The following is a 112,236-nucleotide window of genomic DNA, read 5'->3' as shown; positions in this document are numbered from 1 at the left end:
ACAGCGGGCATGCCGCGCCCTCGGTGGTGACGTCGACCTTGAGCCCGGCGGTCGCGAACGCGGCCGTGAGTTCCGAGAGCTGGTCCAGGCCCGGGGACGGTTCCAGCGGCGCGTCGGGGTCGTCGGTCTGGCGCAACAACCCGACGGTGGCCTTGAGTTCGCGCAGCGCCGATGCGGTGGTGCCGGCGAGGTCGTCGAGGATCTTCTGCACCTGCTGGGGATGGCTGCGCGCGAGATGGGCGGCCGTCCCGGCCTGCGCGTTGGCCAGCGCAAGGTGGTGGGCGACGACGTCGTGCAGCTCACGGGCTATGCGCATGCGCTCCTCGGCCACCCGGTGCCGCGCCTCCTCCTCACGGGTACGCTCGGCGATCTCCGCGCGGGCGTGCACGGCCTCCAGGTAGTCGGCCCGCAGCCGGGTCGCGGTGCCCCAGGTGATGGGCACCAGCACCCAGAAGACGGGGCCGACCGTCGCGAGGACGAGGGACAGCGGATGGCGATAGGAGTCGACGAGCAGCGCGGTGGTGACCAGCAGCGCGGCGGTGCCGGCCAGGCCGACGCGCGCGGTCCTGCGGTCGGTCTGGACGGCCAGCCAGTACAGCGCGGCCATGAGCGGTGCCAGCAGCAGGGGAGTAATCAGATAGCCCAGGGCGCTGGCGGCGTTGGCGGCGGCCGCGGTCACCGCTACCACCGTGAGCGGGTACCTGCGGTGCCACATCAGGGCCAGGGCGCCGATGCCGCCCAGGAGCACACCCGGCCACGGGGTGATGTGGCGGCCGATGGGTTCCCCGCTGGTCCAGGTGCTGCCGAGAGCGGTGGCGGCGAACAGCAGCAGAACGACCGCCACCTGTAGGACGCGGGGGTGGTCCTTGGCGAACCGCTGCCGGCTGGTGTTCATCGGGAGGGTTTCCTGTCGGGTGCTGTGACCATGGTGAACCTTTTCAGCTTGCCTGAGCAGGGGCGTCCCGTCGTCATGTGTCGGCCGACTCTCCCGACTACTGAGAACGCAGTACCGAACGACCGGTATGTCCTACCTGAGCAGGACGAGCGGTCCGCCGCGCACGCCCGCCGGGGGACACCGGGGCGAACGTGGGCGTCGGTCTAGGGCCTGTCCGGCGGATCATGCCGCAGACGCGGGGTCTGGCACGCACATCTGCGGCGTTGTCGTCGGTCGCCATGGCTCCGCCATGACTCCCTCCTCCGCCTTGCAGCCGCACGCACCAGACCCCGCTCACCTGCGCCTATGAGGCGCCGTTACTTCCCTCCGGCCTGATCCGCCGGACAGGCCCTAGTCGTCGGTCACCAGGATGAGGTCGAGGAAACGGTTCAGCGGTTCGATGATGTCGAGGCGCTGGTTGAGCAGCCACTGCGCCTGCAGGCCGTTGAGTACCGCCTGGAAAAGGGTCGCCGCACTGTCCGGACCGAGGCCCTCCCGCAGCTTCCCCTGCGCCTCCAGCTCCCTCAGGCGTCGCGTGACATGGGTGCGGCTGCGCTCGTACCGGTCGACGAAGTAACCGTGCGCGGGGTGGTCCGGCCGAGAGGCGGCCGCCGCCAGCTCCAGCCACAGACGCATCAGCTCGGGGGTCTTCTGGTGGCGCACCAGCAGAGTGCCGAGGTAGGGCGCGAGCGCTTCGAGGCTGTCGACCTGGGTCACGCCCTCCTCCCACTCCTCGGTGTCGCGCTGGGCGAGCACCTCGGCGGGCAGTTCGTCCTTGCTGCGGAAGTGGTGCAGAAGACCGGCGTGGGTGATGCCGGCCCGCTCGGCGATGTCGCGGAGCGAGGCCCGGGCGTATCCGCGCTCGGCGAAGCTGTCGCGCGCCGCGCGCACGATCTCCGCTCGCCGGGCCGGTGTCTTCGCGTACGGGCCACGTGCTTTCCCCTGATCCACCAGCGCATCGTAGCGCTGTGTGAGCGCTTGCTATGCGGACGGCATTCGGCCGAGGGGATTGCTTGACATGGGCACGCGTATTGGAACTTACTTGAGTCAGGCAAGCAGTGCTACCTTGGTGACATGCCCGCACCAGTGCAACGAGCGCCCGCCTCGGCCGACGTGATCGGGATCGAGCGAGCCCTCCCTCGCATCTCCTGCCTGAACAGCCGGGTCCGTCAGCACGATCACCTGATGGCCATGGCCGGACTGCGGTTGGACCGTGCCGCGGTGGCACTGCTGCGGCAGATGGCCGACTCCGATCCCATGCGTCCCGGTGAACTGGCGGCCCGGCTGGAGGTGGCGGCGTCCCCCATCACCCGGCAAGTGCGGCAACTGCAGAAGGCGGGCTATGCGAACCGCGCGCCCGACCCCGACGACCGGCGGGCTCAGCGCATCGAGCTGACCCCGGCCGGACGGGACGCGACCGACCGGATCCGTGCGACGAGCTCGCGGGGTATGCGGAGGGCGTTGGCGGAGTGGACACCGGGGGAGCTGCGGCGCCTTGCGACGCTGTTCCACGGGATGGTCGACGCCTTCCTCACGCATGCCACCGAGGGCGAGGAGAGCGGGGGCCGGGCCGGGATGGCCGGGCCCTGGGGCGGTGTGGCCGGGGGCGGAGGGTGACGTGGTCGGAGTGATGCTGCGGAGGTATCGCCTTTGAAGGGGTGGGGTGTGGCCGCCCGTCGAGGGAGCCTCCGTGAACTCCAGCCCGTGGGTGAGCGCCTGGTCGTCCGTCCGCGCGACCCGGCCGGGTATGTCGGCGGCCGATCATGCGGACGTTGTGACGCACTGACCGTGAGGCCGACCGTGTGAAGCCGTGAAGTCCTGATGCTCCAGCTCTGCACGAATGGTCGTTCCGGGGATGGAAACATGAGCGAGAAGCGGTCGCCGGCCCGCGGCGACGGGCAACACGTCCTGGTCGTCGTCGAGGACGCCGAGACCACCGAACTGCTCGCGACGACCATGGAGTTGGCGGGCTATCGGGTCAGTACGGTGAGCACCGGCGCCGAGGCCATGGTGCGCCTCGTCGAGCACCGCTTCGACCTGGTCGTGCTCGACGTGACCCTGCCCGATCTGCAGGGCCTCTCCCGAGGGAGCCGCTTCACACCCGCCGATCGCCCCCCGGTGCTCTTCCTGACCGCCTATCAGACCCTGGGCCGACTCGTCCCCGAACTCGGTGCCGGCAGGGAGGACTACGTCACCAAGCCGTTCCGGATCGCCGAGGTCCTCGCGCGGGCCGAGGTGCTGCTGCGCGACCGTGGTCCCGTACGGGAAGGACCGTCCTACGGAGACCTGGTCCTCGACGACGACACCTGTCAGGCGTGGCGCGGCCAACGGGAGATCGACCTCACCCCCGCGGAGTACCGACTGCTGCGGCATCTGCTGGTCAACGCCGAGCGGGTGCTGTCCAAGGAGTAGATCTGCCGTCATGTGTGGGGCGAGGGCCGTGCCGACAACGCGATCGAGAAGCTCGTCTCCCGTCTGCGGCACAAGGTGGACCGGGAAGGTCCCGTGCTGATCCACACCCGCAGGGGCTTCGGGTACTGGCTCGGCCACTGACCTCGCCCGCGATGGTGATCTACGTCACGTCAGCTTGTGGTCAGGAAACTGACCGGAGCGTGTCAGTCCGGTCCGGTTGCCTATGCGTACTGGCCTTTCCATCGTTCTTCGTTCTCCGTCCCGGCGGAGCCCCCACCGAGGAGTGCCATGGCTGCGCCCTCGGTGCCGGCGCCGGTGGAGCCGTGCGACCCGAAGCCGGTCGCAAAGGTTCGCATCCGGGACGAGAGCACTCCGATGCGGGTTCTTCCCTTGCGACCGCGACTGCGCGTCGACCTGTACTGGCCTGTACCGACCGAAAGGAAAAGATCATGCGTGTGGAACTGGACGAACCGAAGTGCGTCGCGTCCGGGCAGTGCGTGATGGCTTCGCCCGAGGTGTTCGACCAGCGGGAGGACGACGGCGTCGCGATCCTGCTGGCGGAGGAGCCCGGCGCCGAGCTGCTCGACGGCGTGCGTGAGGCCGTCGCGATCTGCCCGGCCGCGGCGATCCGGCTGGTCGAGAAGTGAGGCGGATCCTGGTCGTCGGCGCCTCGGCCGCCGGGCTCGCGGCGGCCGAGACGCTGCGCCGGGAGGGGTACGACGGCATCCTCACCCTCGTCGGTGCGGAGGCCCACCTGCCCTACGACCGTCCACCGCTGTCCAAGCAGATCCTCTCCGGCGAGTGGAGCCCGGAGCGGTTGCCGCTACGCGCCCGTGCCGATCTCGACGCCCTCGACCTCGACCTGCGTCTGGGGCACGCTGCGACCGGCCTGGACCTCGCCGGGCGCGCGGTACTGCTGGCCGACGGGGCGCGAGTGTCGTACGACGGCCTGGTCGTGGCGACCGGCGTACGGCCGCGCAGGCTGCCCGGCGAGGGGGACGCGCATGTGCTCCGCACCCTGGACGACGCGCTGGCCCTCAGGGACCGGCTGGTGCCCGGGCGGCGACTCGTGGTCGTCGGCGCGGGGTTCCTCGGCGCGGAGGCCGCCGCCGTGGCGCGGGGGCTGGGCGCGGAGGTCACGCTCCTCGAGCCGGCGACGGTTCCGCTGGCCCACGCGGTCGGTGAGCAGGTGGGGCGGGTCCTGTCGGGGGCCCATCTGGAGCACGGCGTGGACCTGCGCACCGGGGTCGGTGTGGCCGAGGTGTCCGACACCGGCGTACGGCTCACGGACGGGGAACTGGTGGCGGCCGACGAGGTGTTGGTGGCGATCGGTTCGCTGCCGAACACCGAGTGGCTGGAGGGCAGCGGCCTGAAGGTGGCCGACGGGCTCGTGTGCGACGAGTACAGTGCCGCCGCGCCGGGTGTGTACGGGGCCGGGGACGTGGCCCGCTGGCACAATCCGCTGTTCGGCAGGTCGATGCGGATCGAGCACCGGACCAACGCCGCCGAGCAGGGCATGGCCGCCGCCCGCAATCTGCTCCGTCCGGACGCGCGCAAACCGTTCGCGCCGGTGCCGTACTTCTGGTCGGACCAGTACGACATGAAGGTGCAGGCGTTCGGCCATCTGCGCGGGCACGACGAAGTCGCCGTGGTGGAAGGCGAGTTGGCCGCACGTCGGTTCGTGGTCGCCTACCGTACCGGTGACCGTCTGGTGGGGGCCCTGGCGATCGGTATGCCGCCCAAGGCGATCCGCGGCTGGCGCCAGGCCGTGGCGACCGGCGTGTCCTGGCACGAGGCCGTCGACGCGCCGCCGCCTTCCGGGGCCTCGGACCGCCGGACGTAGGCCACGGCGCCGAGGATCCCGTAACGGCCGATGGCCGGTGTGCCGTTGTCGCTCAGCGGCTCACCCGAGCCGGGCCACGATGTGCGGAAGGTCGGCCGTCGAGCGGATCCCGGGGGGCGCCTCGCACAGCACCGGTACGGCGTTGACGGCGCGGTTCGCCGTGTACGAGGGCGATATGGCGGCCATCCGGTCGAGGGGCACCGGGAAGCGCAGGTCGATGTCGAGCGGTGCGTCGCCGTCGACCGTGACGTGCCAGCCGGTGGCACGGACGTCCCACGCGCGGTCGAGGTCGGTGGTGCAGTACCAGGTGGCCCGGAAACGCAGCAACGGTCGGCCGCCGCGCAGTCCCGAGACCGTGATCCGCTGGGCGGCCACGGTGCCCGGCCGCAGGGTGCCCGCCGCGATGTGGACCGGGCGGGGCGCGGTCGCGACCTCCCCCTCGGCCTCCACCGAGTCGAGCGGGATCGAGAGCGTGTCGGCGACCATGTGCAGCGACGGACCGAAGCTGTCGCGGACCACGGACAGCCGGCGCTCGTCGTACTCGGCGGGGGGCTTGCCGAACCCCATCACGTCGAAGAGGAGTCCGGGCGAGTCGCGCTGGGAGAGATCGGCGAACTCCTCGATCGTCAGGCCGTCGAGCCGCCGTTGGATCGAGCTCAGGGCGAGGGGCAGCGCCTCCGTGATGAATCCCGGGCTGCTGCCGGTGCTGTGGATCGAGGACTTGCCGCTCTCGCACGCGGCCTCGACCCGCTCGCGCACCGCGGGGTCGAGACTGGCGGCGCGATGGAACTCGCCGCGCGTCGTCACGACGTTCGCGCCCGAGGCCAGCAGCCGGCACACCTCGTCCATGTCGCAGGCGCGCGGCGTGTAGAGGACACAGTCGGCGCCGAGCGCCACGATCTCGTCGATGTCGTGGGTGGCGATCACACCCGTCGGGCCCAGGCCGCACAGCTCGCCCGCGTCACGTCCCGCCTTGTTGGGCGTGTGCGCGTACAGCCCGGCCAGCGTCAGGTCCGGATGTTCGAGGACCGCCCGCAGCGCGCGTGAGCCGATGTTGCCGCTGGCCCATTGGACGACCCGGTAGTGAGGCCTGGCGTCCGTCCGTACGGTCATGGGAACCCCCCGATCCTCCGGCACAGTGGTGAGAACCATACTCTCCGAAGTGGAGAATGGAACTCTCCGTGGGGAGGCCGGGGGGTCGGGGCCCGTGTTACGCGGAGGCGGACCTGCCCGCCGTGGCCGGAACGCCCGAGATGCCGCCCAGGCAGAACTGCCAGACCTCCTCGGAGGTCACCGGGTGGGCGTGACTGTCGGCGGGGACGCCGTGGGCCTGCGAGGCGAACATGACGGTCTGCATGACGAGGGCGGCCTGGCGGCGGGGTTTCCCGCCGGCGACGAGACCCGCCTCGGTGGCCTGCTCGATGATCTCGGTGAAGACCGTGAGCAGCGGGATGTGGGCGGTCGCCACCTGCTCGGGGTGTTTGACCAGCAGTTGCAGAGCGAAGTCGTTGAACAGCGGGCGCTGGACGCCGGGGCTGGGGTGCGACTGCTCGTAGAGCGTCTCGACGGCGATCCGCAGGCGCTGCAGCGGGTCGCTCTCGGTGGCCGCCGCCTCGCGGACCTTGGCGGCGCCCATCGAGAGGGCGTCCTCGAACAGGGCGAGGAGCAGCTCGTGTTTGCCGTCGAAGTGCTGGTAGAAGCTGCGCAGCGACTGCTTCGAGCGGTCGACGACCTCTTGGACGGTGAAGTCGGTCGTGCCCTTCTCGGCGATCAACTCCTGTGCCGAGTCCAGGAAGCGCTGCACGCGTTGCTCGGCGCGAAGCTTCGCGGCGCGGGTCGATCGCTCTACGGCGCGCTGGCGCCACGCTGGTTCTTCGGGGACTGCGGTCACTTGCAGAACGATACTCCACTTCAGTGGGAATAAGTTGCGGCGCCCTACCGAATCGCGCATCACAGGTTGCGAGACTCTTACTTGCATTCATTGAGAATGATATTCTCGCCGCATGCATCTGGGAGGGCAGGCGAAGCCGGGGGACGCCGTCGCGATCCGTATGCCCAGCGGCGCTGCCTTCCTGGAAGTCGCCTGGGCCGCCCGGGGCTCCGGCCTCCACTACACGCCGGTCCACACCCAGCTACTCCCCGTCGAGGCCGAGGAGATGGCGGTGCGCAAGCGGCTCACCGCGGGCCCGATGGGCGACCCCGCCGCCGAGTGCCTGGAGCTGATCGAGCGTCACCGGGTCACGCACGCACCCTTCGCCCCCACCCTGTTCGTCCGCATGCTGAAGCTTCCCGCCGCGCGGCGCGCCCGTGACCTGAGCGGCCCACGCGTGGTCCTGCTCGGCGCAGCGCCCTGCCCAGTGGGGTCACCATCTCCCCGCAGGAGGCCGAGGACGTCCTGGTCGTGCACCCCGGGGGTGGCCGGCGTCGCGGTGATCGGGGTCCCGGATCCCGAGAGGGGCGAACGGGTCCTCGCGGTGGTCCAGCCGGCCGCCGCCGACGTGAGTGCCGGCGAGCTGCTCGCGTACCGCCGGGAGCGTCTCGCCCCGTACACGTGCACGCGCGCCGTCGACTTCGTCCTCAGTCTGCCCAGGGACCCCAGCGGCACGTTGCGCAAGGGGCCTGCTCCGGAAGACGTACTGGCGGAACCACGAAACGAGGATCGTCTGACATGGCATGGGACTTTTCCACCGAGCCGGAGTTCGAGAAGAAACTGGAGTGGATCAGGTGGTTCCGCGCCGAGCGTGTGGACCCGCTGGACCTGGTCTACCCCGACCGGGCCTTCCACCCCCTCGACGAGGAGACCGGTCCGGTCGTCCGGGCCCTCAAACAGCAGGTGCGCGACCAGGGCCTGTGGGCTCCTCATCTCGGCCCGGAGCTCGGTGGACGCGGCTTCGGACAGCTCAAGCTGGCCCTCATCAACGAGATCGTCGGCGAGTCCAGCTGGGCCCCCGTCATCTTCGGCACGGCCGCGCCGGACACCGGCAACGCGGAGATCATCGCCCGCTACGGCACCGAGGAGCAGAAGGAGCGGTATCTCAAGCCGCTGCTCGAAGGTGAGTGCTTCTCCTGCTTCTCCATGACCGAGCCGCAGGCCGGCGCCGACCCGAAGATGTTCACCACACGCGCCGAACGGGACGGCGACGACTGGGTCATCACGGGCCGCAAGTTCTTCTCCTCCAACGCGCGCACCTCCACGTTCGTCATCGTGATGGCGGTGACCGACCCGGACGTGAGCGCGTACCGGGGCATGTCGATGTTCCTGGTGCCCAGCGACACCCCCGGCATCCGGATGGAGCGCCACCTCGGTCTGATGAGCGAGGCTCCGGACGAGGGCATGCACGCGCTCATCGAGTACGACGGCGTCCGCGTCGCCGGTGACGCGCTGCTCGGCGGCGAGGGCCAGGCCTTCGCCATCGCGCAGACCCGGCTCGGCGGCGGGCGCGTCCACCACGCGATGCGGGTCGTGGGCCAGTGCCAGAAGGCGCTGGACATGATGGCCGAGCGCGCCCTGTCCCGGGAGACCCAGGGCAGCAGGCTGGCCGACAAGCAGCTCGTCCAGGCCGACCTGGCCGACTCCTACGCGCAGTTGCAGCAGTTCCGGCTGTTCGTGCTGCACACGGCCTGGCAGATCGACCGCTACCAGGACTACAAGCGGGTCCGCAAGGACATCTCCGCCATCAAGTTCCTGACGCCGAAGGTGCTGCACGACATCGTGTACCGCTCCATGCACCTGCACGGCGCCCTGGGCGTGTCCAACGAGATGCCCTTCGCCGACATGTGGACCGGAGCGGCCGTCATGGCGGTCGTCGACGGGCCCTCGGAGATCCACAAGGTCACGGTGGCCAAGGACCTCCTGCGCGGCTACGAGGCCGCGTCGGGGCTCTGGCCCTCACAGCATCTGCCCGCTCGCCGGGAGTGGGCCCGCAAGCAGCTGGAGAACATGTGAACATCGAGTCGCTCGCCCGCTGGCTGGACGGTCAGGACATCGCTCCGGGTGAACCGGTCGAGGTGTCCCTCATATCCGGGGGCACCTCCAACGACATCTTCGACATCCGGCGCGGTGAGCGGCGGATGGTGCTGCGCAAGCCCCCGGAGAAGGTCCCGCCGGGCCGCAACGAGACGATGCTGCGGGAGTTCCGGGTGCTGAACGCGCTGGGCGGGACGGAGGTGCCGCACCCGGAGGCCATCGCGGTCTGTGACGACACCGACGTGATCGGCTCGTGCTTCTACCTCATGGGCCATGTGAACGGCTGGTCGCCGATGAACACCGACGGCTGGCCCGAGCCCTTCAAGAGCGATCTGTTCCTGCGTCCCGGCCTCGCCTACGAGCTGGTGGAGGGCATCGCCAAGCTCGGCAACGTCGACTGGCGGGCCAGGGGACTCGAAGGCTTCGGCCGGCCGGACGGCTTCCACGACCGCCAGGTGGACCGCTGGCAGGCACATCTGGCGAAGTTCAGGTTCCGCGAGATACCGGGGCTGGACGCGGCGGCCGCCTGGCTGCGCACGCACCGGCCCCGGCACTGGGAGCCGGGCATCATCCACGGCGACTACCAGTTCGCCAACGTGATGTTCAAGCACGGGGCCCCCGCCGAGCTCGCCGCCCTGGTCGACTTCGAGATGGCCACCGTGGGCGACCCGCTGCTCGACCTCGGCTGGGTCGTCATGGGCTGGCCGAACGCCGACGAGGACCGGGACGCGGCGGGCAAGTACGCCGACTACACGGGCATGCCGGACCGGGCCGACATCATCGAGCACTACGCCAAGGTCAGCGGCCGGGACGTCGCCGACATCGACTACTACGTGATCCTGGCCCGGTTCAAGATGGCGATCGTGCTGGAGGGCGGCTACGCCCGCCACGTGAAGGGTGACGGCGGCAACCCGAAGATGGCCTACTACGGGGACGCGGTCCTGCAGATGGCGGCCCGCGCGGCCGAACTGGCCGCGACGACACGGCTATGAGGGCGGCCCGATGCCATGCCGTCGGCGGCCCGGTGGTCGTCGAAGAGATCCCCGACCCGGACGGTGAGGTACCCGTCGAAGTGCACTACGCGGCGGTGAACTTCGCCGATGTCCTGGTGGTCGAAGGCACCTACCAGGTGAAGGCGGACCTGCCGTTCACTCCGGGCAGCGAGTTCGCCGGGGTGGTCGCCGAGTCGGGGCACGGGTTCGAGAAGGGCGAGCGGGTCTTCGGTTCCGTCTTCGTCGGCGCCTTCGCCGAGCGGGTCGCCGTCCGGGCGGCCAGCCTGTACCGGATCCCCGACACGATCCCGACCCGGCGCGCGGCGGCCTTCGGGGTCTCGCACGCCACCGCCTACAACGCGCTGACGCTGATCGGCCGTCTCCGGGAGGGGGAGCGGGTGGCGGTGCTCGGCGCGGCCGGCGGGGTCGGTCTCGCGGCCGTCGAACTGGCCGCGCTGCTCGGCGCGGAGGTGGTCGCCGTGGCCTCCACCGAGGAGAAGCGGGCGGCCTGCCTCGAACAGGGCGCCCATGAAGCGCTCCCGTACGACGACCTCAAGCGGCGGCTGCGGGACTCGGGCGGCGCCGACCTCGTGATCGACCCGGTCGGCGGACCGCACTCCGAACAGGCGCTGCGGGCCATGCGCTGGGGCGGCCGGTTCGTGAACGTCGGCTTCGCCAGCGGCGAGGTGCCCCGCCTCCCGCTCAATCTGGCGATGCTCAAGGGCGTCACGATCCACGGCTTCGACTTCGGCGGCTGGGCGCGGCACGCCCGGGAGCAGCTGGCCGGCACCCGCGGCGAGCTGAACCGCATGTTCGCCCAGGACCTGATCCACCCCCGGGTCCACGCCGTCCACCCGCTCGACGCGGTGGCGACGGCCCTGGACCTGGACCGGCGTGCCATCGGCAAGACCCTTCTGGAGGTGGGCCGTGGAGTTTGAGTTCGACGAGGACCAACGGCTGCTGCAACGGCTGGTACGGGAGACGGTCGCCAAGTCGCGTTCGCAGCCCCCGGACCAGCTCTGGGCGACCTATCTGGAACTGGGGTGGCTGGAGGCCCCTCCGGTGGAACTCGCCATCGTCCTGGAGGAGTTGGGGTACGCCGCCGATCCGACCCCCCTCCTGGCCACGGCCACCTGGTTCGCTCCGCTCGCCGGGCGGCTGCCGAGCGGCTCGGGAACCGGGGTGTTCGACGGCACTGGCCGGTTCGTCCTCGACGCGGACCGGGCGGACGAGATCGCCCTGCTCACCCGCGACGGCGTGCGGATCGTGGCGGGCCCGGAGCTCGGCGCGGCACGTGTCGACATCTTCGACCCCACCCTCCACGCGGCCCATGTCGAGGTCCCCGACCTGGTCCCCGGGATCCCGGACCTCGCCCTGATGGGCCTGGCGATCTCCACGGTCGGCAGCTGCCGGCGCATCCTGGATCTGGCCGTGGCCCATGTGAAGGAACGTGTCCAGTTCGACGTGCCGATCGGTTCCTTCCAGGCCGTCAAGCACAAGGCGGCGGACATGTACGTCGCCATCGAACGGGCCCGGGCCCTCGCCTACTTCTCCGCGCTGACCATCGCCGAGGACGACTCACGGCGTGGCAGGGCGGCCTCGATGGCCAAGGCCGCCGCCGGGGAGTGCCAGCGGATCGTCTTCCGTAACGGCTTCCAGCTCTTCGGAGCGATGGGCTTCACCTGGGAGAACGAACTGCAGATCCACCTCAAGCGGGCCAAGGCCGGCGATCTGCTGCTGGGGACGGCGGCCGTACACCGCAGAGCGTTGCTGGAGAAGACGCGGCAGGAACAGGAGAGGTCCGGGCCGTATCGGGAGACGAGCGGGCAGGAAGGGGTGGTGGCGGGATGAAGCTGGACTCCGGCTCCGAAGTGGAGGAGTTCCGCGCCGAGTTCGCCGCCTTCCTCGACGCCCGTCTGCCCACCCCGGACGAGGCCCACCCCGCGTCGCGGTCGAGCGCCGACGTCCCCGCCTGGGCGCGCCGCTGGCAGCGCACGCTGTTCGACGCGGGCTGGCTGCTGCCCGGCAAACCGCCCGAGTACGGCGGCCGGAACGCCACCCTGCCGCAGCAACTCGCCCACCTGGAGGAGCTGTCGAGGCGGCGGATCTACCACAGCTTCAACCCCCAGGGCATCGGCATCGTCGCGGCCTCGATCCTCACCTTCGGGACCGAGGAACAGAAGAGGCGGTGGGCGATTCCCCTCCTGCGCACCGAGATCACGGCGGCGCTCGGCATGAGCGAGCCGGGCGCCGGATCCGACCTCGCCGGGCTGCGCACCCGCGCGGTCCTGGACGGCGACCACTTCGTCGTCAACGGGCAGAAGGTGTGGACGTCGGGCGCGCACGACGCGGATGTCCTGCTGACGTTCGTCCGCACCGACCCGGCCGCGCCCAAGCACAAGGGCATCAGCGTGCTGCTCGTCCCCACCGACACCGAGGGTGTGGTGCGCAGGCCGTTCGCGTCCATGGCCGCCCAGGACGACCTCGACTTCAACGAGGTGTTCTTCACCGACGTCCGGGTCCCGCGCGAGAACCTCGTCGGTCCTCTGAACAAGGGCTGGTCGGTGGCGCACGGCTCACTCGGGCACGAGCGGACCATGCTGTGGCTGAGCTTCGCCGAGCGCCTCGACGACCTGATCCGGGACGCGCCCAGCGACGAGGAGTGGTACGCGACGCTCCTCATGGACGCCCAGGCGCTCAGGCTGCTCGGCTACCGCCAGCTGGGCGGCGACCGTGACCCGGCGGAGCTGTCGGTCCTCAAGCTGCTCGGCTCCGAGGCGATCCAGGTCGCGAGCCTCAACGCACTGGAGGACCGCGGGCCGGAGGGCCTGGTCCATCCCGAAGTGACCGGCCCGCCGAACCATATGAGCATCGACAACTTCATCTCCAGCTGGTTCGAGCGGTACGCGCGCAGCTTCGCCGGGACGATCGCGGGCGGCACCTCGGAGATCCAGCGCAACATCATCGCCGAGCGCGTCCTCGGCCTGCCGAGATAACCCAGGAGGACGTGGATGGACCAGATTCTCTACGAGGTCGAGGACCGGGTCGCGGTCATCAGCCTCAACCGGCCCGAGGTCGCCAACGCCCAGACCATGGGACTCCTCGACGACCTGGACGCGGCCTGGACCCGCGCCGCGGCCGACGAGGACGTACGGGTGATCGTGCTGCGGGGCAACGGACGGCACTTCTCGGCCGGCCACGACCTGAAGGACCGCTGGCCGAGCCCCGACAAGATCACCCTGGAGTGGATCTACACCGCCGAGGCGCGCAGGTACCTGGAGTACACCCTGCGCTGGCGCAATGTGCCCAAGCCCTCGATCGCCGCGGTCCAGGGCAAGTGCATCGCGGGCGGCCTGATGCTCTGCTGGCCCTGCGATCTGATCGTGGCCGCCGAGAACGCCGAGTTCTCCGATCCCGTGGTGCACATGGGCATCGGGGGAGTGGAGTACCACGGTCACACCTGGGAGCTCGGACCGCGCAAGGCGAAGGAGATCCTGTTCACCGGCCGGGCCGTCACCGCCGAGGAGGCGGAGAAGGTCGGCATGGTCAACCGTGTCGTCCCGCTCGGCGAACTGAACGCGGCCACCATGGAGTTGGCCGGGCAGATCGCGCGGATGCACCCCTTCGCGCTCCGCCAGGCCAAGCGGGCCGTCAACCAGACCCTCGACGTACAGGGCTTCTACGCGGCCGTCCAGTCGGTGTTCGACATCCACGAGACCGGGCACGGGAACGCGCTGAGCGTGGGCGGCTACCCGATCCTCACTCGATTGGAAGAGATGAAGGACCACATCAAGGCGCAGTGAGCGCGGCCGGGTTGAAGACGACGTCTTGAGGGGCGGGGCGCGCAACGCGCCCCGCCCCTCAGAACAACCCCGCGGGCCGGCCTTGTTCAGTCGCGCTCGTGACGGAAGACCTTCCCTCCCTTCATCACGAAGCGGACGTCGGCCATCACCGAGATGTCCTCCAGCGGATGGCCGGGTACGGCGATCAGGTCCGCGAGGAGTCCCTCGGCGATCCGTCCGCGGTCCTCGGCGTCGATCAGTTCGGCCGCGTTGACCGTGGCCGCCCGGAGCACCTCCAGCGGGGTCATCCCGCGCTCGACGAGGGCGATGAGCTCCTGGGCGCCGCGGCCGTGCGGGATCGCCGGCGCGTCGGTGCCGACCGCGATCCTCACGCCCGCCTTGAGGGCCCGGGCGACGACCGTCCTGGCGTGCGGGAAGATCTCGCCGGCCTTGGCCTTCAGTTCGGGCGGGGCCTTGGAGATGTCCATGCCGTCGATCAGGGCGGTCGTGGCGACGAGGAAGGTGCCGCGCTCGGCCATCAGTTCGATGGTCTCGTCGTCCAGCAGGAAGCCGTGCTCGATGCAGTCGATGCCGGCCTCCACGGCCGCCCGGACGGCGGCGGCGCCGTGGGTGTGCGCCGCCACCTTGAGTCCGCGCCGGTGGGCCTCGTCCACGATGGCCCGCAACTCCTCGTCGGAGTAGTGCTGGGCGCCCGCGGTGCCGGTGTGGGACATGACCCCGCCCGACGCGCAGACCTTGATGAGCTGGGCGCCGTACTTGATCTGGTGGCGGACGGCCTTGCGCACCTCGTCGACGCCGTTGGCGATGCCCTCCTCCAGGGACAGGGGCATGATGCCGGGGGCGTACGCGGCGAACATCGTGGGGTCCAGATGCCCCCCGGTCGGGGTGATCGCGTGCCCCGCGGGGACGATGCGGGGGCCGTCGATCCAGCCGGCGTCGATGGCCTTGGCCAGGGCGACGTCCAGCAGATAGCCGCCGGTCTTCACGAACAGGCCGAGGTTCCTGACGGTGGTGAACCCCGAGCGCAGTGTCCGGCGTGCGTTGGCGACCCCGCGGAGCATGCGCAGCGGCGGGTCGTCCTGGACGGGGGAGAGGCCCGGGACCTCGCCCCGGCCCCCCATGAGGAGGTTGACCTCCATGTCCATCAGGCCGGGGAGCAGGGTGACGTCGCCCAGATCCAGGACGTCACCGTCGCCTCCTCCTCCGCGGCCGCCGCCCGCGATGCGGTCGCCGTCGACGGTGACCAGACCCGGTGCCTCGATCCGCCCCGTGTCGACGTGCAGGACGCGGGCGGCCTTGAGCGTGACCATCTCAGACCTGCGGCTCGGCGATGACGTCGAGGTGGGCGGCGCCCGAGTCGGGCACGCGGGGCTGCTTCCAGACCTCGATGGGGAACGACACCATGACGAGGGAGAACATGAGCAGCATCAGGTTGCGTTCGGGCTCGGGCAGGTCGTCGAGCGGGAACTTGTCGAGGTGCGTCGTCGCGCGGTCCAGCAGGGGGAACGCCGCGTCGTAGAACGCCTGCATGTCCGCCATGCTGCTGGCGAGGCGCTTGGCGTAGCGTTCGCGCTCGCTGCCGAGGATCCAGTCGCTGTAGGGCTCGAGTTCGGCGAAGTCACTCGGCAGCATCGGCGTGCTCCTTCACGTAGTCCCTCACGACCTTGTGGAGGTGGCGCAGGAGGATCTCCTGGTCGTTGAGGGGGAAGTCGGTGACGTAGCGGCCCTTGAGCATGGTCTGGGTGGCCTCGAGGGTGTTGCCGTCCTGGAGGGCGTACTCCTTGAAGGTGACGGCGGTGAGTTCCTGGGCGAGGCGGTCGCGGGCCGTCTTCGCGGGGACGAAGTAGAGGTTCGCCTCGAACAGGTGCTTGTCCACGGCCGTCGGCCAGTAGTGGTACGTCAGATACCAGCCGGGTGCCCACAGGAGCAGCATGAAGTTGGGGAACAGCACGAAGGAGTCGGTGCCCCAGGAGTGGTGACGGGCCGGGTTGACACCGGCCGGCAGTGGATCGAGGCCCGCGATGTCGGGCCGGTCCCAGGGGCCGAACAGACCGCTGCGCAGCTCCCGTTCGATCGGTTTGACCATCGAGGGGTCCTTCGGCGGCGCCATGCCGCCCCAGGACGAGATCATCGAGTGGGGGCTGTGCAGCTCGTAGTGGAGCGCCTCGAAACCGTAGCCGAGGAGCTTCTCCGCCTCCTCCTTGGTGGCCTGCTTCTGGTGCAGGACGGGAGCGTGGTAGAACTCCGCGAAGGCGTCGATGAACAGCTTCCAGTTGCTGCCGATCTCGGCTTTGTAGGTGAAGACGTCGGTCATCTCGTGGAAGGGGTAACCCTCCAGGCCCTTGGCCATGTCCCCGAGGTACTCCCGCAGGCTCTGCTGGGGGTCGAGGTTGACGAAGACGAAGCCTTCCCAGATGTCGCAGGCGACTTCCTTGAGGCCGTAGTCGTCCTTGTCGAGGTCGAAGAACTCGCCCTCCTGCTGGACGAAGGTGAGCTTGCCGGTGAGGTCGTAGCGCCAGGCGTGGTACTTGCAGGTGAACTGGCGGCAGGTGCCCTTGACCTCCTCGCCCGGGAAGTCGTTCCAGACGAGCTTGTTGCCGCGGTGGCGGCACACGTTGTGGAAGGCGCGGATCTGCTGGTCGCGGCCGCGGACGATGATCAGCGAGGTGCCGGCCGCGGCGAGTTCCCTGGTGAAGTAGTGGCCGGGCTTGGGGACCTGCTCGATGCGGCCGACGTTGAGCCAGGTCCGCTTGAAGACGGCCTCCCGCTCGGCCTCGTAGTAGGCGGGATCGATCGAGTCCTCGTAGTTCACGGGACTTGTGCCCAGTTCGGGGTACTGCTCGGTCCAGCTCCCGGCCTCAGGCTTGCTGAAGTGTGGCATGGCTGCTCCCCTTTCCAGAGTGAGAATAGCATTCTCATTCAGTGATAGTGAAGTTCTCTGAAGGGAGGCCGGGATCGAGCTCCACCTCGAAGGTGTTGAGGACCATGGCCAGCAGGCCGTACGTGCCGACGGTGAAGACCAGATCCATCAGCTGCCGGTCGTCCAGCTCGGCGGCGAGTGCGCGGTAGGTGTCGTCGGACAGGCCCGAATCCGCCTCCAGTTCGTCCACCGCCCGGGTGATCGGCGTCGGCTCGCCGGCACGGATCGCGTCGATCTCCTCGTCGGTGACGCCGGCCTTGCGTGCGATCAGCACGTGCTGGACCCACTCGTACTGGCAGCGCCTGCGCCACGCCACCCGCAGGATGGCCAGCTCGCGGGTGCGCGGCGGCAGCGTCGAACCGCCGCCCAGCAGATACCGGTTGTAGCCGAGGAAGGCCGTGGCCAGTTCCGGGTGCTGCGCGAAGAGGCCCAGGACGTTGGACGGCGGGAGCCTGCGCCCCGGCGCGAGGGACGCCAGCGCCTGGGTGTCCCACTCGTCGTAGGGGAGCGGCGGGATGCGGTTCATGTGTTGCGGCCCCCGTTCACGCCCAGGATCTGGCCCGTGATGTAGCCGGCCTCCTCCGACACGAGGAACGCGCAGGCCGCGGCGATGTCCTCCGGGCGGCCGACCCGTCGTACCGGAGTGCGCTGGATGTGCTCCTCGACCGTCCCGTCGAGCAGTTCGCGCGCTTCCGCCTTGCGCAGCATCGGGGTGTCGATGAAGCCGGGCGGCACCGCGTTGACGGTCACGCCGAACGGGCCGAGCTCCAGGGCCAGCGCCTTCGTCAGGCCGTTGACCGCCGACTTGGACGCCACGTAGTGCGTCATGAACGGCTGGCCCGACTGGGCGCTCGAGGAGGAGATGTTGACGATCCGGCCCCAGCCCGCCTCCATCATGTCCGGCAGGGCGGCCTGGACACAGTGGAAGACGCCGTTCAGATTGACGTTGATCACCCGGTGCCAGGCCGCGAAGGTGAGGTCGGAGAAGCGCTTGAAGCCGTCCATGCCGGCCGCGTTGACCAGGATCGTGACCGGTCCCAGCCGCTCCCTGACCGCGGCCAGCGCCGCATCCACCTGGGCCCGGTCGGCGACGTCGGTGGCCGGAACGACACTCGTGTCCGACGGATTGAGGTCGAGTGCGGCGACCTGGTAGCCGTCCTTGGCCAGCCGCTCCGCGATGGCCAGACCGATACCGGAAGCGCCGCCGGTGACGACCGCCGTCCTCATGACAGCTCCTCGTCGCCGACGAGGGTGGTGCGCTGGAGCGTCCGCTCCGAGTCGGCGCTGTACGGCAGCGCCCGGTGCAGCATCCCGGTGTTGTCCCACACCACCAGGTCGCCGACCCGCCAGTCGTGGGTGTAGCGGAACCTCTCCTGGGTGGTCCACTCCAGCAACCGGTCCAGCAGGGCCCGGCTCTCGACGGCCGCCATGCCGACGATGTGGTCCGCCGTCGCCCCGATCACCAGTGAGCGGCGACCGTCACGGCGCTTCCACACCAACGGCGTCTCGTGAGTGGGGACTTCGCGCCAGCCCGCGAGCAGCTCGGGACCCGGGTCGGGCGTCACCAGCCGCTGGGCGGCCTCGAAGCTGTGCACCACGCGCAGGTCGTCGTACTGCTTGCGGTCCGCCTCCGGAAGGTTCTCGTACGCCGCGTAGGTACTGGCGAACTCGGTCCCGCCGCCGGTCATGGCCACGTGCCGGGCGGTCAGCGTGGTCGTCCTCGTCGGTACGGGGTCGGTGGTGCCGTCGATGTGCCAGTGGAACGTCCCCTTGAGGTACTCGGCCGTCGGGTTCCTGGCCGGGTCGAGCGAGACGGTGAAGATCTCCTTGCCCCGCACCGCGAAGACCTTGCCCAGCTTGCGGCTGAAGGCCAGTTGGCCTTCGTCGTCGAGGTGCAGTCCGCGGATGAGAAGGATGCCGCGCCACTGGAGCGCCTCCGCGCACCGGCTGATCAGTTGATCGTCGAGCAGATTGCCGACGCCGGTGACCTCTACGCCCAGGCTCGGGCTGAGGGCCTTCGTTGCGATCATGAAAATCTCCCTTCCGGATGCGAGAATAGTATTCTCGCCGGTTGGTCCACCGGAAGGCCCGGGACGACCGGCCTCTCGCCTCCCGCTGCCCGCCGAGGTGAGCCTCCGATCCTGAATGATGGTCAGGTTTGGCCGGTCCTCACCTTCTCTTGTCTGCCATGACGTTCTCGTTTCCGGAATATTGATTTGCGCAGACTGAGAATGTAGTTTCCACGACATCCGAGCAAGGAGGCAGGATGCGGTTCCAGGACAAGGTTGCGATCGTCACCGGCGCGGGCCAGGGCATCGGCGAGGGCTATGCCCGGGCACTGGCGGCCGAGGGCGCACGCGTGGTGGTCGCCGAACTCAACGAGGAACAGGGTGAGCGGGTCGCCAAGGAGATCGGCGACGCGGCGCTGTTCGTCAAGGTGGACGTGGCCGACCCGGCGTCGGCGGAGGCGATGGCGGCCGCCGTGATGGCGGAGTTCGGACGCATCGACTACCTGGTCAACAACGCTGCCATCTTCCACAGCATGCGGCGCGACGGCCTCACCACGGTCCCCCTCGACTACCTCAACCGCTTCCTCCAGGTGAACCTGATGGGCGCGCTGCACTGCACCCGCGCCGTCGTCCCGCACATGCCCGAGGGCGGCGCCATCGTCAACCAGTCGTCCACCGCCGCCTGGCTCGGCGGGGGTTACTACGGACTGGCCAAGGCCGGGATCAACAGCCTGACCGCCTCGCTCGCCGCCGAACTCGGCGGCAAGAACATCCGGGTCAACGGGATCGCGCCGGGCCCCACGGACACCGACGCCACCCGGAGCATCGTGCCCAAGGAGTTCCAGGAGCAGATGACGAACAGCCTGGCCATCAAGCGGATGGGCACGCCCGAAGACCTGGCGCCCGCCGTCTTGTTCCTGCTGTCGGACGAGGCGCGCTGGCTGACCGGTCAGGTCGTCAGCGTCGACGGCGGACAGGTGGTCCGGCTGTGAAGCGCCTGCTCATCGACGGCCGGCTCGTCGGGACCGAGAAGACCTTCCCCTCGCTCAACCCCGCGACCGGCGAGGTACTCGACCAGGCCCCCGACGCCACGGCCGCCGACGCCGAAGCCGCCGTCGCGGCCGCCCGCCGCGCCTTCGACACCACGAGCTGGGCGACCGACACCGCCCAGCGCCTGCGCTGCCTCCGCCAGCTGCACCAGGCGCTGACCGACCATCAGGAAGAGCTGCGCGACCTGACGATCGCCGAGGTCGGCGCGCCCCGCATGCTCACCCACGGCCCCCAGCTGGACGAGCCGGTCAAGCTGGTCTCGTACTACACCGACCTGCTGGAGAAGTACCCCCTGACCGAGGAGCTCGGCGAGACCGAGATCCGCGGGCAGCGCCACCGCCGCTGGGTGGAGAAGGAGGCGGCCGGGGTGGTCGCCGCGATCATCCCGTACAACTACCCGAACCAGCTCGCGCTCGCCAAGCTGGTCCCCGCGCTCGCGGCCGGCTGCACGGTCGTCCTCAAGGGCGCCCCGGACACCCCGCTGACCACGCTGTACCTGGGCGAACTGATCGCCGAGCACACGGACATCCCGCCCGGCGTGGTCAACGTCATCGTCTCCTCCGGGGTCGAAGCCGGCGAGGTGCTCACCCAGCACCCCGACGTCGACATGATCACCTTTACCGGCTCCACCGCGACCGGCCGACGGATCATGGAGGCCGCGAGTGCCACCGTGAAGAAGGTCTTCCTGGAACTCGGCGGCAAGTCCGCCATGATCGTGCTCGACGACGCCGACTTCCGCGCCGCCTCCATGTTCGCGGCCTTCACCATCTGCTCCCACTCGGGACAGGGCTGTGCGCTCACCTCCCGGCTGCTCGTGCCGAGGGAGCACCACGACGAGATCGTCGCCATGGTCGCGGCCGGCCTCGAACGTGTGTCGTACGGCGATCCGGCCGACCCCAAGACCTTCATGGGACCGCTCATCAGCGAACGCCAGCGCGACAAGGTCGACGGCATGGTGCAGCGCGCCGTCGCGGCCGGCGCCACGCTGGTCACCGGCGGCAAGCGCGTCGACCCGGGCTTCTTCTACACGCCCACCCTGCTCGCCCACGTCGACCCGGCCGGCGAGATCGCGCAGGACGAGGTCTTCGGACCGGTGCTCGCCGTCATTCCCTACGACGGCGAGGACGACGCCGTACGCATCGCCAACGACTCGATCTTCGGCCTGTCCGGCGCGGTGCACAGCGCCGACGACCAGCGGGCGATCGCCGTGGCGCGCCGGATCCGTACCGGCACCTTCAGCATCAACGGCGGCAACTACTTCTCCCAGGAAGTCCCCTTCGGCGGCTACAAGCAGTCGGGCGTCGGCCGGGAGAGCGGCGTCGCCGGACTGGAGGAGTTCCTGGAGACCAAGTCCTTCGCGGTGGTGGTCCCGTAATGCGTCCGCTCGAAGGCATCCGCGTCCTCGAAGTCGCCATGTACGGCTTCGTCCCCTCGGCGGGAGCCGTGCTCGCCGACTGGGGCGCGGACGTCATCAAGGTCGAACACGCCGTCACGGGCGATCCGCAGCGCGGCCTGCGGCAGACCGGCACACTGCGCGTCGAGGGCGACCCGAACCCCAACATCGAGCACGCCAACCGGGGCAAGCGCAGCCTCGGCCTCGACATGACCCGGCCCGAGGGCAAGGAAGTCCTCCACGACCTGGCCCGCCGCTCCGACGTGTTCCTCACCAGCTTCCTGCCCGGACACCGGCGGCGGTTCGGCATCGACGTCGACGACATCCGGGCGGTCAACCCCCGCATCATCTACGCCCGGGGCAGCGCGCTCGGGCCGCGCGGACCGGAGTCCGAGAAGGGCGGGTACGACATGACCGCCTTCTGGGCCCGGGGCGGCACCGCCGCCAGCATCACCCCACCCGGCGTCGAGGGCATGATCAGCCCCACACCCGCCTACGGGGACACCATCTCCGGCACGAACCTCGCCGGAGGCATCGCGGCGGCACTGCTGCGGCGCGAGCGCACCGGCGAACCGTCGGTCGTGGACGTCTCCCTGCTCGGCAGCGGCGTATGGGCCAACGGCCAGGCCACCGCGGTCTCGCTGCACCTCGACACGTCCTGGGTGGCACCGGTGCCCGGTGCCCACGGCTCGCCGGTCAACCCGCTGTCCGGCATCTATGCCACGGCCGACGACCGCTATCTGGCCTTCGTCATGCTCCAGCCCGGAAAGTTCTGGGCCGACGTGTGCCGCCACATCGACCACCCCGAGCTGGCCGACGACCCCCGTTTCGGCACGGCGGAGCTGCTGGCCGCGAACACCGAAGAAGCCGTCAAGATCCTGCGGACCGTGCTGGCAGGCCGCACCCTCGCCGAGTGGACCGAACGCTTCGCCACCCTCGCCGGGCCGTGGGCCCCGGTGCAGGACACCCTGCAGGTGGGCGCCGACGCGCAGATCCGTGCGAACGAGTACCTGCTCCGGGTCGGCGAGATCGATCTGGCCGCCAGCCCCGTGCAGTTCGACACCACCGCTCCCGCACTCGGGCCGGCGCCCGAGTTCGCTGCCCAGACCGAGGAAATCCTCAGGGAACTGGGACTGGACTGGCCCCGCATCATCGAGCTGAAAGAAGCGGGCGCGGTCACCTGACCACCCTTTTTTCGGGGAACGAAATCGAGGAGAACCGATGAGACGCTTGCTCATCGCTGTGGCCGTCCTGGCCCTGGCCGGGTGTTCCGCCCGCTCCACCACGTCGCCGAGCGGCGACAAGCCCTCCGCGTCGGCGTCCGACTCCGCCTCGGCGGCCGACTTCGGCACGCTCAAGAACGTCTGCCACTCCGGCACCGCCAAGGCCTCCACCTCCCAGGGAGTCACCAACTCCGAGATCAAGGTCGGCGTCTTCAGCGACGTCGGCTTCACCAAGAACCCGGAGTTCGTCGACGCGGCCAAGGTGTTCACCTCCTGGTGCAACGACGCGGGCGGCATCAACGGACGCAAACTCGTTCCCGTCACCCACGACTCCAAACTCGTCGAGGTCCGCCAGCGGATGATCGAGGCCTGTCGCTCGGACTTCGCGCTCGTCGGCGGCGGCGCCGCGCTCGACGGCATGGGCGTCAAGGACAGGCTGAACTGCCTGCTCCCCGACTTCCCCGGCCAGACCAGCCAGGCCATCGGATCGGACCTCCAGGTGACCGTCCAGGGCGCCGCCACCGGTTACTCACCCTACGGCGGCTACTTCTCCTGGCTGCTCAAGGAGGCGTACCCGGCGTCCGCGAGCAGCGTCGGGATCATCGCCGGTGACTCCCCGGTCGTGAAGCCCATCACCGCGCAGGACAAGGAGACGCTGATCGCGGCGGGCGGCAAGATCACCTACTCGGACCTGTATCCGGCTCAGGGCGTGTCCGACTGGACGCCGTACGCCCAGGCCATCAAGAACAAGAAGGTCAAGGGACTGGTCTTCCTCGGTGACTTCGCCAGTCTGGCCAAGCTGGAGCAGGTGCTCACCAACATCGGCTACGCACCCGACTGGATCGACGCCAACAGCAACGCCTACGGCCCCGCCTTCCTCCAGCTGGCCGGTACCGCGCTGGCGAAGCAGGCCAACTTCGCCGACCTCGGCGGCTTCTCGCCGCTGGAGGACGCCTCCGCCAACCCGGCGACCAAGATGGTCGAGGAGCTCTACAAGAAGTACGCCCCCGACGCCCAGGTCACGCTGCCGGCGCTGAAGGCCTTCTCCAGCTGGCTGCTGTTCGCCACCGCCGCGGGCGACTGCGCCGAACTCACCCGCACGTGCGTGTACGACAACGCGCGCAAGCAGACCGCGTGGACGGGCGGTGGCCTGCAAGCCCCGATGGACCTGTCGTCCTCCACCGTGCCTCCCAAGTGCTTCGACCCGGTCAAGGCGACCGCCAAGGGCTGGGTGGCCGCCGACTTCAAGCCCGACACCGGCGCCTACCGCTGCAACGTGACCCCCTACAAGTTCAAGGGCACCTACACCAAGCCCATGACCCTGGCCGATGTCGGCAAGTCGTTGGCCGACCTCAAGTAGCCACCCCCGCCGCAGGAAGGAAGCGACGTGAAGGTACGGGTAGACCCTGAGCGCTGCCAGGGTCACACGCTCTGCGCCATGCGTGCTCCGGACATCTTCGAGCTCAGCGAGATCGACGGTCACTCCTCGGTGATCAAGGAAGAGGTCTCGGACGACCAGCAGGACGAGGCCGTCGAGGCCGTCAGGTCCTGCCCCGAGCGAGCGATCTTCATCTCCTGAGGGGAGAACACTCCGATGACCACGGACGACACCGTCAACGACGACCCCAAGGGGAATCCGGTGCACTTCGACCGGCACACTCCCGAATACCGCCACGAATTCCAGGCGGTCACACAGGAGTTGCAGTCCAAGTGCCCCATCGCCTGGTCGGAGACCTACGGCGGTCACTGGGTGGCCAGTGGCAACCGCGAGGTCTTCGAGCTGGCCCGGGCCGCCGAGTTCCTCTCCAACGACCATGACGTCAAGGGCGAGCGGCGCGGGTACCAGGGCATCACCATCCCGCCGCCGCCCCGGGCGAAGGCAGCCAGGGGCGGGTTCCTGGAGATGGATCCGCCCGAACAGCGCTACTACCGCCAGACGCTCAACCCCTATCTGTCGCCCGCCGCCATCAGCCGCTGGATTCCGCTGATCGACGAGGTGGCGCGCGCCTGCATCGACGAGAGGATCGAGTCGGGGCGGATCGACTTCGTCGACGACCTCGCCAACGTCGTGCCGGCCGTGCTCACGCTCGCCATGATGGGCATCCCGGTCAGGAAGTGGACCCTCTACAACGAGGCGGCCCACGCCTCGGTCTACACACCGCCGAACTCGCCCGACCAGGCCCGCGTCGTCGAGCTGCAGAGGGCGATGGGCATGGATCTGGCCATGACCATCGCGGAGATCCGGCAGACACCGCGGCCGGGTCTGGTGGACGCCCTGGTCCGCGCGGAGATCAACGGCCAGACCCCGCCCGACGACGAACTCCTCGGTGTGCTCGCCCTGTTGATCGGTGGCGGTTTCGACACCACCACGGCGCTCACCGCGCACGCGCTGGAGTGGCTCTCGGGGCACCCGGCCGAACGGGACCGTCTCAGCCGGGACCGCAAGGCACTGCTGGACTCCGCGACCGAGGAGTTCCTGCGCTTCTACGCCCCCGCGCCCGGGGACGGACGGACCTTCTCCGCGGACTGCGAGATCGCCGGCACCCGGTTCAAGGAGGGCGAACGGCTCTGGCTGTCCTGGGCGATGGCGAACCGGGACCCGCAGGTGTTCCCGGAGCCCGACTCCATCGACATGGAACGCAAGGGCAACCGGCACAGCAGCTTCGGCCTCGGCATCCACCGCTGCATCGGCTCCAACGTGGCACGCACGGTGTTCAAGCGGATGGTCACCCAGGTCCTGGACCGGATGCCCGACTTCCGCTGCGACCCCGAGGGCGCGGAGCACTACGAGACCATCGGCATCATCCAGGGCATGCGGCACCTCCCGGCGACCTTCACGCCGGGCCCCCGGACCGGTGCCGGGCTCGACGAGACCCTGGAGACCCTCCAGAGGGTCGTCGACGAACAGCGGCTCGCCGAGCCGGTCACGGTACGCAAGGGGCAGGCGAGGATCGACCGCTGATCTTCGGCGGCCCGTCAGGAGTACGTGTGCCATCCGAGCGGTGGCACGGGGAGGAGACGATGTGGCCGGACCCACGGGACGTCCGCTGCCGGTGATCACAGAGGAGAACGAGTTCTTCTGGACCTCCGGCGCGGACGGCCGGTTGCGCCTGACGGAGTGTGAGTCCTGCTCGGCCCTGCTGCATCCGCCCCAGCCCGTCTGCCGCTACTGCCGGGGGCACGAGACCGGGGTGCGGGCCGTCTCCGGGTACGCGACGCTGATCGGCTTCACCGTCAACCACCGGTTCAGCGCGCCCGGCATGCCCGCGCCCTATGTGGTGGCGCAGGTCGCCGTCGAGGAGGACACCCGGGTCCGGCTCACCACCAACCTCGTCGAATGCGACCCCGACGCGCTCGAACTGGGCATGCGGCTGGAGGTCGTCTTCGAACAGGTCGAGGACGTATGGCTGCCGCTCTTCCGCCCCGCGGCCGAGCAGGGGCCCCCGGCTCCGCTGCCCTCGGACGAGGTGGAACCCGAGCACATGCGGCGCCACATACGCCCCATGGCCACGCCCGGGAAGTTCGAGGACAAGGTCGCGATCAGCGGCATCGGGATGTCGGAGATCGGGCGCCGGCTGATGGTCCCGCCGCTGTCGCTGACCGTGCGGGCGTGCGAACGCGCCGTCGCGGACGCGGGCCTGACCCTCGACGACATCGACGGGTTGGCCACCTACCCGGGCGCGGGCGCCTACGGCGGCTTCGCCGAGGGCGGCATCACCGCGCTGGAGGACGCCCTCGGCATCAGGCCGACCTGGTACAACGGCGGCGCCGAGACCTTCGGTCCCGGCGGCTCGCTCATCGCCGCGATGCTGGCCGTCGCGGGGGGACTCGCCCGTCATGTGCTGTGCTTCCGTACGGTCTGGGAGGCCTCCTACGGCGAGCTGATCCGGCGCGGCCGGATCACCCAGGAGGCCGGTCGCAGGGTCACGGGCTGGCAGAAGCCCTTCGGGGCGATCTCGGCGGCCCATACCCTGGCCCAGAACGCCCAGCGGCACTTCCACCGTTACGGCACCTCGCGCGAGACGCTCGGCTGGATCGCGCTCAACCAGCGCGCGAACGCCGCGCTCAACCCGACGGCGATCTACCGCGATCCGATGACCATGGACGACTACCTGTCGGCCAGGACGGTCACCACCCCCTTCGGGCTGTACGACTGCGACGTGCCCTGCGACGGATCGGTGGCCGTCATCGTGTCGGCCGTGGACGCGGCACGGGACCTGGCCAGGCCGCCTGTCCTGGTGGAGGCCGTCGGCACCCAGATCATGGAGCGGCTCGCATGGGACCAGAGCTCCCTCACCCATGAACCGCAGGTGCTCGGTCAGTCCGCCCACCTGTGGACGCGCACGTCACTGCGTCCCTCGGACGTCGACGTGGCCCAGCTCTACGACGGCTTCACCTTCAACTGCCTCTCCTGGATCGAGGGGCTCGGCTTCTGCGGCATCGGTGAGGCCAAGGACTTCCTCGACGGAGGCAAGAACATCGCCAGGGACGGACTGCTCCCGCTGAACACCCACGGCGGCCAGCTCTCGCACGGCCGCACCCACGGCCTGGGGCTGGTCCACGAAGCCGTCACACAGGTGCGCGGCGAGGCCGGAGCACGCCAAGTGGACGGTGCCCGGGTCGCCGTGACGAGCACCGGCGGTCTCACCCCGAGCGGCGTCATCCTGCTGCGGGCGGACACATGACCGGCGTCTCCCGTGTCGTCGACGTCGACGGCATCCCCGTATCGGCGCTGCTCCAGGAGGCGCAACGGCCCCGGGCCGTCGTCCTGGCGCTGCACGGCGGGGCGGCGCACTCGGGGTACTTCGACTACCCGGGCAGGCCGCATCTGTCGCTGCTGCGCACCGGTACCGCGCTCGGGTTCACCGTCCTCGCTCTCGACCGGCCGGGATACGGCAGCTCCGCCCCGCACGGTGGAGAGCTGGCCCCGGTGGAGCGGCGGGTCGATCTCGCCTACGCGGCGGTGGACCGGCTGCTCGCCTCGCGTCCGCGCGGGGCGGGCGTCTTCGTGATGGCGCACTCGATCGGCTGCGAGCTGGCGCTGCGCATGGCGGCCGACGAGCGGGGGAGCGACCTGCTGGGCGTGGAGATCGCCGGCACCGGGCGCCACCACCACGACGACGCGGTGGACATCCTGGGCGTACGGCACAACGAGTCGTGGCCGAGGCCGGCGGCCGGCCGTGTCCGGGACCTGCTGTGGAATCCCTCGCACCTCTACGAGGACGATGTCGTCGGCGGCGCCCGGTTCGCCTCGCCCTCGCCCTCCTACGAGGGGGTCGTGGCCAGGAGCTGGCCGCTGGTCCTTCCCGAACTCGCCCCCCTGGTGCGCGTCCCCGTGCACTACAGCCTCGGCGAGCACGAGCGGGTGTGGCGGTCCGGGCCCGCGGCACTGGCCGACATCGCGTCCCTGTTCACCGCCTCGCCGCGCGTCGTCGTCGGCGAACAGGCGGACGGTGGCCACAACTTGAGCATCGGGCTGACGGCGATGGCGTACCACCTCAAGATCCTGTCGTTCGCCGAGGAGTGTGTGCTGGCTCGCGCGAGCGCGGCACAAGAGCGGCCCGGGAGGGCGAGTTGAGCGACGCGGACGGGGCAGCGCTGCTGCTGGTACGGGTGGTCCTGGGGATCGTGATGATCGCGCACGGACTCAACCACTGGCGGGGCGGCGGCCGGATCGAGGGCACCGCCCGCTGGTTCACCGGCCTCGGCCTGCGCAACGGCACGCTTCAGGCGTGGACGAGCGTGGTCACCGAAGTCGGCGCGGGCGTCCTGCTGGTCGCCGGGCTGCTCACCCCGCTGGCCTGCGCCGCGGTCATCTCCGTGATGCTGGTCGCGGGCGTCCTCGCGCACCGGCCCAACGGATTCTTCGTCTTCAAAGAGGGCTACGAGTACGTCCTCGTCCTCGCGGTGGTCTCGCTGGCCCTTGCGGTACTGGGACCCGGCCGGCTCTCCGTGGACCATGCCGGGGACATCGAGGTGACCGGCTGGGCCGGCGGCGGCATCGCCCTCGGGGTGGCCATGGCGGCGACGGCCGGTCTGCTCGGCGTGTTCTGGCGCCCGGCACCGAAACCGGCCGAGCAGGAGAGCCACTGATGCGCGTCGGATTCATAGGTCTGGGCGGTCAGGGCGCCCCCATGGCACGCCGGATCGTCGACGCGGGCTTCGAGACGACCCTGTGGGCACGCCGTCCCGCCTCGCTCGCCCCCTTCGACGACACACCCGCGAAGCGTGCCGTGTCCCCCGCCGAACTCGCCGCCGCCAGCGACCTCGTGTGCGTCTGTGTCGTCGACGACGCGGACGTCGAGGAGGTCGTCGCGGGGGATCGCGGGGTGCTGGCGGGGCTTCGGCAGGGAGGGGTGATCGCCGTGCACAGCACCGTCCACCCCGACACCTGTCACCGTCTCGCCGACCGGGCCCGCGCCCACGGGGTCACGCTGATCGACGCGCCGGTGAGCGGCGGCGGCCCGGCGGCGGCCGAGGGCCGTCTGCTGGTGATGGCCGGGGGCGAGTCCGGCACCGTGCGGTTCTGCCGCAAGGTGTTCGAGACGTACGGCGATCCCGTGGTCCACATGGGCCCGCTGGGCTCCGGGCAGCTCACCAAACTCCTCAACAACGTGCTGTTCACGGCAAATCTCGCCACCGCGGCGGGCACCCTCGCGCTCGGTCGGGAGTTCGACGTCGATCCCGCCGCTCTCGCGGAGGTGATGGCCCACGGCAGTGGATCGAGCTTCGCGCTGGGCCGGATCGCGGCGGCCGGCGGGAGGCTCGACCGCATCGCGGCCCAGGCCGGACCGCTGCTGCGCAAGGATGTCCGGCTGGTGGCCGATCTGGCCGGCGCGGCCAAGGCCTCGACGGGCATCGTGCTGGAGGCGGCTGACACCACCCTCGCCCTGATCGACCACCAGCGCTGACCCCCGGCCCTTCGGGTGCCGGGCGCCAAACGGTGCGTGTGCGAGGGGTCCCCCGACGGCGACGGCAAACGTAGTGTTACGTCGGCACGGTCCGTCGCGGGAGGGGTACCGGATGAAAGAGACCCGGCGCGAGGAGATCCTCGAGGCGGCCCTGCGGGTGTTCGCGGAACGGGGCTACCGGGGGACCTCGATCGACGCGGTCGCCGAGCGGGCGGGACTGACCCGGCAGGGCGTGCTGCACTACTTCCCGAGCAAGAAGAAGCTCTTCATGGCGCTCCTGCGCTTCAGGGAGGACCTCAACCGCGAGCACCTCGCCGGCCAGGACGACAAGGACGACTGGCCGGGGCTGCTCGCCGAAGTGGTCGCCTACGACCACACCTACCCCTGCCTGGCCCAGGTCCACAGCGTGATGCTGGCCGAGGGCGTCACGGGAGCCGACCCGGCGCAGCAGTACCTGCACGACCACTACGAGACCATGCAGGCGCTGATGATCGCCCGGCTCACCGAGCGGTACGGCGAGCGCCTGCCCAGCGGTCTGGCCCCGCGGGCCGCGGCCCGGGCCATGCTGGCGATGCTCGACGGCATGCAGCAGCAGTGGCTGCTGGACGGCGAACAGGACGACTATCCCGAGATCATGCGGGATGTGCTGTCCGTGCTGCTGGGGTCCACGCCCGTATGAAGTCGCCCATGGCGGTGACGGTCTCCGGGTGCAGGCTCGTCGCGTCGGGCCGGATCCGCAGGTCCACCGTGACCCCGGAGTGCGCCGCGCGGGTGGCGAACCCCAGGGAGTCGTCCAGCAGGGGATCGGTGCCCGCCGCGAGCAGCTGGACGGGGGGCAGCCCGTGGAGGTTGGCGTGCAGCGGGCTCAGCAGCGGATCGGTCGGCGAGGTGCCCGCGGCGTAGTGCGCGCAGCGGCGCCGCAGTCCGGGGACGTCGAAGGTCGGATCGGCCGCCGCGTTGAGCAACAGGCTCGGGGAGTCCAGGGTCAGGTCGAGCAGCGCCGAGTTGAGCACCCCGCACAGGGGCGGCAAGGCTCCGAGGTCCCGCAGCCGTACCAGCAGGGCCGCCGCGAGCCCGGCCCCCAGCCGCTCGCCCGCCACCGCCACCGGTCCCCTGGACTCGCAGTAGTCGTACGCGGCGTGCACGTCGTCCAGCGCGTCCGGGAAGGTGCCCCCGTAGCGGGCGCAGACCACGAGGGCGTCCGTCCACAGGGCGAGGCGGCCCGCCAGGTCGAGCGCGGACTCCGGGGTGCACGAGAGGTGCCGGTCGCCGTGCAGATAGAGCACGACCAGTTCGGTGCCGCCGGGCGGCCGTACGACCGGACCTACGGGGCTCGTCTCCACCTGGACCTCACTTGCCACGGGACATCACCTTCTCCGCTGCGTGCCAGTGTTCGTCGGCCACCCACAGGCGGGCGAAGGCGCGTGCCGCCTCGGTCGCCGGTACGGCGCCGCTCATGACGTGCTTGATCTCCCGCGCCGGGACGGAGGCGAGGGAGCGGGCCAGGGCGCGCCAGCCCTCGTCGAAGTCCGCCCGCGGCAGCACCCGGTCGATCACCCCGAGCCGCTGGGCCTCCTCGGCGCCGAGCACGGCTCCGGAGCCGGCGAGCATCAACGCCCGCCCCCTGCCGATCAGTTCCGCGAGCCGCTCGGCGCCGCCCCACGCCGGCATGATCGCGAGGTTCACCTGGGTGAAGCCGATCCTGATGTCGTCCGCGGCCACCCGGATGTCGGCGGCCATGGCGAACTCGGCGCCACCGCCCAGGGCATGGCCGTTCAGGGCGGCGATCACCGGGCCCGGGAAGTGCGCGAGACGGTCGCAGATCCCGCGCATCCGCAGGGCCATGGCCGTCGCCTCGTCCTCGGTGCGGATCGCGGCCAGTTCCTTCAGGTCGCCGCCCGAGACGAACGCCCGGTCGCCCGCGCCCCTGACCACCAGGGCCAGGGCGTCCGCGGCCGCGTCGAGGGCCTTGTCCAACTGGTCCATGGTGGCCGGCGCGATGGCGTTGCGGGCGTGCGGACGGTCGATGGTGATGACCGCGAGCCCCTGGTCCAATTCAAGATCAACCATGCAGGCTTCTCCATGTGGGAGAGTGGCATTCTCGCTGAGTGAGCATCATATTCTTGCGAAGGGTGGCGGTCCAGGCCGACGCCGCCCCCTTCTGGCCGCGCGGCGCTCGTCAGTCCTCGTAGACGACGGTGATGTCCGGGGTCACCGGCTCGCCCTGACAGGTCAGCACCCAGCCCTCGGTGACCTCGTCGTCGTCGAGCGCGTTGTTGACCCGCATCTTGGCCTCACCCTCGGTGACCTGGGCGATGCAGGTGCCGCAGTTGCCCGACTCGCAGGAGAAGGGCGGCATGAGACCGGCCCGGCGCGCGCTCTCCAGCAGGGTCTCGCCGGAGTGCCGCGGTACCGAGCGCCGCTTGCCGGTGAGGACGATGCTGACCGTGCCCTCCTGCTCCGCCGGGGCCGCGCTTCCGCTCCCCGGGCTGCCGGGAGTCTCCTCGGCCGCCGGGGTGAAGCGCTCGGCGAAGATCTGCTCGGCCGCGACGCCGTGCACGAGCAGGGCGCGCTCCGTCAGGTCCATGAACGGTGCGGGGCCGCAGAGGTAGAAGTCCGCGTCCAGGTCGACGCCGGCGAACTCGCGTACCTGGAGATCCGTGATGAAACCCCCCTGGTCGTCCAGGTGGTGGCGGATCTCGAACCGGTCCGGGTGCCGCTCGGCCAGTTCGGTCAGCGCGGACCCGAAGATGATCGAGCCGGCGTCCCGGTTGGCCGACAGGACGCGGACGCGCCGGTCCGTCGTCGCCAGCGCGGTCTTGACGAGCGACAGGACCGGTGTGATGCCGCTGCCCCCGCAGTAGGCCACCAGGGGCTCGTCGGACTCCCGCAGACAGAACACCCCGGCGGGTGCCGTGGTCTCTATGACGTCGCCGGGCGCGAGATGTTCGTGCATCCAGTTCGACACCAGGCCGCCCGGCACGCGCTTCACCGTCGTCATCAACTCGTCGTCGGTCTCCGGGGAACTCGACATCGAGTAACTGCGCAGGGCGCCGCACGCCCTGACCGTCAGGAACTGCCCGGCCTGGTAGGGGAACGGGGCGTCGAGCACGTATGTGCGCGTGTCGGCTGTCTCCTGGATGATCCGCTTGATCCGGACCGGGTGGAAGCCGTGGTCTCGTACCATGTGTGGAATTTAGCTTCTCTCTCTGCGAGAGTGCAATTCTCGCGCCGAGGAGGGAGCTCTCGCCATGCGGACCGCCATGCGGACGATGCCCGCCGAGCTGATCGAACGGTATGAAGCGGAGGGCTGGTGGACTCGGGAGACGATCGGGGACCTGCTGGCATACGGCCTAGACGCCGCCCCCGATGTCGAGTTCCGCGTGCACTCGGCCGTCCGGCCCTGGGAAGGGACCTTCGCCGACGTCGAACGGACGGCCCGCAGGCTCGCCGCGGGGCTGCGCGCCCGGGGAGTCGGCCCCGGTGACGTCATCGCCTTCCAGCTCCCCAACTGGATGGAAGCCGCCGCGGTGTTCTGGGCCTCGGCCTTCCTCGGGGCGGTCGTGGTGCCCATCGTCCACTTCTACGGGCGCAAGGAGGTCGGCTACATCCTCGACGCCGTCGCGCCCCGCGTCTTCGTCACGGCCGAGCGCTTCGGCCGGATGGAACACCAGCCGGACCTGTCGGCCGCGGTGCCCGTCGTCGGCCTCGTGGGGCGGGACTTCGACGACCTGCTCGCCGACGAGCCGCTGCCCGGTGTCCTCGCGACGGACCCGACGGCGCCCGCGCTGATCGCGTTCACCTCCGGGACCACCCGTGACCCGAAAGGTGTCGTCCACTCCCATCGGACACTGGGCTTCGAGACGCGCCAGCTCGCCGGGCTCTACCCGCCCGACCGGGGCCGTCAGCTCACGGCGGCCCCGGTCGGGCACTTCATCGGGATGGTGAACTCCTTCCTGATCCCCGTCCTCGACAGCTCGGCGGTGAACCTCGCCGACGTCTGGGACCCCGCGCGGGTGCTGGAGTTGATGGAGAGCGACGGACTCACCGTGGGCGGCGGGGCGGCGTACTTCATGACGAGCCTGCTCGACCACCCCGACTTCACCCCCCGGCACCTGGCCGCCATGAAGTACGCGGGTCTCGGCGGGGCGGCGGTCCCGGTCGCGGTCACCACCCGCCTCACGGAACTCGGCATGACGGTCTTCCGCTCGTACGGCAGCACGGAACACCCCTCGATCACCGGCTCCCGGTACACCGCTCCCGAGGACAAGCGGCTCTACACGGACGGCGACGCCCTGCCCGGCACGGAGATCCGGCTGGCCGAGGACGGCGAGATCCTCAGCCGCGGACCCGACCTGTGCCTCGGGTACACCGATCCGGCCCTGACCGAGCGCGCCTTCGACGGCGAGGGCTGGTACCGCACCGGTGACATCGGGGTGATCGACGAGGACGGCTACCTCACCATCACCGACCGCAAGGCCGACATCATCATTCGCGGCGGCGAGAACATCGGTGCCCTGGAGGTCGAGGAGGCGCTGCTCACCCTGGCGGCCGTGGCCGAGGCCGCCGTGGTGGCCGCCCCCGACGCCCGCCTCGGCGAACACGCGGCCGCGGTCCTGCGGCTGAGGCCCGGTCACCCCGCGCCCACGCTCGACGAGATGCGCGCCCACCTCGAACGGGCGGGCCTGGCCCGGCAGAAGTGGCCGGAGGAGCTGCATGTCGTGCCGGAGTTCCCGCGGACGGCGAGCGGCAAGGTGCAGAAGTTCGTTCTCCGTCGGGACATTGCCGCACGAGCAAGTTGAGAATAGGATTCTCGAAATCAGCGAAGGAGGATCTCATGCCGTCGCGCGTGTTGCCGTATCCGTTGTTCGACGCCGACAACCACCTGTACGAGACGGAGGATGCGCTCACCCGGTACCTGCCGAAGCAGTACGAGGGCGCCATTCAGTACGTGCAGGTGAAAGGCCGTACGAAGATCGCGATTCGTGGTCAGATCAGCGACTACATCCCCAACCCCACGTTCTCGGTGGTCGCCCGGCCGGGGGCGTGGGAGCAGTACTTCCGGGAGGGCAATCCGGAGGGCAAGTCGCACCGCGAACTGTTCGGTGAGCCGATGAAGTCGATTCCCGCGTTCCGTGAGCCCGGGCCGCGGCTTGAGCTCATGGACGAGATGGGGATCCAGCAGGCGCTGAACTTCCCGACTCTGGCCAGCCTGATCGAGGAGCGGATGCGGGACGACCCGGAGCTCATCCACGCGGTCGTCCACTCGCTCAACGAATGGCTGTACGACACGTGGAAGTTCAACTACAAGGACCGGATCTTCACCACGCCGGTGATCAGCCTGCCGATCCTGGACAAGGCGATAGCCGAGCTGGAGTGGTGCCTGGAGCGCGGAGCGCGCTCGATCCTCGTCCGGCCCGCCCCGGTCCCCGGGTTCGGCGGCTCGCGGTCCTTCGCGCTGCCGGAGTTCGACCCCTTCTGGAAGCGGGTCGAGGAGGCGGGGGTGCTGGTGTCGATGCACTCCTCCGACAGCGGCTACTCCCGCTACTCCAGCGACTGGGAGGGCAGGAGCCAGGAGATGACGCCGTTCCAGGCGCAGACCTTCCGGATGCTCGGCGAATGGCGTCCGGTCACCGATTCGGTGGCCTCCTGGGTCTGCCACGGCGCGCTGTTCCGGTTCCCCGAGCTCAAGGTCTCGGTCATCGAGAACGGATCCTCCTGGCTGATTCCGCTCCTCGACCAGCTGGCCGACGTCTACAAGAAGCAGCCGCAGGGCTTCCGGGGTGACCCGGTCGAAGAGGTCAAGAACCGGATCCACATCAGCCCGTTCTGGGAGGAGGACATGGCCGAGCTGGCCGGGATCATCGGCGTCGAGCGGGTGCTGTTCGGCTCCGACTACCCCCACCCCGAGGGCCTGGCCGACCCGGTCACCTACATCGACGCGATCCAGGGGATGAAGGAGGCCGACCAGGCCAAGATCATGGGCGGCAACCTGGCCCGGTTGATCGGCGTATGAATGGGGAGACCATCCCGCGGATGGTGCTGAGCGCGGCCGACCGCTTCGGTGACGCCGAGGCGGTCGTGGACGGTCAACTCCGGCTCACCTACAACGAGTTGGCGGATCGTGTGCGCACCGCCGCGGGGGCGTTCGCGGCGGCCGGCGTCGGCAGGGGCGACCGGGCGGCCGTCTGGGCGCCCAACTCCGCCGAGTGGATCATCGCGGCCTTCGGGCTGCTGACCGCCGGCGGCGTCCTGGTCCCGGTCAACACCCGGTTCAAGGCGGACGAGGCGGGCGACATCATCCGCCGCAGCGGAGCCAAGGTCGTTCTCGTCGAGAAGGGCTTCCTCGGTCTGGACTTCGAGGTGCCGTCGGGCGTGCCCGTGTTCGACATCAAGTCGGACTTCCTCGCGAGCGGTTCGCCCTACGAGGCCGAGGTGAGTGGCGACGATGTGTGCGACATCGTGTTCACCTCGGGGACCACCGGGCGGCCCAAGGGTGTGCTGATGACACACGCCCAGACACTCCGGCTGTACGCGGAGTGGTGCGACCTGGCGGACCTCAGGGAGGGCGACCGCTATCTGATCGTCAACCCGTTCTTCCACATCTTCGGCTACAAGGCGGGCTGCATCACGTCCCTGATCCGGGGCGCGACCATCCTCCCGGTGCCGGTCTTCGACGTGGACCGGGTCCTCGAACTGGTCGAGCGCGAGAAGGTGACGGTCCTGCCGGGCCCGCCCACCCTCTACCACTCACTGCTGGCGGCACAGGGCGGCCACGACCTGTCCTCGCTGCGGGTCGCCGTCACCGGAGCCGCCGACATCCCGGTCGACCTCGTCCGCAGGATCGTCACCGACCTGCCCTTCCGCACCGTCATGACGGGCTACGGCCTGACCGAGGCGGGCACGGCCACGGCCTCGCGCCCCGGCGACTCCTTCGAGGACATCGCGACGACCGTCGGCACCCCCTGCGACGGCGTCGAGATCCGGATCGCGGACGACGGAGAGGTCCTGGTGCGCGGGTACAGCGTCATGCGCGGCTACCTCGACGACCCGGCCGCGACCGCCGAGGCGATCGACCCGGACGGCTGGCTGCACACCGGCGACCTCGGGACGCTCGACGACCGGGGTCGGCTGCGGATCGTCGGCCGCAAGAAGGACATGTTCATCGTGGGCGGCTTCAACGCCTACCCGGCCGAGATCGAGGGCTTCCTGATGGAGCATCCGGCCGTCGCCCAGGCCGCCGTGATCGGCGTACAGGACGAGCGGCTCGGCCAGGTCGGCAAGGCCTTCGTGGTCCTTCGCGGGGTCCTCGCGGCAGGCGAGCTGATCGCCTGGAGCCGGGAGCGGATGGCCGGGTTCAAGGTGCCCAGGTATGTGGAGTTTCTCGAAGAGCTGCCGCTGAACGCCACCGGCAAGGTGATGAAGGACCGATTGCGATGACGTCTGAAGCGAAGCCGCCGGAGAAGGACGACTTCTCCCACACGGCCTCCGGGATTCCCCTCAAGGCGGTCTACGGGCCCGCGGACCGGCCCGTGGAGCCGCCCGCGCCGGGACGCTTCCCCTTCACCCGCGGCAACTACTCCTCCGGCTACCGGGGGCGGCTGTGGACGCTGCGCCAGTACTCCGGCTTCGGCACCGCCGAGGAGTCCAACCGGCGCTACCGCTACCTCCTCGAACAGGGCGGCACCGGACTGTCCGTGGCGCTCGACCTGCCCACCCAGTGCGGCTACGACTCCGACGATCCGGAGGTGAGCGAGGAGGTCGGCCGGGTCGGCGTCGCCCTCGACACGCTCGCCGACGCCGAGGTGCTCTTCGAGGACATCCCCCTCGACCGGATCAGCACCAGCTTCACCATCAACGGCACGGCGGCGATCCTGCTGGCGTTCTACGTGGCCGCCGCCGAGCGCGGCGGAGTACCCCGGGCGAAGCTCACCGGGACGATCCAGAACGACATCCTCAAGGAGTACGCCTCCCGGGGCACCTGGATCTGGCCGCCGGAACCGTCGCTGCGGCTGATCGCCGACACCATCGAGTTCTGCGCCGCCGAGGTGCCGCGGTTCAACGCGATCTCGGTGGCGGGCGCGCACTTCCGCGACGCCGGTGCCAACGCCGTGCAGGAGATGGCGTTCACCCTCGCCGACGGCGTCACCTACTGCGACACGGTGCTGGCGCGCGGCCGGATGACGATCGACCGGTTCGCCCCGCAGATCTCCTTCTTCTTCTACACCCACGGCGACTTCTTCGAGGAGATCGCCAAGTACCGTGCGGGCCGCAGACGTTGGGCGACGATCGTCCGCGAGCGGTACGGCGCGAGCACCGACAAGGCGTCGATGTTCCGCTTCGGCTGTGTGGCGGGCGGGGCCTCCCTGTACGCGCCGCAGGCGCAGAACAACATGGTCCGGGTGGCCTACGAGGCGATGGCCTCGGTGCTGGGCGGCGTGCAGTCGATGTTCACGGCGGCCTGGGACGAGCCGTTCGCGCTGCCCAGCGAGGAGTCGGCGACGCTCGCCCTGCGCACCCAGCAGATCCTCGCCCACGAGACCGGCGTCGCCCGGGTCGCGGACCCGCTCGGCGGCTCGTACTTCGTGGAAGCCCTCACGGATGCCACCGAGGAACGCATCGCCGAGATCATGGCGGACCTGGAACACCACGGGGGAATGGTCCGGGCGATCGAGGACGGCTACCTCCAGGGCCTCATCGCCGATGAGGCCTACCGCCTCCACCAAGATGTCGAGGCGGGCACCCGGCCGGTCGTCGGCGTCAACCGCTTCGCCACGCCCGAGCCGCCGCCCCAGCTGGAGACGTACGAGCTCGACGGGGAAGGCCGCGACCGGCAGTTGAAGCGGCTCGCCGACGTGAAGGCCACCCGCGACGCCGCGGCCGTACGGGACCGCCTCGCCGCCCTCGCCCGCGGCGCCGAGGGCACCGACAACCTCATGCCCCTGCTCATCGACTGCGCCAAGGCCTACTGCACGGTCGGCGAGATGGTCGCCGCCCTCAAGGCGGTCTGGGGCGAGTTCCGGCAACCGGTGGTGTTCTGATGTCGTCCCGTGTGCTCATCGCCAAACCCGGTCTGGACGGCCACGACCGCGGAGCCAAGATCGTCGCGCGGACACTGCGCGACGCCGGGTTCGAGGTGGTCTTCACCGGCATCCGCCAGCGCGTCGACACCATCGTGGCGACCGCGCTCCAGGAGGACGTGGCCGTGGTCGGCCTCAGCATCCTCTCCGGCGCGCACCTGGCGCTGACGACGCGGGTCGTGGAGGGGCTGCGGGCCGCCGGGGCCGAGGACATCGCCGTCGTCGTGGGCGGCACCATCCCGCCGGCCGACGTGCCCCGCATGAGGGCGGCGGGTGCCGCGGCGGTCTTCCCCACCGGAACACCCCTCGACGCCGTCGTGGCGCAGATGCGCGCCCTGACGGAGGTCGTCCCCGCCTCGCCCGCGACTCCCTGACCTGTCGCTGCCGGATGACGCGGGAGATCGCCACTCGAAACATCGGCACCTCGAAACAACGGGACCCCGAAACCCCGAAACCCCGAAACCCTGAAACCCTGAAAACTGGAGGCACTGTGCGCGTCGGTGTGATGATCGGGCCGGAGCGTGGGGACTCCGCGCGCAAGGTCGCGCGAATGATCGACGACGTGACCTGGGCGGAGCGGGCGGGCCTCGACACCGCCTGGGTGCCCCAGATCCCCACGGACTTCGACGCGTTGACGGCCGTGGCCCTGATGGGTGCGCGGACCGAGCGGATCGAGATCGGGACCGCGGTCGTACCGCTCCAGACACAGCACCCGATCGCGCTGGCGCGCCAGGCGCTGTCCGCGCAGGGCGCCGCGGGCGGGCGGCTCGCCCTGGGCCTCGGACCCTCCCACCACTGGATCATCCGGGACATGCTCGGACTGCCCTACGAGCGGCCCGCCGCCTTCACCCGTGACTATCTGGACGTCCTGGACGCGGCGCTGCGCGGACCGGGCCCGGTCGACGTCGAGAACGGCACGTTCACCGTGCACAACCCGCTCGACCTCGCCCCCGTGGCCCCGCTCCCGGTGCTGCTCGCCGCGCTCGGCCCGGTCATGCTGGCACTCGCGGGCGAGCGGGCGGACGGGACCGTCCTGTGGATGGCCGACGAACGCGCGGTCGCCGACCACGTCGTACCCCGTATCACCAAGGCGGCGGACGGCGCGGGGCGTCCGGCGCCGCGGATCGTCGCGGGCATCCCGGTGTGTCTGTGCAGGCCCGCCGAGGTCGACGCGGCGCGCGAGCGAGCCAACCGGATCCTCGGGGAAGCCGAGATCTCGCCCAACTACCAGCGGCTGCTGGACTACGGCGACGCCCGGGACATCGGTGACCTGTGCGCGGCCGGTGACGAGACGGCCATCGTGGCCCGCGTCCGTCGCTTCGCCGACGCCGGGGTCACTGATCTGTCGGTACGCCTGCTGCCGATCGGTGAGGGCCGCGAGGAACTGATCGCCTCCAAGCGCCGGACCCGCGAGGTGCTCGCCGGGATCGCGGCGGACTTCCGATGACCCCCGGCCCCGCGATCCCCGGCCCCGCGATCCCCGGCCCCGCGACCCCCGGCCCCGCGACCCCCGGGCCGCTGGCCGGCATCCGCGTCCTGGAGGTCGGCCACATGCTGGCGGGCCCCTACGCCACGATGATGCTCGCCGACCTCGGTGCCGAGGTCATCAAGATCGAGCCGCCGGGCGGGGACATTTCCCGGCGGGTGAGCGACGCGTACTTCGCCAGCCTCAACCGGGGCAAGCGCAGTGTCCGCTTCGACCTGACCACGCCGAGCGGTCAGGAACGACTCGGCGAACTGGTCGCGGACGCCCACGCGTTGCTGGTCAACCTCAAACCGTCGGCGATCCACCGGCTCGGGCTCACCTACGAGGCTCTGAAGAAGCGGAACGAACGGATCGTCTGTGTCGCGCTCACGGGCTTCGGCCTGGACGCGGGCGACGACCCGGCCTTCGACTACGTCGTCCAGGCGGCCACCGGCGTCGCCGCGCTCACCGGCGACCCGGCAGGCCCGCCGACCCTGCCCGGCTACTCCTCGGCCGACAACTCCTCCGGCCTCACCGCGGCACTCGGCCTGCTCGCGCAGATCGTCTCGGGCCGCGGCGGGCAGGTCGAGGTGTCACTGCGGGACGTGATGCTCTCCCAGCTCAACTACCGGGCGTCCGCCTACCTCAACGAGGGAGTCGAGCCGCGCCGTCTGCCGCTGGGCGCACACTCCTACTACGTACCCGCGCAGCTCTTCCCCACGGCGGACGGCCACTTGGCCCTGTTCATCACCCACGACAGCTTCTGGAAGTCCTTCGCCGCAGAGGCGGGCATCGAGGGCTTCCCGGCGATGGCCGAGCGCGCGGCGCGCCGCGAGGAGGTGCTCGACGTGGTCACGAAGGCCCTGGCGAGCGACACCGCGACCGCCTGGGAGACACGCCTGCGTCCCCTGGGTGTGCCCGCGGCGGCCGTACGGACGTTGCCGCAGGCGCTGGCGGCGACACCGGAGGCGATCGTGACGGCCGGGGACTTCCGGCTCGTACGCGGTCCCGTGCGAGTGGCCGGGTACGAGCCCGCCTACGGACCGCCGCCCCGCCTGGGCGAGCACGGCTCGTAGAGCGTGGGCCGTTCGCGGCGGACACGCGACGGGGTCCCGGGAGTTCGACTCCCGGGACCCCTTGCGTTCACCCCGGCATCGACTCCGACTTCTGCACCGTGCCGGTGATACCGCTCGCGTCCTGGCCGGCCAGGCGTACCGCGGCGTGGGCCATCGCCTCCGGGGGTTCGATCATCTCCGGTGGGATCTCGCGTCCGCCGCCCCCGGCCTGCCAGCCCTCGGTGACGACGACACGCGACGGGGCCAGGCAGTTGACCGCGATGTTGTCGGTCCTGAGGGTGGCGGCGAGCCCGAGATAGAGGCGCTCGACGCCCGCCTTGGAGACCCAGTACGCGTTGGCGCCCCTGTCGGTCATGCCGACCCCGTTGGTCGTCACCGCCACGAGCGAGCCTCCGCCGCGCGCTCTGATGTGCGGGATGACGGCCCTGGTGACGAGGAAGACCCCGGTGAGGTTGACGTCCAGGCACAGCTGCCAGCGCTTGAGCGGCGTGGACTCGACCGGGCCGAGCCACATGACCCCGGCGTTGGCGATCAGGACGTCGATCCCGCCGAACTCCGCGACGGTCGCGGCCACGGCGGCCTCGACCGACGCCTCGGAGGTCACGTCGCACGCGACCGCGAGGGCGCGGCCACCCGCCGACGTGATCCGCTCGGCGACGGCGTGGATCGTGCCGGGTATCCGGCCCTCCATCTCGGAGCGCGCGGCGACCGCGACCGCGGCCCCGGCCTCCGCGAGTCCCCGCGCGATGGTGCGGCCGATGCCCCGGCTCGCCCCGGCGACGAACGCCACCTTCCCCTTCAGCTCGCCGCTCACGTTCGGTCGGCCGTTCACTTCGGCGGGAACCGGAGGGCGCCGTCGAGGCGGATGACCTCGCCGTTGAGATAGCCGTTCTCGCAGATGTGTTCCACGAGAGCCGCGTACTCGGGGGAGCGGCCCATGCGCTGGGGATGCGGGACCTTGGGCCCCCAGTAGGCCTCCAGCTGGTCGCCCGCCGCGCCGTAGGCCGGGGTGAGGAAGGTGCCCGGGGCGATCGTGACGACCCGGATGCCCAGCGGCGAGAGGTCGCGCGCGGCGACGAGGGTCATGCCGACCACCCCGCCCTTTGCGGCGGCGTACGGGATCTGCCCGATCTGCCCCTCGTACGCCGCGATCGACGCGGTGTTGACGATGACGCCCCGGTCGCCGTCGACCGCCTCCTGGCGCGCGATGGCCGCGGCGGCCAGGCGCATGACGTTGAAGACGGCCGTGAGGTAGAAGTCGATGGTCTTCCGGAAGCCCGCGAGGTCCAGGGGCTCGCCGTCCTTGCCGACGAGCCGGCCGCCACTGGCCGGGCCGCCGTGCGCGTCCACCGAGATCCTGAGCGGTCCCGCCGCCTCGGCCTCGGCCATCGCCGCCTTGACGTCGTTCTCGTCGGTGGCGTCCGTGCGTACGTAACGGACGCCCAACTCCGCCTCGAGCGCCTTGCCCTTCTCGTCGGCGAGGTCGGCCACGACCACCTTCGCTCCTGCCGCGTGGAGGCGACGGACGGTGGCCTCGCCCAGGCCCCCCGCCCCACCGACCACGACCGCGGAACTCCCACTGATCTGCATCAAGGTTATCCTCTCTTGCAAGCAGGGCTCTGTGTATACGAGAATAGCATTCTCATGAATATCACCATGATCCTTGAGATGGCGGCTTCGGCCGGCGATCGGGCGGTGATAACGGCGGGCGGCCGTTCGCTGACCGCCGCCGAGCTGCTGCGCCGCGCCCATGCTGCCGCCCACCGTTTCCGGGGCCGTCAGGCCGTCGTCCATCTCGGCGCCAACCAACTCGCCTATCCCGTCGCCCTGTTCGGAGCCGCCCTGGCGGGCGTTCCCTTCGTGCCGGTCAACTACCGGCTGGGCGAGCAGCAGTTGAACGCCCTGCTGGCCCGTCATCCCGGCGCCGTGGTCCTGCGCCCTGCCGATCTCGACGCCCTCCTCGACGAGCGGCCGGACGTGGAGTTCCTGGACCCGCCGCAGGACCAGGAGTCCGTCGCCGTGCTGCTCTACACCAGTGGCACCACCGCCGAGCCCAAGGCGGCCGTGCTCCGGCACCGCCATCTGCTCGCCTACGTGCTGAACACCCAGGAGTTCGCGTCGGCCGAGGAGGACGACGCGTCGCTGGTGGCGGTACCGCCGTACCACGTCGCGGGACTCATGAACCTGCTGACGAACCTCTACTCCGGCCGCCGGATCGTTTACCTGCAGACGTTCGCACCACGGCAGTGGCTGGAGACCGTACGCGGGGAGCGGATCACCCACGCCCTCGTGGTCCCCACCATGCTCGCCCGGATCGTCGCCGAGGTGCCCGGTGACGACGCCGGGACGCCCCTGCTGCGCAGCCTCGCCTACGGGGGTGCGCGCACCCCGGGGCCCATCGTGGAACGGGCGTTGCGCATCTTCCCGCAGACCGGCTTCGTCAACGCCTACGGCCTGACCGAGACCGCGTCCTCCATCGCCGTCCTCGGCCCCGACGACCACTGGCAGGCGTCCGTGTCGGACGACCCCGCGGTACGCGACCGCCTCGGCTCGGTGGGCCGGGCGCTGCCCGGAATCGAGATCCAGATCCGCACGGACGATGACAGACCGGCCTCGGCGGGGGAGACCGGACTGGTCTTCGTCCGCGGCGAGCAGATCTCCGGCGAGTACGGCGGCCGCAGCGCCCTGGACGCCAAGGGCTGGTTCGCCACCCGGGACCGAGGGCGGCTCGACACCGAGGGCTACCTCTTCATCGAGGGGCGCGCCGACGACACCATCATCCGGGGCGGCGAGAACATCGCCCCGGCCGAGATCGAGGACGTACTCGTCGCCCACCCCGGCATCGTCGAGGCGGCCGTCGTCGGGCTGCCCGACCCCGAGTGGGGGCAGCGGATCGTCGCCATCGTCGTCGGCGCGGGCGACCCGGCCGAGATCCGGCAGTGGGTCAAGGACCGGCTCCGCTCGTCCAAGACGCCGGACGCCATCGTGTTCCGAGCCGAACTCCCCAAGACCGAGACCGGAAAACTGCTGCGCCGCACCCTCCTGGCCGAGTTGGAGACCACCCATGCCTGAAGCAGTCATCGCGTCCGCCCTGCGCACCCCCATCGGCACCGCCGTCAAGGGCACCCTGCGCGACACGACCGCGTTCGACCTGGCCCACCACATCGTCACCGCGGCGGCCGAAGGCCTGGACCCGGCCCTCATCGACGACGTGATCCTCGGTGAGGGCCTCTACGGCGGTGGCGTCCTGGCCCGGCACGCCGCGGTCACCGCGGGGCTCACCTCGGTCGCGGGGCTGGCCAACAACCGGCACTGCGCCGCGGGCATGGCCGCCGTCCAGAGCGCCGCCGCGAGCGTGATGGCGGGCATGGACGAACTCGTCATCGCCGGCGGCGTCAACTCGGCCTCCACCTCCCCGAAGGCGCTCTTCCGGGTCAACGGCGCGTGGGAACCCTGGATGTCGCCCACCCACCCCGACCGCCCCGACGCCCCCAACAAGGACATGTCGATCACGGTGGGCTGGAACACCGCCGTCGCGGCGGGCCTCACCCGCGCCGAACTGGACGCCTGGGCGCTGCGCTCGCACCGCAACGCCGTGGCGGCCATCGACGAGGGCCGCTTCAAGGAGGAGATCGTCCCGATCGAGACCCCCCACGGGCTGTTCTGCGTCGACGAGCACCCGCGCCGGGACACCAGCGCCGAGAAACTGGCCAAGCTGAAGCCCCTGCACCCGGAGATCGACGGCTTCAGCATCACGGCGGGCAACGCGGGCGGTGCGAACGACGCCGCGGTCGCCCTGGTCGTCGCGAGCGAGGCGACGGCGGCCCGCGAGGGGCTGACGGTCCTCGCCACCGTACGGTCCTGGGCGTCCGTCGGCGTCGACCCCGCCGAGATGGGCCTGGCCCCGGTGAAAGCGATCCCCAAGGCCCTGGCTCGCGCGGGCCTGTCGGTCGCCGACGTCGACCTGTTCGAGATCAACGAGGCGTTCGCCTCGGTGCCCGTCGCCGCCGTCCGGCTGCTCGAACTCGACCCGGACACCGTGAACTTCAGCGGCAGCGGCTGCTCCCTCGGCCACCCGGTCGCCGCCACCGGGGCCCGCATGCTGGTCACGCTCGTCCACGAACTGCGCAGGCGCGGCGGTGGCATCGGGGTGGCCGCCCTGTGCGCGGGCGGCGGTATGGGGTCGGCGACGGTCATCGAGGTCCCGGCTCCCTGACCTGACAGCGCGCTCCGGCGCGCAGGCCCGGCGCATGGCGCGTGCCCGCGCCAGGCCGGGCCGGGGAGCCCCGCCGATCGGCACCCCGGACGCCCCCGCCGCCGGTGGATCAGCTCCGGAAGCGGAGCAGCGCCTCCTGGGCGTACGAGGCGACCAGGGCGCCGTCCTCGGTCAGGACGTCCCCCCGGCCGAAGCAGCGGCCGTGGGCGAGGATCGGGCTGTGCTGGTGCAGCAGCAGCCAGCCCTTGATGCGCAGCGGCCGGTGGAACCAGAGGCTGTGCGAGGTGACGGCGGAGGTGAACGCCGTGCGCGAGTCCCGCTGGGAGATCCCGTCGAGGCGGCGCACGGCGGTGCCGATGAGTGTCAGGTCGGTGGAGTACGCGACGAGTGCCGGGACGAGTTCGGTGGCGACCTCCGGCATGCGCGTCCACAGGTCGTACTCGGGCGGCGCCGCCTTCGGGGACTCCAGGTCGGTGACCGACCGGGTCGTCCAGGGGATGAGGCCGAGGTCCACGTCGTGTTCCGCGCCGGGCACGGAGGGGACCTTGAAGTCGCTCTGCTGGTCGAGTCCGTCCTCCTCGGCGTGCAGGGACGCCGAGGCGGTGGCGATGACACCCGGCGTCTGTCGGGCGACGATCGTCAGGGTCGCGAAGGTGCCGCCCTCGCGATGGCGCATCACTTCGTAGCGGACGGGTTCGTCGGTCAGGCCCTCGCGCGGGAACTGGGCGTGCAGGGACTTGACGGCCTTGTCCGGGCAGGTGAGAGCGGCGGCCCGGACGAACTGGGCCAGCAGCTGCCCGCCGAACAGCCGGTGATAGCTGAGGTGTTGGTTGGATCCCTCGAAGCCCGTGACGGGCTCGGGGGCCGAAGGGTCGGGGCGCAGCTCCAGGCAGGTGAGCAGGTCGTTCCAGAGGTCGGTCACAGGCACTCCCGGTGCGATTCGGTGGGATGCGAGGGATGCGAGGGATACGGTGGGCGGTGGTGCGGCGTGGTTCAGCCGCGCCATGTCCTGCCTGCGCCCCGCCTTCGACAGCGCGGTCGGTTCCTCGCTCGCGCCGTCCCATCCGTGCGGTGTGAAGACGCCCGGGTACGCCGGTGTGGAGGCGTAGAAGGCCCAGCGCCTCGAAGTCGTCGAGGGGCGCGCAGGCACGTGTACGCGGCCCCGCCCGTGGGCCCCTGGCGCCTGCGACATCCGAGGCGGACCGGGCCGCTCATGGGTCCGCGTCACAACTGAGCGAGTCGCGGAGCCGAGCGGCCCTCGCGTATCAGTGCCCCGGCCTCCCGCGTCAACTCCCGTGCGCTGCCCAGCAGTCCGTCCAGCACGAGGGCGCGCCGGACGTGCCGGTGCAGGTCGTGCTCGGCGGTGAAGCCGATCCCGCCGAGGACCTGCTGACAGTGTCGGGCGGCCGTCAGCGCCGCCTGTCCGGCCGCGGCCTTGGCGAGCAGGCAGCCGAGGTCGTCCTCGGCGGCCACGAGGGTCGCCTCGGCGCCGTCGAGTGCGACAAGGGTCTCGGCGAGCCGGTGCCGTACGGCCTGGAAGGAGGCCAGGGGACGGCCGAACTGGGTCCGGTCGAGCACGTGTGAGCGGGCGAGCGCGAGCATCGCCCGGCCGGTGCCCAGCAGCCACCAACCGAGCGCCCGGCGTCCCGCGGCGAGCGGGACGGGATCCCCGGCCGGCATTGGCCGTAGCGGCAGCTCGCCGTCCATCGCCCCGCCCGTCTCGTCCGTGCGCTCCCACGCGACCCACGCGCCGCCCGTGTACGGCAGGGGCAGCGTGCCCCCGACGGCATGTCCCGCCGCGTGCAGCAGGACGTCGTTGAGCAGCGGCGCGTGCGCGCCGGTCTCGCCGAGCAGCCCGAAGGTGAGCGGGACCGCCACGTCCGGCACTTCCGTCAGCAGGTCGGACCAGCCGAGGTCGGCCAGGGCCGTGTCGAGGGCGCGGCCCGACGCCGCCGTCATCGTCTTGCGGAGCGTCTGCGCGATCAGGTCCCGCTCGGCGGCATCCATCGTGGGTCAGTCCCTTCCCAGGTCCAGCAGCCGACGGGCGATGATGTTGCGCTGGATCTCGGCGGTGCCGCCGTAGATGGTCGCCGCCCGCGAGTACAGGTACTCCTCCCGCCATGGCGTGTCCGTCAGTTCCAGCACGCCGGGGAGCAGGTCCCGGGCGGTGTCGAGGAGTTGCTGCTCGGCGGTGGCCAGCAGCACCTTGTCGACGGAGGTCTCCGGGCCGAGCCGGGCGCCGGCCGCGAGTCGCCGCTGGGTGGCGTGGGAGCGGCAGCGCACGGTGTGCAGCGCCAGATAGGCGGCGCCCAGGGCCAGGTCCTCCCCGGCGTCATCCGGTTCGGCCAGCTCCGTGAGCAGCCGGTCGAGCCGGGCGTAGAGGTGGGCGACGCGGTGCCAGAAGCAGGTGGAGCGCTCGTGCGGGAGCAGGTCCATCGCGAGTCGCCAGCCGTCGCCGGGGCGGCCGAGCATCCGGTCGGCGGGGACGACCACGTCGTCGAAGAACACCTCGGCGAACTCGTCCACGCCGTGCATCGTGCGCAGCGGCCGCACGGTGATGCCGGGGGTGTCCATGTCGACGAAGAACGCGGTGATCCCGTCGTGGCCCGGCGCGGTGCGGGTGAGCAGGACACAGCGCGCCGCGTACTGCGCGAGGCTCGTCCACACCTTCTGGCCCGTCACCACCCAGTCCCCGCCCCGGGGGACGGCCCGGGTGGTGAGAGAGGCGAGGTCGCTGCCCGAGCCGGGTTCGGAGAAGCCCTGGCACCACTGCTCCCGGCCGCCGAGCAGCAGGGGGACCATCGCTGCCGCCAGCTCCGGGCGGGCGTACGAGATCATCGTCGGGGCGAGCACCTCGATCATCGAGTAGATGCCGGGCTCGGCCAGCCCCCGGGAGGCGACCTCCTCGCCGAGCACGGCCCGCAGTGCGGCCGGCCCGCCGAGACCTCCCACCTCGGCGGGCCAGCCGTACCGCATCCAGTCCGCCTCGTAGAGCGCGCGCCGCACCCGGGCCAGCTGCGCGACCTGGCCGTCGAGGGAGTGATCGGGCCCGGGGGAGAGGTCGTTCCGGTCGAGCCAGTGGCGCAGACCCGACCGGAACTCCGTGACGTTCACGCGCCCGGGCGTTCGAAGGCGTGCGGGCGGCCCGAGTCGTGCGCTCCGCTGCGGCGGATGAACGTCATCGCCCGCGTCCGCAGTCGCCAGCCGTCGGCGGTCCGCAGATAGGTGTCGTGGTAGTAGCCGATCCGCATGGCGTGGGTGGCGTGGTCGATGAAGCACAGCGGTTGGCTGCCGGTCGCGGTGTTCCCGTCCCTCTCGCCGGGCTCGGGCAGCTCGATCACGGCCGTACCCACCAGGAACAGACCCTTGGGCGCGGCGGCGACCAGGGCCGGGAACTCGTCGAGGCCATAGGTGTCTCCGAAAGCGCTGTAGGTGCCGTCGGGGGTGAAGACCGCGAGCACCCCGTCGATGTCGCCCCGGGTCATGTGGAGCGCGTAGCGGCCCAGCAGCTGCTGAATCTCCATCAGGTCGTCAGTGGACAAGGACCTTTCCGCCCTTCGGTGAGAAGGCGACGAAAATGACATTCTCCTTCACGAGTGGCAGGTTTCCATGTGCGGGTCATGGCGTCAACGGTCATGGCGTCAACGGTCGCGGCGGAGCTTCGCGAAGTCCCAGCTCACGACCTTCTCCGCGGTGAGCCGGAGCCAGCCGTGCTTCCCGTCGTACCGGAACGCGCCGCCGCCCATGTACTTGTCCGCGAAGAGCTGTTCGGGGCGCACGAGCTCATCCAGGGAGTCTCCCTTGCGGGGCGCCTCGCCGACGACCTCGACGCTGCCTCGTAGTTCGACGCCGCGCAGGGCCATGAAGTCCGTGCCCCCGTCGTCGACGATCACGCCGAGCCGGGGATCCCGCTCCAGATCGGTCCAGCGCTGGCTGCGTACCAGCGAGTTGAGCCACAGCGCGGACCCGTCCCACACGAACCACAGGGCGCTGACGTGGGGATCTCCGTCCCGTCCTACGGTCGCGACCCGGCACAGCGGCTGGGTTCGCAGGAAGGTGTCCCGCTCGGGGTCGGTCATGGCGATCGCGGTTCCCCTGCGCTGTCCGCTCATCGTCTCTCCTGCCTTGGTGTGAATGGTTGATTCTCTCTTAATGAGAAGCTAGTTTCCATCCATAGAGAGGAGGAGAACCACCTCGCGCTCAAGGTGGCCGGGGCGATCACCTGTTCCCGCCTGCCGCTCGGGGACAGCACCGAGGAGGAGACCCCTTGAACCAGCCCACACCCTTCGCCGCCCTGGGGGCGGTCGCCAAGTACGCCTTGCAGCAGATGGCGCCGCCGTCACCGTCTCCCGGCCGACCGGCCGCCGAGACCATTCGTCCTCGCCGGTCCCGGCGAGTGTGTGAGTGACGGCCCGTCATGGAGCAGTTCCTCACCTTCGGGATCGTCGGCCTGAGCACCGCCGCGATCTACGCGGTCATCGGCAGCGGACTGGTGCTCACCTACACGACGACCGGCGTCTTCAACTTCGCGCACGGCGCGGCGGGCATGCTGTCGGCCTTCACCTACTGGCAGCTCACCGGAGGCTGGGGCTGGCCGGTGCCGGTGGCGCTGGCCGTGGTCCTCCTCGTCCTCGCCCCGGCCTTCGGCCTGTTCGTCGAGAAGGTCGTCCTCCGGCCCGTCCAGGCGCTGGGTGAGGCCGAACGGCTGGTCATGACGGTGGCGTTGCTGAGCGGCCTCATCGCCGTCGCCCGCTGGATCTGGGATCCCAACGTGCCGCGCACGCTGCCCACGTTCTTCGCCGACCGCAAGCCCTTCCACCTCGGCTCGGCCGTGGTCACCTGGCACCAGGCCCTCACCATGACCGTCGCGGTGCTGGTCGCGGTCGGCCTGCGGATCCTGCTCTACCGCACCCGCCCGGGCGCCGAGATGCGGGCGACCGTCGACGACCGCGCCCTGGTCGGGCTGACGGGAGCCCATCCCGTACGGGCCAACAAGACCGCCTGGATCCTCGGCACCCAACTCGCCGCGATCGGCGGCATCCTGATCGCGCCGACCGTCACCCTGGACGCAGCCCAGCTCTCGCTGCTGATCGTCAGCGCCTACACCGCGGCCATCTTCGGCCGGCTCCGCAGTGTGCCCCTGACCTTCGTCGGCGCGATCGTGGTCGGCTGCATGGAGAGCTATCTGACCGGCTATCTCCCGCAGAACGCCTACCTGCCCGGCCTCAGGCTGGCCGCCCCCGCGCTGCTGCTGTTCGTGGCCCTGCTGGCGTTCCCGCACCGGCGACTGCGCGGCCGGGACCGCAAGCTGCGCCCGGTGCCGGTTCCGACGGCCCGCGGCACGGCCGTGTTCGCCGTCTGCGTCGTCGCGTTCGGCGCGGTACTGGCCTCGGTCCTCGGCGAGGCCGACCTCATCACCTACGGCGCCATCTTCTCGCTCGGCGTGGTGGCCCTGTCGTACGTACCGCTGGCCGGGTACGCCGGGCAGATATCGCTCTGCCAGCTGAGCATGGCCGGGATCGGGGCCGTCGTATGGGCCCACCTGGGCGCGCACGGGGAGTTCTGGGCCCTCGGAGCCGCGATCCTGGTGTCCGCGGTGGCCGGCGCCCTCGTCGCGCTGCCCGCGCTGCGGCTGTCCGGGGTGTACCTGGCGCTCGGGACCGCCGCCTTCGCGGTCGTCCTGGACCGGTGGATCTTCACCCTGCCGTCCTTCCATCTGTTCGGGATGCGGATCGCCCTGTTCGACCAGGGCTCGGTGGACGTGGCCGGACCCCGGCTCCTCGGCCTCGAACTGGACACCGCGGCGAAGCAGCTGGTGCTCGCGGCCGTCTGCCTCGCGCTGGCCTCACTGGTCGTGGCGGCGGTGCGCCGGGGCCCCTTCGGACGGCGGCTGATCGCGCTGCGCGACAGCGAGGCCGCCTACGCGACCCTCGGCGGCAGCCTGCTGCGCGCCAAGGTCCTGGTGTTCGCGCTCTCCTCGGGCATCGCCGGGCTCGGCGGCGCGCTGTACGGAATGCAGCAACGGTCGATCACCGCCGACCAGTTCAACCTGGTGGCGGGACTGCCGATCTTCCTCGTCGCGGTGGTCGGCGGCCTCGGCGCGGTGGGCAACGGACTGTTCGCCGGGACCGCCTACATCGGCCCGACGAACGCGCTGGTCGCCGTGGCGCCCTGGGCGCAGAACCTCGTCGCCCTGCTGCCCGGCCTCGCCGGCATCGGACTCGGCCACAACCCCGACGGCATCGTGGTCCGCTTCCGCCGCGAGTGGAAGCCGCTCGGCCGGGACCGGATCGCCCTGCCCGGCCTGCTCTGCGTACTCGCCCTGCTGTGGTTCCTGCGGCTCGGCGACCTGATCAACGGCTGGACGTTCCTGGGCTGTTCGGTGGCCGCGGGGGTGGCGCTGCGGATCTGGGCGAGCGCCCGACGGACCGCCGCACCTACCGAACCGGAGGTCCCCGTCGAGTGGTGGGGACTGCGGCGCGCCTGGCGCCCCGAGGACAGGGAGGTGCTCGCCCGTGGCCTCGCTGCGGATTAGCGGAGTGACCGTCGCCTTCGGCGGAAACCGGGCTCTGGACGGCGTCGCCCTGAGCGCCGAACCGGGCCGGGTGACAGGACTCATCGGCCCCAACGGGGCCGGCAAGAGCACCCTGTTCGACGTCGCCTCCGGGCTGCGCAGGCCCTCCTGCGGACAGGTCTTCCTCGACGGCCAGGACGTCACCCGGACCAGCCCCGCGGGCCGCGCCCGGCGCGGACTCGCCCGCACCTTCCAGCGGCTGGAGCTCTTCGGCCGCCTCACCGTCCGCGACAACCTCCTCGTCGCGGCCGAACTCGGTCCCGACCGGCGCCGGGCACATCACGTCGTCACCGAGACCCTCACCAGGCTCGGCCTGACCCATCTCGCCGACAGCCCGCCCGACGCGCTGCCCACCGGAGTCGGCCGCCTGGTCGAGGTCGGCCGCGCGATGGTCATCCGGCCCAAAGTGCTCCTCCTCGACGAACCCGCCGCAGGACAGGACAGCGAGGAGACCGAACGGTTCGCCGCGCTGCTGCGCTCGCTGACCGACGACGGCACGGCCGTGGTCCTCGTCGAACACGACATGAACCTCGTCATGGGCGTGTGCGACGAGGTGTACGTACTCGATCTCGGCAAGGTCATCGCGTCCGGCCCGCCCGAGGTGATCCGGAACGACGAGACCGTCCTGGCGGCCTACCTGGGGGACGCGTGAGCGCCATTCTCGAACTGAGCGGCGTCCGTGCCGCCTACGACCGGATCACGGTCCTGCACGGCGTCGACCTCCAGGTCGCCGCCGGGCAGGTGGTGGCCCTGCTGGGCCCGAACGGGGCGGGCAAGACCACCACCCTGCGCGTCGCCTCCGGAGTCCACCCCCTCGCATCCGGCCGTCTCCGGCTGGGCGGCCGGGACATGACCGGAGCCGACCCCCGCGACCTGGCCCGCGCCGGCGTCTGTCTGATCCCCGAGGGCCGCGGCGTGTTCCCCAACCTGTCCGTCCGCGACAACCTCCTGATGATGACCTTCACCGGCCGCAGCCGCGCGGAGATCGAGGAGATCGCCTTTCATCGCTTCCCGATCCTCCACCGCCGCGCCTCGCAGGCGGCCGGCACCCTCTCCGGCGGCGAGCAGCAGATGCTCGCCCTCGCCCGCGGCCTCGCCACCGACCCCGCCGTCCTGCTGCTCGACGAACTCTCCATGGGACTCGCCCCGTTGATCGTCGGCCGGCTCTACGAACAGGTCGCCGAGATCGCCCGGCAGGGGGTGGCCGTCCTGGTGGTCGAGCAGTTCGCGGCCGCCGTCCTCGACATCGCCGACCACGCGGCCGTCCTCGTACGTGGCCGGGTCCAGCGGCAGGGCCACCCCGACGGCGGGCTGCGCGCCGAACTGTCCGCCCTCTACCTGGGGAGTTCCGCATGACCACCACCGAGCCGCGCGCGGACCGCTTCGTCCGAGAACTGGCGGTACTGAAGATCCCCGACCCGGCCGCCGCCCGGGCCACCCTCTGGCTGCGCCTCGGCGTCCTGCTGATGGCCGGCGGCCTGGTGCTCGGCGTGTCGGGCTACCTGGTGTCCCACAACACCGTCGACCCGCTCGTCCAGGGCGACGGACTCGCACTCGGGCTGGGGGGCGTCTGCGCGACCGTGGTGGGCTCCGCGCTCTTCCTGCGGTACTCGCTCACCGGCTTCCTGCGGTTCTGGATGGCCCGCCAGTCCTACGACATCAACCTGCTCGCCGATCGCCTGCTCGAAAGGGACATCCACCATGACCCCACCGGTAACGACGCCACGCCCCGGTGACCAGCTCGCCAGCGCGGTCTGCAGCACGCGGGTGGTCGTCGTCCGCGCCCCCGCCGGCGGCTCGGTCCAGCTCTCCTGCGGAGGCAGTCCGATGGTGCCCGCGACCGCCGCGAAGCCGGCGCCAGGCGGGGCGGCCGATGCCATCACCCTCATCGGCAAGCGGTACGTGGACGCCGACGGGGCCCTCGAAGTGCTCTGCACCTCCTCCGGCATCGGCGAACTGAGCTGCGACGGCGTCCCGATGACCATCAAGGCGGCCAAGCCGCTCCCCGCCTCCGACTAGCCGTACGCACTCAAGCCCCCACCCGAGCCGCCTGCCTCCCCCTTCCGGAAGGGAACCCGTCATGGATCGAGACGATCTCATCCTCATCAGCGTCGACGACCACATCATCGAACCCCCCGACATGTTCGTGAACCACCTCCCCGAGCGGTACAAGGACGACGCGCCCCAGCTGGTCCACCAGGACGACGGCACCGACACCTGGACGTTCCGGGAGACGGTGATCCGCACCGCCGCGCTGAACGCGGTGGCCGGCAGGCCCAAGGAGGAGTACGGCCTCGAACCGCAAGCCCTGGACGAGATCCGTCCCGGTTGCTACGACGTGAACGAGCGCGTCGCCGACATGAACGCGGGCGGCATCCTCGCCCAGATGAACTTCCCGTCGTTCCCGGGGTTCGCGGCCAGGCTGTTCGCCACGGAGGACGCGGACTTCTCGCTCGCGCTGGTACGGGCCTACAACGACTGGCACATCGACGAATGGTGCGGGGCGCATCCCGGGCGGTTCATCCCGATGGCGATCCCGGTCATCTGGGACGCCGAACTGTGCGCGGCGGAGGTCCGCCGGGTGGCCGCCAAGGGCTGCCACTCACTGACGTTCACCGAGAACCCCGCGGTGCTCGGGTACCCGAGCTTCCACGACCCGTACTGGAACCCGCTCTGGCGGGCGCTGTCCGACACCGGCACCGTCCTGTCGGTGCACATCGGCTCCTCGGGCAAGCTGGCGATCCCGGCGGTCGACTCGCCGCCCGACGTCATGATCACCCTGCAGCCGATGAACATCGTCTCGGCCGCCGCCGATCTGCTGTGGTCCCAGCCGGTCAAGGACTTCCCCGATCTGAAGATCGCCCTGTCGGAAGGCGGCACGGGCTGGATCCCCTACTTCCTGGAGCGGGTGGACCGCACCTTCGAGATGCACGCGGCCTGGACCCTTCAGGACTTCGGCGGGAAGCTGCCCTCGGAGGTCTTCCGGGAGCACTTCCTCACCTGCTTCATCAGTGACCCGATGGGGGTGAAACTCCGTCATGAGATCGGCATCGACAACATCGCCTGGGAGTGCGACTACCCGCACAGCGACTCGATGTGGCCGGAGGCGCCCGAGGAACTCATGGGCGTGATGGGCCGCTTCGACGTGTCCGACTCGGACATCAACAAGATGACCCACGAGAACGCCATGCGCTGGTACTCCTTCGATCCCTTCACCCATGTCCCGCGCGAGCAGGCCACGGTGGGAGCGCTGCGCAAGCGGGCCGAGGGCCACGACGTGTCCATCCAGTCGCGCAGCCACCGTCTGATCGAACCCGCCGAGAAGCTGGAGGCGTACCGCTCCCGGGCGCGCGCGGCGACGAGTGCCGCCCGATGAGCGACCTGGTCCTGACCGAACGGGTCGACAACGTCCTCGTCGCCACCCTGAACCGGCCCGAGGCCCGCAACGCCCTGAGTCCGGAGCTGATCGACGACCTGTCGGACGTACTGCGGGAGGCGGACGCCGATCCGGGGGTCCGGGCGATCGTCCTGACGGGCGCCGGAACCGTGTTCTGCGCCGGCATGGACCTCAAGGCGTTCGCGAAGGGCGGCGGCACGTTCGACGGCCTGGTGTGGTTCTTCCGGGACGGCATCGGCACCCCCGTGATCGCGGCGCTGAACGGCTCCGCGCTCGGCGGCGGCTTCGAGATGGTGCTGGCCTGCGACCTGGTCGTCGCGGCCGAGGACGCCAGGCTCGGGATCGCGGAGGTCAAGCGGGGTCTGTTCGCGGCCGGGGGCGGTACGACGCTCGCCGACCGGGTGCCGCTGGCCGTCGCCTTGGAGATGGGCCTGACCGGCGATCCGGTCACGGCCGCGCGGGCCGAGCGGGCCGGCCTGGTGAACCGTGCGGTCCCCGCCGACCGGGTACGGGAGGAGGCGATCGCCCTGGCCGGGCGGATCGCCGCCAACGGTCCGCTGGGCGTCGCCATGACCAAGAAGCTGATGAGGGCACGCCGTTGGGCAGAACCGGACGAGGTCGTGTCGGTGTTCCGCAGCAAGGACGCGGCGGAGGGCGCCCGCGCCTTCGCGGAGCGCAGGACGCCGGTGTGGAACGGCAGGTGACGCGCGGCGTCCCGCGACGGCCGTCGTACGGTGTCCACGTGACCCGCTGACCGCCGCGCCGCACGGTGGGTTCAGCGCGCGGCCGCCGTCGCGTCGGACGAGGAGGGGGTGTCCGACGCCGTGGCGGACGGGGCGCCGGTGGCCGTGGCGGGTGGCGAGGGGACGCCCGCCACGGTGACCTCGCCGATCTCGTCGACCAGGCCCCAGCCGAGCGCCTGCGCCGCGCTCAACGTGGTGTCCGACAGGGCGAGATACGCGGTGCGCTCCCGGCCGATCCGGACCGGGAGACTCGCCGTGCCGCCCGCGCCCGGGATCAGCCCCATCCCGACCTCCGGCAACCGGATCACCGTGTCCGGCGCGGCCAGCACCCGTCCCGCGAACGCCGCCAGTTCGATCCCGGCGCCGACACAGGCGCCGTGCAGATGCGCGGTCACCCGGGGAGCGCACTCCTGGAGCAGTGCGGCCGGACTGCGCAGCACCCTCAGCAGGTGGGCCTGGGCCGGATCGCGGGAGGTCCCGAACTCCGCCAGGTCACCTCCGCTGCAGAACGCGGCACCCTTCCCGTACAGGTCGACGTGCGCGATCGACGGATCCGCCACGGCGACGTGCAGCGCCTCGCACAGGGCGTCCCGGGTCGCGGCGTCGAACGCGTTGCGCACCCACGGCCGGTCGAAGGTGATGGTGAGCCGGTCGCCGTCACGGCACAGCCGTACGGGCTCGGCGGCCGGACGTGGAGTGCGCGGGCGCGCCGAGGCCAGCCAGGCACGGAAGCCCGCGCCGCTCTGGAGCACCGAGTAGGCGAGGGACTCGAGCACCAGCCGCTCGGGCGCGGTGACGTGCCCGCCCATGCGCAGCACCTGGGTCAGCGTGACAGAGGCGGCAGGCTGCGCCGCGACGACCGCCGCGAGGCGCTGGGTGACGGCGTCCAGATCCGTGCACCCCACCCACGGTCGCGGGGGATCGGCGACACCGGTGAGCAGGATGTCGAACTCCGGGCCCGCGTCGACCGGTTCCGCCGCCACACCGACGCGGACCCGGTCCTTCGCCTCGGCCCGCACCGGCGCCTGCCGGTCGAGGTCGACCAGGTGGAAGGGCGAGTCCAAGGTCATGTCGTTCCCCTCCCCAACCGGCGGCGACTGGAGTGTAATGGGAGATCGCCACGGCCGAGAAGGGGGTTCATGAATTGGAGAACGATACTCTCCGGAGTTGGATGGAACCCGTTGAGCCGTTCCTCGGCCCCCTCCACGACGTGGCGAAGGCCTTCACCGGCCTCACCGGCGTGCCCGTGGACCTGCCGACCGCCCTCTTCCTCCGCGCCCGCCTCACCGGCCTCCCCCACCCTGGCAGGGTCTCGGCCGGCGGCTCCTGCCACCTCCTCGAGACCGCCGACGGCTGGGCCGCCGTGAACCTGGCCCGCCCCGACGACCTGGCCGCCGTGCCCGCTCTCGTCGCGCTGCTCGGCGGCACCGCGACGGAGGAACCGTACGAGACCGCGCGCCGCGCCGCGGCGGCCGACGTCGCGGCACACGCGCAACTGCTCGGGATCGCGGCCGCCGCCCACGGTTCGGCCCGCGGCACCCGCGCTCGGGTACGCGCCGAGCGAGGAGGGGCGGCGGACCCACGGGACCTGGCAGGGCTGCGGATCATCGATTTCTCGGCCCTGTGGGCGGGCCCCCTGTGCGCACGGCTGTTGGGCGAGGCCGGGGCCCGGGTGGTGAAGGTGGAGAGCATCACCAGACCGGACGGAGCGCGCAGGGGATCGCCCGCCTTCTACCGCTGGCTGCACGACGGACACGAGAGCCTGGTGCTCGACTTCGCCTCCGGCGCGCCCGCCGAGGTCGTCGTCGAGGCGGACGTCGTCATCGAGGCGTCACGCCCGAGGGCACTGCGCCGACTGGGCATCCACGCCGAGGAGTTCCTCGCGGCCCGCCCCGGCCGTGTCTGGCTGAGCATCACCGGCTACGGCCGCGACGAGGACCGTATCGCCTTCGGTGACGACGCGGCGGTCGCGGGCGGCCTCACCGGCCTCGACCGCGCCGGCGACCCCGTCTTTCTGGGTGACGCGCTCGCCGACCCCGTCACCGGCGTCTTCGCCGCCCATGCCGTCGCCCGCTCGCTGGCCGACGGCGGAGGCGAGCTGCTCAGCCTTTCCATGGCAGCCTGTGCCGCCGCCCTCACCGACAGCCGTTGACGTGCTGATCACGGACGTGGAGGTCGAGGGGTACGGCAGGGTGGACGTGCGCCTCGGGGGAGGACGGGTCGTCGGGATCGGCCGGCGGCGGGCGGAGCGCGGCGATGTCGACGGCCGGGGCGGCGCGTTGCTGGTCGGCCTGCACGACCACCACGTACACCTGCCGGCACTGGCGGCCGAGGCCGTGTCGGTGCGGGTCGGTCCGGCGGAGGCGGGCGACCGGGACGGACTGGTGGGGGCCCTGCTGAGCGGGCCGCCAGGGGAGTGGGTGCGGGCCGTCGGCTACCACGAGAGTGTCGCGGGGGAGCTCGACCGGTGGGTGCTGGACGACTTCGCGCCCGATCGGCCGGTGCGGGTCCAGCATCGCAGCGGGGCGCTGTGGATGTGGAACAGCGCGGCGTTGCGGACCGCCGGGCTGGACGGCACGGGCGACGGGGGCGACGGGGGTGACGGGGGTGACGGGCGGTTCTGGCGGGAGGACGAGCGGCTGCGCGGGTTCACCCCGCCCGTACGGCTGGATCTGCGCGGCGTGGGGGCCCGCGCCGCGGCGTACGGGATCACCGGGTTCACCAACGCGGATCCGCGTCCGGGCCAGGACCTGCCGGAGTTGCTGTCGGTACTGCCGCAGCGGCTCGTCGTGATGGGGATCGGCGACGCGCCGGTGAAGTTCCTGCTCGACGACGCGACCCTGCCGACGCCGGGTGAGCTGGCGGCATCCGTGGCGGCGGTGCGGCCCCGCCCGGTGGCCGTGCACTGCGTGACCCGGGTGCGGTTGCTCGTGACCCTGCTCGCCCTGGAGGAGGCCGGGCCGGTCGGGGGCGACCGGATCGAGCACGGGTCGGTGATCCCGGCCGAGACGATGCCCTGGCTCGCGCGGCTCGGCGTGACGGTCGTGACGCAGCCGCACTTTCCCGTGGAGCGGGGACGGGAGTACGCGACCGATGTGGACCCGGACGACCAGGCCCACCTGTACCGGTGCCGGTCCCTGGCCGAGGCGGGGATTGCGCTCGCCGCCGGGACCGACGCGCCGTACGGAAGTGCCGACCCCTGGGCGGTGATGCGGGCGGCCGTCGAGCGCTCCGGCGGGGAGGCGGTGGACCGGCGCGCGGCGCTGGACCTGTTCGCCGGAGAGCCCCGGCACCCTTCCCGGGTACGGCGGTTGACGGTCGGCGCGGTCGCCGACCTGTGCCTCCTCCACGTGCCGCTGAAAGAAGCCCTCGACCTCATGTCCGCCGACGTCGTACGCGCGACGTTCGTCGGCGGACGGCGGATCACGCCGCCGGAGTGAACACCCGGGGCACTACACGCTGTACCCGCCGTCCACACCCAGCGCCTGCCCGGTGATGAAGCCCGCGCGGTCCGAGGCAAGGAACGCCACCGCCTCCGCGATGTCCTTCGCCTCGCCGAAACGGCGCAGCGGGATGTTGCGCCGGGTGATGTCCAGGGCCGCGGTGTCGAGTTCGCCGGAGCTGATCAGACGGGCGGCGATGCCGTCGGTCAGCATGCCGGGGCCGACGCAGTTCACGCGGACCCCGTAGCGGCCCTCCTCGGCGGCCAGCGCCCGCGCCACCGCCTCGACCGCCCCCTTCGTACCCGACGACAGCCCGTCGCGCACGGGGAACCGGCGGGTGGCCACGGTGGTGACGGCGACGAGGGAGCCCCGCGCCTCCCGCAGCCGGGGCAGCGCGGGATGGACGAGGTTGAAGAACGCCACCGCGTCCGCGTCGAGCTGAGCCCGGTACTGACTCGGCGTCACCTTGCTGAGGTGCACCATCGGCACATGCGGGCCCGCCGCGTACACCAGCGTGTGCAGGCCCCCGAAGGCGTCGGACGCCTCGGCGACCGCCTCCGCCGTGGCCCGCTCGTCGCCCAGGTCGAGGCGCAGCGCGAGGACTTGGCGCCCGTACGCCTTCACCTCGGCGGCCAGGGCGTCCGCCCCGGCCTGGCTGGTGCGGTACGTGAACGCCACGTCGCTGCCGCGCTCGGCCAGCATGCGCACGACGGCCGCGCCGATGCCGCCGGTGCCGCCCGCGACGAACGCGACGCCGGTCCTGCCGGAGAAGTCCGCCATGCTGCTCACAGTCCCAGGGATTTGGCGATGATGACCTTCATGACCTCGCTCGTGCCGGCGTAGATGCGGGTGATGCGCGCATCCGCGTACAGCCGGGCGATGGGGTACTCCAGGATGTACCCGTACTCCCCGAAGAGTTGCAGACAGCGGTCGACCGCGCGTGCCTGCATCTCCGTGCAGAACAGTTTGACCTTGGCCGCGTCCGCGCCGGAGAGTTCGCCGTCGACGAGCTCGCGCACCGCGCGGTCGAGCATCGTCTGCGCGGCCTCGATCTCGGCCGCCACCGCGGCGAGTTCGAACTTCGTGTTCTGGAAGGAGGCGACCGGAGTCCCGAACACCTGCCGCTCCTTGACGTAGGCGAGGGTCGTCTCGAGTGCCGCCCTCGCCTGTGCGACCGAGCCGACCGCCACCGTCATCCGCTCCTGGGGAAGGTTGTGGCCGAGATAGCCGAAGGCCGCGCCCTCCGCGCCGAGCCGGTTGGCGACCGGGACCCGCACCTCGTCGAAGGACAGCTCCACCGTGTCCTGCGCCTTGATGCCCATCTTGTCGAGCACCCGGCCGCGCGCGAACCCGGGCATGCCGTCCTCCACGACCAGCAGCGTCAGGCCCGCCCGCCGGTCGTCGGGATCGGTCGACGTGCGCGCCACCACGATCACCAGGTCGGCGAGGAGACCACCCGTGATGAAGGTCTTGGCCCCGTTGATGACGTACGCGTCCCCGTCGCGTACGGCGGTGGTGCGGATGCCCGCGAGATCGGAGCCCGTGCCCGGTTCGGTCATGGCGACGGCGGTCAGGAGCCGGCCCGCCACGAGGCCGGGAAACCAGCGCTCACGCTGGTCCTCGTCGGCGTACGCGAGGAAGTACGGCAGGACGACGTCGAGTTGGGTGCGTACCGTGCCGAGCGTGACCAGGGCGCGGGCCGCCTCCTCCTGGAGCACGACGTTGTAGCGGTAGTCGTGCAGGCCCGCTCCGCCGTACGCCTCGGGTACGGACATGCCCAGCACTCCGAGCGAGCCGAGCTTCTCGAAGAGCTCGCGCGGCAGCCGGCCCGCGTGCTCCCACTCCGTGTGGTGGGGGACCACCTCCTTGGCCACGAACTCCCGGACGAGCTGCCGGAACGCTTCGTGGTCGGCGGTGAAGAGTTCTCGGCGCACGACGTCCTCCGTGAGGGTGCTCAGGATGCGGGGGATACGAGCTCTACGAGGGTCGCGTTGGCGGTGCCGCCACCCTCGCACATGGTCTGCAGGCCGTAGCGGATCCCGTGGTCCCGCATGTGGTGGACCATGCGGGTCATCAGCACCGCCCCCGACGCGCCGAGCGGATGGCCGAGCGCGATCGCGCCGCCCAGCGGATTGAGCAGCGCGGGGTCCGCGCCGGTCTCGGCGAGCCAGGCCAGGGGTACGGGCGCGAAGGCCTCGTTCACCTCGAAGACACCGACCTCCGGCAGGCCCACGCCCGCCTTCCGCAGCACCTTCTCGGTCGCGGGGATCGGGCCGGTGAGCATGAGCACGGGGTCGGAGCCGGTGACCACGCCCGCGCGGTAGCGCACGAGCGGCGTCAGCCCCAGCTCGCGCGCCTTCTCCGGCGTCGTCACGAGCAGTGCTGCCGCCCCGTCGGAGATCTGGGAGGCGTTGCCCGCGTGGATCACACCGTCCTCGGTGAACGCAGGCCTGAGCTTGGCGAGGGTCTCGACGCTCGTACCACGCCGGACGCCCTCGTCGAGGGTCACGGTCGTCGCCCCCTCGGTCGGCACGGCGGTGATCTGGGCCTCGAAGGCACCGGCGTCCTGCGCCGCCGCTGCCCGCTCGTGCGACAGCGCCGAGAACGCGTCGAGCCGCTCCCGCGCGAAGCCCCACTTCTGCGCGATCTTCTCGGCGGAGATGCCCTGGTTGAAGGAGAATTCCTGGTAACGGGTGAGGACCTGGGGCCCGTACGGCATGCCGGTGGAGCGCGCGGAGCCGAGCGGCACCCGGCTCATCACCTCGACGCCGCCCGCCACGACGACGTCCTGCTGGCCGGACATGACCGCCTGCGCGGCGAAGTCCAGTGCCTGCTGGCTCGATCCGCAGGCCCGGTTGACCGTGGTGCCCGGGATGCTCTCGGGCCAGCCCGCGGCCAGCACCGCATAGCGCCCGATATTGCTCGACTGGTCCCCGACCTGGGAGACACAGCCCCAGATCACGTCGTCGACGACCTCCGGGCCGATCCCCGTCCGCTCGACGAGCGCGCCCAGGACGACCGCGGAGAGGTCGGCGGCGTGCATGCCCGACAGCCCGCCGTCGCGCTTGCCGACGGCGGTACGGACCGCCTCCACGATCACTGCTTCCCGCATGTCGACCCCTCCGGTCGGTGGGATGGCCTCGAACTCGCTACCGTCCAGCGGCCAGTGAAGACCGGCGCACGCTTCTCCTTGAACGCGGAGTACGCCTCCGGGGCGTCCGCCGTCGCGAAGTTGACCGCCTGGGCCCGCGCCTCGTTCGCGAGCGCGTCCCGCAGTGTGCGGTCGGCCCCCTCGTTCAGCAGCGCCTTGTTCTGGGCGAGGGCCACCGGGGCGCCCGCGACCAGACGCGCGCCGAGGCGTGCCACGAAGTCGTCGATCTCCTCCGCGGGCACCACCCACGTCACCAGGTTCAGCGACCGCGCCTCCTCGGCGTCGATCGTCTCGGCGAGCAGCGCGAGCCGTTTGGCCTGCTGCAGACCCACGAGCCTCGGCAACAGCCAGGATCCCCCGCAGTCGAGGGACAGCCCGCGCCGCGCGAAGATCTGCGAGAACCGCGCCTGGGGAGTGGCGACCACCAGATCGCACCCGAGCGCCAGATTCCAGCCCGCGCCGACCGCCACCCCGCTGACCCTGGCGACGGTCGGGACGGGCAACTCGTGTAGCAGCAGGGTCACTTCACTCAAGGTGCGCATCCGGTACATGGGGTGCGCGGCACTGAGTCCCCCCGAGATGTCAGCGCCCGAGCAGAACGCGCCACCGGCCCCGGCCAGCACGAGTGCCCGTACGGACCGATCGTTCCCCGCGTCCGTGAGCGCGTCCCGCAGGGCGCGCCACAACTCCTCGTCGATGGCGTTCCTGCGGTGCGGACGGTTCAGCGTCAGCGTCCGTACGCCGCCCGAGTCGTCGCAGAGCAGCACCGGCTCCTCGTTCACAGCAACTCCCCCTCGGCGTCGATCCCCAGTTCGGCGAGGACGGCCTCGGTGTGTTCGCCGAGGGCCGGGATCGGCCCCATCGGCTGTTCGTAGCCGGAGATGACCGGGGGCGGCAGCAGCGCCGGAACCGGACCGCCCGGCGTGTCGATCTCGCGCCAGCGGTCGCGGGCCGTCAGATGCGGGTGCGCGACGACGTCGCTCGGGGTGTTGTAGCGGGAGTTCCCTATCCCCGCGGCATCCGCACGGTCCTGGACGTGGGCCAGGTCATGACGCGCGCACCAGGCGCCGATCTCCGCGTCGAGGACCTCACTGTGCGCGACCCGGCCGGAGTTGCTCCCGAAGCGCTCGTCGTCCGCCAGATCCGGGCGGCCGAGCAGCTCACGCGCGAGCCGCTGCCACTCCCCGTTGTTGGTGGTGCCGAGGACGACGGTGTGACCGTCGGCCGTGGGATAGGCCCCGTACGGCGCCACCGCGGGCGAGCCCATGCCCTTCGGCTCCTGGTCCACGCCCGTGTGCCGGGTGTAGGTCAGCGAATAGCCCATCAACTCCGTCATGGTGTCGAACAGGCTGACCGCGGCGGAGGCGGGCCCCTGCACCCGGCCGCGCTCCTTTCCGCAGAGCAGCGCCATGATCGACAGGGCGGCGTACAGACCGGTGCTCACATCGGCCATCGGCGGCCCCGCCTTGGCTGGCGCGCCCGGTCGGCCCGTGGTCGCGCATGCCCCCGACTCGGCCTGGACCAGCAGGTCGTAGGCACGCTTGTGGGAGAGCGGCCCGCCGGGCCCGTACCCGTCGATCTCCACCGCGAGGAGCCCGGGATGGCTCACGGCCAGGTCGGCGGGGGCGATGCCGAGTTTCGCGATCGCCCCGGGCGCGAGGTTGGAGACCAGGACGTCGGCGCGGTCGAGCAGCCGGCGCAGCACCGCCATCCCGGCCGGGGACTTCAGGTCCAGGGCCACCGACTCCTTGCCCCGGTTGAGCCAGACGAAGTGGGCCGCGAGGCCGCCCACCACGTCGTCGTAGTGCCGGGCGAAGTCGCCGCCCCGGGGGTTCTCCACCTTGATCACCCGCGCCCCGAAGTCACCCAGCGTGCGGGTGCACAGGGGAGCCGACACCGCCTGCTCCAGGGTCACCACGGTGATGCCCGCGAGGGGACCGGCCGAGCCGCGTCCTGATGTGTCCGCGCGATCAGTTGTCACTCGGCTTCCTCCAATCGCGCCGCAGCCCGTCCTTGAGCACCTTCTGACTGGCGTTACGGGGCAGCGCGTCGACGAACCGGACATGCCGGGGAACCTTGAAGTTGGCCATGTTCTCGCGTGCCCACGCGACGACGTCGGCCTCGGTGAGCCGGTGGCCCGGTCTCCTGACGAGGAAGGCGCAGCCGACCTCACCGAGTCGCTCGTCCGGCACTCCGATGACGGCGGCCTGCTCGATGGCCTCGTTCCCGAGCAGCAGCTTCTCGATCTCGGCCGGATAGGCGTTGAAACCGCCGACGATGTACAGGTCCTTCTTGCGGTCGACGAGGGAGAGGTTTCCTCTCTCGTCGAGGCGCCCGACATCACCGGTGTGCAGCCAGCCGTCGGCGTCGACGGCCGCGGCGGTGGCCTCGGGGTCGTCCCAGTACCCGCGCGTGACGTTGTAGCCGCGTACCAGGACCTCGCCGTCCTGCCCGGTGGGAACCGCCAGGCCCCGGTCGTCGACGATGCTCACCTCGACGTCCGGGATGGTCCGGCCCGTGGTCCGTGCGACCGTCTCCTCCGAGTCCCCGATCCGGGTGGTCGTCACCAACGCGGTCGACTCCGTCAGCCCGTACGCGCTCATCACGATGTCGAAGGACAGTTCCGACTTCATGGCGCGGATCAGCGATTCCGGAATGGTGGTGCCGCCCGTCATGGACACCCGCAGCGAGGAAAGGTCGAACGCGGAACGGTCCGGATGGTTGACCAGGTCCTGGAAAATGGTCGGAGGCCCCAGGAGAATGCTGACCCGTTCCCGGCCGATGATCTCGAGCGCCCGCCCCGCGTCGAAGGTGCGCATGGGGATGACCTTCACACCGTGCATCAGGGAAGCGAGCCACCCCGCCTTGTAACCGAAGCAGTGGAAGAACGGCGGGATGATCAGAAAGCTGTCGGAATGCGTGAACGTGTATTCCTCGGACATCCACCCATAGGCGCGCAGGGACTGTCCATGGGTCAGCACGACACCCTTGGGATGGCCGGTGGTGCCGGAGGTGAACATCACGTCGGACACGTCGTCCGGAGTCAGCCGGTCGATCAAGTCGTGGGCCGTGGACGACGAGTCGGCCTCTCCCGCGCGAAGGAAGTCCTCCCACCCGAGGTCCGCCGCCCCCTGCGGGCCGAGAACCGACACCGTCCTGCGCAACGCGGGCAGATCCGGATCGGCGTTCCTCAACCCGGCTATGTAGTCCTGGCCGAGGAAGGACGAGGCGAAGACGCCCTTCGCTCCGGACCTGCGCAGAATGTAGGAGATCTCCTGTGCCTTGAACCTCGTGTTGAGCGGCACCACGACGCCCCCGGCGCCCTGGATGCCGAGCGCGGCCAGGATCCACTCGGCGGAGTTCGGAGCGCACAGACCGACACGGTCCCCCGGCTCGACCCCCAGCGCGACGGCGGCCTTCACGGCCCGGACCATGTGTTGCTCCAACTCACGGAAACTCCACCGGCCACCCTCGTCGACGAGGGCCGGCGCGTCCGCGAATTGCTTGGCGGCAACTCTGATCACATGGGGAATGCTCCGGTATTCGAGGTCGTATCGCACGGGTGAACTCCCATCGGACATGAAATCCCGCGATCCGGGCCCTAGTCGCTGGACGGCAGACCCAGGACCCGTTTCGCGATGATGTTGCGCTGGATCTGCGATGTTCCGCCGTACACGGACGCGGCTCTGGAATAGAGGTAGTCCCCGAACAGCTCGCTCGCTCCTGCCCGCTCCTCGCCTTCTTCCTCCCCGCCCCGGAGTTGCTCTGCGGGGAAGACCTTGAGCGCCGTCTCGTAGAGCCGCTGCTCGGCCCTGGTCATCAGAAGCTTGTCGATGGACGACTCCGGTCCTGCGAGCTGTCCGCCCAGCCGCTCGGCGGTACGGCGCCGGGCGTGCGCCACCAGGACCTCGTAGTCCACGAAGCACCGGCCGATCTCGGACAGCAGCCCGTCCGGAAGGTCTCCCCGGCGCTCCCGGGCGGTGCGCCGCAGCCGTTCGACGAGCAGCCCGTACTTCGAGAGGTGGCCGGTGTCCAGGGCGTTGCGCTCGTACGACACCGTCGTCATGGCCAGCGGCCAGCCGTCGCCCTCGGCGCCGATGCGCTCGCAGCGGGCGATGCGTACGTCGTCGAGGAACAGCTCGCAGAACTCGTCGTCACCGTTCGCCGCCCTCAGTGGCCGTACCGTCACTCCCGGCCGGTCCAGCGGCAGGGCGAACGCCGAGATCGACCGGTGCGCGGGCGCCGACCGGTCGGTCCTTGCGAGCAGCAGGCACAGACCGGAGTACTGCGCGTAGCTGGTCCAGAGCTTCTGCCCCCGTACGGTGTAGTGGTCCTCGTGCCGGGTCGCGACCGTGCTCATCCCCGCGAGGTCCGATCCGGCTCCCGGCTCGCTGAAGCCCTGACACCACACGTCGTCACCGGCGAGCATGCGCGGCAGCCAGCGCCCGCGCTGCTCCTCGGAGCCGAACTCCAGGAGCGCGTGGGCGAGATAGCCGATCCGCGGGACCCCGGGGGCGTGACAGGCGCCGAGTTCATCGCTGATGGCGACCTGGTGCAGCGCGCTCAGGCCCTGGCCGCCGTACTGGACGGGAACGTCGAGGCCCACCCAGCCGCCCGAGTACAGCAGGCGGTGCCAGCGGTGGAGGAAGACCGGGACCGGCTCGTCCGGGAGGCGTTCGGGCAGCGGGTGGTCGGCCAGCCAGGCACGGAACCGACGGCGGAGCCGGTCGAGGTCCGCGGGGTCGCCGAAGTCCAGGGGCGTGTCGGTCATCGGGTCAGCTCCGGCTGGGCCAGCGTCGTCAGGAGATCGGCCGTCGTCGCCAGCGTCATGGCGCCCAGCCGGACCTTGCGGAGGTACAGGTGCGCGATGTGCTCCCAGGTCTGGGCGATACCGCCGAAGACCTGCATGCCCGCGTACACCGCGTCGAGGGCCGACACGTTCACCTCGGCCTTGGCGACGCGCGCGGCCGTCAGGGCCCTCGCGGGCGACTCGTTGTCCAGGCACCACGCGGCGTACCGGGTGGCACTGGTGCAGGCCTCGACGAGGACCGTCGCGTCGGCGAGCAGATGCTGGACCGCCTGGAACGAGCCGACCTGCCGCCCGTACTGACGGCGCTCCCGGGCGTACTCCACGCTCAGCCGGACGAACGACCCGGCCGCGCCGACGAGTTCACTGCTGACCATGACGAGCGCGTAGGCCTGCCAGTGCCGGTACTCCTGTGCGTCGAGTCGGCCGAGGACCCGTGCGGGCGACTCGGACGACACCGAGCGGATGCCGCGCAGGAGGTCGATGCCCGGTGCGGTCGCGCCGAGTTCGAGGGCGGTCACCGTTCCGTCGGGTGTGACGCACAGCGCGCTGTCCGCTCCCTCGCAGTCCCAGGCGAGGAGTCGGGACGGGGAGGAGCCCGCAGCGGAGTCCGGGAAGCACAGGTCGTGGGCGAGGGCGATCGTCGGTGTCCCGCCGTGTACCGAGGGCTCGGCCCGCTCGAGGAGTCGCAGCAGTTCCGGGGCGAGGAGCACGGTGCCGACCAGCGAGGTGGTCAGCGGCTGCCGACCGTGTTCCTCGGCGAGCAGGGCGCACTCCTGGACGGTGGCGGCCGGGGGCGAGGAGCGGCGCAGTTCGGCGAGACCCAGTTCGCCCAGCGCCTCCTGCGCGGCGGTGCGCGCGGTCGGCTTCACCTCGTCGGCCGAGCCGGTCCGAAACCGTGCGGCGAACGTGTGGAACATGTCCCGTACGAGCAGGAACTCCTCGGCCTCCACCGTCAGTCCTCCTCGGCCTCGGTCGGCCGTCGCCGGGCGCGGGACGCCAGCTCCTCGACGATCCGGATGTGGTCCGGGCTGGTCATGGTCGCCCGCTCGGCCATCAGCGCCGCCTCCATGCCGCCGCGGGACACCTGCTCGACCACCACGGCGAGGGCCATCTTGGTGGCGCGCAGCGCCTCGGCCGGCTGGGCCGCCAGCCGCCGGGCCAGCGCGAGGGCCTCCTTCTGAAGGTCCTCGGGGGCAACGGTGCGGTTCGCCAAGCCCAGTTCGACCGCCGTGGCGGCCGGAATGCGGTCGCCGGTGAAGAGGTACTCCTTCGCGCGGAGCAGGCTGGTGAGCAGGGGCCAGAGGGTCACCCCGCCGTCGCCCGCCACCAGGCCGACCGAGACATGGGGGTCGGCGAGGTAGGCGTCCTGCGCCATCAGGACCAGGTCGCAGCCCAGCGCCAGGCTGCAACCCAGCCCGACCGCGGGGCCGTTGACCGCCGCGACGACGGGCAGCGGGAAGCGGATCATCGCCGTCTGGATGCTGCGGTCGAGCCTGATCGACCGCTCGCGCAGCTCCGGATCGCTGTGGTGGCGCCGCAGGTGGTCGAAGTCGCCGCCCGCGCTGAACGCCCGGCCCGCGCCGGTGAGGACGACGGCCCGTGCGCCGGGATCGTCCGCGAGCTCCCGCCAGACGTCGGCCAGTCGGCGGTGGAGCTCCTCGGACACGCCGTTCAGCCGCTCGGGCCTGTTGAGCGTGACGATACGGATGTCGCCGTCCGCTTCGACGGTGATGACGGAGCTGACCTCGCCCATGGGGACCCCATCTCCAGTGTCTCAGTCGCCCCAACCTCAGATGATATTAAAGGTCAGACCGAATGGCCGTCAATGATCCGGGGAGGCCGGCCTTGAGCTCGCGGGAGTCAGTCCTCCGTGGGCCCGGACAGTTCCACCTGGCCCCGCCGGTCCACGCGTGCGGCCGCGTCGGCGAATCCGCACACATGGCGTGCCATGCGCCGCATCGCCGCAGGCCCGTCCTGGTCGCGGATCGCGTCGGTGATCTTCGCGTGCGCGCGGGCGGTGATCGAGCGGATCTCGGCGTCCATGAACTGTTCGAGGTTCGTGGCGGCGTAGATCGACTGCGAGAGCGCGCTCATGAACCCGATCAGGAGTTCGTTGTCGCTGGCCCTGGCCACCGCGCTGTGCCAGTCGATGTTCGCCCGCAGGAAGCGCGGGATGTCGTCCCCGGCCTCGACGAGATCCCGCTGGGCCGCGTCCATTTCGGCGAGGTCGCGGTCGGTGCGGCGCGCCGCCGCCAGCGCGGCGCACGTGGGCTCGATCGCCTCCCGCGTCTCGTGCAGCGCCTCCAGCCGGATCCGCTGCCCCCGGATGACCAACTGCACGGTACTTGCGAGCGATTCACGGCCCGGCCGGTGCACGAAGGCGCCGCCGCCGCGGCCCGGCCTGATCTGGAGCAGCTTCTCCACCTCGAGGATCCGCAGCGCCTCCCGTACCGTGGCGCGGCTCAGCCCCGTCTGCTCGACGAGTTGACGCTCCGGCGGCAGCGCCATGCCCTCGGTGAACTCGCCGGAGAGAATGCGCTCGCGTACCTCTGACGCCAGGACGTCCGATGCCTTCGGAACCGTCAGGGCGTCGAAGCGCGGGTGAGACCTACCGGGCATGTACGTACTCCTGGGACCGATGCCACTGCTTTGGTTGAACCATTCAGCATAGTACGGATGCTCATGGCCACCACGAGCCGCGGCCACGGGTCACATGACCATGCCGCCGTCGACGGGCAGCACCTGCCCGGTGACGAAGGAGGCGGCGTCCGAGGCGAGAAAGACGAAGCTGCCGACGATCTCCTCGGGCTCGGCCCAGCGTCCCAGCGGGATCCGGGCGAGCATCGCGTCCGCGAACTTCTTGTCGGTGCGGATCGTCTCCGTCATCGGTGTCGCGGCCAGCGGCGCCAGTGCGTTGACCTTGATCTGCTTGCGTGCCAGTTCACGCGCCAGGGACTTCGTCAGGCCGATGATGCCCGCCTTGGCCGCGGAGTAGTTCACCTGGCCGAGGGTGCCGACGATGCCGGCCGACGAAGTGACGTTGATGATCCGGCCCGTGCCGTCGGTGGGCAGGTACGGCAGCGCGGCCTGCGCGCAGTGGAAGGCGCCCATCAGGTGGATGTCGACGATCCGGCGGAACGCCTCCTCCTGGAGGTTCTCGAACATGTCCGGCGCGATGATTCCGGCGTTGTTGACGAGGATGTGCAGCTTCCCGCCGGTCAGCGCCGCCGCCCGGGCCGCCGCGGCGTCGGCGGACGCGCGGTCCCGTACGTCCAGTACGGCGCTGTCCGCCCGCTCGCCGGCCGCGGAGATCTTCTCGGCGACCGCCGCGGCCGCCGCCCCGTCGACGTCGGTGACGAGGACCGCCGCCCCGGCGTGCGCGAGCGCCTGGGCGACCGCGGAACCGATGCCCCCCGCGGCGCCGGTGACCAGGGCCGATCGCCCGCTGAGATCGAACAGACCGGTGTTGTCGGCCATCAATAGCTCCTCGGCATTCCCAGAGTGTGCGATCCCAGATAGTTCAGGATCATTTCCTGACTGATCGGCGCGATCTTCATCAGACGGGCCTCGCGGAAATAGCGGGCCACGTTGTATTCCTCGGAGTAGCCCATACCGCCGTGGGTCTGCAGGGCCCGGTCGGCGGCGGTGAACCCGGCGTCCGCGCAGAGGTACTTGGCGGTGTTCGCCTCACGCCCGCAGGGCCGGCCGTTGTCGTAGAGCCAGGTCGCCTTGCGCAGGATCAACTCGGCCGCGTCGAGCCGGGCGAGCGAGTCCGCGAGCGGGAACTGGATGGCCTGGTTCATGCCGATCGGCCTGCCGAACACCACGCGCTCGTTGCCGTAGCTCACGGCCTTCTCCAGCGCCACCCTGCCGATTCCGAGTGCTTCGGCGGCGATCAGCATGCGCTCCGGATTGAGTCCGTCGAGGAGGTAGCGGAACCCCTGGCCCTCCTCGCCCACCCGGTCCTCGACCGGGACGCGCAAGTCGTCGATGAACAACTCGTTCGAGGTCACGGCGTTGCGGCCCATCTTCGGGATGGGGCGGACGTCGATCCTGTCGCGGTCCAGGTCGGTGAGGAACAGTGTCATTCCGTCGGTCCGCTTGGCGACCTCGCCGACCTTCGTGGTGCGGGTCAGCAGCAGGATCTTCTCGGACTCCACGGCTTTGGAGATCCACACCTTGCGGCCGTTGACGACGTAGTGGTCGCCGTCCCGCCGGGCGAAGGTCGTGATGCTCGTCGTGTCCAGGCCGGCCTCGGGCTCGGTCACCCCGAAACAGACGTGGAGATCGCCGGTGACGACACGGGGAAGCGTGCGCCGCTTGAGTTCCTCGGAACCGTGCACCACCACGGGCTGCATTCCGAAGATCGACATATGGATCGAGCTCGCGGCGTTCATCCCGCCGCCGGATCGCGCCACTTCCTCGAGCAGCAGCGTGGCCTCGGTGATGCCGAGACCGTGACCGCCGTACTCCTCCGGAATGGTGAGCCCCAGCCATCCACCGTGCGCGACGGCGGCGTAGAACTCCTCGGGAAACCGGTGGTCCCGGTCCCTCTCCATCCAGTACCGGTCGTCGAAGTCGCGCAGGAGCCCGACGACTGCCTTGCGGATGGTTTCCTGATCTTCGGTCAGCTCAAAGTCCACGATGTTGAACCCCTCCGCAGCTTTGATATCTGCGAAACATAACAAAGGTCAGACCGTAAGTACAGTATGGATACGTCGGTCCTCCGCGAGCGCGTGTGACCTGTTGTCGAGCGTGTGCGACCTGTTCTAGCGGTCCGCGGCCGGGTTGCCCTCGACCCACTGGATGAGGAGCTGGCGTACGTACGGGTTGCCGTCCTGCGCGGAGTGCGCCAGGCGCTCCGCGCTCGCGCGTGCCGCCCGCCAGGCCACCGGGGTGTCCTCGGTGTGCGCGGTGTCGGCGGCGGCCAGCGCGTCGGCCGCCAGGCCCCGCAGATCCTCGGCGAGGTCGTCGTGTGCCGCGGTCCGGTATGCCTCAAGACGCAGCGCCGTCAGTTCCTCGGCGGTGGGGGCGGGCCGCGCCGGAGGCTGGGCGTAGCCGCTGACCGCTATGACCACACAGAAGGTCGCCACGTCCCGGCGGCTCTCCCGCTGTCCCCGCGCGATGGCGGGCCCGAGCCAGGCGGCGGCCTTCCAGTGGGCCATGGTGGTGGCCGCGAGGAGGGAGGCGGTGAGCGCGGTAAGAGGAATCCAGCCACCGAGGAAGTAGCCGATCGGGCCGAGTACGAGGAGGCAGGCCCCGCTGAGCATCCAGATGCGACGGCGGCCGATTCTGAGGTGTCGGGGCTCCATGTCCTTCAGTGTCTCAGGGGCGCGCAGGGAGTGGTGAGGCGGCGCGGGATTCACGGAGCGCGCCGCCCAGTGCCGGGGGAGCGGAGCCGGTCGGCCGGGTTGCCCACCCGGGCCGTACGCGCGGCGCTAACGTGGCGGCCATGCGCCGTGGGAACTGGCTCGGAACCGTCGTGACGGCAGCCGTGGTGGCCCTCACCGCGGGGTGCGGGGGCGCCTCGGGGGCACCCGCCGCGTCCGCGGCACCGACACCGGGCGCCTCGGGGGCGATCTCGGTGACGAGCCCGGCGTTCGGGGACGGCGGCACCGTCCCACGCCGTTTCACCTGCGACGGTGCGAACGTGTCCCCGCCGCTGCGTCTCTCCGGTGTGCCGGGTGGCGCGGCCGAGTTGGTCGTGCTGGCCGAGGATCCGGACGCCGCGTCCGGCACCTTCGTGCACTGGATCATGTGGGGCGTCGACCCGCACGAGGCGACGCTGGGTGCGGGTGCCGTCCCGAAGGGGGCCGTGCAGGGCCGCAACGGTTTCGGACAGCGCCGCTACGGCGGTCCCTGCCCGCCCGCCGGCACACCTCACCACTACGTCTTCTCGGTCCTCGCCGCCGACGTGCGGCTGCACCTTCCCGGGGACGCCACCGTCGACGCCGTACGGCGCGCGCTGGCCGGGCACACCGTGGGCTCCGGCACCCTCGTCGGGCGCTACGGACGTACGGGCTGAATGGCCGGAGATCGCCCTGCCCAAGCGTGACGGGCGTACATACGATGCGGTCGATCCCGGCCTTCACAGCTCCTTCACAGGGCGGGGTCGCATAGGCATGTATTTGACATGTCCATGCTTCAACGATCCGCGCTTGATCCAACGCACTGGTCTGCGACGGCGCCGCACGTCCGCGTGAGGCGCCGCACCCCCCAATTCACGGCGGCACACGTTCCGTGCCGCCGTAGACACCAACGCAACGGATTGGAGCACCATGGCTGGTGGGCTGCTTCTGGGTGGCGCGATAGCCGCCCTGTTCGCCACCGCACTACCGGGTCCGGACCCGTCCTCCGGGATCGTCGACCCGCCCCCGGACAAGATCGTCATCAAGGTCGCCACCGTGAACGGCTCCGGCTGCCCGCAGGGAACCGCCGCCGTCGCGGTCTCCCCGGACAACACGGCTTTCACGGTCACCTACAGCGACTACCTCGCCCAGGTCGGAGGCAACGCCGACCCCACCGCCTTCCGCAAGAACTGTCAGCTCAACCTGATCGTCCATGTTCCGCAGGGCTTCACGTACGCCATCGCCAGCGCGGACTACCGCGGCTTCGCCGCACTCCAGTCGGGCGCGAGCAGCACCGAGAAGGCCTCGTACTACTTCCAGGGCTCGTCGAGCACGGCGGCCATCACCCACCCCTTCCGCGGCCCCTACAACGACAACTGGCAGTCCACGGACGTCACCGACTGGGCCCAACTGGTGTGGGCGCCCTGCGGTGTCCAGCGGAACTTCAACATCAACACCGAGCTGCGCGTCAACGCGGGCACGTCCACGCCCGGCAGCAGCAGTTTCATGACCATGGACTCCACGGACGGTGACATCAGCACCATCTACCACCTCGCCTGGAAGGAGTGCCCCGCCTCCTGACCTCCCACTCCGTCCGCGTGACCTTGACCGGCTCCGCCGCATCGGAGCCGGTCAAGTGGAGCCGGCGAACTGGGTGGCCGGGTAGTCGGGTACTCGGGTAGCCGGGCGCGCTAGGGAAGCAGGCGTTCGATGGCTGTGGGTCCGTCCTCCCGCAGCCTGCGCTCGGCCCAGGCGAGGTTCTTCGGACTGAGGTCGCGACCCGCGGCGAGCACCATGTCCTCGGCGGTCACGGGGCCTTCGGAGCCGGTGTGCAGCAGCGTGTCGGGGGTCGCCCTGTCGTCGGACGGTGAGGACGAATCGGGCTGGCTTGTTGGCATGATCTCTCCCTCTTCCACCTGACCTGTTCTCACGCTACGGGCATTCCGCACACCCCGCGCGACACGCCCCGTGCGGAGGCCGTTCGGGGGAGGTTCGGGGTGCCCGCGCCCCATTCGGACGTACAACGATGTCGGTCGTCGGCCGCGGAGGTGATGGTGGAACCACTCGCACCCCCGCGACTGATCGGAGCCTGTAATGCGTATTCGTCTGATGGCCGCCGCCGGGCTGGCAGGCGTGGCCCTGCTCGCCACCGCCGGGACCGCCGCCGCCGACCCCGACCCGATCGGTGTCGCCGCGAACAGTCCTGGTCTCCTGTCCGGCAACGTCATCCAGATCCCCGTCGACCTCGGCCTCAACCTCTGCGGCGACACCATCGACCTGGTGGGTCTGCTGAACCCGGCCGCGGCCAGCACCTGCACGAACGACTGAACCGGCTGACCGCCGAGCCGCGCCGGGCAGGTCTTCCCCTGCCCGGCGGACGGCCCCGATTTCCCCGGCCACGGTTTCCTGGCGGACCGCGACCGGCTCGGGCGGGCGGTCTTGTGCGCTGGCGGACGATCACCGGCGTCGGCGCACGGTCCCGTCCTGGCGGACGGCTACCGGTGCTGGCGGATGGTTGCCTGCGGTGGCGAACCTCTGCCGGACGTGGTGGACGGCCACCGGATCGGGCGGACGGCCACCGGCTTCGGGTCGCCGGTGCTGGCGGACGGCCACTGATCCCGGCGGAGGGGGATCTGCCCCGGCGGACTGCCATTGGTGTCGGCGGGCCGCTGCTAACGGCGTCGGTTTTGGCGAACCGCCGCCGCACGTCGCTTGTCGGCCATCGGTTGTGGCGGACGATCACCGGCGTCGGCGCACGATGGCCGGTCCTGGCGGACAGCTACCGATCTGGCGAACCGCTGCCGGACATGGCGGACGGCCACCGGCTTCGGCGCCGGGTTGCCCGTCCTGGCGGACGGCCACTGATCCCGGCGGAGGGGGATCTGCCTCGGCGGGGTGTCGGCGGGCCATTGCCCGTGCCGGCGGATGGCCATCGATCCCGGGGGCGGCCACCCGCCTGGAGGGCGGACCCCCGACCCAGCGGGCCGTCATCGATCTCGGCGGGCCGCCAGCCGTTCCGGCAGGTGGTCGTTGGTCGCACGGTGGGCCGCCACCCGCGGACAGCCACTGGTTCCGGCGTAGCGCTGCCAGGCCCGGGGATCTGCCGTCCGAGCCAGGGACCCGTGCCTCCGACCCGGCAGTCTGCCCCCGATCCGGCGGGGTGCCGCTCATACCGGCGGGGTGCCGGTCGTACCGACGGGCGGTTCTGGATGTCGGGCGCTCGGTGGGTTACTCGTCCGTTGCGTCCAGCGGCTCGTTCGACGGGGGGATGATGCGGGCCGTGAGGTCCGGGTCGGGCATGTGTGGGTCGAAGGGGTACATGGGGCGGAGGATGCGGTGGTGGCCCAAGCGGACGAGGTCCTGGTCGACGCCGCCCGGGGTCAGCGCCATCTTCCAGCCGGCGGACATGGCGAACAGTTCCGGTTCCAGATAGCCGATCTTGACCACGACGACGTCGGCGCCGCGCGGGTCGAGCGCCAGGCCGGTGAAGTCGTGCTCGTAGTGGTACGGCTTACGGAGCCGCGTGATGATCACGTACACGCTTCCGACCCGCAGGACGACCTCCGTCCCGGCGTCCCGGACCCCGTGCCGGACCGCGTGGACCACCCCGGTCATGGTGAGCGGCCCGGCGTGCCGGTCGTCCACCTCGGCACCGGCCGTGACCGTGACCGTCGCGCCGACGCCCGCCTTCTCCGCGGTCGCGACGGCGGCCGGCCCCGGCACGGACGCGTAGATGACCCTCGGCCCGGACGGTTCCTTGAACTCCGGCCGGGAGAGGACGCGTTCGAGCCCCCACGTGACATCGCCCGCGCCGCCCGCCGTCGGATTGTCGCCGGTGTCGCTGATGAAGAACGGCCGGGCGTCGGGGGAGGAGGCCAGCGCCTCGGCGAGGCACTCGTCCAGTGACCCGGTCGGCGCGACGAACGCGAACGCGCCCCGCGCCTCCCAGAATCCGCGCGCCAGCCGCTCGGCGCCCCGCGCGACGGCGGCCTCGGACGGCCCGGTGACCACGACCGCGGCGCGGTTGCGCGGCTCGTCCGCCCACGCGTACCCGACCCAGATCGCGGCGTCGGTCACACCGTCCGTCGCCTCCACCTCGTCGATGGCCGCGTACACGCTCCTGGCGGGCTCGATGCGCGTCGAGGTCTGCTCACCGGCCAGCAGCACGGGCACCGGGATCCAGGCCTTGACCGGCCGGGGCGCACCGGTGGCGAGCAGATCCACGAGATGACGGGCGGCCCGCTCCTTCGTCTCCATGTGGTCCTCGTGCGGAGCCATCCGGTAGCAGGTGATGAGGTCGCTCATGTGCGCGAGCTCGCGCGAGACGTTGCCGTGCAGGTCCATGGAGGTGGACACGATGACGTCGGCTCCGACGGTCTCGCGGATCCGCGCGAGCAGGACGGCCTCGGCGTCGTCGACGCCCTCCACCGTCATGGCGCCGTGGATGTCGTACCAGAGCCCGTCGAGGCGCGGCAGCTCCCCGAGCCGCCGCAGGAGCTCCGCGGAGAGCTCCGCGAACGCGGCCGCGGTCACCGTACCCCCGGGCAGCGACTTGCCGACGAGCGCGCCGCGCCAGGAGGCCGCGTCACGCAGGGGCGTCCCGGGCGCGAGGAAGGGATAGCGCGTGAGGACGTCCTCGCCGCGCTGCGGGTGGAAGGCGGGTGCCTCGGTCCGCGCCGGTGAGAACGTCGATGACTCGATGCCGAGTCCGGCGATGGCGATGACGGGCCGGGCGACGGCGGTACGGGGGTGCGTCATGGCTCCTCGATTCGTATGCGCTGGTCGGTATGGGGTCCCGTTCCTGCTCCCGCTCCGGTCACGGCCTGGAGTGCGTGGACCAGCGCCCGTTGGAGCGCGAACTGGCCCGCGCCGACCAGCCCCGCGTCCGCGCCGAGGCTCGCCCGCTCGATCACCAGATGCTTGGTCACCAGCGGATGGCACCCCTCGTACAGCTGACTGCGGACGGCGGCGACGAACGGTTCGAGCGTGGAGAGGATGCCGCCGAGGTACACGGCGTCCGGGTTGAAGAAGTTGACGTTGGCGGCCAGCACCATGCCGAGGTAGCGGCCGGCCTGACGGACGGCGCGGGTCGCCTCCGGGTCGGCGTCGGACGCGAACCGGACGACGTCCTCGATCGAGTCGACGTCGAGCCCCCGCTCACGCAGGACGCGCACCAGTGCCGCGCCCGACGCGACGGTCTCCAGGCACCCGGTGTTGCCGCAGGAGCAGGGGATGTCGTGGCCCGCCTCGACCCGTACGTGGGTGATCTCGCCGGCGGCGCCGGTCCCGCCCCGGTAGAGCCGTCCGTCGGCGATGACGCCCGCGCCGATCGCGGAGCCCATCTTCACCATGATCGACTGGCGACGCTCGGCCGGCTGGACACTGTGCTCGCCGACGGCCATGCAGTTGGCGTCGTTCTCGATCGCCGCCGGAACGCCGAAGCGGTCCTCGAGCCAGGCCCGGACGGGGAACCGGTTCCAGCCGGGCATGCGCGACGGCAGTGTCACCACTCCGGAGGCGACATCGACCGGCCCCGGCAGCGAGAGGCCGACCCCCTTGAGCAGCTCCCGCCCATGCCGCTCGGCGAGGCCCTCCAGTGTCTCGGCGAGCCCGGGCAGCGCGGCTTCGGGCCCCTGCGCCGTCGGGAACGGCACCGTCGACACGTCCGTGAGCCCGCCGCCCGGCAGCACGACACCGACGTGGGCGTGTCTGCCCCCGAGTTCGGCCGCGACCGCGAACCCGTCGCTGCCGCCGAGCCGCAGGACCTTGCGCGGACGGCCTCCCGTGGAGGAGCGCGTGCCCTGCTCCGCCACCAGCCCATGGGCAACGAGTTGACCGACCGTCAGGGAGATCGTCGAGGGCGCGGCCCCGAGCAGACCGGCGAGTTCGGTGCGCGTGGTCGCCTGCCCGGAGGCGAGCAGTTCGAGGACGCGCTCGGCCAGGGACGAGACGCCCGTGGCACCCCTGCGGTGTACCGCACTTTTTTCAGGCATGGACGACGTAACCTCCGACGACGGGCTCGGGTTGCCGAGCGTACGTCCCTGAAGCCGCCTCTCCACTTTTTTCAGAACAGCAGAAACAGGCTTTTTACAGCAGGGCGTCTGTTTCTTCGAACAGTCGGGTCGTTGACTGGCTGCGCCACGCCCGTTGCCCCTCTTTCCACCCCTGTTCACCCCGAGGAGAGTCATGTCCCCTGCTCGCGCGACACTCGTCGCCGGTGCCGTCGTCTCGGCGGGCACGCTGCTGCTCGCGGGCTGCTCCGGGACGAGCGGCACGTCGTCCACGTCCCCCGACTCCATCAACTACGCGCTGCCCGCGAACTTCACCCCGAACTGGATTCTGCCGATCGGCACGGCGGCGCACCTCAACACCAACAACATCTCCATCGCCAACAGCCTCTGGGAGCCGCTCGTCGCGTACGACGGCTCGACCGGCAAGATCGCCTGGAACAAGAACGGATCCATCGCCACCGCCGCCGACTTCGCCTCCGACGGCAAGAGCGTCACCCTCACACTCGGCGACCGCAGGTGGAGCGACGGCAAGCCGATCACCTCGCGCGACGTGGAGTTCTGGTTCAACCTCATCAAGGCGAACAAGGAACAGTGGGCGGGCTACAACCCTGGCAAGGCGCCGGACAACTGGACCTCGTTCAAGACCGTCGACGACCACCACTTCACGCTCACGTTCGACAAGGCCTACAACTCCGACTGGATGCTCGCCAATGAGCTGAGCGCGATCAACCCGCTCCCACAGCACGCATGGGACAAGACGGCCGCATCGTCCGCGGTGGCGGACGCCGATCGGACGGCCGCCGGCGCCAAGCAGGTGTGGACCTACCTCAACACGGCCGCGAAGAACATCTCCGGCTACGAGAAGGACGCGCTGTGGAAGACCATCAGCGGTCCCTACGCGGTCAAGTCCTTCTCGACCGCGGGCAAGGTCGTGCTCACCGCCAACAAGAAGTACGACGGCGGTGAGAAGCCGGACATCGCCACCGTGAACCTCCTCCCGTTCACGACGGCGGACGCCGAGAAGAACGCACTGCGCTCCGGGAGCGTCGACTACGGCTACATCGAGGCGACCGACCTCGACCAGAAGGACCGGTTCACCGCCCAGGGGTACACGGTCAAGCCCTGGTCGGGCTGGGCGATCACCTACATGCCGTACAACTTCAACAACCCCTCCATGGGCGCCGTGTTCAAGCAGCTGTACGCCCGACAGGCGGTCCAGCGGTCGATCGACCAGAGCAGCCTGGCGAAGGTCATCTTCAACGGCACCGCGGTCCCCGGCTACGGCCCGATCCCGCAGGCGCAGTCGAGCGACTTCCTCTCGCCCACGCAGAAGGGCAATCCGTACCCCTTCTCGACCTCGGCCGCCAAGTCCCTGCTGACCGGCCACGGCTGGACCGAACAGGGCGGAGTCATGGTGTGCACGGACGCGGGCCCAGGTGCCGCGCAGTGCGGTGACGGGGTCGCCAAGGGCACCAGGTTCCAGATGCAGGTGCTGTCGCAGTCCGGCTCGACCGTCACCGACAACATGATGAGCGCTGTCCAGTCCTCGCTGGAGAAGACCGGGATCAAGTTCACGATCAAGACCGCTCCCGTGAACTCGGTGCTGTCCCAGACCCCGCCGTGCAGCGCGGGCCAGTCGGTCTGCACGTGGCAGCTGTCGTTCTTCGGCACGGCAGGCAGCTGGTACTTCAGCGCCTTCCCGACCGGCGACTCGCTCTTCCAGAGCAAGGGCGGCTCGAACTTCGGCAGCTACTCCAACCCGGAGATCGACCGGCTGATCACCGCCTCCACCACGTCGAACTCCGCGCAGTCCGTACGGGACTACAGCGCGGCGGTCGCCAAGGACCTCCCGGTCATCTGGCTGCCGGAGCCCGACTACCAGATCTCCGTCCTCAAGAACGGCCTCGGCGGCTTCTCACAGGACTCACTCGCCAACTTCCACCCGGCTCAGTGGAAGTGGAACCGCTGACCGCATGGACACCCTCCTCTACCTGACCCGGCGCGTCCTGCAGTCCCTCGCGGTGATCGTCATCGTGACGGTGGTGGTCTTCTGCCTGCTGCACGCGCTGCCCGGCGGACCCGCACGCGGGATCCTCGGCCCGCAGGCGACGGCCCAGCAGATCGCGCAGTTCGACCACGAGCAGGGCCTCGACCGCTCGCTCCCCGTCCAGTACCTCTACTACCTGCGCACTCTGCTGCACGGCGACCTCGGCACCTCGTACACCCTGAACGAGGCGGTCTCCCGGCTCATCGAACAGCGCCTCCCGAAGACCCTGGTCCTCACCGTGCTGTCCGCGCTGGCCGGGCTCGCGCTCGCGATCCCGCTCGGCATGTGGCAGGCGGTCCGGCGCAACAAGCCGGTGGACTACGTCATCACGACGCTGAGCTTCGTCGCGTACGCGACCCCCGTGTACTTCCTCGGGCTCGTCCTGGTCCTGGTCTTCACGCAGTTGCTGCCCTGGTTCCCCTCGCAGGCGCCGCAGGGCGACACGCTCGGGCAGGTACTCTCCCAGCCGAACGCACTGGTCCTGCCAGTTGTCGCGGGAGCCGCGTCCATGGTCGCCGTCTTCAGCCGGTACATGCGCGCCGCGACCCTGGAGAACCTCTCCGAGGACTACGTACGCACCGCGCGGGCCGGCGGCTCCCGGCCCCGCGCGATCCTGTGGCGGCACGTGTTCCGCAACTCGCTGACCCCTGTCGTCGCGATGCTCGGCTACTACGTGCCCGTCCTCTTCGGCGGCGCCCTCGTCGTCGAGCAGCTCTTCAACTACCCGGGGATGGGGCTGCTGTTCTGGAGCGCCGCGCAGTCCTCCGACTACCCGGTGCTGCTCGGCTGCGTCCTCGTCATCTCCGTCGCGACGGTCGTCGGCACCCTGCTCGCGGACATCGTCCAGCGGATCGTCGATCCCCGAGTGAAGGCGGGCCGGTCATGAGCGCCGTATTGCCGGTGACACCCACCGTGGAGGCGGCCGCAGGCTATCGCCTCGCCCTGCGCCGGTTCACGCACAACAGGCTCGCGGTCACGGGTCTGGCGGTCGTCGTCCTCTTCCTGCTCTTCTGCTTCGCCGGCCCGCTGCTCCACTCTACCGACCAGACCCACACCCATCTGACCCAGGTGAACCTGGCGCCGGGCGGCGCGCACCTGCTCGGCACCGACGCGGTCGGACACGACGAGCTGGGGCGGCTCATGTACGGCGGCAAGGTGTCGCTGCTCGTCGGCCTCGCCTCCGGCCTGCTCGCGACCGTCATCGGCACGCTCTGGGGCGCGGTCGCGGGCTACGCGGGCGGCTGGATCGACGCGGTGATGATGCGGGTCGTGGACGCCGGAATCGCCATCCCGGCGCTCTTCATCCTCCTCGTCGTCTCCGCCATCACCACCCCGGACACCTGGGGGCTCGTCGTCATCCTCGGTCTGGTCTCCTGGCTGGTCCCCTCCCGTCTCGTCCGGGCCGAGACGCTCACCCTGAAGGGCCGGGACTACGTGCTGACACTGCGCGCCATCGGCGGCACGCACGGCCGGGCGATCGGCCGGCACATCCTGCCGAACTCCGTCTCGACGGTCGTGGTCGCCGCGACCTTCCAGGTCGCCGACGCGATCCTCCTCGTCGCCTACGTGTCCTATCTCGGCCTGGGCGTCCAACCTCCGTCGACCGACTGGGGCGGCATGCTCTCGGCCGGTCTGACGGCCGCGTACTCGGGACGCTGGTGGCTCATCGTGCCGCCCGGCCTCGCCATCATCCTCGTCGTCTGCGCCTTCAACGCCGTCGGCGACGGACTGCGCGACGCCTTCGACGTGAGGGGGCGCGGATGACCGCCGACATCCTGCGGATCGAGAACCTGGGGGTCACCTTCGCCACGGAGACGGGTGAAGTGGCCGCGGTACGAGAGGTCTCGCTGCGGGTCCGGCCCGGTGAGACGCTCGCCCTCGTCGGCGAGTCGGGCTCCGGCAAGTCGACCGTCGCGCTCGCCGCGATGGGGCTGCTGCCGGGCACCGCCCGCGCCACGGGTCACGCCGTCGTCGGTGGCACCGACATCATCGGTGCCACCGAGGCCGACCTCGCGGGTCTACGGGGTCGCACCGCGTCGATGGTGTTCCAGGAACCCGCGACCGCGCTCGACCCGCTCACCCGGATCGGCGCCCAGATCGCCGAAGTCATCCGCAACCACCGTCCCGTCACGGCCAAGGAGGCAGCCGGGGAGGCGGTCGAACTCCTGCGCCGCGTCGGCATCCCGGATCCGGGGACACGGGCGTCCGCGTTCCCGTTCCAGCTCTCCGGGGGACAGCGGCAACGCGTGGTCATCGCCATGGCGATCGCCAACGCGCCGAGCCTGCTCATCGCCGACGAACCGACCACCGCGCTCGACGTGACCGTGCAGGCCGAGATCCTTGATCTGCTGCGGTCGCTCGCCGCCGACTTCGGCACGGGGGTGCTGCTGGTCACGCACAACATGGGAGTGGTCGCCGACTTCGCGGACCGCGTCGCCGTCATGTTCCAGGGGGAGATCGTGGAGACGGGGCCGGTGGAGGAGGTGCTCCTGCGGCCCACGCACGAGTACACCAAGCGCCTGCTCGGGGCGGTGCCGCGGCTGGCCGTCGCCGAGCCGGGGGCCGACTCCCGGCGTACCGAAGGGGACCGGCCCGCCGCGGACCCGGTGGTCGAACTGCGGGACGTGAGCGTGCGGTTCGGCCGTGGGCGCCGCGCCGTCCGGGCACTCGACGGCGTCTCGCTGACGGTCGGGGCCGGTGAGACCGTGGGTCTGGTGGGGGAGTCGGGCTCGGGCAAGTCGACCGCGGCGCGCGTCGCGCTGGGCCTCGTCCCCTCGTCGTCCGGCTCGGTGTCGCTGTTCGGCGCCGACCTCGGCAGGACCCGGGGGCGGGCGCGGCGCGCCCTGCTGGCCGGCGTCGGCGTGGTCCTGCAGGACCCGGTGGCCTCGCTCGACGCCCGGATGAGCGTGGCGGAGTGCGTCGCCGAGCCGCTGCGCGTGCACCGCCGGGGCATGCCGGCGGCCGAGCGCCGGACCCGGGTCGGGGACGCACTCGAACTTGTGCGTCTGCCGAGGGAGTTGGCCCATCGCGGTCCGCGCGAGTTGTCCGGTGGCCAGCGGCAGCGGGTGAGTCTCGCCCGGGCCCTGGTCCTCGAGCCGCGGCTGCTGGTCGCGGACGAACCGACGAGCGCGCTCGACGTGAGTGTGCAGCAGTCGGTCCTCGAGGTGATCGCGGGGCTCCAGGGCGAGCTGGGGTTCGCCTGTCTGTTCGTGTCCCACGACCTCGCCGTCGTACAGCAATTCGCCCAGCACGTGGTCGTCCTGCGGGCCGGGCGCATCGAGGAGGAGGGCAGTACCGCGACCACGCTCCTGCACCCGCGCACGGACTACACGCGTCGGCTCATCGCCGCCGTGCCCGTGCCCGACCCGGTGCTGCAACGCCGTCGGCGCGCGGAACGGCGGGCCGCCACGGGGGTCACGGCGTGACCGTATCCGGGAGCCGCCCCCCGACGCCCGGGGTGTACGCCGGTGTCGACATCGGCGGTACGACCACCCAGGTCGTGCTCTGCGCGGCCGACCTCACCGTCGTCGACTCCGTGGAGGTGCCGACACCGGCGGCCGAGGGCGGACGGGCGATGGTCCGCGCCGCGCTCGCCGCTCTGGATCCGCTCCGCGCCCGCGCGGCCTCGCGACTGCTCGGCGTCGGCGTCGGCGCGGCAGGTGTCGTCGACAGCCGGGCCGGCCGCATCCTCGTGGCGAGCGACTCCTTCCGCTCCTGGGCCGGGTTCCCGGTGACGGCGACGGTCGAGGACGCGCTCGGCGTACCGGCCTTCCTCGACAACGACGTCAACGCCTTCCTGCGTGGCGAGGTCGCGAAGGGGGCCGTCGCGGGAGAGCCCGCCGCACTCGGGATGACGCTCGGCACCGGGGTCGGGGGCGCGCTGTGGCTGGACGGTGCGCTGTTCGAGGGGGCGCACGGAGCGGCGGGCGAGATCGGCCATCTCCCCGGTTTCGGCGACCTGCCGTGCACCTGCGGCGGCCGTGGCCACCTGGAGACGCTCGCCTCCGGCCGCTCCCTGGCGGCCCGCTACGGCGAGCGGACGGGGCGCTCCCTGACCGCCCGGGGCATCGCAGAGGCGGCGGTCCGCGGCGACCCCGAGGCGCTCGCCGTCTACGAGGCCGCGGGGGCGGGCGTCGCCCGCGCGATCCTGATCACGGCGGGCCTGGTGGACCTCACGACCTTCGTGATCGGCGGCGGGGTCAGCCGGGCCTGGGGCCTCCTCGAACCGTCGATCGCCGCCGCGCTCGCCGCCGAGCCGCCGGTCAGCGGACAGCCGATCCGGGTCGTACGGGCCCGGCTGGGGAGCCGTGCGGTGGCGATCGGCGCGGCGTCCCGGGCCCGGACGGAACTCGGGGCGGTGACCAGGGTGTAGGGGGCGGGGTGGGTAACTGCCGTTGTCCGGTGGGTGAGTTGACGGCCAACGCTCCTTCATTGGTCTGTACATGACCGCAGTTGACGGGCCAGACTGTGCGCCGAAACCGCACCCCCCACCGAGGAGCACCTCATGCGCATGCCCGCCCGGCAACGTTGTCACGCGGTCCTGGCCGGACTCGTCACCCTCGCCACGGCCGCCGTGCTGTCCGTCTCCGTCACCACACCCGCCTCGGCCGCCGACACCTGGACCGAGGTGGGCTCCGACCGCGCCGACCCGCTGACCGAGAGCCAGGGCCTGACCTCGGTCGAGGTCCCGGCCGGCAGCCCCAACCACTACACCGGGATCGGCACCATCCCGATCGGCGTCAGCAGCCGGGGCTGGAACCACGTCGGCGACCCGGACGCCTCCTACAACGGCTACTACGTCGAGCCGTACCAGAGCGACTCCGGCAGCTCCAAGATGTACCGGGTGCAGGCGCCCGGCGGGGCCTGGTCGGAGTACGTCCACGCGCTGAGCCCCGGCGAGGCGCTGAACAACTCCTTCGACACCATCTCCCCTGACGGCCAGTGGATGGTGTCGGGGGAGTGGGGCACGATGACCCGGCTGCTGGTGTTCCCGACCCCCGGCGTGAACCCGAGCACCTCCCCCTCGGCCAACCTCCCGCAGGCCTCCACCATCAACCTCGACCACGCCGTCCGTGACGTACAGGGCTGCGACTTCGTCACCGCGACCCAGCTGCTGTGCTCCTCCGACGACCCGGCGGGCACCCTCTTCGGCATCACCAAGCCGCTGCTGCAGATCGACCTGTCCGCCGCCCCCAGTGGCAGCGGCGACGTGACGGGCCATGTCACCGCCCTGCGTCAGCTCCCGCTGCGCAGCTCCTGCTCGGGCACCTTCGAGGCCGAGGGCATCGACTACGACCGGCGCACAGGCACACTGCGCGTGATCGTCGTGTCGCCCGGCTTCTGTGTCCTGACCGACAGCAAGACCTACCGGTTCACCAAGAGCTGAGCGTCCGCACGCGGGGAGTGGCACCGGCGGCGACGGGAGCGTAGGCGTCCGAGGTGGGGGAGGTCTAAGGTCGGAAGCAGAACCAGAGAAATGGGGAGGCGGCCGACAGTGGTGCAGGACGAGGCCGTGATCGGCTGTACCGGGGAGCTGCTCATCGGCACACGGGGAACCGCCGGTCCCGGCGAGATACTCGTGCGGGTCAGAGGCGGATCCGAGACCTTCCTTGCCTGGTCGCAGGAGCCCCTGCCGATGGGGGCGACCGTGCTCGTGGTCGAATCCAGAGGATGCCGTGAGGTCGACGTCATCCGCTGGGTCGATCCGCTGGACGCGTTGGACGGCGATTCCGTCGACGCCGGTTAAGGAGAAACAGGATGTTCGGTTACCGCGTTCCCGCTCCCGACGAGGCGATGCTGATCTCGGGAGGCAGGCGGGGACTGGGGGGCGCGCCGTTCCGGGTGGTCACGGGGCACGGAAAGTTCGTGCTGCCCGTCTTCCGTAAGACCCGCTTCCTCACGCTGTCGATGTGCGAGGCCGAGGTGACCGAGACCTGTGTCACCAGGCAGGGCATCGCGCTGCATGTCCGCGCCGTCATCGCCTTCAAGGTCGGCAACGACACCGAGAGCATCATCAACGCCGGTCAGCGCTTCCTCTCCGACCAGGAACAGATGTCGGTGCTGACCGGCCGGATCTTCGCCGGTCACCTGCGCGCCATCATCGGCTCGATGACCGTCGAGGAGATCGTCACCGAGCGGCAGAAGCTCGCCGCGGAGGTCCTGGACACCTCGAAGGTCGAGATGGCGAAGATCGGTCTGATCGTGGACTCGCTGCAGATCCAGTCGATCGACGACGGTGACACCGGCTACATCGCGGCCATGTCCGCACCGCACAAGGCCGCCATCCAGCGGCAGGCCCAGATCGCGCAGGCCCAGGCGACCCAGGCCTCGGTCGAGGCGGAGCAGGTGGCCGCGCGCAACCAGGCCGAGTACGCCCGCCAGACCGCGATCGTGAAGGCGGAGTACTCGGCCGAGGTGGACCGCGCCCAGGCGCAGGCCGCCCAGGCCGGACCGCTGGCGCAGGCGCACGCCCAGCAGGAGGTGCTCGCGGCGCAGACCGAACTGGCCCAGCGGGCGGCCCAGTTGCGTCAGCAGCAGCTCGTCGCCGAGATCGTCAAGCCCGCCGAGGCAGAGGCGGAGCGGATCAAGGTGCTCGCCATCGCCGATGCGGAACGCATGAAGATCCAGGCCGAGGCCGCCGCCTCGCACGACCGCGTGGCGCTCGACCGGATGCTGATCGACCAGCTCCCGCTGATCGTGAAGGAGGCCGCGGGCGGTCTCGCCGGCGCCAACGTCAACGTCCTGAACGGCGCGGACGGCCTGGGTGAGATCGCCGCCGGGCTGGTCGCCCAGGGCCTGACGATCCTGGACTCGGTCCGCCAGAACCTGAACGGTCAGAACGCGGGCGACCAGAAGTCCGGGGGGCGTTCGGAGAAGACGGAAGGACTGCTGGAGCTCCAGAGCTACCGGCGGACCCCGGAACAGCAGGACAGGGACGGGAACGAGCCGGAGGACGGCCCGTCCTCGACGACCTGACCCGAGGTTCCCGTACCGCAACGGCGCGTGCGCCCGGTTCGGTGCGGTGGTGGACGAGTGACGGAGTGAAGCGGCCGCCGTTCCCTGGGGACGGCGGCGCGCTCCCACCCGGGCGGTACACGGGTATGGACGTCCCGTCAGGAAAGCCAGCCGGTGGAGCTGTTCCCGGGAGGAAGAGACGGGGGCAGCGCGCGAGGGCCGGGGCCCGGAGCGCCGGGCGGTCTCGGGTGAAGACCGCCCGACGAGGGATCCCTGTTGAGGATCCATTCGAGTTCGCGCTGGATTCTGCGGGCCTCGTTGCGGACCTGCAGGGGTATGTCCCCTCGTTCGGAGATCAGTTGGGCGTAGATGGGTGCGTCGTGCACAGGTAGTGCTTCTCCTCGGGTCTGGTGCCTTCCCTCTACGGTAAGGCCGCGGTGGTGCCGCGGGACTCATCCTCCCAGTTCGGCCAGAACCGGAACCACCCGACCAAGGAATGGCACCTTCCCCACGAACCGTCGGTGTCCCTACGAGTCGTTGGCGCTCGAGGGACCGAACAACTCGATCTCGGCTATGGAGACCTGCTTGTCCCTGGCCGTGCCATAGGCCGAGCGGATGATGAAACGGACCGCCGTGACATCACCCACGCGGAACTTGCGCTGCTGAGGGCCCGCGACCTGGTCGAGGGTGAGGAAGCGGGTGCTCGTCTTGCCGTTCGCCGTGGTGATCCGGGCCTCGATACGGTGCGGCAGCGCCGACTTCGTGAGCTGGTCCGCGTGGTTGGAGGTGCCCGAGGTGATGATCACGTCCAGCAGCCGGGTGGGCTGCTCGAAGCGGGCCTCGAGCCACTCGCCGTCCGCGGCCCCCGAGACGCCGGGTCCCCACCAGGTGTTGTTGAGCTTGTCGAAGGCGAGCCCCGCGCCGTGACCGCCGAAGGAACGGGACGCCTTCACGTGGTCCGGGCCGACCGGGACCCGCTTGGCGAAGTGGTCCTTCACCGCCTGCACGGCCGTACCGGTGTTCATCACGGCGAACACCAGCAGGCCGAGCACCACCGCGCCGACCACCCAGTTCATGACGCGTCCGAAGCCCCGCCGCAGTCGGGGCCGGTCCCCGGCCCACGGCACCTCTCCGTTGCGGGAGTTGAGCACCCGGCGCCACCAGGGCAGCCGGCCCGGCACCTGCCGCTCCCCGGCCATCGACAGCGCGCAACGCCCGCAGAAGTGCCGGTCCGGCCGGTTGGGAGTGGCGCACCAGGGACAGGGCACACCCCCGTCCGCACCGGGCTCCGCGACCGGGGTACGGACCTGCGGGCGGCTCGCCGCGGGGCGGCCGGGCAGTACGGGTGTCACCGACGGCGCGACCCGCGGTTCCGGGTCCGCCACCGGCACCAGCAGGGACCTGGCCCGCTCGGCCGCGGAGTCCCGGTCGGGGGCGGCGGAGGGCAGGGGCTCGGTGGCCGCGGTCTCGTCCGGCCGCGCGGGAGCGGCCGGTACGGAGCCGTGGGCGGCGACGGGGGCCGGGTGGGGACGCGCGGTGTCGTCGCTCATAGGGCTCGGACGCGCCGCGTCACCGAACACCGGCGCACCAGGGGCCGACGCGTCCGGTCCGGCCGGCCCACCGCCCACTCCACCGTCCTCGTCCGGGCCGTCGGCGGGTCGCGCGGCACCCGTCCTGTCGGCGCTCACGGTGTCCGCGTCCGCGTCCGCGACGGCGATGGCGTCCGGCGTCGGCCGCCCGCCGGCTCCGGACGCCGCGTCGTGCGCCGTACGAGCCGTTCCCGTACCGGCGCCCGGTCGCGCGAACGCGTCCCAGCCCGGCTCGCCCTCGGCCGACCCGGCGGATCCCGCCGCCCGGGAGCCCTGGTCGCCGGCCCTCGGCGCCGCCTCGTCGGCGGCAGCCGCGGGCCGGCGGGTCCGGGCCGCGACCCCCGCCGGAGCCGGGTCCCCGGCCCAGTCGAGCACCGCACCGCAGGCGTCGCAGAAGGACTGGCCGGGCTCCGCCCGGGTGCCGCACTCGGCGCAGGCCGGGGCGCGCCCGGGGCCGGTGCCTGGGGTCTGGGTGGTCATTTCTCGGGGATCCTTTCGGCGGCGGTCACCTGGACCGTGTAGGGCATGTGGGCGGGACGGGCGGCCGCCACGAGGTTCTCCAGCCGGTACTCGTCCGCCGGGGTCGGCTCGGGCAGCCGGAGCGTGACGTGCAGCCGGGGGCGACGGTCGCCGGGGACCGGGCCGAGCGGTCGCGGGTCCCAGGCGGCGGCGCCGCTCTCGGTGATCTCCGGCTCGACACCGAAGGCGAGGTGTACCGCTTCGGACAGGCCGCGGCGGGTGCCTCGTACGCGATGCAGGTACGCGGCGGCGGCGACGGCCGCGCGCAGCCGCGCGTCCGGTTCCGTGCCGTCGACCTCGGCGCCGACCCAGGTGCCCAGCCAGCGGGCGAAGTCGGCCGGTGCGAGCGCCGGGTCGAAGTAGGTGTGCAGACAGTCGAGGGCCAGCAGGATCGGCGCGACCACCTCGTCGAGACCCGCGACGAAACGCAGCGCCAGGTCGTCGTCGGCGAAGACCGCGGGGAGCATCCCGCCGATCGGCGCCGAGGACTCCAGGCCGTCGATGGAGCCCCTCATGAGCCGTCTCCGATGACGCGGACCCGGTGGTCGAAGGAGAACACCAGCGAAGGGGCCTCCAGGTCGATCCGGTCGGTCGGGTCGCCGCGCTTGCCGGTCAGCGGGTCGGCGGGGTGGAGCTGCACCGCGTCGACGAGTTCGACGCCGGGCACACGTTGCAGCACCGCGAAGACCTCGCCCGCCTGCACGGGCCGGCCGAACGGCCAGCCGGTGCCGTCCGCGCCGCCGGTGAGCGGGTCCAGATGGCGGTAGAGCGCGTCGTGGGCCTGGCGGCGCACCCGGTCGGTGTCCACCCCGCGGAAGGCGTGCACGGTGGCGACGACGGTGACGCCCTGGTAGAAGGGCGGCCCGACCGCGAGCCGGGTGCCGATCAGCCGGCGCTCGTCGAGGTGGCGCGTGATGCGCTGCAACAGGGAGTCGCCGGGAACGAGTTGCTCGAAGCGCAGCCGTCCGCCGGGGTCGGGCACGGCCTGCGGGACGACCAGGACACGGACCGCGTAGGCGCCGTGCTCGCCCTCCTCGCCCTCCAGACAGGTGATACGGGCCGTCTCGGGGGCGGCGCGCCGGGCCAGTTCCTCGTAGTCGCGCAGGGTCACGGCCCGCTCCTGGGCGCGCAGCGTGATCGGAGCCCGGGTCTTCGCCTCCTCGACCGTCTCGCCCTCGACGCCGCCCCGGGCGGCCTCCCGGTTGACGACGTCGGCCACGTACGGCACCGAGCTGCGCAGCACCTGGACGGCGCCCCGGGCGACGTTCCCGGCCCGGCCGCCGCCGGTGCGGTAGCGGCGGGCGCGGATCACGGCCCCCTTGGGCGCCACCGTCCCGTACTGGCGCATCGTGCCGTCGGGTTCGCGGACGGCGGGTCCGAAGGCGATCTCGCCGGTCGCCGCGTCCAGGGTGATGTGCCGGTCGGTGGGACCGGACGCGGCGAAGTGCGGGACGACGTCCCAGTCGACCCAGCCGTCGCGCTCGGCGGTCTGCAACAACACCGGCGGGGTGTCGCCCACGACGGGGAAGTGGGCGAGCCGCAGCCGCTGCCCGGGCAGACCGGTGGACTCGCCGAGCGCCTCGTCCTGGACGGTCTCCGCGTGGATGGACGAGGTGGTCCCGCCGAGGGTGAACGCGTCGGCGGACCGGATGGTCGGAGACGTGGTGTAGAAGGGCTGGTCGGACAGCGGTTCGGTGACCCGGCAGCGCAGCCAGCCCGCCTCCTGGCCTCCGGTGCGCGACAGGGTGTGGCCGCCCGGCACGTGCAGGACCACCTCACCGGGCCGGTTCAGACCACCGGTGCCGTCCCGGTCCACCTCGCAGGCCGCCCAGCCGTCCTCGGTCCACGCCTCCCAGACCAGCGGCGGCTGCCGCGGATCGACACCGACACCGTCGACCCGGCTGTCCAGCTCCAGGCCCAGCGCGCAGTGCGGTACGGCGGCGGTGAGGCCGAGGAGCATGCAGTCACCGGGGCTCGGCGACTCCGCGAAACACAGCACGTCCTTGCCCTCGGCGAGATCGGCGGTCCGGTCGGTGACCGCACCACCGCTCTGCTGCACGACGAGACGACCCAACGAGCAGGGAACCACGGTCAGTTCGCGCTCGGTCGCGAAGACGACCGCCTCCTCGCTCTCGGTGCGCACGGTGGCGGCCTCGGTTCCCACGGGCAGCACGATGGGCTCCTCGTGCGGCGCGGACAGCCAGAACGTGAGGTCCGTCCGGGCGGCCGAGGGCGGGAACAGCGTGATGCCGACGAGGTCGAGGAACGCCAGGTGGTTCTTCTCGGGGACGCGGTTGAGCCGGTAGACGATCTGGTCGGCCATGTGGGCGACCGTTTCCACGAGGGTGACGCCCGGGTCCGACACGTTGTGGTCGGTCCATTCGGGGGCGCGCTGCTGGATGTAGCGCTTGGCGTCGTCGACGAACTGCTGGAAGCGGCGGTCGTCGAGGTTCGGGGAGGGCAGTGCCATCAGCGGTCGCTTTCAAGGGAGTTGCCCGCGCCGGAGGCGTCGGGCTCCTCGTGGGAGGGGATGACGTAGAACGGAAAGACCAGGCTGCGCGGGTTGTTGGTGCCGCGGATCGAGTAGCGCACGTCGATGAAGAGCACGCCCTGGTCGGGGCCCGCCGTCACCTCGACGTCGTTGACCTCGATCCGTGGCTCCCAGCGGTCGAGGGTGGTGTACACCTCGTGCTGGATCCGGCCGGCCGTCGCCTCGTTGACCGGCGCGAACACCAGGTCGTGGATGGCACAGCCGAACTCGGGCCGCATCGGGCGCTCGCCCGGCGCGGTGGCCAGCACCAGCCGGATGGCCTCCTCGATCTCCCGCTCCCCGCTGACCATGGCGATGCCACCGGTGGGACCGATGCGCAGGGGGAACGCCCAGCCGGATCCAACGAACTGCTCGGCCATCAGAGGGCCACCCGCCTACTCCTGAAGAACGTTCCGGCCGTCACGGCAGCGGATACGGCTTGTTGTTGACCAGCACCACACCCTGCAAGGCGAGCGTGATGGCCCGAATGCCCACATTCGCGATGGAGTTGACCTGCACGCTGCCGCCGGCGGTGAGCGTCGCGGCGCCCACCGCCTTGAGGCTGAGCGCCCCCATCGCGTCGACGGTGACCGCACCGCCGAGCGACTTGAGGTTGACCAGGCCGCGGCCCTCGATGTTGAGCGGGCCGCCGCTCTTGATGGTCAGACTCCGGCGCGCGCTCAGGGTGAGGTCGGTGCCGGCCTCGACCGACACCGACCGGGAGCCCTTGATGGTGACGGAGCCCTTGCTGTCCACGGTGATCTCGGTCTTCGTGCGATCGAGATTGATGATCAGCTTGTCGTTGCCGGAGGCGATCCGCACCCCCTGCTTGCGGGCACCGGTCTGCTGGCTGAGCAGGTCCACCCGGTTGCCCTTCCGGTCGGAAAGGGTGTGCCGGATCGCCTGCTTCTTCAGCCCGTCGTGCAGTGGTACGTCACTGACCACGGTCGGTTTGTCCTTGCCGTTGTAGAGGCCGCCGATGACGAACGGGTGGTCCAGGGCACCACGGTCGAAGGCCACCAGCACCTCGTCGTTGACGTCGAACGGGAACACCCCGCCGCCGCCCTTCCCGCCGAGCTGCACGGTTCGCGTCCAGTCGCTCTCGTACGCGTCGTCCAGCCAGGGGAACTGGAGCTTGACCCGGCCCTGCTTCAGCGGGTCCTGCACATTCGTCACCAGGGCGTTGGCCACGCTCGGCAGCTTCGGCGCGGTGGCGGTGCCCCCGCCGGACGTGAGTCCGTACAGGGAGCGCCACTGCCGGCCGCTGACGGTGATCCAGGTCTGGTAGTGCTCGTCGTAGCCGAAGACGTGCCGCACGGACGTCACCGTGTACTTGCCCTCGAACGGCTTGCCCACGTCGGTCAGCGTGACCGGAACACCGGGACGCAGCTTGGGGTTGCCGAACACCATGACCTCCAGTTCGGCGAAGGAGGAGGTCACGTCGTCGGCGAGGGCCTTGGCGGCGACCTTCACCTCGGCCAGGCGGTCGAAGGGTGTGTCGGTCTCGACCAGCTTGGCGGTCTTGAACTTCTGCGCCGTCTTCTGCGGGGTGGTGCCGATGGCGAAGCCGTCGTTGGACGTGGCGGGCGACGTGGCGGTGAGCTTCTTCTTCGTCGTGATGTTCCAGCCGCGTGCCTCGGTCTTGGCGACCTGGTCGGCGGAGGTGACCGCGGCCCGGCAGCGCAGGATGTCGATGCCGCCCTGCAGGACGAAGGGGCTCTTGTCGCCGGGGGTGCTGGTCGGCGGCGCGGTGGAGGCCGGGTCGGCCTTGGCGAACTGGAACTTCCCCTCGGAGTCCAGCGACATGACCACGTCGTTCTCGTCGGCCAGCCGCGCGAGGAAGTCCCAGTCGGTCACGTTGGCCTGACTGATGAACTCGTAGACCGTCGTGGTGGGCTTGATGCCGCCCTTCCCCTTGCCGATCGGAATGCCGTTCATCGTGGCCAGCTTCTTCGCGATGTCCGCGGCCGTCTGGTTGCGGTACGCGGCGACCCTGCGCTGGCGCATCAGACGGTGGCCCATGTCGTAGCCGCGGATGACGGTGAAGGTGCCGGTGCCGTCGTAGTCGGTCTCCATGCCGGTCACCTCGCCGGTCAGCAGCGGGGAGGCCGCGCCCTGGCCGTCCGCGACCGGAGCGAGCGTCACCGGGGTGCCGCACTGGATGCCGAGTTCGCCGAGCACCAGCCGGTCCGGGTCGCGGAAGGTCAGCCGGAACGCGGCCGGCACCCCCGCCCCGAGGTCGACCCAGCAGCCGACGAGGTCGGAGGCGATCTTCTCCGGGACCGGATTGTCGTCCACGGTCACGTGGACGACGTTGGAGTACGAAGGCTGGACCATCAGAAACCCACCTCTTCGGCGGCGGGCAGCACGAGCTCGGTGCCGTTCGACAGTCGGTTCGGGTCGTCGATGTCGTTCGCCTCGGCGATCGCCCGCCAGGCCGCCGCGTCCCCGTACTCCCGCCACGCCAGCGACTGCAGCGAGTCGCCCGCGACGACCCGGTGCACACGCTGTGCGGTGAGCGCGCCCGACGTCGGGTTCTGCCCCTTGGTCTTGCTGGGGATCTCGTGCAGATGCACCTGACAGGTGGCGCGGATCGGCACGCCCGTCGTGCCGAACAGGGAGTAACTGGCGTCCACCGAACTGACGTACGCCGTGAACCGCGCGGTCGAGAACGATCCCCACTGGAACACCACCCACGGAGTGGACGGCTGCTTGGCGGCGATGCTCTTCTCCGTCACCTCGCAGCAGGAGAACAGCGACTCGACCTTCTTCAGCACCGAATTGCTGGTCGGGTCGTCGGACGAATCGAGGAAGATCTCGACGGTCATCTCTTGGGGCTCGGGCCCCATGAACTCCGGGAGAGAGCCTTTCCGTACGGCCGCGGTCGGGGTGGTCTTCCAGCGGGCGCGACGGCTCAGCGAGAGCGTCGAGGGGTTGAAGTCGAAGTTGAACGTCTTGATCAACCCGCCCGGAGTGGTGCTGCGGCCGATGGGCGGCTCGTGAATGGCCAGCGTGGCCCTCACCAGACTCTTGCCCGCCCCGCCCTTTCCTGACTTGCCTGCCATGTTCTTCGCCGTTCCCTAGTCCGTGAACCCGTGGTGGGTGATTTCCAGCACCTCCGTGGCCACGGCCGGGCTGGCCGGGTCCAGGGAGGGCCCCTGCCAACTGACCGGGAGCACCTCGAGCAGACCCCAGCGGGCCACCTCCGAGCCGTCCGCGCGCAGCGCCGCGATCTGCGCGGTCGGCCGCTTGACCCCCGTGGTCACGGAGGACACCCAGGCCGCGACCTTCGCGGTGTCCGGTGTCAGCGGGCGGGTCAGCCGGATGTTGGAGAAGGTCACGCGGGACGGAAGCTGCCACACGAACCCGTTGTTGCCGCCCTCCTGGCGCTGCTCGATCTCCACCTGCGACGAGAGTCCTTCACACCCGTTGAAGTAACCGAGGCTCTCGCCGTCGATGGTGAGGGTGAAGAAGATGGTGGAGCCCGGGTCTCGATCGGTGGCCATCGGGGATCGGCCTTTCTTGGGGTGTCGTGTCGTACGGGGTGGTGGAGGTCAGCGACGGGGATCGCGCAACTTGCCGATCCGCTCCCGTTCGAGGCGGAGTTCGGTCCGCAGCAAGCGGGTGATCGACCCGGCCATCTTGTATGTCAGCTCGTCGACCTGCCCCTGGGTCAGGGACCGGGGATCGAAATCGACGGGGGTGTACGCGGGCGGGGCCTCTTCGCGCTCGGCGTGCGAGGGCAGTGGCCGATGGGGCGGCTCGATCGAGGAGTACGGGGGCGGGGGGTCGCTCGGAGGAGGCGGCGGTGGTGGCGGCGGCGAGGCGGGTGAGTACGCGGGAGGGGACGTCGGGTTGACGTCCCGCTGGACCGAGAGGAGTGCTGGGGGCACGACGGGGGTGGCAGGTGCGGTGATGGTGCCGGTGAGTGCGGGAAGTACGGGGGGTGCGGGAAGTACGGGAGGTACGGGAGGTACGGGAGGTACGGCCGAGGAGCGCTGTACCGGCAGGGCTACGGGCGGGGCGGCGGGGGTTGCGTTGAGGGGGACGGCCGCTTTGGGGGTGGGGCTCGCGGAACTCGTCGGGGGCGCTGAGGGCGTTGGCTGCGCTGGGGCCGTCGAGGTCATGCGCTGAATCGGTGGCGTCGGTGGCGTCGGGCGTGCCGGTCGCGCCGGGTCTGTCGGGAGGGGGAGTCCGTCCGACGGGCGAGGCATGGGCGTGTTCGGAGTGGAGGAACGCTGTACGACGGGGGCGGGGGCTGCGCTGTGCGTCGCTGGGGGCGTGAGACCGGGGGACACGCCTTCGGCGGGCAGCGGGCGCGCAGGGGTGTGGCGAGCCGTCGAGCGTTGAACGGCGGGTGTGTCGGGTGCCTGCCGCGGCGGAGCGGGCTCGGTGGCGACTCGCTGGACGACGGGGGCACCGAGGCCGAGACGGCGTGGGGTCGTGGCATCGGGGCCAGGAGCGCGGTGCTGCTTCGCGGACATCTGGGGCGGGGATGCGGGTGCCGAGGTCTCGGGCTGCCGAACCGCCGAGCGCTGCACAGGGGGCACGGGAGGCACGGCGGCCCCGGCGACCTTCGTACGGGCGATGCCGGAATGCTCTGGAGCTGGAGCTGGAGCTGGAGTCGGCACAGATGCGCGAGGTGCGAGCGGCCCCGCGGCACTCGTGGGTGTTGCCCGTGACGCACTCGCACGGGGCAGTGGCGTCGAAGCCGTCGAAGCCGTCGAAGCCGTCGAGGGCGCCGAGGGCGCCGAGGAGGCAACGCGCTGTATCGCGGGGACAGTTGCTGTCGGTGAGCTCGGCGTCGACGGGTTTGCAGGGCCTGCGGAGGCCGAACCACGTCGCGCCGATGGGCCGCTCCCAACGGTGCCGGGTTGAGCAAGGGGAACGGTGGCAAGGCGCCGGAGGACTGGAGCACCGGCGCCGGGAACCTCGGGGCCTCGCGCCGCCGGACCGCCGTGGGTACCTGCGACGGGCCCGCCGACCGACGGGTGCGACACTGCCCGCCGCACCATGCCGCTGGTGCCGCTGGTGCCGCTGGTGCCGCTGGTGCCGCTGGTGCCGCTGGTGCCGCTGGTGCCACCGGGCAACCCAGGCGCCCTGGTCGACGAAGGTGCCGTTCCCGGTGCCTCAGGCGATCGGCGTACCGGACGGGGTACCGGACTGCCGCCAGGTCCGGAAGGGGCCCCGGCTGCCGAGGAACGCTGTACGGCCGGTGCCGGTGCCAGCACCGAGCCCGGGGTCGGGGTCGGGGCCGTTCCGGCTGCGGCCCCACCGGGGGCGACGGACGTGCCCCCGGTCGGGCCGGCTGCTCCTGCCGACCCGGGCCCGTCGGCACGCCCCGCCGACGGGCCACTCGCGGAGCCACCGCCAAAGACGCCGGAACGGGACCCGCTCCGGCCGTTGTCGGCTGTTGTGGCGCGCCGCAGCGGTACGGCCACGGGAGCGGTACGGCGCTGCACGGCGGCGGCAGGCGGCGTGGAGGGCAGCAGCGAGGTCAGTGCGCGTGAGGGAGCGAGCGGGCGCACCGGTGGACGCGGCGACGGCGGAGAGGTGGGAGCGACCTGCTCCGCACCACCGTCCGGCCGGGGGGCGCCGGGCCCACTGCCCGCCGGGCTCTGCGCCGTGCCCGCCACCGCACTCGTACGTTCCTGAGCGCGAGGTTCTGCCACGACGGCCCGCTGTACGACAGGGCTGCCCACCGTGGCCGCCCCTGACGCGGCGGAACCTGCCGGAGCCGGAGCCGGGGTCGATACCGCACGCTGAACAGGCAGGTCCCCGGACAGGGTTCCCGCCTCGGGAATCTCCCGTCGAGACGGTGCCGCACCTGATGACGACGATCCCGAAGGTGGCATCCCTGGCTCAGGGGACGCCGTCCTGGGAGACGTCGTCGCGGAGGGAGCCGGGGGAGTCGTCGCACCGCTGTGTGCGGCCGGTCGTCCCGTTGGGGTTCCCGCCGCACGCTGCACCGGACGTCGTACCGGCATCGCGTTCGAAGGCGGGGCGGACAAGGGCGCGCCCAGCCCCGAGCGTCGACGCGGGGCACTCGCAGTCGGGCTGCCGCCCGGAGTCACCGGAGTCCCTGGAGCGGTCGGTGCCGCCGAGGCCGTCGGTGCTGCCGCGAGGGGGGACACCGGTACGGACGTCCCGGCCGACGGCCCGTCCCCAACGGACGGCGCCCCCGGCCCCGTACGTCCGGAACCGCCCGACGTACTCCGCTGGACCGGAAGATCGGACCCGGCGGCAGAACCGTCGCGCGATCGCGACACGGAGACGGGAGGCGCGACTGGGCCGGCGGAGGCAGCCGGTGTCCCGGAACCCGGGAGCATGGCGGCGGGAGCCGAAGCCCGGGGAGCGGCGTCCGATGTCCGGGAAGTACTCATCGAAGTGGCAGAACCGACCGACGTTCTGCCACTGCCACTGCCACTGCCACTGGCATCGTCACTGCCGCCGTCACCGGTAGCCGGGACGGTGACGGCGGGCGTCGACGGCGGCTGCGGTACGGACGGCAAAGGCGCGGACGGCAATGGTGCGGACGGCTTCATCGCCGGTAGAGCCCGCCGCTGTACCGCGGGTCTGGCCGGTGCCTTGGTCAGTGAAGTCGGGCGTGTGGCCCGGGGAGCGGCGGGCGTCACCCGTGGACCGGCCGGCCCGAGGGCCGCCACCGGGGAACTCATGCGCTGCACGGGCAGCGCTCCGGTCTCCTCGTCCGAGTCCACGGGCGAGGCCACCGGCAGGGAGAGGGAGGGGAGTTCGAGCCCGGAGGCAGGTCCCACCGGGGCGGCGAGCAGGCCCTTGACCAGTCCGCCGGGCGCGCCGTCGAGGACGGCGTGCGACAGCGTGCCGGTGAAGGAGGGGTTCTGCCAGGTCGTCAGCCGACCGCCGAACCCGGCGTCGGCGACGGAGCCCGGCCGGTCCGTGGCCCGCTGGATCGGCGGCAGCGCGGGCCAGGCGGCAGGCCGGACCACACGCGCACCGGCTCCCCGCCCCGCACCGCCCGCCGTGGACGTATCGCTCACCCCGGCATCCGTACCGCCGGCCGGAGCCGAAGCGCCCGCCGGTCCGGAAGCGGACACGGCGGCGGAACCGCTGCCAGCTCCCCGCTCGGGTCCGCCGCCCCCGCCGCTCCGCAGCCGATCAAAAAGCCCCACGCCGTGTCACCCTTCTCCGGCGCCGCGGTTGACGAGTGCCGCGATCTGTTCCGTGTAGCCGCGCCGGTCGCGGTGTTCGAGATCCAGGATGGTCTCCAGGCTCCAGTGGAAGTGATAGGCGATGTACGCGATCTCCTCCTGGATGCGGTCGGTCGCGTACGTCACGATTCCCCCAGGCGGCTCCCGCCGAGTTCGACCTCGAACGGCTCCTCGCAGTGCGGGCAGGTCACGGCGGCACGGGTGTGGCCCTCCGCGTTGACCTGACGGTAGAAGTCCTGCAGGAAGGCCAGGTCCGAGGCGAACATGTTCTCCACCACCCCGTCGTGCACCAGCGGAAGTGTGCCCAGCCGGGTGATGACCCGGCCGAGCAGCACGACCGACAGGTACGCCGGGTTCTCCTGCACCCGCATGTCCCGCAGGGGGACCAGCTCGTCGCGAGCGGTGGCGAGCCGCATCACGCCGTGCCGGTGCACGGTGCCGGAGTCGTCCACGTACCCGCGCGGCAGCTCGAACTCGAACTCGGTGCGCAGCGGTTGCGCGGCCGCAGCCGGGGCCGGAGCCGGAGCAGCGGTCTGCTCCGGCTCCGGTTCGGCGACGGCCGTGGCCGCCGCCCTGGGAGCCGAACGGCGCATTACTCGATGACCAGTTCTTCGAAGGTGATCGTCACGGTCTCGGTGAGCGCGGACGCCTCGCCGGCCTTCACGGTGCTGGTGTCGATCTTGCTGCACCAGGCGTTGCGCATGTTGTACCGCTTGACCGGGTTGTTCATGTAGTCCATCACCATGATGGTGGCGTTCTTACGGGCGGTGCTCATCTGACCGGCGACGGATTCGGTGATCCACTGGTTGAAGGCCGCCGACTGCGTCATACCGCGGACGACCGTGCAGGTGCCGGCCTTCTTCACACCCGGCAGCTTCTTCGTGACGGGGATGCCCTGAGAGGAGACCTGCTGGTACTCGATGACGTCCTGCTCGATGCTGAGGCCGCTGACCTCCGCGAGGTACTCGACCATCACACCGTCGATCTGGAGGCCGAAATTGTGTGAAGTAAGGGCGTCACCCGGCTGGAGACTCATCTGTTCTCTGTCCTTCTAGGGTTTCTTGGGCGTACGGGGCGGAGCTGGTGGCCGATGGCCGAGAGGGCGGTACTACTCCTCCAACTCACCGCTGCCGCTGGAGAACTGGGCCAGCCGGAAGATCACGAACTCGGCGGGCTTGACCGGCGCGATGCCGATCTCGCAGATGACGCGGCCGAGGTCGACCGACTCCGGCGGGTTGGTCTCCTCGTCACACTTGACGTAGTACGCCTCCTCAGGCCGCGAGCCGAAGAGGGCGCCGTTGCGCCACTCATTGACCAGGAAGGCGGAGACATTGCGCCGGATCCGGGCCCACAGGGCGTGGTCGTTCGGCTCGAACACCACCCACTGGGTGCCGATCAGGATCGACTCCTCCAGGTAGTTGAAGTACCGGCGGATGTTGAGGTAGCGCCAGGCCGGGTCGGAGGACATGGTGCGGGCGCCCCAGACGCGGATGCCGCGGCCGGGGAAGGCGCGGATGCAGTTGACGCCGATGGGGTTGAGCAGGTCCTGCTCGCCACGGGTGATCTGGAGCTCCAGGTCCACCGCTCCTCGTACGACCTCGTTGGCGGGCGCCTTGTGCACACCGCGCTCGGAGTCGTTGCGGGCCCAGATGCCGGCGACGTGGCCGCTCGGCGGGATCAGCCGGGACTGGCCGGAGGCCGGGTCGAAGGCCTTGACCCAGGGGTAGTAGAGGGCGGCGTACTTGGAGTCGTAGCCGGCCGTCTCCTGGCGCCACACCCGGATCTGACGGGCGTTGAGGCCCGGCGGCGGGTCGATGACGGCGACCCGGTCGCCCATCAGCTCGCAGTGCGCGATCAGACCGAGCTGGACGGCCTTGACGGCCTCCAGGTCGATGGCGCCGCGCTGGTAGGCGGCCATCAGGTCGGGGACGGCGACCATCGAGACCTCGTCCACGGCCTCCAGGCCACCGAAGCCGGTGCGGTCGGCGGAGTCGCCGAGGTACTGGGCGGGGCCGGGGTGGCCGCCGTCCGTGGTGGCCGGGACGGCGGGGGAGGAGGCGGACGGGGCGGCGAGCGCCACCGTCTGGTTGTCGGGGCGGGCCAGCTGGGCGGCGGGCGCGGCCTCCTGCACGGCGATGAGCTTCGAGCGCTCCTTCACCTGGGTGACCACGTAGTTGCGACCGCCCTTCTTGGCGGTCACGTCGAAGGTCTCGGCGACCTTGTCGCCGTCCTTGACGATCAGCTTGAACCGCTCGGCCGGGCCCTCGCCCTCGGGGTCGGCGACCTCGACGCTCAGCGAGCCGCCCGCGACGGCGCTCACCGAGAACGTGCCGAGCTGCTTCGGCTCGCCCGGCGGCAGCGCGGCCTGCGCGCCGGAGCCGGTCACCGCGGCGGGGGCCGCGGAGTCGCCCGATGCGCCGCCGGGCGTTCCGCCGACCCGGACGACATAGGCGGCGCTGCCGCCGTTGTTGAAGAAACCGTAGACGGAGTGCGCGAGGTAGTACCCGTCGGTGAACTCACCGAAGGCCGCCACGTACTGCGTCCAGTTGGTCACCAGCGTCGGCTCGTGCAGGGGGCCGATCGGGGCAAGACCGACGAAGGCCGCCACCGAGGTGCCCACGCCCTCGATCGGACGCGAGCCGCTGGCCACCTCCTCGACGTAGACGCCCGGCGACAGGTAGGACGGCATGCTCTGCTCTCCTCGGGGTACGAGATGGGACGTCACTCACCCTCACGCGCGAAGCGCGCCCCCCGAAACGTCCTGGGGTGCCGGGTCGGGGGCAGCCGTGTTGCCCCCAGGGGCAATTCGGGAGGGGGATTGCGCGGGTGGAGGGGTCTTGGGCACTCGAGGACCGGCGCACACTCCTCTGTCGTACGGGTTGCGCTCCGCCGTCCTAGTTGCTGATGCTCCACGCCCAGGCGGCGCCCTTCGCGATGCGCGAGGCGAGCGTCAGGAAGTCCTGCTTGACGACCTCCGGGGTTTTCTCCGGAGGGAAGAGCGGCTTGATCGGCGAGTCTTCGGGGAAGTCGGCCGACAGCAGGGCCCGGTAGCGGTTGTAGACCTGTGCGATGTCTTTGCGGACCGCCTCCGATCCGCTCTTCGGGGGCGCTCCGAGGAGCCGGTTGTCATTCGTCGCCGCCATGGAGGCGACATCCATCAGGAAACAGTCCAGAAGGTCGGTCACGTCCTGTTGCTTGGCGCCGTCCACCTGGTCCTTCACGTCCTGAAGCAGACGTTCCGCCATTTCCGTGGTGACCGCCTTGTAGACCCCGTAGCGGGGGCCCTGGGGAATCACGCCGAGCACGTGGTCGGCCTGCTTGGCCTCGGCCGAGTTCATGAACTTGGGCTGTTCCTCGAGACCCGGCACGGGGAAGGGCATCCCCTTCAAATGCTGCTCCTCGTCGAGGAGTTGAGGCTTTGCCTCCGCGAGAGGATGTATGCCGAACTCGTGGGAGAGCATTCCGACGATGTAACCGATGTCGTAGTTCTCGAAGTAGTACGCGGCGAGAATGACCTTGACGCCCTTGTCCCCGTTGTCCTTGACCTCGGCCGGAGTGTCCGTGATCCGCTTCTCCAGGACGATGTCGCACGGGCGGCCGCGGAGATAGTCCTTGATGAGCTTGTGCTCCGACAGCAACTGAAGAACGCGCTGGGCCTTGCCGAAGTACTCCGGGTATTTGTTGGCCACGTTGGTGAACGCGATGTTCCCGCTGGCCATGCGGGCCCGCTGGATCGGCAGTGCGGCGCGCTGTACTGGAGGCGCCTCGACCGCACCGGTGGACACCGGCCGGTTCTCCAGTGGGACCGGCCCGGACATGACGCGTTTCGCATTGGCCTCGGCCGCCTGCTCGAAGCTGTCCCCGGGGTCGGACATGTGCAGCCCGGTGCCGTTGTCGGTACCCGCCACGGGGCCCTGCCGCTGCTGGACCACATGCGTCAGTTCATGAGCGAGCGTGTGCTTGTCGGCGCCGCCGGGGCCGATGACCACATGGCTGCCGGAGGTGTACGCATGGGCGCCGATCTCGGCCGCGGAACGCTGCGCCACGGTGTCCGTGTGCAGGCGTACGTCGGAGAAGTCGGCGCCGAGACGGGCCTCCATCTCTGTCCGGACCCCGGTCTCGAGTGGGCTTCCCGTGCTGCGCAGGACGTCATGGACCGCCGAACGCTGCACCGGTGCGGAGTGCCCGCACGCCGGGCCGTGTTCGTGAGCCTCCCGGGCCAGCAGTCCGGCGACCGCCGCGTTGCCCGCGGTGCGCTGGAGCGCGGTCACGGCCGACGGGGAGAATCCGCCGCCGGGGAGCAGGGCGGGTCCAGGTCCCGGGCCCACGCTCGCGGCCCCGTCCGTCCGCCGTGCAGCCGCCCGATCGGCAGGCCCACCTTTTCGGGCCTGCTGCTGGTCTGTCTGGCGTTCCTGCACCATCTGCCTCCTCGGCCGTCCGAGTGTGGTCCGCCGAGCGCACGGTCACACAACTCACCAGAAGAATGATGCGAGCGTCCTCCGCCCGGCCCGCAAGGTCACGGGGGACCTGTTCGGGAGCAGACCCCGTGCCCGAAAGGGCCACGGAGTGGTCCGCGTGGCGTCTGGCGCTCCGTCCGGGTGCCGTGGCAGGGGACTTCCGGGCAGCGAATCTGCCCTCTGGTCTCCTGACCGGAGCCGGTCGTCCTCATAGCGTCGTCGGGTGAGCCTTTGGACTTCGCTGGAGCCTGCCTCCAGCACTGTGGATCCCGGTGGCAGCACCAAGGTGCGGTTGCGGTTGCGTAATACCGGTGATGTGGTGGATGAGTACCGGTTCGAGCCGGTGGGTGATGTGGCGCCGTGGACGGTGGTGGAGCCGCAGACGCTGCGGCTTTATCCGGGGACGACGGGGACGGTGGAGTTGACGTTTGCGCCACCTCGTTCTCCGGACGCGGTGGCGGGTCCGAATCCGTTTGCGGTGCGGATCACGCCGACGGAGCATCCGGAGGCGACGACGGTTCCTGAGGGGAATCTGACGATCACGCCGTTCACGGAGGTGCGGGCGGAGTTGGTGCCGCCGACGGTGAAGGGGCGTTTTCGGGGGCGGCCGAAGCTGGCGGTCGACAATCTGGGCAATACGAGGCTGACGGCGTCGGTCAGTGGCAGTGACAACGGCGATCATCTGTCGTACGACATTCATCCCAGCAATGTGCAGATCGAGCCGGGTCGGGCGGCGTTCGTGAAGGCGACGTTGAAGCCGCGGCAGATCATCTGGTTCGGGTCGAAGGAGCAGCGGCCGTACACGCTGGCGATTCAGCGTTCGGGTACGGGGCCGCAGCCGGTGGAGGGTACGTATGTGCAGCGCGGGTTCCTGCCGCGTTGGCTCGCCACGTTTTTGGGTGTGTTCATGGCGCTCGCGATCACGTTCGTGATGCTGTGGATCGCGTACAAGCCCCAAGTGCACACGTCCGCCACGGAGAAGCTCCAGGAAGCCGGCATCAGCACGCTCCCGGCACCCACCCCGACCTTGTCGCAGGCGCCGAGTTCCGCGCCGGCGGACGTCCCGGCGGCTCCGTCCCAGCCACAGCAGACGCCCGAGAACGGTGGTGGAGGGGGCGGCGGCGGAGCGGTGGCCAGTCCCAAGGCGACGAAGAAGACGGCGACCGGGCCGCTGCCCGCGAGCAACATCGTGCTCAGGAACCCCACGACCAAGAAGTGTGCCGACATCCCGGGCTACGACAAGGGTTCGGTGAACGGCCCGGTCAGGGAGTTCACCTGCGACGGCACCACCCATGACAACCAGCTCTGGAACCTCGAAGTGCGCGAGAAGGGCAGCGGTCCCGAGAAGTCGGACCTCTTCCAGATCCGCAACGTCAAGGACCAGTTGTGCATGGACCTGCCCGACTACGGCGCCAAGCCCGCGCAGACCAAGGTGTCCGAGTTCCCGTGTGACGGCACGACCGCCGACAACCAGCTGTGGTGGCTCGACAAGCAGGACGACGGCCACTACTGGATCCGCAACTACTCCAGCAACCACCTGTGCCTGGACGTCGCCGGCTTCAGCACCGGCGGCAACGACACCCCACTCACGATCTACTACTGCAGCAAAACCGACGACCAGGAGTGGGACATCGTCCACCCGTCCTGACCCACAAAGGGCAGTGCGCCGCAGCTCTTTGGGCAGCCGTCGTGCCCCGACGCTTGCTGACGGGAGCGACGCCCGGCCATAGCGTCGTCGGGTGAGCCTTTGGACTTCGCTGGAGCCTGCCTCCAGCACTGTGGATCCCGGTGGCAGCACCAAGGTGCGGTTGCGGTTGCGTAATACCGGTGATGTGGTGGATGAGTACCGGTTCGAGCCGGTGGGTGATGTGGCGCCGTGGACGGTGGTGGAGCCGCAGACGCTGCGGCTTTATCCGGGGACGACGGGGACGGTGGAGTTGACGTTTGCGCCACCTCGTTCTCCGGACGCGGTGGCGGGTCCGAATCCGTTTGCGGTGCGGATCACGCCGACGGAGCATCCGGAGGCGACGACGGTTCCTGAGGGGAATCTGACGATCACGCCGTTCACGGAGGTGCGGGCGGAGTTGGTGCCGCCGACGGTGAAGGGGCGTTTTCGGGGGCGGCCGAAGCTGGCGGTCGACAATCTGGGCAATACGAGGCTGACGGCGTCGGTCAGTGGCAGTGACAACGGCGATCATCTGTCGTACGACATTCATCCCAGCAATGTGCAGATCGAGCCGGGTCGGGCGGCGTTCGTGAAGGCGACGTTGAAGCCGCGGCAGATCATCTGGTTCGGGTCGAAGGAGCAGCGGCCGTACACGCTGGCGATTCAGCGTTCGGGTACGGGGCCGCAGCCGGTGGAGGGTACGTATGTGCAGCGCGGGTTCCTGCCGCGTTGGCTCGCCACGTTTTTGGGTGTGTTCATGGCGCTCGCGATCACGTTCGTGATGCTGTGGATCGCGTACAAGCCCCAAGTGCACACGTCCGCCACGGAGAAGCTCCAGGAAGCCGGCATCAGCACGCTCCCGCCCAGCCCCTCGACCTCCGCGGCGCCACTCACGCCTCCCTCACCCAGCGCCGAGGCCCCGGTCGTGCCCTCCGCGCCCGAGACACAGGCCGCGAGCGGTTCCGGCGGGGGCGGCGGAGGTTCGTCCGAGACCAAGCCGAAGGAGTCGGCCAAACCGCAGGAGGACACGGCGGCGACCGCCGTCACGCAACTGGCCGCGCAGGACCCCGGACGGCACATCTGCTACCGGGCCTATCTGACGGACAAGGGCTGGACCAAACCGGTGTGCGACGGCGCCATGGCCGGCACGGTGGGAGAGGACCGCCCGATCAAGTCCCTCAACCTCGCCACGTCCGACACCGACGGCACGGCTGCCACCGCCTTCGTCTACTACCCCCAGTCGACCGATGGCAAGGGGCACTACAACGGGCCGTGGAAGGGCGTGGTCGACGGCGCCGATCTCTACATCGGCAGCACCAAGAAGGACGACCCGTACATGCTGGGCTTCGCCATGAACGTCGGCGAGAGCAAGAGCGTCGTCTGCCAGACCACGCACGTCCACAACGAGGGCTGGCACGGCCTGGCCTGCGACGAGCCCGGCGGGGACAACTACATCTTCGGCGGGACCCTGAGCAACCTGCTCTGGCTCGAGGCCGTCAAGTTCACCGTGTGAAGCGACCCTGCCCGGCCGACAGTCGTCGGCCGGGCAGGGTCGTGCGCGCGAGCAGCTACCAGGCACCCTCGCCCGGCACCAGCCGGCCCGCCTTGCGGTACTCGCGGCGCGCACCCTCCAGGAGGTCGGCCGTGTCGACCGGCGCACCGCGGCCGGCGGCGCCGTAGGCGGCCGTGACCACGGCGCTGCGGATCGAACCACCGGCCAGCTCGAAGTCCCGGGCGACGGCCCGCGGATCGCAGTCCTCGGCGCACGGCACATGGGTCAGGGCGTGTTGCCACAGGGCCAGCCGCTGGTCGGCGTCCGGGAACGGGAAGTCGATCACGAGGTCGAGACGGCGGGTGAACGCCTCGTCGATGTTGGCGCGCAGATTGGTCGTGAGCAGCGCGATGCCGTCGAAGGACTCCAGCCGCTGGAGCAGATAGGAGCTCTCCATGTTGGCGTACCTGTCGTGGGAGTCCTTGACCTCGGACCGCTTGCCGAACACGGAGTCCGCCTCGTCGAAGAGGAGCACGGCGTCGGTGCGGTCCGCCTCCGTGAAGATGCGTTCCAGGTTCTTCTCCGTCTCGCCGACGTACTTGTCGACGATCGAGGAGAGCTGCACGACGTAGAGGTCGAGGCCGAGTTCGGCGGCGACGACCTCCGCGGACAGGGTCTTGCCGGTGCCGGAATCACCCGCGAAGAGGCCGAGGACGCCCCGGCCCCGCCCGCCGCCCGCGCTCAGCCGCCAGTCGCCGAGCACCTGGTCACGGTGGCGGGCGCGCAACGCCAGCTCGTGCAGTTGCACCAGCGGTTTGTCGGGCAGGACGAGATCCTCCCAGCCGACGTCCGGACGGATCCGGCGGGCGTGCCGCTCCAGCCCGGAGGCGGACTGCTGCCGGGCGGCCAGCCGCAGATGAGCGGGGGTCAGCTCGGTACCCTCGAACACGGCGAGGCGCTGCGCGGCACGGGCGGCGCGCTGGATCCGGTCGCCGCCGAGCCGGTACGGCGCGACCACCGGGGCGAGGTCGAAGCCGGGGGCGGGCTCCGGTACGGGTGCGACATGAGCGGAAGTCTCGGTGTCGCCCCCGGTGCCGAGCGCCACCGCCCACGCGTCCACGGCTCCGGAGCGCAGCCGGGGCGCGTCCAGGACGAGCGGATCGCGATGGTCGCACCAGTGCGGGTCGTACGGACGCGGATCGGTGAACAGCACGGACACGTCGTCCACCGCCAGCGCCCGCATCAGCGGGGCGGGGTCCTCCGGCAGCGGCGACACGACGATCGCGCAGTCACGCAGCCGGGCCTCGCGCAGCAGCTCGGCGATCGGCTCCTGCCCGGCGGTCCTGTCCGGAGCGAAGTGGAGCGCCTCCTGCCCCGAAGCGTCGCGCAGCGCGCCCGCGGCACAGGCGAGACCGTCTCCCGCCCGGTGCTCGCGCAGATAGACGGTGAGCGGGGCGGCCGCCAGCCGGCCGGTGAGCCTGCGCAGGAAGACCTCGTCGTACTGCTCGCCCCGCACGGGCGCCCGGAGCCGGTGGACACGGCCGGTCAGTGCGGCGTCCAGGGTCTCGTCGCCCAACAGGTGCGCGATCAGCCGGTCGGGTACGCGCAACGACCTGCTCAGAAAAGGGCGTTCGGGTTCCTCGACGACGATCAGGCCGAGCACGGCCAGCGCAGCCGAGGGATGGAACCGGGCCCGTGCCTCGGCACGGTGTGCCGGAAGTCCGCACAGGTCGAGCGCGAGCCCGGTGGTGGCCCGGCGGCGGCTGACATCGTCGTTGAGGTAGCCGTACAGCGGCTCGAAGGTGCGGTCGAGGTCCGGGGCCAGCGCGATGAGCAGGATCCGGACGTCCAGCTCGGTCAGCCCGAGCCGCCCGGCCAGCAGATCCAGCCGGTCGCCCCGCTCGGGGACCCAGCTCTCGGGGGCGGGGTCCGCACCGGCGGGCTCCAGCAGATGCCGTACCGCGTCCTCGGACAGATACAGGCCGCGCAGCGGATCGGCCGCGGTGGGATCGGTCGCGCTGCGGTGTTCGACCAGCAACGCCACCCGCTCGCGGAGCCGGGACAGCCGGACCAGGAGCGCGTCGGCCGATCCCTCGAAGGCGGTGGCGGGTGAAGTGTCGTCGGTGGACGACGAGGTGTCGGTGGCGGCCGACGCCGGGACGTGCGGGGTCACTTCGCTCGCTTCTCTCCGTTTCGATCCTCCGCGACCGGGCGGTCCCCGGCCGGGAGCTCCGTACCCGCTGCCGTGTCGGCCGCGGTCGTGGACGCCAAGTGCCGTGCCCGGTGCCGCCGTTCGGGCGAGCCCTCCAGGGTTCCGTCCATCCCGCGTACGCGCACACCGGCGCCCTCTGTGACCGGCGGCCCGGCGTCGTACTCCGGGAACGACGGGAACGGCGCGGTCACCACCAGATCCAGCGACGGCTTCAGCTCACCGCCGAGCGCGGACCAGATCTCCGCGAGGGACCGGGACTCGGTGTGCAGATTCGCCACCGAGAGCGGCACGGAAAGGCCCAGTGCGGCCAGCGCGTCGGGCAGTGCGTGCGGGGGCAGGATCTCGTGGGGGAGCAGCGTCGCCAACACCGCGGACAGCAGGCGGTGTTCGTCCTGCGGCTGCTTGGTCCAGGCCGTCACGAGATACGACAGCCTGAACCAGCGCGGCGGCTGGCGGCGGCGCAGCACGATCCCACGTTCGTCCCGCACGGCCATGGCGCCGCGCTCACGGCGCCGCACGTCCTCGCGGATGTCGTACAAGTAGGCGTTGATGGCGGGCGCGTTGCGGCGGGCGGCCCACTCGCGGCTCGGCGCGTCGAAGGCGACCTCGATACCGGAACCGGCCAGCGCACCGCTCCTGAGCAGCCCTTTGAGGACCTCGTCCACCTCGTGAATCACCGTCGTGCTCCCGCCGTGCCGTCACGTTCTGCCGCGTACCAGCCGTGGGCCGGCTGAGTACCCGCTCTGTACCCGTCTGCTGTGATCCGCCCGGTGACCCGCTCGAGGGGCCCCGTGCGAACGAACGTCCGCCTCAGATGTAGCCTTCCCTGAGCGCATAGGCCACGGCGTGGGCGCGATTGCGCAGATGGAGCCGGGTGGTCAGCCCGTGCATCACGTTCTTGACGGTACGTTCGGAGTAGGAGAGCTTGCTCGCTATCTCTCCGGTGTCCAGTCCCTCGGCGACGAGCCTCAGCACATCGATCTCGCGCGGCACCAGGCCGGAGAGCGGAACTCCGGTCTGGCCGGAAGCGGTGCGCTGGAGCGAGCCCACCTGAGTGATGAGGCGTCCCAGCAGATCCGCCGGCAGATCCCCGTCGCCCCGCGCGGCCGCGAGCACGGCCTGCACCAACCGGTGCGCACTGGCCTCGTGGCGCCAGACGATGGCCCCGACACCGCACTCGATGACGTCGAGCAGCTCGGCCTCGCGGATCGCGTTCACCACCAGCACGGCACGCGCCCCGTCGCTGCGTACGAGTCGGCGCAGCCGGGACAGCGTGGTCTCGTCCGGTCCCTCGTTCACCAGGACGGCCACGGTGCCGGGCCCGGCCTCCGCGCTGTCGAGGAGGTCGATCACCGGGTGCTGCGCCAACTGGCTGCGCACCCCGGCCCGGGATATCGGGTCGGGTGCCTGGACCACCACCGGTATGCGGTTTCCGGAATCCACCGCGCCGGTGTCGGCGGGCCGCTGTGACACGCCTGCGTCAGTGGTCCGTAATGAACTGCGCAACCGCTTCTCCCAAATCCACGTGCTGGTAGCCCCTGTGTCGCCAGTGGCCGAAGGGTTGGTCCCAGACTTCTGTGCTTGGCGTGCCTCGCGCAATCGTGGAGGACCACGAGACGTACCACGAGATGGATCATGAAAAGTCCCCGACAGGAGACATCGATGGGCGAGACCGAGGCGCTGCGTGAACGACGGGAGGCACTCGAGCTGGTGGCCACCGAGGCGGACCTCGCCTGCGCCGGGTCCGGCCGTCTGGTGCTGCTCAAAGGGGCCACCGGCACGGGGCGCACCGCCCTCCTGGAGGCCGTCACCGAGCGGGCGGCGGCCCGCGGCATGCGGGTGCTGCGGACCCGCTGCTCGCCCGACGGCGAGGCCGGGGAGTTCGCGGCGGTCCGCCAACTTCTGTCATCGGGCGGCGAATTCGACACCGGAACCAAGCTGTTTCCGGACATGTTCGACGACAATCCGCAGCACTGGTCATACGCCGAACACCTGTGGAGGCGGCTGCGCTCCCACGCCGCCGACGCCCCACTGCTGCTGGCCGTGGACGACGTCCACTGCGCCGACCAACCCTCCCGCCGCTGGCTCGTCGACGCCGCCCGGCGGATCGACGCACTGCCCGTCCTCCTGGTGGCGACCGAGCGCAGCCAGTACGACATCGACCCACCGTCCGCCGGTCTGGCGCACGCGCTCTCGCCCACCCTGGTGCGCACCCACACGCTCGCCCCGCTGAGCGCGAACGCGGCGGCGCAGCTGGTCCGTTCGGAGGTCGGCGCCGCCACGCCCGCCTGGGTGGACGACTGCGTCCGGGCCGGCGCGGGCAGCCCCCTGCTGCTGCGCGCCCTGCTCGAGGACCTCCGCGCACAGGAACCGGACGGCGCGCCCCCGAGGAGCGTGCCCGACACCTGTGCCGCCCTCTACCCGGGCGCCTATCCGGCCGCCGTCTCCTGGTGGCTGGACAGCGCCGGAGAGGCGACGGCGAGGGTGGCCCGCGCTCTCGCGGCGCTCGATGCGGACGTGTGGGAGGAGGGCCACGCGGAGGAGTTCACCGGACTGCTCGCCGAGACGGCCGGCGCGGACCCCGCCCGGGTACCCGGCTGGCTGACCGCCATGACCCGCCTCGGCCTGCTGCGGCCCGATCCCGACGGACGGCCGCGCTTCGCCCACCCGCTGCTGCGGGACGCGGTGCTCAGCGGCTGGCCCACCGTCCGGCGGCAGGCGGCCCACCGTACGGCGGCCGAAGTGATGCTGGGCCGTGGCGACCGCGCCGAAGCGGTGGCCGGACAACTGCTGCGGACCCCGGCCGTGG

General features: G+C 70.9%; 104 protein-coding genes and 3 pseudogenes (2 of these 107 running past the window's edge). 54 read left to right on the top strand and 53 right to left on the bottom strand.

Annotated elements, in window-relative coordinates:
- Positions 1-895: pseudogene (locus ACIRA5_RS20880) on the bottom strand (sensor histidine kinase); it reaches 319 nt to the left of the window's first position.
- A 390-nt stretch (positions 896-1,285) separates the two neighbouring features.
- Positions 1,286-1,885 carry a TetR/AcrR family transcriptional regulator gene (locus ACIRA5_RS20875; RefSeq protein ID WP_403692699.1) on the bottom strand — a complete coding sequence of 200 codons (600 nt, stop codon included), beginning with the start codon at positions 1,883-1,885 and terminating at the stop codon, positions 1,286-1,288.
- A gap of 123 nt (positions 1,886-2,008) precedes the next feature.
- Here ACIRA5_RS20875 and ACIRA5_RS20870 point away from each other — a divergent pair, with 123 nt between their 5' ends.
- The 4 genes and pseudogenes from ACIRA5_RS20870 (at position 2,009) to ACIRA5_RS20855 (ending at position 5,189) form a co-directional block, all read left to right on the top strand.
- Positions 2,009-2,551 (top strand): MarR family winged helix-turn-helix transcriptional regulator, encoded by a 543-nt coding sequence (locus ACIRA5_RS20870; RefSeq protein ID WP_403692696.1) that lies wholly within the window; start codon positions 2,009-2,011, stop codon positions 2,549-2,551.
- Between the two features lie 246 nt (positions 2,552-2,797).
- Positions 2,798-3,487: pseudogene (locus ACIRA5_RS20865) on the top strand (response regulator transcription factor).
- A gap of 308 nt (positions 3,488-3,795) precedes the next feature.
- Complete coding sequence (locus ACIRA5_RS20860; protein WP_054235675.1) at positions 3,796-3,993, top strand: ferredoxin; 198 nt, start codon at positions 3,796-3,798, stop codon at positions 3,991-3,993.
- A complete protein-coding gene (locus tag ACIRA5_RS20855; protein ID WP_403692694.1) occupies positions 3,990-5,189 on the top strand; it encodes an NAD(P)/FAD-dependent oxidoreductase in 1,200 nt (399 codons plus the stop codon). Before ACIRA5_RS20860 ends, ACIRA5_RS20855 begins: the two co-directional genes overlap by 4 nt.
- 60 nt (positions 5,190-5,249) lie before the next feature.
- On the opposite strand, the gene ACIRA5_RS20850 is transcribed toward ACIRA5_RS20855, so the two are convergent.
- Entirely contained in the window at positions 5,250-6,302 is a 1,053-nt protein-coding gene (locus ACIRA5_RS20850) for a dihydrodipicolinate reductase (protein ID WP_403692692.1), read from the bottom strand.
- 97 nt (positions 6,303-6,399) lie between these two features.
- The gene (locus tag ACIRA5_RS20845; RefSeq protein ID WP_403692690.1) at positions 6,400-7,080 is read right to left on the bottom strand and encodes a TetR/AcrR family transcriptional regulator; all 681 of its coding nucleotides are present in this window, start codon (positions 7,078-7,080) and stop codon (positions 6,400-6,402) included.
- Positions 7,081-7,402: 322 nt separating this feature from the next.
- Here ACIRA5_RS20845 and ACIRA5_RS20840 point away from each other — a divergent pair.
- From ACIRA5_RS20840 to ACIRA5_RS20810, 7 genes and pseudogenes are all read left to right on the top strand, one after another.
- A pseudogene (locus ACIRA5_RS20840) lies at positions 7,403-7,780 on the top strand (AMP-binding protein); the annotation flags it as partial.
- A 77-nt stretch (positions 7,781-7,857) separates the two neighbouring features.
- Entirely contained in the window at positions 7,858-9,135 is a 1,278-nt protein-coding gene (locus ACIRA5_RS20835; protein WP_403692689.1) for an acyl-CoA dehydrogenase family protein, read from the top strand.
- Positions 9,132-10,148, top strand: coding sequence for a phosphotransferase family protein (locus ACIRA5_RS20830; protein ID WP_403692688.1), 1,017 nt, complete (start codon positions 9,132-9,134; stop codon positions 10,146-10,148). The genes ACIRA5_RS20835 and ACIRA5_RS20830 overlap by 4 nt, the downstream gene beginning before the upstream one ends.
- On the top strand, positions 10,145-11,086 hold the full coding sequence (locus ACIRA5_RS20825) for an NADPH:quinone oxidoreductase family protein (RefSeq protein WP_403692686.1): 942 nt from the start codon (positions 10,145-10,147) through the stop codon (positions 11,084-11,086). Before ACIRA5_RS20830 ends, ACIRA5_RS20825 begins: the two co-directional genes overlap by 4 nt.
- Positions 11,076-11,999 carry an acyl-CoA dehydrogenase family protein gene (locus tag ACIRA5_RS20820; protein ID WP_403692685.1) on the top strand — a complete coding sequence of 308 codons (924 nt, stop codon included), beginning with the start codon at positions 11,076-11,078 and terminating at the stop codon, positions 11,997-11,999. Before ACIRA5_RS20825 ends, ACIRA5_RS20820 begins: the two co-directional genes overlap by 11 nt.
- Positions 11,996-13,144 carry an acyl-CoA dehydrogenase family protein gene (locus tag ACIRA5_RS20815; protein ID WP_403692683.1) on the top strand — a complete coding sequence of 383 codons (1,149 nt, stop codon included), beginning with the start codon at positions 11,996-11,998 and terminating at the stop codon, positions 13,142-13,144. The genes ACIRA5_RS20820 and ACIRA5_RS20815 overlap by 4 nt, the downstream gene beginning before the upstream one ends.
- Before the next feature lie 15 nt (positions 13,145-13,159).
- The gene (locus ACIRA5_RS20810) at positions 13,160-13,951 is read left to right on the top strand and encodes an enoyl-CoA hydratase (RefSeq protein ID WP_403692681.1); all 792 of its coding nucleotides are present in this window, start codon (positions 13,160-13,162) and stop codon (positions 13,949-13,951) included.
- 86 nt (positions 13,952-14,037) lie between these two features.
- On the opposite strand, the gene ACIRA5_RS20805 is transcribed toward ACIRA5_RS20810, so the two are convergent.
- Genes ACIRA5_RS20805 through ACIRA5_RS20780 form a run of 6 tightly spaced genes read right to left on the bottom strand, consistent with a single transcriptional unit; the run spans position 14,038 to position 18,901 of the window.
- Positions 14,038-15,261, bottom strand: a complete 1,224-nt coding sequence (locus ACIRA5_RS20805) for an amidohydrolase family protein (RefSeq protein ID WP_403692679.1) — start codon at positions 15,259-15,261, stop codon at positions 14,038-14,040.
- Between the two features lies 1 nt (position 15,262).
- Positions 15,263-15,583: a hypothetical protein gene (locus tag ACIRA5_RS20800; protein WP_403692678.1), complete on the bottom strand. Its 321-nt coding sequence runs from the start codon at positions 15,581-15,583 to the stop codon at positions 15,263-15,265.
- Complete coding sequence (locus tag ACIRA5_RS20795; protein ID WP_403692675.1) at positions 15,570-16,832, bottom strand: SRPBCC family protein; 1,263 nt, start codon at positions 16,830-16,832, stop codon at positions 15,570-15,572. The genes ACIRA5_RS20800 and ACIRA5_RS20795 overlap by 14 nt, the downstream gene beginning before the upstream one ends.
- Before the next feature lie 34 nt (positions 16,833-16,866).
- Positions 16,867-17,397: a carboxymuconolactone decarboxylase family protein gene (locus ACIRA5_RS20790; protein ID WP_403692672.1), complete on the bottom strand. Its 531-nt coding sequence runs from the start codon at positions 17,395-17,397 to the stop codon at positions 16,867-16,869.
- A complete protein-coding gene (locus ACIRA5_RS20785) occupies positions 17,394-18,098 on the bottom strand; it encodes an SDR family NAD(P)-dependent oxidoreductase (protein ID WP_403692670.1) in 705 nt (234 codons plus the stop codon). Before ACIRA5_RS20785 ends, ACIRA5_RS20790 begins: the two co-directional genes overlap by 4 nt.
- On the bottom strand, positions 18,095-18,901 hold the full coding sequence (locus ACIRA5_RS20780; RefSeq protein ID WP_403692667.1) for a TauD/TfdA dioxygenase family protein: 807 nt from the start codon (positions 18,899-18,901) through the stop codon (positions 18,095-18,097). The genes ACIRA5_RS20785 and ACIRA5_RS20780 overlap by 4 nt, the downstream gene beginning before the upstream one ends.
- A gap of 236 nt (positions 18,902-19,137) precedes the next feature.
- On the opposite strand from ACIRA5_RS20780, the gene ACIRA5_RS20775 reads away from it, so the two are divergent.
- The 11 genes from ACIRA5_RS20775 (at position 19,138) to ACIRA5_RS20725 (ending at position 30,136) form a co-directional block, all read left to right on the top strand.
- Positions 19,138-19,872 (top strand): SDR family oxidoreductase, encoded by a 735-nt coding sequence (locus tag ACIRA5_RS20775; RefSeq protein WP_190173865.1) that lies wholly within the window; start codon positions 19,138-19,140, stop codon positions 19,870-19,872.
- On the top strand, positions 19,869-21,305 hold the full coding sequence (locus ACIRA5_RS20770) for an aldehyde dehydrogenase family protein (RefSeq protein ID WP_403692663.1): 1,437 nt from the start codon (positions 19,869-19,871) through the stop codon (positions 21,303-21,305). The genes ACIRA5_RS20775 and ACIRA5_RS20770 overlap by 4 nt, the downstream gene beginning before the upstream one ends.
- Positions 21,305-22,507, top strand: a complete 1,203-nt coding sequence (locus tag ACIRA5_RS20765; protein WP_403692661.1) for a CaiB/BaiF CoA transferase family protein — start codon at positions 21,305-21,307, stop codon at positions 22,505-22,507. Before ACIRA5_RS20770 ends, ACIRA5_RS20765 begins: the two co-directional genes overlap by 1 nt.
- Before the next feature lie 37 nt (positions 22,508-22,544).
- Positions 22,545-23,906: an ABC transporter substrate-binding protein gene (locus tag ACIRA5_RS20760; RefSeq protein ID WP_403692659.1), complete on the top strand. Its 1,362-nt coding sequence runs from the start codon at positions 22,545-22,547 to the stop codon at positions 23,904-23,906.
- 27 nt (positions 23,907-23,933) lie between these two features.
- The gene (locus ACIRA5_RS20755) at positions 23,934-24,125 is read left to right on the top strand and encodes a ferredoxin (protein ID WP_054235694.1); all 192 of its coding nucleotides are present in this window, start codon (positions 23,934-23,936) and stop codon (positions 24,123-24,125) included.
- Between the two features lie 15 nt (positions 24,126-24,140).
- Complete coding sequence (locus ACIRA5_RS20750) at positions 24,141-25,508, top strand: cytochrome P450 (protein ID WP_403692657.1); 1,368 nt, start codon at positions 24,141-24,143, stop codon at positions 25,506-25,508.
- A 61-nt stretch (positions 25,509-25,569) separates the two neighbouring features.
- Positions 25,570-27,231 (top strand): thiolase C-terminal domain-containing protein, encoded by a 1,662-nt coding sequence (locus ACIRA5_RS20745; protein ID WP_403692654.1) that lies wholly within the window; start codon positions 25,570-25,572, stop codon positions 27,229-27,231.
- On the top strand, positions 27,228-28,124 hold the full coding sequence (locus tag ACIRA5_RS20740) for an alpha/beta hydrolase (protein WP_403692652.1): 897 nt from the start codon (positions 27,228-27,230) through the stop codon (positions 28,122-28,124). The genes ACIRA5_RS20745 and ACIRA5_RS20740 overlap by 4 nt, the downstream gene beginning before the upstream one ends.
- On the top strand, positions 28,121-28,639 hold the full coding sequence (locus tag ACIRA5_RS20735; RefSeq protein ID WP_403692649.1) for a DoxX family protein: 519 nt from the start codon (positions 28,121-28,123) through the stop codon (positions 28,637-28,639). Before ACIRA5_RS20740 ends, ACIRA5_RS20735 begins: the two co-directional genes overlap by 4 nt.
- Positions 28,639-29,457, top strand: coding sequence for an NAD(P)-dependent oxidoreductase (locus tag ACIRA5_RS20730; RefSeq protein ID WP_403692646.1), 819 nt, complete (start codon positions 28,639-28,641; stop codon positions 29,455-29,457). The genes ACIRA5_RS20735 and ACIRA5_RS20730 overlap by 1 nt, the downstream gene beginning before the upstream one ends.
- A 112-nt stretch (positions 29,458-29,569) precedes the next feature.
- Positions 29,570-30,136, top strand: coding sequence for a TetR/AcrR family transcriptional regulator (locus ACIRA5_RS20725; protein ID WP_403692643.1), 567 nt, complete (start codon positions 29,570-29,572; stop codon positions 30,134-30,136).
- Here the strand turns inward: ACIRA5_RS20725 and ACIRA5_RS20720 are convergent.
- The 3 genes from ACIRA5_RS20720 to ACIRA5_RS20710 all read right to left on the bottom strand — a co-directional run bounded on the left by ACIRA5_RS20720 (position 30,090) and on the right by ACIRA5_RS20710 (position 32,644).
- Entirely contained in the window at positions 30,090-30,818 is a 729-nt protein-coding gene (locus ACIRA5_RS20720; RefSeq protein ID WP_403692641.1) for an alpha/beta hydrolase fold domain-containing protein, read from the bottom strand. The two genes, ACIRA5_RS20725 and ACIRA5_RS20720, sit on opposite strands and share 47 nt — an antisense overlap.
- Positions 30,808-31,527 (bottom strand): enoyl-CoA hydratase/isomerase family protein, encoded by a 720-nt coding sequence (locus ACIRA5_RS20715; RefSeq protein ID WP_403692639.1) that lies wholly within the window; start codon positions 31,525-31,527, stop codon positions 30,808-30,810. The genes ACIRA5_RS20720 and ACIRA5_RS20715 overlap by 11 nt, the downstream gene beginning before the upstream one ends.
- Positions 31,528-31,636: 109 nt before the next feature.
- Positions 31,637-32,644: a 2Fe-2S iron-sulfur cluster-binding protein gene (locus tag ACIRA5_RS20710; protein WP_403692637.1), complete on the bottom strand. Its 1,008-nt coding sequence runs from the start codon at positions 32,642-32,644 to the stop codon at positions 31,637-31,639.
- 64 nt (positions 32,645-32,708) lie between these two features.
- Here ACIRA5_RS20710 and ACIRA5_RS20705 point away from each other — a divergent pair, with 64 nt between their 5' ends.
- The 7 genes from ACIRA5_RS20705 (at position 32,709) to ACIRA5_RS20675 (ending at position 41,078) form a co-directional block, all read left to right on the top strand.
- Positions 32,709-34,259, top strand: a complete 1,551-nt coding sequence (locus ACIRA5_RS20705; RefSeq protein ID WP_403692635.1) for an AMP-binding protein — start codon at positions 32,709-32,711, stop codon at positions 34,257-34,259.
- Positions 34,260-34,294: 35 nt separating this feature from the next.
- Entirely contained in the window at positions 34,295-35,473 is a 1,179-nt protein-coding gene (locus tag ACIRA5_RS20700) for an amidohydrolase family protein (protein WP_403692633.1), read from the top strand.
- Positions 35,470-36,897, top strand: a complete 1,428-nt coding sequence (locus tag ACIRA5_RS20695) for a FadD3 family acyl-CoA ligase (protein WP_403692631.1) — start codon at positions 35,470-35,472, stop codon at positions 36,895-36,897. The genes ACIRA5_RS20700 and ACIRA5_RS20695 overlap by 4 nt, the downstream gene beginning before the upstream one ends.
- The gene (locus tag ACIRA5_RS20690; protein ID WP_403692629.1) at positions 36,894-38,498 is read left to right on the top strand and encodes a methylmalonyl-CoA mutase family protein; all 1,605 of its coding nucleotides are present in this window, start codon (positions 36,894-36,896) and stop codon (positions 38,496-38,498) included. The genes ACIRA5_RS20695 and ACIRA5_RS20690 overlap by 4 nt, the downstream gene beginning before the upstream one ends.
- Positions 38,498-38,911 carry a cobalamin B12-binding domain-containing protein gene (locus ACIRA5_RS20685; protein ID WP_403692626.1) on the top strand — a complete coding sequence of 138 codons (414 nt, stop codon included), beginning with the start codon at positions 38,498-38,500 and terminating at the stop codon, positions 38,909-38,911. Before ACIRA5_RS20690 ends, ACIRA5_RS20685 begins: the two co-directional genes overlap by 1 nt.
- Before the next feature lie 131 nt (positions 38,912-39,042).
- Complete coding sequence (locus tag ACIRA5_RS20680; RefSeq protein ID WP_403692763.1) at positions 39,043-39,984, top strand: LLM class F420-dependent oxidoreductase; 942 nt, start codon at positions 39,043-39,045, stop codon at positions 39,982-39,984.
- A complete protein-coding gene (locus ACIRA5_RS20675; protein ID WP_403692624.1) occupies positions 39,981-41,078 on the top strand; it encodes a CaiB/BaiF CoA transferase family protein in 1,098 nt (365 codons plus the stop codon). The genes ACIRA5_RS20680 and ACIRA5_RS20675 overlap by 4 nt, the downstream gene beginning before the upstream one ends.
- 67 nt (positions 41,079-41,145) lie before the next feature.
- Here ACIRA5_RS20675 and ACIRA5_RS20670 read toward each other — a convergent pair whose 3' ends face one another.
- Both ACIRA5_RS20670 and ACIRA5_RS20665 read right to left on the bottom strand, forming a co-directional pair.
- Complete coding sequence (locus tag ACIRA5_RS20670) at positions 41,146-41,892, bottom strand: SDR family NAD(P)-dependent oxidoreductase (RefSeq protein WP_403692623.1); 747 nt, start codon at positions 41,890-41,892, stop codon at positions 41,146-41,148.
- A gap of 14 nt (positions 41,893-41,906) precedes the next feature.
- Positions 41,907-42,668: an SDR family NAD(P)-dependent oxidoreductase gene (locus tag ACIRA5_RS20665; protein ID WP_403692621.1), complete on the bottom strand. Its 762-nt coding sequence runs from the start codon at positions 42,666-42,668 to the stop codon at positions 41,907-41,909.
- A 54-nt stretch (positions 42,669-42,722) separates the two neighbouring features.
- Here ACIRA5_RS20665 and ACIRA5_RS20660 point away from each other — a divergent pair, with 54 nt between their 5' ends.
- Positions 42,723-44,150, top strand: a complete 1,428-nt coding sequence (locus ACIRA5_RS20660) for a class I adenylate-forming enzyme family protein (RefSeq protein ID WP_403692619.1) — start codon at positions 42,723-42,725, stop codon at positions 44,148-44,150.
- Positions 44,143-45,294, top strand: a complete 1,152-nt coding sequence (locus tag ACIRA5_RS20655) for a thiolase family protein (protein ID WP_403692618.1) — start codon at positions 44,143-44,145, stop codon at positions 45,292-45,294. The genes ACIRA5_RS20660 and ACIRA5_RS20655 overlap by 8 nt, the downstream gene beginning before the upstream one ends.
- A gap of 109 nt (positions 45,295-45,403) precedes the next feature.
- Here the strand turns inward: ACIRA5_RS20655 and ACIRA5_RS20650 are convergent, their stop codons facing one another.
- The 5 genes from ACIRA5_RS20650 to ACIRA5_RS20630 form a co-directional block, all read right to left on the bottom strand.
- On the bottom strand, positions 45,404-46,216 hold the full coding sequence (locus tag ACIRA5_RS20650; protein WP_403692617.1) for an acyl-CoA thioesterase: 813 nt from the start codon (positions 46,214-46,216) through the stop codon (positions 45,404-45,406).
- A 302-nt stretch (positions 46,217-46,518) separates the two neighbouring features.
- Positions 46,519-47,301: an acyl-CoA dehydrogenase family protein gene (locus ACIRA5_RS20645; protein WP_403692615.1), complete on the bottom strand. Its 783-nt coding sequence runs from the start codon at positions 47,299-47,301 to the stop codon at positions 46,519-46,521.
- 6 nt (positions 47,302-47,307) lie between these two features.
- Entirely contained in the window at positions 47,308-48,408 is a 1,101-nt protein-coding gene (locus ACIRA5_RS20640; protein ID WP_403692612.1) for an acyl-CoA dehydrogenase family protein, read from the bottom strand.
- On the bottom strand, positions 48,405-48,836 hold the full coding sequence (locus tag ACIRA5_RS20635) for a nuclear transport factor 2 family protein (RefSeq protein ID WP_403692611.1): 432 nt from the start codon (positions 48,834-48,836) through the stop codon (positions 48,405-48,407). Before ACIRA5_RS20635 ends, ACIRA5_RS20640 begins: the two co-directional genes overlap by 4 nt.
- A gap of 99 nt (positions 48,837-48,935) precedes the next feature.
- A complete protein-coding gene (locus ACIRA5_RS20630; RefSeq protein WP_403692609.1) occupies positions 48,936-49,406 on the bottom strand; it encodes a pyridoxamine 5'-phosphate oxidase family protein in 471 nt (156 codons plus the stop codon).
- 305 nt (positions 49,407-49,711) lie between these two features.
- Here ACIRA5_RS20630 and ACIRA5_RS20625 point away from each other — a divergent pair, with 305 nt between their 5' ends.
- The 7 genes from ACIRA5_RS20625 (at position 49,712) to ACIRA5_RS20595 (ending at position 55,969) form a co-directional block, all read left to right on the top strand.
- Positions 49,712-51,829, top strand: coding sequence for an ABC transporter permease (locus ACIRA5_RS20625; RefSeq protein WP_403692606.1), 2,118 nt, complete (start codon positions 49,712-49,714; stop codon positions 51,827-51,829).
- The gene (locus ACIRA5_RS20620) at positions 51,810-52,520 is read left to right on the top strand and encodes an ABC transporter ATP-binding protein (protein WP_403692604.1); all 711 of its coding nucleotides are present in this window, start codon (positions 51,810-51,812) and stop codon (positions 52,518-52,520) included. The genes ACIRA5_RS20625 and ACIRA5_RS20620 overlap by 20 nt, the downstream gene beginning before the upstream one ends.
- Positions 52,517-53,224 carry an ABC transporter ATP-binding protein gene (locus ACIRA5_RS20615; RefSeq protein ID WP_403692601.1) on the top strand — a complete coding sequence of 236 codons (708 nt, stop codon included), beginning with the start codon at positions 52,517-52,519 and terminating at the stop codon, positions 53,222-53,224. The genes ACIRA5_RS20620 and ACIRA5_RS20615 overlap by 4 nt, the downstream gene beginning before the upstream one ends.
- On the top strand, positions 53,221-53,604 hold the full coding sequence (locus ACIRA5_RS20610) for a hypothetical protein (RefSeq protein WP_403692599.1): 384 nt from the start codon (positions 53,221-53,223) through the stop codon (positions 53,602-53,604). The genes ACIRA5_RS20615 and ACIRA5_RS20610 overlap by 4 nt, the downstream gene beginning before the upstream one ends.
- Positions 53,570-53,887 carry a hypothetical protein gene (locus tag ACIRA5_RS20605; RefSeq protein ID WP_403692597.1) on the top strand — a complete coding sequence of 106 codons (318 nt, stop codon included), beginning with the start codon at positions 53,570-53,572 and terminating at the stop codon, positions 53,885-53,887. Before ACIRA5_RS20610 ends, ACIRA5_RS20605 begins: the two co-directional genes overlap by 35 nt.
- 61 nt (positions 53,888-53,948) lie before the next feature.
- Entirely contained in the window at positions 53,949-55,244 is a 1,296-nt protein-coding gene (locus ACIRA5_RS20600) for an amidohydrolase family protein (RefSeq protein WP_403692594.1), read from the top strand.
- Positions 55,241-55,969, top strand: coding sequence for an enoyl-CoA hydratase-related protein (locus ACIRA5_RS20595; protein WP_403692591.1), 729 nt, complete (start codon positions 55,241-55,243; stop codon positions 55,967-55,969). Before ACIRA5_RS20600 ends, ACIRA5_RS20595 begins: the two co-directional genes overlap by 4 nt.
- A 71-nt stretch (positions 55,970-56,040) precedes the next feature.
- On the opposite strand, the gene ACIRA5_RS20590 is transcribed toward ACIRA5_RS20595, so the two are convergent.
- Positions 56,041-57,078 (bottom strand): enoyl-CoA hydratase/isomerase family protein, encoded by a 1,038-nt coding sequence (locus ACIRA5_RS20590; RefSeq protein ID WP_403692589.1) that lies wholly within the window; start codon positions 57,076-57,078, stop codon positions 56,041-56,043.
- A 101-nt stretch (positions 57,079-57,179) separates the two neighbouring features.
- Between ACIRA5_RS20590 and ACIRA5_RS20585 the strand changes: the two genes are divergently transcribed.
- Together ACIRA5_RS20585 and ACIRA5_RS20580 are read left to right on the top strand one after the other, a co-directional pair.
- A complete protein-coding gene (locus ACIRA5_RS20585; RefSeq protein WP_403692587.1) occupies positions 57,180-58,160 on the top strand; it encodes a CoA transferase in 981 nt (326 codons plus the stop codon).
- A 1-nt stretch (position 58,161) separates the two neighbouring features.
- Complete coding sequence (locus ACIRA5_RS20580; protein WP_403692585.1) at positions 58,162-59,448, top strand: amidohydrolase family protein; 1,287 nt, start codon at positions 58,162-58,164, stop codon at positions 59,446-59,448.
- A 12-nt stretch (positions 59,449-59,460) separates the two neighbouring features.
- Here the strand turns inward: ACIRA5_RS20580 and ACIRA5_RS20575 are convergent, their stop codons facing one another.
- The 13 genes from ACIRA5_RS20575 to ACIRA5_RS20515 all read right to left on the bottom strand — a co-directional run bounded on the left by ACIRA5_RS20575 (position 59,461) and on the right by ACIRA5_RS20515 (position 72,724).
- Positions 59,461-60,231, bottom strand: coding sequence for an SDR family NAD(P)-dependent oxidoreductase (locus tag ACIRA5_RS20575; protein WP_403692584.1), 771 nt, complete (start codon positions 60,229-60,231; stop codon positions 59,461-59,463).
- 5 nt (positions 60,232-60,236) lie between these two features.
- The gene (locus ACIRA5_RS20570; RefSeq protein WP_403692581.1) at positions 60,237-61,385 is read right to left on the bottom strand and encodes an acyl-CoA dehydrogenase family protein; all 1,149 of its coding nucleotides are present in this window, start codon (positions 61,383-61,385) and stop codon (positions 60,237-60,239) included.
- Positions 61,386-61,405: 20 nt separating this feature from the next.
- Complete coding sequence (locus tag ACIRA5_RS20565) at positions 61,406-62,563, bottom strand: thiolase family protein (RefSeq protein WP_403692578.1); 1,158 nt, start codon at positions 62,561-62,563, stop codon at positions 61,406-61,408.
- Positions 62,548-63,384, bottom strand: coding sequence for an enoyl-CoA hydratase/isomerase family protein (locus tag ACIRA5_RS20560; protein WP_403692576.1), 837 nt, complete (start codon positions 63,382-63,384; stop codon positions 62,548-62,550). The genes ACIRA5_RS20565 and ACIRA5_RS20560 overlap by 16 nt, the downstream gene beginning before the upstream one ends.
- The gene (locus ACIRA5_RS20555; RefSeq protein WP_403692573.1) at positions 63,381-64,583 is read right to left on the bottom strand and encodes a CaiB/BaiF CoA transferase family protein; all 1,203 of its coding nucleotides are present in this window, start codon (positions 64,581-64,583) and stop codon (positions 63,381-63,383) included. Before ACIRA5_RS20555 ends, ACIRA5_RS20560 begins: the two co-directional genes overlap by 4 nt.
- Entirely contained in the window at positions 64,573-66,126 is a 1,554-nt protein-coding gene (locus tag ACIRA5_RS20550) for a FadD3 family acyl-CoA ligase (RefSeq protein WP_403692571.1), read from the bottom strand. The genes ACIRA5_RS20555 and ACIRA5_RS20550 overlap by 11 nt, the downstream gene beginning before the upstream one ends.
- A gap of 77 nt (positions 66,127-66,203) precedes the next feature.
- Positions 66,204-67,373, bottom strand: a complete 1,170-nt coding sequence (locus ACIRA5_RS20545; RefSeq protein WP_403692570.1) for an acyl-CoA dehydrogenase family protein — start codon at positions 67,371-67,373, stop codon at positions 66,204-66,206.
- Positions 67,370-68,362: an acyl-CoA dehydrogenase family protein gene (locus tag ACIRA5_RS20540; RefSeq protein WP_403692568.1), complete on the bottom strand. Its 993-nt coding sequence runs from the start codon at positions 68,360-68,362 to the stop codon at positions 67,370-67,372. Before ACIRA5_RS20540 ends, ACIRA5_RS20545 begins: the two co-directional genes overlap by 4 nt.
- Positions 68,363-68,364: 2 nt before the next feature.
- Entirely contained in the window at positions 68,365-69,165 is an 801-nt protein-coding gene (locus ACIRA5_RS20535) for an enoyl-CoA hydratase/isomerase family protein (protein ID WP_403692566.1), read from the bottom strand.
- 107 nt (positions 69,166-69,272) lie between these two features.
- Entirely contained in the window at positions 69,273-70,031 is a 759-nt protein-coding gene (locus ACIRA5_RS20530) for a FadR/GntR family transcriptional regulator (protein WP_403692563.1), read from the bottom strand.
- Positions 70,032-70,121: 90 nt separating this feature from the next.
- Entirely contained in the window at positions 70,122-70,889 is a 768-nt protein-coding gene (locus tag ACIRA5_RS20525) for an SDR family NAD(P)-dependent oxidoreductase (protein WP_403692561.1), read from the bottom strand.
- Positions 70,889-72,055, bottom strand: coding sequence for an acyl-CoA dehydrogenase family protein (locus ACIRA5_RS20520; protein ID WP_403692560.1), 1,167 nt, complete (start codon positions 72,053-72,055; stop codon positions 70,889-70,891). The genes ACIRA5_RS20525 and ACIRA5_RS20520 overlap by 1 nt, the downstream gene beginning before the upstream one ends.
- Positions 72,056-72,181: 126 nt before the next feature.
- A complete protein-coding gene (locus ACIRA5_RS20515; protein ID WP_403692559.1) occupies positions 72,182-72,724 on the bottom strand; it encodes a hypothetical protein in 543 nt (180 codons plus the stop codon).
- A gap of 140 nt (positions 72,725-72,864) precedes the next feature.
- Here ACIRA5_RS20515 and ACIRA5_RS20510 point away from each other — a divergent pair, with 140 nt between their 5' ends.
- Both ACIRA5_RS20510 and ACIRA5_RS20505 read left to right on the top strand, forming a co-directional pair.
- Positions 72,865-73,437, top strand: a complete 573-nt coding sequence (locus ACIRA5_RS20510; RefSeq protein WP_403692558.1) for a YbhB/YbcL family Raf kinase inhibitor-like protein — start codon at positions 72,865-72,867, stop codon at positions 73,435-73,437.
- 253 nt (positions 73,438-73,690) lie between these two features.
- Positions 73,691-74,341, top strand: coding sequence for a DUF4360 domain-containing protein (locus ACIRA5_RS20505; RefSeq protein WP_403692556.1), 651 nt, complete (start codon positions 73,691-73,693; stop codon positions 74,339-74,341).
- A gap of 110 nt (positions 74,342-74,451) precedes the next feature.
- Here ACIRA5_RS20505 and ACIRA5_RS20500 read toward each other — a convergent pair whose 3' ends face one another.
- Positions 74,452-74,658, bottom strand: a complete 207-nt coding sequence (locus ACIRA5_RS20500) for a hypothetical protein (protein ID WP_095856636.1) — start codon at positions 74,656-74,658, stop codon at positions 74,452-74,454.
- 196 nt (positions 74,659-74,854) lie between these two features.
- Here ACIRA5_RS20500 and ACIRA5_RS20495 point away from each other — a divergent pair, with 196 nt between their 5' ends.
- Entirely contained in the window at positions 74,855-75,088 is a 234-nt protein-coding gene (locus ACIRA5_RS20495) for a chaplin (RefSeq protein ID WP_403692554.1), read from the top strand.
- Between the two features lie 900 nt (positions 75,089-75,988).
- On the opposite strand, the gene ACIRA5_RS20490 is transcribed toward ACIRA5_RS20495, so the two are convergent.
- Both ACIRA5_RS20490 and ACIRA5_RS20485 read right to left on the bottom strand, forming a co-directional pair.
- Positions 75,989-77,518, bottom strand: coding sequence for a M81 family metallopeptidase (locus tag ACIRA5_RS20490; protein WP_403692551.1), 1,530 nt, complete (start codon positions 77,516-77,518; stop codon positions 75,989-75,991).
- Complete coding sequence (locus ACIRA5_RS20485; RefSeq protein WP_403692550.1) at positions 77,515-78,753, bottom strand: ROK family protein; 1,239 nt, start codon at positions 78,751-78,753, stop codon at positions 77,515-77,517. Before ACIRA5_RS20485 ends, ACIRA5_RS20490 begins: the two co-directional genes overlap by 4 nt.
- 193 nt (positions 78,754-78,946) lie before the next feature.
- On the opposite strand from ACIRA5_RS20485, the gene ACIRA5_RS20480 reads away from it, so the two are divergent.
- From ACIRA5_RS20480 to ACIRA5_RS20445, 8 genes are all read left to right on the top strand, one after another.
- A complete protein-coding gene (locus ACIRA5_RS20480; protein ID WP_403692549.1) occupies positions 78,947-80,740 on the top strand; it encodes a peptide ABC transporter substrate-binding protein in 1,794 nt (597 codons plus the stop codon).
- 4 nt (positions 80,741-80,744) lie between these two features.
- Positions 80,745-81,704, top strand: coding sequence for an ABC transporter permease (locus ACIRA5_RS20475; protein ID WP_403692547.1), 960 nt, complete (start codon positions 80,745-80,747; stop codon positions 81,702-81,704).
- Positions 81,701-82,582 carry an ABC transporter permease gene (locus tag ACIRA5_RS20470; RefSeq protein WP_403692545.1) on the top strand — a complete coding sequence of 294 codons (882 nt, stop codon included), beginning with the start codon at positions 81,701-81,703 and terminating at the stop codon, positions 82,580-82,582. Before ACIRA5_RS20475 ends, ACIRA5_RS20470 begins: the two co-directional genes overlap by 4 nt.
- On the top strand, positions 82,579-84,243 hold the full coding sequence (gene nikE / locus ACIRA5_RS20465) for a nickel ABC transporter ATP-binding protein NikE (RefSeq protein WP_403692543.1): 1,665 nt from the start codon (positions 82,579-82,581) through the stop codon (positions 84,241-84,243). Before ACIRA5_RS20470 ends, nikE begins: the two co-directional genes overlap by 4 nt.
- A 32-nt stretch (positions 84,244-84,275) precedes the next feature.
- Positions 84,276-85,190, top strand: a complete 915-nt coding sequence (locus tag ACIRA5_RS20460) for an ROK family protein (protein WP_403692761.1) — start codon at positions 84,276-84,278, stop codon at positions 85,188-85,190.
- A 132-nt stretch (positions 85,191-85,322) separates the two neighbouring features.
- The gene (locus ACIRA5_RS20455; RefSeq protein WP_352047181.1) at positions 85,323-86,204 is read left to right on the top strand and encodes a hypothetical protein; all 882 of its coding nucleotides are present in this window, start codon (positions 85,323-85,325) and stop codon (positions 86,202-86,204) included.
- 108 nt (positions 86,205-86,312) lie between these two features.
- Positions 86,313-86,564, top strand: coding sequence for a hypothetical protein (locus ACIRA5_RS20450; RefSeq protein WP_266424424.1), 252 nt, complete (start codon positions 86,313-86,315; stop codon positions 86,562-86,564).
- Between the two features lie 11 nt (positions 86,565-86,575).
- Positions 86,576-87,793, top strand: a complete 1,218-nt coding sequence (locus ACIRA5_RS20445; protein ID WP_403692541.1) for an SPFH domain-containing protein — start codon at positions 86,576-86,578, stop codon at positions 87,791-87,793.
- Between the two features lie 506 nt (positions 87,794-88,299).
- On the opposite strand, the gene ACIRA5_RS20440 is transcribed toward ACIRA5_RS20445, so the two are convergent.
- The 13 genes from ACIRA5_RS20440 to ACIRA5_RS20380 form a co-directional block, all read right to left on the bottom strand.
- Complete coding sequence (locus ACIRA5_RS20440) at positions 88,300-89,841, bottom strand: NADase-type glycan-binding domain-containing protein (protein WP_403692539.1); 1,542 nt, start codon at positions 89,839-89,841, stop codon at positions 88,300-88,302.
- Complete coding sequence (locus ACIRA5_RS20435) at positions 89,838-90,395, bottom strand: phage tail protein (RefSeq protein ID WP_403692537.1); 558 nt, start codon at positions 90,393-90,395, stop codon at positions 89,838-89,840. Before ACIRA5_RS20435 ends, ACIRA5_RS20440 begins: the two co-directional genes overlap by 4 nt.
- A complete protein-coding gene (locus ACIRA5_RS20430; RefSeq protein ID WP_403692534.1) occupies positions 90,392-92,350 on the bottom strand; it encodes a putative baseplate assembly protein in 1,959 nt (652 codons plus the stop codon). The genes ACIRA5_RS20435 and ACIRA5_RS20430 overlap by 4 nt, the downstream gene beginning before the upstream one ends.
- Positions 92,350-92,790, bottom strand: coding sequence for a GPW/gp25 family protein (locus ACIRA5_RS20425; protein ID WP_392928104.1), 441 nt, complete (start codon positions 92,788-92,790; stop codon positions 92,350-92,352). Before ACIRA5_RS20425 ends, ACIRA5_RS20430 begins: the two co-directional genes overlap by 1 nt.
- Before the next feature lie 40 nt (positions 92,791-92,830).
- Positions 92,831-94,747: a VgrG-related protein gene (locus ACIRA5_RS20420; protein WP_403692531.1), complete on the bottom strand. Its 1,917-nt coding sequence runs from the start codon at positions 94,745-94,747 to the stop codon at positions 92,831-92,833.
- Positions 94,747-95,475, bottom strand: coding sequence for a LysM peptidoglycan-binding domain-containing protein (locus ACIRA5_RS20415; RefSeq protein WP_403692529.1), 729 nt, complete (start codon positions 95,473-95,475; stop codon positions 94,747-94,749). The genes ACIRA5_RS20420 and ACIRA5_RS20415 overlap by 1 nt, the downstream gene beginning before the upstream one ends.
- A 15-nt stretch (positions 95,476-95,490) precedes the next feature.
- The gene (locus ACIRA5_RS20410) at positions 95,491-95,916 is read right to left on the bottom strand and encodes a phage tail protein (protein ID WP_403692527.1); all 426 of its coding nucleotides are present in this window, start codon (positions 95,914-95,916) and stop codon (positions 95,491-95,493) included.
- Between the two features lie 48 nt (positions 95,917-95,964).
- Positions 95,965-96,303, bottom strand: coding sequence for a hypothetical protein (locus ACIRA5_RS20405; protein ID WP_403692524.1), 339 nt, complete (start codon positions 96,301-96,303; stop codon positions 95,965-95,967).
- A gap of 3,264 nt (positions 96,304-99,567) precedes the next feature.
- Complete coding sequence (locus ACIRA5_RS20400) at positions 99,568-99,726, bottom strand: DUF6760 family protein (protein WP_095856654.1); 159 nt, start codon at positions 99,724-99,726, stop codon at positions 99,568-99,570.
- On the bottom strand, positions 99,723-100,193 hold the full coding sequence (locus tag ACIRA5_RS20395; protein ID WP_403692522.1) for a hypothetical protein: 471 nt from the start codon (positions 100,191-100,193) through the stop codon (positions 99,723-99,725). The genes ACIRA5_RS20400 and ACIRA5_RS20395 overlap by 4 nt, the downstream gene beginning before the upstream one ends.
- Entirely contained in the window at positions 100,193-100,636 is a 444-nt protein-coding gene (locus ACIRA5_RS20390; RefSeq protein WP_054230236.1) for a phage tail protein, read from the bottom strand. The genes ACIRA5_RS20395 and ACIRA5_RS20390 overlap by 1 nt, the downstream gene beginning before the upstream one ends.
- 72 nt (positions 100,637-100,708) lie before the next feature.
- Positions 100,709-102,289 (bottom strand): phage tail sheath subtilisin-like domain-containing protein, encoded by a 1,581-nt coding sequence (locus ACIRA5_RS20385; RefSeq protein WP_403692519.1) that lies wholly within the window; start codon positions 102,287-102,289, stop codon positions 100,709-100,711.
- Positions 102,290-102,494: 205 nt separating this feature from the next.
- The gene (locus ACIRA5_RS20380; RefSeq protein ID WP_403692516.1) at positions 102,495-103,928 is read right to left on the bottom strand and encodes a DUF4157 domain-containing protein; all 1,434 of its coding nucleotides are present in this window, start codon (positions 103,926-103,928) and stop codon (positions 102,495-102,497) included.
- A gap of 352 nt (positions 103,929-104,280) precedes the next feature.
- Between ACIRA5_RS20380 and ACIRA5_RS20375 the strand changes: the two genes are divergently transcribed.
- Positions 104,281-105,705, top strand: coding sequence for an RICIN domain-containing protein (locus ACIRA5_RS20375; RefSeq protein WP_403692514.1), 1,425 nt, complete (start codon positions 104,281-104,283; stop codon positions 105,703-105,705).
- 91 nt (positions 105,706-105,796) lie between these two features.
- Positions 105,797-107,236: a hydrolase gene (locus ACIRA5_RS20370; RefSeq protein WP_403692511.1), complete on the top strand. Its 1,440-nt coding sequence runs from the start codon at positions 105,797-105,799 to the stop codon at positions 107,234-107,236.
- A 55-nt stretch (positions 107,237-107,291) separates the two neighbouring features.
- Here the strand turns inward: ACIRA5_RS20370 and ACIRA5_RS20365 are convergent, their stop codons facing one another.
- The 3 genes from ACIRA5_RS20365 to ACIRA5_RS20355 form a co-directional block, all read right to left on the bottom strand.
- Positions 107,292-109,388, bottom strand: coding sequence for an ATP-binding protein (locus ACIRA5_RS20365; protein WP_403692509.1), 2,097 nt, complete (start codon positions 109,386-109,388; stop codon positions 107,292-107,294).
- Complete coding sequence (locus ACIRA5_RS20360) at positions 109,385-110,104, bottom strand: DUF4255 domain-containing protein (protein ID WP_143606978.1); 720 nt, start codon at positions 110,102-110,104, stop codon at positions 109,385-109,387. Before ACIRA5_RS20360 ends, ACIRA5_RS20365 begins: the two co-directional genes overlap by 4 nt.
- Before the next feature lie 133 nt (positions 110,105-110,237).
- A complete protein-coding gene (locus tag ACIRA5_RS20355) occupies positions 110,238-110,900 on the bottom strand; it encodes a response regulator transcription factor (RefSeq protein ID WP_095856661.1) in 663 nt (220 codons plus the stop codon).
- A gap of 189 nt (positions 110,901-111,089) precedes the next feature.
- Between ACIRA5_RS20355 and ACIRA5_RS20350 the strand changes: the two genes are divergently transcribed.
- Positions 111,090-112,236: the 5' end (the start) of a LuxR C-terminal-related transcriptional regulator gene (locus ACIRA5_RS20350; RefSeq protein WP_403692507.1), read on the top strand. The gene runs 1,679 nt beyond the window's last position; 1,147 of the gene's 2,826 nt are visible here — the first part of the coding sequence; its start codon is at positions 111,090-111,092; the stop codon falls past the right edge of the window.

It is taken from the genome of Streptomyces sp. NPDC096311, from assembly GCF_044763085.1.
GTDB lineage: Bacteria > Actinomycetota > Actinomycetes > Streptomycetales > Streptomycetaceae > Streptomyces.
This window is presented reverse-complemented; position numbering and strand designations above follow the sequence as displayed.

What these genes read in the sequence shown, in the direction of transcription:
- ACIRA5_RS20455 (WP_352047181.1), top strand. Translation starts at nt 85,323, where the DNA reads ATGCGCATGCCCGCCCGGCAACGTTGTCACGCGGTCCTGGCCGGACTC.
- ACIRA5_RS20430 (WP_403692534.1), bottom strand. Translation starts at nt 92,350, where the DNA reads ATGGCACTGCCCTCCCCGAACCTCGACGACCGCCGCTTCCAGCAGTTC.
- ACIRA5_RS20690 (WP_403692629.1), top strand. Translation starts at nt 36,894, where the DNA reads ATGACGTCTGAAGCGAAGCCGCCGGAGAAGGACGACTTCTCCCACACG.
- ACIRA5_RS20655 (WP_403692618.1), top strand. Translation starts at nt 44,143, where the DNA reads ATGCCTGAAGCAGTCATCGCGTCCGCCCTGCGCACCCCCATCGGCACC.
- ACIRA5_RS20605 (WP_403692597.1), top strand. Translation starts at nt 53,570, where the DNA reads ATGACCCCACCGGTAACGACGCCACGCCCCGGTGACCAGCTCGCCAGC.
- ACIRA5_RS20565 (WP_403692578.1), bottom strand. Translation starts at nt 62,563, where the DNA reads ATGCGGGAAGCAGTGATCGTGGAGGCGGTCCGTACCGCCGTCGGCAAG.
- ACIRA5_RS20805 (WP_403692679.1), bottom strand. Translation starts at nt 15,261, where the DNA reads ATGGTCACGCTCAAGGCCGCCCGCGTCCTGCACGTCGACACGGGGCGG.
- ACIRA5_RS20390 (WP_054230236.1), bottom strand. Translation starts at nt 100,636, where the DNA reads ATGAGTCTCCAGCCGGGTGACGCCCTTACTTCACACAATTTCGGCCTC.
- ACIRA5_RS20860 (WP_054235675.1), top strand. Translation starts at nt 3,796, where the DNA reads ATGCGTGTGGAACTGGACGAACCGAAGTGCGTCGCGTCCGGGCAGTGC.
- ACIRA5_RS20475 (WP_403692547.1), top strand. Translation starts at nt 80,745, where the DNA reads ATGGACACCCTCCTCTACCTGACCCGGCGCGTCCTGCAGTCCCTCGCG.
- ACIRA5_RS20705 (WP_403692635.1), top strand. Translation starts at nt 32,709, where the DNA reads ATGCGGACCGCCATGCGGACGATGCCCGCCGAGCTGATCGAACGGTAT.
- ACIRA5_RS20500 (WP_095856636.1), bottom strand. Translation starts at nt 74,658, where the DNA reads ATGCCAACAAGCCAGCCCGATTCGTCCTCACCGTCCGACGACAGGGCG.
- ACIRA5_RS20710 (WP_403692637.1), bottom strand. Translation starts at nt 32,644, where the DNA reads ATGGTACGAGACCACGGCTTCCACCCGGTCCGGATCAAGCGGATCATC.
- ACIRA5_RS20575 (WP_403692584.1), bottom strand. Translation starts at nt 60,231, where the DNA reads ATGGCGGACTTCTCCGGCAGGACCGGCGTCGCGTTCGTCGCGGGCGGC.
- ACIRA5_RS20515 (WP_403692559.1), bottom strand. Translation starts at nt 72,724, where the DNA reads ATGGAGCCCCGACACCTCAGAATCGGCCGCCGTCGCATCTGGATGCTC.
- ACIRA5_RS20505 (WP_403692556.1), top strand. Translation starts at nt 73,691, where the DNA reads ATGGCTGGTGGGCTGCTTCTGGGTGGCGCGATAGCCGCCCTGTTCGCC.
- ACIRA5_RS20695 (WP_403692631.1), top strand. Translation starts at nt 35,470, where the DNA reads ATGAATGGGGAGACCATCCCGCGGATGGTGCTGAGCGCGGCCGACCGC.
- ACIRA5_RS20740 (WP_403692652.1), top strand. Translation starts at nt 27,228, where the DNA reads ATGACCGGCGTCTCCCGTGTCGTCGACGTCGACGGCATCCCCGTATCG.
- ACIRA5_RS20775 (WP_190173865.1), top strand. Translation starts at nt 19,138, where the DNA reads ATGCGGTTCCAGGACAAGGTTGCGATCGTCACCGGCGCGGGCCAGGGC.
- ACIRA5_RS20610 (WP_403692599.1), top strand. Translation starts at nt 53,221, where the DNA reads ATGACCACCACCGAGCCGCGCGCGGACCGCTTCGTCCGAGAACTGGCG.
- ACIRA5_RS20480 (WP_403692549.1), top strand. Translation starts at nt 78,947, where the DNA reads ATGTCCCCTGCTCGCGCGACACTCGTCGCCGGTGCCGTCGTCTCGGCG.
- ACIRA5_RS20425 (WP_392928104.1), bottom strand. Translation starts at nt 92,790, where the DNA reads ATGGCCGAGCAGTTCGTTGGATCCGGCTGGGCGTTCCCCCTGCGCATC.
- ACIRA5_RS20815 (WP_403692683.1), top strand. Translation starts at nt 11,996, where the DNA reads ATGAAGCTGGACTCCGGCTCCGAAGTGGAGGAGTTCCGCGCCGAGTTC.
- ACIRA5_RS20715 (WP_403692639.1), bottom strand. Translation starts at nt 31,527, where the DNA reads ATGGTTGATCTTGAATTGGACCAGGGGCTCGCGGTCATCACCATCGAC.
- ACIRA5_RS20780 (WP_403692667.1), bottom strand. Translation starts at nt 18,901, where the DNA reads ATGATCGCAACGAAGGCCCTCAGCCCGAGCCTGGGCGTAGAGGTCACC.
- ACIRA5_RS20495 (WP_403692554.1), top strand. Translation starts at nt 74,855, where the DNA reads ATGCGTATTCGTCTGATGGCCGCCGCCGGGCTGGCAGGCGTGGCCCTG.
- ACIRA5_RS20590 (WP_403692589.1), bottom strand. Translation starts at nt 57,078, where the DNA reads ATGACCTTGGACTCGCCCTTCCACCTGGTCGACCTCGACCGGCAGGCG.
- ACIRA5_RS20625 (WP_403692606.1), top strand. Translation starts at nt 49,712, where the DNA reads ATGGAGCAGTTCCTCACCTTCGGGATCGTCGGCCTGAGCACCGCCGCG.
- ACIRA5_RS20530 (WP_403692563.1), bottom strand. Translation starts at nt 70,031, where the DNA reads ATGCCCGGTAGGTCTCACCCGCGCTTCGACGCCCTGACGGTTCCGAAG.
- ACIRA5_RS20850 (WP_403692692.1), bottom strand. Translation starts at nt 6,302, where the DNA reads ATGACCGTACGGACGGACGCCAGGCCTCACTACCGGGTCGTCCAATGG.
- ACIRA5_RS20660 (WP_403692619.1), top strand. Translation starts at nt 42,723, where the DNA reads ATGAATATCACCATGATCCTTGAGATGGCGGCTTCGGCCGGCGATCGG.
- ACIRA5_RS20725 (WP_403692643.1), top strand. Translation starts at nt 29,570, where the DNA reads ATGAAAGAGACCCGGCGCGAGGAGATCCTCGAGGCGGCCCTGCGGGTG.
- ACIRA5_RS20595 (WP_403692591.1), top strand. Translation starts at nt 55,241, where the DNA reads ATGAGCGACCTGGTCCTGACCGAACGGGTCGACAACGTCCTCGTCGCC.
- ACIRA5_RS20870 (WP_403692696.1), top strand. Translation starts at nt 2,009, where the DNA reads ATGCCCGCACCAGTGCAACGAGCGCCCGCCTCGGCCGACGTGATCGGG.
- ACIRA5_RS20630 (WP_403692609.1), bottom strand. Translation starts at nt 49,406, where the DNA reads ATGAGCGGACAGCGCAGGGGAACCGCGATCGCCATGACCGACCCCGAG.
- ACIRA5_RS20750 (WP_403692657.1), top strand. Translation starts at nt 24,141, where the DNA reads ATGACCACGGACGACACCGTCAACGACGACCCCAAGGGGAATCCGGTG.
- ACIRA5_RS20485 (WP_403692550.1), bottom strand. Translation starts at nt 78,753, where the DNA reads ATGCCTGAAAAAAGTGCGGTACACCGCAGGGGTGCCACGGGCGTCTCG.
- ACIRA5_RS20415 (WP_403692529.1), bottom strand. Translation starts at nt 95,475, where the DNA reads ATGGCAGGCAAGTCAGGAAAGGGCGGGGCGGGCAAGAGTCTGGTGAGG.
- ACIRA5_RS20730 (WP_403692646.1), top strand. Translation starts at nt 28,639, where the DNA reads ATGCGCGTCGGATTCATAGGTCTGGGCGGTCAGGGCGCCCCCATGGCA.
- ACIRA5_RS20545 (WP_403692570.1), bottom strand. Translation starts at nt 67,373, where the DNA reads ATGACCGACACGCCCCTGGACTTCGGCGACCCCGCGGACCTCGACCGG.
- ACIRA5_RS20765 (WP_403692661.1), top strand. Translation starts at nt 21,305, where the DNA reads ATGCGTCCGCTCGAAGGCATCCGCGTCCTCGAAGTCGCCATGTACGGC.
- ACIRA5_RS20410 (WP_403692527.1), bottom strand. Translation starts at nt 95,916, where the DNA reads ATGGCCACCGATCGAGACCCGGGCTCCACCATCTTCTTCACCCTCACC.
- ACIRA5_RS20385 (WP_403692519.1), bottom strand. Translation starts at nt 102,289, where the DNA reads ATGCCGTCCTACCTGTCGCCGGGCGTCTACGTCGAGGAGGTGGCCAGC.
- ACIRA5_RS20600 (WP_403692594.1), top strand. Translation starts at nt 53,949, where the DNA reads ATGGATCGAGACGATCTCATCCTCATCAGCGTCGACGACCACATCATC.
- ACIRA5_RS20395 (WP_403692522.1), bottom strand. Translation starts at nt 100,193, where the DNA reads ATGCGCCGTTCGGCTCCCAGGGCGGCGGCCACGGCCGTCGCCGAACCG.
- ACIRA5_RS20535 (WP_403692566.1), bottom strand. Translation starts at nt 69,165, where the DNA reads ATGGGCGAGGTCAGCTCCGTCATCACCGTCGAAGCGGACGGCGACATC.
- ACIRA5_RS20445 (WP_403692541.1), top strand. Translation starts at nt 86,576, where the DNA reads ATGTTCGGTTACCGCGTTCCCGCTCCCGACGAGGCGATGCTGATCTCG.
- ACIRA5_RS20645 (WP_403692615.1), bottom strand. Translation starts at nt 47,301, where the DNA reads ATGGATGCCGCCGAGCGGGACCTGATCGCGCAGACGCTCCGCAAGACG.
- ACIRA5_RS20470 (WP_403692545.1), top strand. Translation starts at nt 81,701, where the DNA reads ATGAGCGCCGTATTGCCGGTGACACCCACCGTGGAGGCGGCCGCAGGC.
- ACIRA5_RS20700 (WP_403692633.1), top strand. Translation starts at nt 34,295, where the DNA reads ATGCCGTCGCGCGTGTTGCCGTATCCGTTGTTCGACGCCGACAACCAC.
- ACIRA5_RS20585 (WP_403692587.1), top strand. Translation starts at nt 57,180, where the DNA reads ATGGAACCCGTTGAGCCGTTCCTCGGCCCCCTCCACGACGTGGCGAAG.
- ACIRA5_RS20675 (WP_403692624.1), top strand. Translation starts at nt 39,981, where the DNA reads ATGACCCCCGGCCCCGCGATCCCCGGCCCCGCGATCCCCGGCCCCGCG.
- ACIRA5_RS20810 (WP_403692681.1), top strand. Translation starts at nt 13,160, where the DNA reads ATGGACCAGATTCTCTACGAGGTCGAGGACCGGGTCGCGGTCATCAGC.
- nikE (WP_403692543.1), top strand. Translation starts at nt 82,579, where the DNA reads ATGACCGCCGACATCCTGCGGATCGAGAACCTGGGGGTCACCTTCGCC.
- ACIRA5_RS20685 (WP_403692626.1), top strand. Translation starts at nt 38,498, where the DNA reads ATGTCGTCCCGTGTGCTCATCGCCAAACCCGGTCTGGACGGCCACGAC.
- ACIRA5_RS20795 (WP_403692675.1), bottom strand. Translation starts at nt 16,832, where the DNA reads ATGCCACACTTCAGCAAGCCTGAGGCCGGGAGCTGGACCGAGCAGTAC.
- ACIRA5_RS20790 (WP_403692672.1), bottom strand. Translation starts at nt 17,397, where the DNA reads ATGAACCGCATCCCGCCGCTCCCCTACGACGAGTGGGACACCCAGGCG.
- ACIRA5_RS20760 (WP_403692659.1), top strand. Translation starts at nt 22,545, where the DNA reads ATGAGACGCTTGCTCATCGCTGTGGCCGTCCTGGCCCTGGCCGGGTGT.
- ACIRA5_RS20510 (WP_403692558.1), top strand. Translation starts at nt 72,865, where the DNA reads ATGCGCCGTGGGAACTGGCTCGGAACCGTCGTGACGGCAGCCGTGGTG.
- ACIRA5_RS20490 (WP_403692551.1), bottom strand. Translation starts at nt 77,518, where the DNA reads ATGACGCACCCCCGTACCGCCGTCGCCCGGCCCGTCATCGCCATCGCC.
- ACIRA5_RS20420 (WP_403692531.1), bottom strand. Translation starts at nt 94,747, where the DNA reads ATGGTCCAGCCTTCGTACTCCAACGTCGTCCACGTGACCGTGGACGAC.
- ACIRA5_RS20800 (WP_403692678.1), bottom strand. Translation starts at nt 15,583, where the DNA reads ATGCTGCCGAGTGACTTCGCCGAACTCGAGCCCTACAGCGACTGGATC.
- ACIRA5_RS20835 (WP_403692689.1), top strand. Translation starts at nt 7,858, where the DNA reads ATGGCATGGGACTTTTCCACCGAGCCGGAGTTCGAGAAGAAACTGGAG.
- ACIRA5_RS20440 (WP_403692539.1), bottom strand. Translation starts at nt 89,841, where the DNA reads ATGACCACCCAGACCCCAGGCACCGGCCCCGGGCGCGCCCCGGCCTGC.
- ACIRA5_RS20785 (WP_403692670.1), bottom strand. Translation starts at nt 18,098, where the DNA reads ATGAGGACGGCGGTCGTCACCGGCGGCGCTTCCGGTATCGGTCTGGCC.
- ACIRA5_RS20680 (WP_403692763.1), top strand. Translation starts at nt 39,043, where the DNA reads ATGATCGGGCCGGAGCGTGGGGACTCCGCGCGCAAGGTCGCGCGAATG.
- ACIRA5_RS20525 (WP_403692561.1), bottom strand. Translation starts at nt 70,889, where the DNA reads ATGGCCGACAACACCGGTCTGTTCGATCTCAGCGGGCGATCGGCCCTG.
- ACIRA5_RS20665 (WP_403692621.1), bottom strand. Translation starts at nt 42,668, where the DNA reads ATGCAGATCAGTGGGAGTTCCGCGGTCGTGGTCGGTGGGGCGGGGGGC.
- ACIRA5_RS20825 (WP_403692686.1), top strand. Translation starts at nt 10,145, where the DNA reads ATGAGGGCGGCCCGATGCCATGCCGTCGGCGGCCCGGTGGTCGTCGAA.
- ACIRA5_RS20435 (WP_403692537.1), bottom strand. Translation starts at nt 90,395, where the DNA reads ATGAGGGGCTCCATCGACGGCCTGGAGTCCTCGGCGCCGATCGGCGGG.